We start from the raw sequence: 115,343 nt of genomic DNA on the forward strand, positions 1-115,343 counted from the left end.
CGTTTATCATATTTTAGTTTGTAATCAAAAAATTGCAGGTTACCCCTGCTGTAGTGGAGAATATCAATGGCGCATGCCCCAGTGGTTGACGTGTTAACTGGCAAGTACCCTATCGGGGAACAGGTAGTTTTGAAAGGTTGGGTAAGAACCCGAAGAGATTCTAAAGCAGGGTTGTCTTTTATCAACTTACATGATGGAAGTTGTTTCGACGCGATTCAGGTGATTGCCCTGAATACTATGGAGAATTACAGCGATATCCAACGTCTTACTACGGGTTGCTCAATTGCGGTAACTGGCGAAGTAAAAGAGTCCCAAGGAAAAGGTCAAGCGCTGGAAATTGAAGCCAAGCAAGTTGACATTCTTGGTTGGGTAGAAAACCCTGATACCTACCCAATGTCGGCAAAACGTCACAGTATTGAATATCTTCGTGAACACGCACATTTGCGTGCCAGAACCAATGTCATTGGCGCCGTTACCCGTGTTCGTAACTGTTTATCTCAAGCGATACATCGTTTTTTCCACGAACAAGGCTATTTTTGGATCAGCACACCAATATTAACCGCCAGCGATACTGAAGGCGCCGGTGAAATGTTTAGAGTGTCCACTTTGGATATGATGAACATCCCTAAGACCGAACAGGGTGAAGTTGATTACTCCCAAGATTTTTTCGGAAAAGAAACCTATTTAACGGTTTCTGGCCAATTGAACGTTGAAACGTACTGTACTGCAATGTCTAAGGTATACACTTTTGGCCCTACCTTTAGAGCCGAAAACTCGAATACAAGTCGCCATTTAGCAGAATTCTGGATGATCGAACCCGAAGTCGCCTTTGCGGAACTTTCTGATGTTGCCCAACTTGCCGAAGACATGTTGAAGTATGTGTTCAAAGCAGTGCTCGATGAGCGTGCTGACGACATGGCGTTCTTTGCACAACATATTAATAAAGATGTTAAAGACAGAATGGAAAAAGTGATTTCCCAAGATTTCGTCAGAATGGATTACACCGATGCCATTGAAATACTGAAAAACTGTGGCAAAAAGTTCGAATTCCCCGTGGATTGGGGCGTCGATTTGTCGTCAGAGCATGAGCGCTATTTGGCCGAAGAACATGTAGGTGCGCCAATTATCATGCAAAATTACCCCAAAGATATTAAAGCGTTTTATATGCGCATTAACGACGATGGAAAAACCGTTGCAGCAATGGATGTATTAGCGCCGGGTATCGGTGAAATCATCGGTGGTTCACAACGTGAAGAACGTTTAGATGTGTTTGATCAAAGACTAGAAGAAATGGGTCTGGATAAAGAAGATTACGCCTGGTATCGCGACCTGCGCCGTTACGGTACGGTTCCACATTCAGGCTTTGGTTTAGGATTTGAGCGCTTAGTGGCCTATGTGACAGGTATGCAAAATATCCGTGATGTCATTCCCTTCCCACGTTCTCCAGGCAATGCAAATTACTAACACTGCGAATTTAAAATATACCAACCAGTCAAAAGCCATCTGAAAAGATGGCTTTTTTTAGTTATTTTTCTCAAAAAGTACAATTAGTGATAACGTAAAGACACATTTAAAACGAGAAATTCACTCATGTCTAAATTACAAAATATAATGTTCGAACAAGTACAGACTTCAACGTTATTAAAGCAGGCTTGTGATAGTGCTATTTCTTATCAAAAAAACAGTCATCAAAGAGCCGTTTATCCCAGTCAACAAAGTTTAGAACTATTAAAGGAATTTGACACACAATTACCAGAGCATATGGGTGATGGAGAGGCTATTTTAGACTTACTGGCAAAACAGGGCGAACTCAATACGGTGCGCTACTCAAATGGTCGTTATTATGGGTTTGTTAACGGCTCCGCCCTGCCAATAGGGTTAGCCGCAAAATGGTTAGCCGATGTCTGGGATCAAAATGCTGCGTTATTTGTCACCTCTCCTATCGCAGCTAAGTTGGAAAGTATCTGTCAGCAGTGGTTACAACAACTGTTTGGCTTGCCCACCAATACGGTAGCAGGCTTTGTTGGCGGCACATCCATCGCTAGCTTATGCGGAATAGCAGCGGCCCGTTATCGCCAGTTGAGTCATTTAGGTTGGGATATCACACAACAAGGTCTGTTTGCTGCACCAGCCCTACGCATCATTTTAGGCAGGCAAACCCATAGCAGTGTGGTGAAAGGATTAAATATACTTGGATTTGGCCAACAGCAAATTGAGTGGGTTGACTGTGACCAACAAGGTCGAATAAAGGTTGAATCTGTTCCTCCTTTGGATAAAAGCTGTATTATCGTTTTACAGGCTGGAAATGTTTGTAGTGGTGCGTTCGATGACTTTCACACTATTATCCCCAAAGCCAAAGCAGCGAAAGCTTGGGTGCATGTTGACGGTGCCTTCGGACTATGGGCCGGCGCTTCGCAAAGATTTGCCACATTAACCAAAAGCATGCACTTAGCTGACTCTTGGTCGGTTGACGGTCATAAAACCTTAAATACGCCCTATGATTGTGGTGTTATATTATGCGCAGACGCAAGCGCCCTAACCCAAGCAATGCAACAACAAGGCTCTTATATTCAAACCAGTGAAAGTCGCGATAATATGATGTTCACACCTGATATGTCGAGACGGGCTCGGGGCATTGAATTATGGGCGTGTTTAGCTTACTTAGGTAAAAGTGGTATTGCCGAGCTTGTAGACTTACTGCATCAACATGCCGTTTATTTCGCCAAACAAGCTGAAATTGCAGGATTTAAGGTGTTGAACGAGGTAGTTTTTAATCAAGTTATCCTAAGTGCAGGTTCAGATGAATCTACCCAAAACATTCTAAAGTCCATTCAAAACTCAGGGGTTACCTGGTGTGGAGGCGCGACATGGATGGGCCAACAAGTTATTAGAATTAGTATTTGTTCCTGGGCGACGACCCAAAGTGAGATAGATAAAAGCATCTCGATATTTTCTAACTGTTTAGCTGAATACAATCAACCTATGTGAAGGTTTGTCGATATGAGTAATGGTTTATAATAATGGGTAAAGGATTATCTGACCCAATTCATAGTGGAAAAACGATCTGTCAGCAGTGTGATACAAATGTGCTTGTCCCTCGTTTAGGCCATAGACAAAAAGCCAAATGCCCCTGTTGCGGCCATGTGTTAACGCAACACCTCCATTATGCAAACCAACGTATAATTATGTTTGCCGTTAGTGCGTTGATTTTTTTATTTCTGTCGATGCCGTTTAATTTCCTAGGGTTTAGCACCAACGGGCAATATCATGCTATCGGGATCATCTCCGGTTTAGACGTGCTAATTTTGAACGACTATATGTTCTTAGCGGTCGTCCAATTACTCTCTATTATCATAGTTCCAGCCATCGTCTTAATTGGTTTGCTACTTGTGCTTGTGCCTTTTCCCCCGAACAAAAATGTGCACACGTCAAAAACCATACTAAACATCGTTTATGCACTTATACCATGGAGTATGGCAGAGATATTTTTAATTGGCGTGTTAGTTAGTTTAATCAAAATCCGTTCTTTTGCCGATATTAGTATTGGCCCTTCATTTTATGCCTACATAGGTTTCACTGTGTGTATGGTCGCCACGATGTTATCCATGGATAAACATCAACTCTACATCACTGCGACCCGAACTCAGCACAGCAAAAAGAGGCTACCAAAATCGGAGAGTATACAACGCACCTGGGCCTTACTACTCACTTCAGTTTTACTGTATATTCCAGCCAATACCTTGCCTATCATGCATACGGTATTTTTGGGAACAGATGAGCCCAGTACCATTCTAGGTGGTGTTATTTCTATGTGGCAAAGTAAGTCTTACCCCATTGCTTTAGTTATTTTTATTGCCAGTATAGTAGTGCCTATTGGTAAATTAGTTATCTTAATTTGGCTTAATTATTGTGTACAAACAGGTACATTTAAAAAGCAAAATAATCGAATATTCTGGTATCGATTAACCGAGTTTATTGGCCGGTGGTCAATGGTTGATATATTTGCCGTTGCAATTTTAGTTAGTTTAATTCAACTTGGAAATACCATGAGTGTATTTCCAGGCCCAGCTGCATTAGCATTTTGTGGAGTGGTAATACTTACGATGTTAGCGGCAATGACATTCGATCCTAGATTAATTTGGAGCAATACGGACGCACAAAATGACAGACAATAATAATCAACAAGCAGACTCACAAGCAGCAGAAATAGAGTCCAGTCGGATAATCTCCAAGTTCTGGCTAATTCCGTTAGTTGCTCTGTCCATTGGCATGTGGATGGTTTATCACCAATGGGCAAATCAAGGCCCGTTAATTACCATCGAATTTGTGTCTGCTTCTGGTATTGAAGCTGATCAAACTAAAATAAAAACCAAAGATGTAGAAATTGGAGTGGTCAAAAAAGTCGAGTTAAAACCCGATTTAAGTGGCGTTATTGTTACCGCAAGAATGAATCCAAGCGCAGAAGTATTATTGGGTGAAAATAGCAAGTTCTGGTTGGTGCGTCCTCGCGTTTCCCTTAACGGCGTTTCGGGGTTAACGACCTTACTTTCCGGCCCCTATATAACCTTAGAACCCAACACAGAGGGCGAACAATCCAACGAATTTGTTGCCTTAGAAACCCCGCCTACAACTGCAGCTGGAACCCCAGGCCTACAGATTTCCTTAACTAGCGACCAGGAGTTATCTTTCAAAGCTGGCGACCCCATCATTTATAAAGGATTAAAAGTGGGGGAATTTGAAGACATGCATTTCGATGTAGATAAACGTGTGGTGTCCTATAACGCCTTCATTCAAGCGCCCTATCATAAACTGGTAACCGAAAATACCAAATTCTGGAATGCCAGTGGTATCAGTCTCGACTTAGCCGCAAATGGCATTGAAGTCAAAACCGGTAGCATCGAAACCATTCTCACCAATGGCGTCACTTTTGGTATTCCAGACGGCATGCCTACGGGGGATTTGGTGACAACTCAAGCATCATTTGACATTTATAAAGACTATGAAAGCGCATCTAATAAACGCTACAAACTCGGGGTCAATTTTGTCTTAATGATCAAAGATAGCATTCGCGGACTAACCGTTGGTGCACCGGTAGAATATCGCGGTCTGCAAATCGGTAAAGTGGTTAAAATTAATCTACCCGGTTTGGCGCAAAGTAAATTGCTAGACGAAGAGTTTGCGATCCCTGTTCTGATCACTATCCAACCTAGCAGAATGCAGCAGCCAGATGACCAAACCGGTGTCGACATTGTGCAAAAACAAACTTTGCGTGGCATTGAACAAGGTCTACGCGCTTCTCTTAAAATTGGAAATATAGTGACTGGCGGGCTGTACGTAGATTTACAACATTACACTGATGCCGAACCCGAACCTTTAAGCAGTTTTCTTGGTTATAATGTCATTCCTACCACCTCGGGAGAATTTGCTCAAATCACCCAAAAAGTGAGTGGCGTATTAGACAATATAAACGCTATTCCATTTGCTGAAATATCTCAAGATGCTAGTCAACTTATGCGCACTTTCAGCTCGACTGCACAGGCATTTCAACAAACCATCGATACCCTTGATGGCCTGCTTGTAGATGTGAAAGATCAGCATACCAGTGAAAATATCAACCATGCAGCCGAATCCTTAACGCAATTGCTTAAAGACTATTCTGCAGGCTCCAAAACCAATCAGGAACTGATATCCACGATGCAGCGCTTCCAAACAACTTTGGAGCAACTCACCCCGTTACTGCAGCAACTCAATCAAAAGCCAAATAGTTTAATCTTCAGTGATGGTAGCTCCCCCATAATTGAACCTAAAGCACAATCTTTAAACGAGGAAATTCAGCATGATTAGGCCTGTATTTTATATGTTGGCAATAATGCTACTGTTGGTTGGTTGTGCAACAGAAACGAATACTAATGTACAATATTACCTACTCGACAACGCCACTTCCATGCCTGTCCATGAGGATCTTGCACAGCGCTCCACAACCGTTGTTGTTGAAACCATTGAGTTAGCAGATTATCTGAAGCACGCTGGCTTAAGCATGCAGTTAGATGAACATCAAGTTTACTATTCTAAGCAACATTTCTGGGCGCAACCTTTGCAGGCAAGTATTCAGAATGCACTGATAAAAGACCTCAATAAAAATTCGAACACGACCTCTTTCTATACTCCAAAGCAAGTTAATTCGAGTCAAACCGACCTCACCCTAAGTGTAAAAATAAACCACTTTCTGCCTACCAATAAATCGAAAGTGGTTTTAGTCGGCCAATATTGGTTATATAATGATCATCATCAGAAAGATTTGACTCCATCAATGTATCACTTTAAGTTTGAGTTACCACTGGCAAAAAATGGTTATGGACATGCCGTAGGAAAATTGCGAAACCTAGTGGAAGACTTGAGTAAAGACATAATAAATAACATGGAAAACGTTAAAAATTAATGATGAAAAAAATAACAGATAGGATGTTATCCTATCTATATTTGGGTACCGTAGGTGATAGAAATAGCGAAGTAAACCAACAACTTTTTGTTTCCAATCTATTTTCTATTATTGGTTATTCACTCACCTTTGTTTTGGGAGTTTCTGCGGCCATTGGCGGAGAAGTGATTCTTTCGATATCACTTTTTGTTGCGTGTTTTTTGTTTTTCATTAGTCATCAAATTCATCGACTCAACAAAATCAAAACGACCTACAAAATATCAACCCGCATTATTTTTGTTTGCCTACTGTTTCTCATGCTGTACTTAGTTTTTAGCGGTGGTCACGGAAATACCGGTCCCTTATGGATTTACATATTACCCCCAGTTGCCTTCTTTTTTGGCGGTTTACGCAAAGGATTGGTGAACATTGGCTTGTTCGTTATTCTAGTTAGTGTAATGCTATTTTACCCTGGCGAAATATTCTTAAATACCTCCTATACCCATGAATTTAAATCTCGGCTAATTTATTCGTTTTTAACGGTTACCTTATTGTTTGGTTTTTATGAATTTTCAAGACAAAAATTCATTTCATTTATGCAAAAATTAAGTAACCAGTTCGAACAACAAGCCATGCAAGATCCGCTAACCTTGTTGCCAAATAGAAGAGCCATGCAAGACTATTTAGAACACGAGTATAATCGTGCACAGCGCAGTAAAATTAGCATGTCGTTACTACTGTGTGATATTGATCACTTTAAAGGTGTAAATGATGTTTATGGTCACAATGGAGGTGATTATGTGCTTAAAAACTTATCCCAGTTATTCACTTCTACCTTGCGGAAACAAGATAAAATTTCTCGCTGGGGTGGAGAAGAGTTTTTATTCCTTTTACCGGAAACCAGCGCTTCTGACGCGCACTTTTTAGCTGAAAAAATACGCCTTAACGTGGCAGATCATATCTTTAAATTTGCTGGAGAAGAGTTCAATATAACATTGAGTATCGGTGTTAAAGAAGTCACAAAGGATATCAGCGTAGATAAAGCCATTAGTGCTGCAGATAAATTCTTGTATAAAGCCAAAGAAAATGGCCGAAATTGTACAATGCCGCAACGCAATACCCTAGATCACAAGCAAAGTAGCAACGACGAAGTTCAGCCTGAGCAGAACTAGCGATTTCAACCTAACGTTAACTAATCCAATAGCAACAAACCCAGTAACAAGACTCACTCTACCTAGCAAAAATTCAGCTACTCCTAAAACTTTCACTCAACTTATGACGTTAGATCACATTCAATATTAACTTTTAGGTAAGTGCAGCCTACATACTTCAGATCAATGGCACTCATATTGCAAATCACTTAATCAAATTAACATGAATGATGGGAAACAACCGGGTTTTATGAAAAATATAGCCAACAATTTAGTCCATTTATGTACCCACAAACCGAAATTAGTGTATGGGATTTTATTGCTATTTGTGGTGCTATTAGCATCTCAAATCCCTCGTATTCAAATTGATACCGATCCAGAGAATATGCTGGATGCAGAGCACCCAGCCCGAGTGTTTCACAATCAAGTAAAACAAACCTTTAGTATGTATGACGCAATCGTCGTTGGGGTGGTCAATACGTCCGATGAATATGGTGTATTCAAACCTCAGGTGCTTACTGACATATTTGACATAACGAAGACAATTATGTCAATAGAAGGGGTTGTTTCTGCCGATGTCATGTCGATTTCAACAGTAGATAATATTAGTCAGGAAGGAACAGGAGCAATTCGGTTTGAATGGATGATGCCCTCGCCTCCAAAAACGATTTCAGTAAGCCAGCAGATACAACACAACTTGTCCCGTCTCCCCTTGCTGCAAGACACCTTGGCATCAAACAATGGTAAAGCGGCCGCTATTTACGTGCCGATTTTAGATAAAAACCAGAGTTTTAATATTGCACAACAAATACGCGCCGCCATCGAATCTCAGGATAGCAGCGCCCAGTGGTACATCACCGGGCTACCCGTTGCCGAAGACCAATTTGGTTTTGAGATGTTTGTACAAATGGGAATTTCGGCACCTCTTGCAGGCTTAACCATTTTTATTCTATTGTTTATTTTCTTCCGTAACTTGCCCTTAATTATCGCGCCTATGATTGTCGCTATGGCAACGGTTATTATAACCATGGGGGCATTAATTGGGATGGGATTCACTGTTCATATCATGTCATCCATGATTGCAATTTTTCTGATGCCGATTGCGGTGGTTGATTCTGTTCATATTTTGTCGGAGTTTAGTGATCGGCATAAACCAGGAGAAGATCTTCAAGAGACCATAGAAGAAGTGGTTGGCCATTTATTTACGCCCATGCTGTATACATCAATTACCTCCTCAGTGGGATTTTATTCATTGATGTTAACCCCTATTCCCCCTGTGCAAATATTTGGTGCCTTTGTGGGCACAGGCATTTTACTGGCATTTTTAATCACGATTACCTTTATGCCAGCTTATCTATCACGAATGGGTGAAAAGTCCCTACTAAGTTTACAGGATGTGATGCATAGCCAGCACAGCGACGGTACCAGAATCGCCAAGATTGCAGGCGCATTGGGTAAGATTGCCATGAATTTTAAAGGTGCTTTAATCTTGAGTTTTACAGTGATTTTTGCAGTCTCCGTATGGGGAATTACCCAAATTCAAATTAACGACAACCCTGTGCGATGGTTCAAACCCGATCATGAGATCCGCGTCGCCGACAAAGTACTGAATGAAAACTTTGCTGGAACCTACGATGCATACATAGTACTTAGTCAACAATCAAACTTAGTGCCTTTGAAGAATATCATGTCACAGAACCTGCCTTCGTCCTTAAGTGACTGGCAAAAGAGTACAATGGAAAAACTCGAAAATGAGCCGTTAAATGAACAATATCAGCAACTTATTATTGAGATAGAAGATAAGATGTTTTCTTCAATAAATTCTCAAGAAGAGCAGTATTTAAATGTATTGTTAGCTCAAACGGAAACAGCATTGAGTCAGTCGAAAGCCTTCCAGTCGCCAACACTACTGGCCTATATAGAATCTCTACAGACGGAGTTGCAAGCATCAGGGCTAGTGGGCAAATCGAATTCTCTTGCTGATGTCACTAAAGTCGTGAATCGAGAACTCAGATCAGGTGAAGCACAAGATTATCAAATTCCAAGGTCACCACAAGCTGTGGCGCAAACGTTAATGCAATATCAGTCATCCCATCGACCCAATGATTTATGGCATTTTGTCACACCGGATTACCAGCAAAGTCTAATTTGGTTGCAGTTGAGTAGTGGCGATAATCAAGATATGACAAAGGTCATTCAATTGGTAGATGATTATGTTGCCAGTCACCCACTCCCTGCGGGTGTTGAATTAGGCTGGGCAGGCAAAGCTTATATTAACGTCATTTGGCAGGAAAATATGGTGGCAGGCATGCTTGATAGCTTAATCAGTGCCTTTGTGATTGTGTTTATCATGATGGTTATTTTATTCCGATCCTTGGTATTTGGGTTATTAGCGATGCTACCGCTGACCATTACCATTACCTTCATTTATGGATTAATTGGCATTGTTGGTAAAGACTACGATATGCCCATTGCTGTTTTGTCAGCCTTAACCCTAGGCCTTTCAGTAGACTTCGCCATCCACTTTTTGGAAAGAGCCCGTGCCCTGTTTAAACAAACACAGGATGTGAAACAAACATTTTCGCTGATGTTTCAAGAACCGGCCACCGCTATTACACGAAATGCTTTAGTCATCGCCTTAGGGTTTACGCCATTGCTTTTTGCGCCACTTGTTCCTTACATCACTGTGGGCGTATTTTTAGCCAGTATTATGGCTATTTCGGCCTTGGTGACCTTACTTATTTTGCCCGCGGTGATGTCGTTGGCAAAACCCTTAGTTTTTAAGAACTAGTTAATTTGGAGGTTTAGAATGTCTCGATTTACATTATTTATTTTTGCATTAGTCCTATCACTACCCAGTTTTGCAGAGGTTGATGTTGAAGCATTAATTATCAGTTCTGAAAAAGTCGCATATTACAGCGGACAAGACGGTCGCTCAGATGCACGCATGATGATAGTCGATGCCCAGGGGCGTAAACAAATGCGTCAATTCACGATTTTAAGACGTGATATTAAAGACAATGGTGATCAACAAATGATGGTATTTTTCAGCCGACCAACAGATGTGAAAGACACTGTATTTAGAGTAGAAAAACATGCCGATATTACAGTAGACGATGACCGTTGGTTGTACCTCCCTGCTTTAGATCTAGTAAAACGTATCTCAGCTGGCGACAAACGTACCTCTTTTGTAGGATCACACTTTTTCTACGAGGATGTTTCTGGCCGAGCAATCTCAGAGGATGACTTCGAACTGGTTGATGAGACGTCGGAAAATTACATTCTTAAAGCCACGCCTAAATCCGCAGATAGCGTGGAATTTAGCTACTACCATGTCAGTATTAGTAAGCAGTCAAAACTCCCCGTCAAAATTGACTTTTTTAATCAAGAAGGGGTGAATTATCGCCGTGTTGAAGCGGTGAAAATTGATAATATTCAAGGTTTCCCTACCGTGCTGCGCTCTAAAGTAAGCGATTTGGTCAATGGTGGCTATACCTTAATGGAATTCAGAAATATCAGTTATGACCTGGGTCTGCCAGACGATGTATTTTCGGAACGCAGTTTACGTACCCCTCCTCGTCAATGGTTAAACTAATGAAAAAAAGCTTATCGCCCATTTCTGTTTTAGCAATGATTTTACTTTTAGTCTCCCTCAATACTAGGGCGCAAACCACAGAGGATGAGTGGGATATGGGGGATTGGTCGGAAGAAGAAGAGGCTTCCCCTCTATTTGCAGGCTTTGTTGATATCAGTGTAGGTAACAGATTCACCTCAGATCCTGCAATTGATGGGGCAAAAACCCTCAGAGATATTCGCTTGCAAGTCCAATGGGAAAAGCTACTCAGCGAATCCAGTTTAACCGTGACTAGTGACCTGTATTATGATGGCGTTCTAGATCAAGTTAAATTAAATGTTCGAGAGTTTGCATGGCAAGGAAGATTAGATTCAATTGCTCAATGGGGAAAGAACTTTGATTTAAAGTTAGGCCAACAAGTGCTGACTTGGGGGACGGGTGACTATTTATTTCTAAACGATCTATTCCCAAAAGACTACCAATCATTTTTTGCTGGGCGTAATGATGATTACCTTAAGGCCCCTTCCTTATCTGCGAAATTATCTGGCTTTTTTGATTGGGGTAATATGGATTTCGTTATTACTCCAGAATTTGCTGCAGACAATTATATTAACGGTGATTATTTTTCATTTTTCTCTGCTTCATTTGGCACTAACATTGCGCCAGGTTTCGACGTAAAATCACCTTATTTACCGGAGTCACCAGAATACGCATTACGATATTATAAAAGCATAGGTTCGTCAGAGATCGCCATTTATGGTTATGATGGATTTCATAAATCTCCCAGCAGTCTAACCAGTGAAGGCCAAGCATACTTTTCTAAACTCAATGTATATGGTGCCAGCGTCGTAAGCCCTGCTTTTGCGGGCCTTATCAAAGCAGAGTTCGCTTATTATGCCTCCAAAGATGATAGCCAAGGCTCAGAGCCGTTAATTCCTAATGATCAAAGTCGATATCTCGTTGGTTATGAGCAAGAAGTGATAAAAGACTTAACGGCAAGTATACAATGGTATTTAGAGCATACTCATGACTATTCAGAACTAAAACTAAACTCCCTAACACCAGAGTATGATCCTAATCGCAGTCGTATCGTCGTTACCCAGCAATTTATTTATCGGTTAATGCAACAAACCTTAACGATTAATGCTTTTAACTTTTACTCCACCAGCGATCATGATGGCTTTTTAAAATTACGCGCCGATTACAGCCCAGTTGATCAATGGCAGGTGGCAGGTGGAATAAACCTATTTTACGGTGATGATAATCACACATTTTACAATCAGTTTGAAGATGCCAGTAACCTTTATGCAAGCTTCAAATATTTTTACTAACCTCCACAACCGATGATAAAAGAGGCTGAATATGTCTGCTGAAAGAGTGTTAACTGCATTTGCGGGTTTTATGGTGCTAGTCTCCGTTGCCTTAACTGTTTGGGTTCACCCAAACTTTGTATGGTTTACGGTGTTTATTGGAGCCAATTTGTTCCAACAAAGTTTTACAGGCCTTTGCCCTGCGACCTTTATTATACGCAAAGTATTTGGATTCAAAACCGAAAAAGAAATGGCTAACGAGTAGTAAATCACGGTAGCTATTTGTATTAAATAGCAAGTAAATTATAAGACAGGATGAATTATAGATGACTCAGTTTTATCATCCTCCGTCGTATTTTAAGCCGTATTTTTGTAGTTTCCGATAAAGCGTTCGCGGGCTCACACCCAATTGTTGGGCAAGTTCATCCACAGGTAAAGTGCTGGTAAAACACAATTGCGATAAATATTTTTTCTCCATCTCATCTAAGGAAATAATCTGTTTAAACTCTTGCACTTCAAACCCTTCGGTATTGCTGACGAGGTCTGGCAAATCTTCAACCTCAATAATATCTTCATTTGCTAGTAACGCAGAGTGTTCAACAATACTTCTGAGTTCACGAATATTACCTGGAAAGTCATACTGACTAAGCTTAAGCATTGCTTGTTCACTGAACTTTTTGCGATGCATTTCAGATTGTTTTAAAAAATGTTCGACTAAAATGGGTATGTCGGAGCGGCGCTGCGCCAATGACGGCAACATTATAGGAAAACCGGCAATGCGATAATACAAGTCTTTCCTAAATTCACCTGATGCCACTAAATCAAGTAAGTTTTTGTGACTTGCACAAATCAACCTGAAATCAGCCTTTTTCTGCTTAATTCCACCTACCGTCCGATAACAATGGGTTTCAAGGAGTCTTAATAATTTGACTTGCATCGCTAATGGTACGTCAGCAATCTCATCAAAAAAGACAGTGCCACCATTAGCCATTTCTATCAAACCTTTTTTAGCATGGGTCGCGCCAGTAAATGCACCTTTCTCGTGGCCAAATAACTCCGATTCAAATAGATTTTCATTTAAGCCGGTACACTCAATAATAACAAACGGCTTTTCCGCCCTAGTACTTGACTCGTGTACAGCTTTAGCCACCAACTCTTTACCTGTCCCCGTTTCACCATGCAACAACACCGCAATATCGGCCTTAGCTGAACGATTAATTTTGTTGAGCATCGCTCTAAAAGGCTCTGAATCTCCTATCATTAACTGTGTACTTGACTCATTAGATGCAAATTTTATCCGCTCTAACACTTCTAAAAATCCGGTGGTGATGCCATTTTCATCTTTAATGGGTTTCATCAAAATATCGCAATAGGTTTTACCGTAGGGCGTATCGTGAATGTGAATCACGCTGCTGGTTTTTCCCGTTTTTTTACATAGCTCCATAGGACAATCTTCACCGTGCTTGTCACAGGGAGATGAATTGCGGTGAGAAATTTCAAAACAACGACTTTTCGCTACAATAACTTCATTTTCGTAAGTATCTCGATAAGCTGAATTCACAGCTAGAATACGATAGTCAAGATCTATAAAAATTGCCGGCTTTTCCATTGCATCTATCATAGATTGGATAACACCAATGTTCACGTTCAGATACCCTATTATCAAGTCAGTATTGACTCATTCTGTGTCAAAAATGACAATTGGATCAAGTCATATTAAAAATAAGTCAACAATTTAAAATAAACCTAATAATATTCAATGGGTTATGGTTTTTTGCAGTTATAGCACGCGTCTTGCTTAGATAGTATCTATATGTCGTACCAATTAACGATATTACGAAAGGTGAGGAACTAATATGGCTAAAATAGTGATTTTAGGTGCAGGAACCGGAGGCATGCCAGCGGCTTATGAAACAAAGGAGATGCTGGGCAAGGAACATCAAGTTATTGTTATCAACGAGCGACCAGATTTCCGCTTTGTACCATCTAACCCATGGGTAGCCGTTGGATGGAGAGAACCTGATGCGATTACAATGCCGATTGAAAAATATCTGAACAAAAAAGACATTGAATTCGTGTGTGCAAGAGTGGATAAAATAGATGCTCAAAACAATACTATTTTAACCCATGAGAACGACACCATAAGCTACGATTATCTGATTATCGCAACAGGGCCAAAGCTCGCTTTCAGTAATATTAAAGGAGCAGGTCCAGAGTATTATACCCAATCAATATGTACCTTAGAGCATGCCCAAAGGTGTTATCAAGATTTTGAAAAGCTATTGAAAAAACCCGGCCCAGTGGTGGTTGGTGCGTTTCAAGGTGCAAGTTGTTTTGGGCCTGCTTACGAATATGCGTTTATCTTGGACAAAGCACTGCGAGATGCCAAGATCCGCCACAAAGTACCCATTCATTTTGTGACTTGTGAACCTTACATAGGACATATGGGTTTAGGCGGTGTTGGGGATTCCAAAAGCATGCTGGAATCAGAACTTAGATCCCGTGATATTAAATGGACATGCAATACCAGTGTAGATGAAGTCTGTGAGGATATAATGCATGTATCCGAATTCAACCGTAAAGGTGAGGTAGAATTCGAGCACCAACTTCCCTTCACTCATGCCATGCTTATACCGCCTTTTAGTGGTGTTGATGCGGTGGCCAGTGTAGACGGGTTATGCAATCCAAAAGGGTTTGTGATTACCGATGAATACCATCGTAATCCAACCTATCCCAATATATTCTCTGGCGGTGTCTGTGTTGCCATTCCGCCGGTTGAGACAACTCCTGTGCCTACGGGTACACCCAAAACGGGTTACATGATTGAAACCATGATGACCGCAATCGCGCATAATTTAAAAGCACTCATTATTGATGATCAACCGCCACAGACTAAAGGCACGATGCATGCAATTTGTTTAGCCGACATGGGAAATACCGGCGCAGCCTTCGTTGCTATGCCGCAAATTCCGCCTCGAAATGTGGCCTGGTTTAAAAAAGGAAAATGGGTACATTTAGCCAAAATCGCATTTGAAAAGTATTTCATGCGGAAAATGCGCACGGGTACCAGTGAACCTGTTTACGAAAAATATGTGTTGAAAGCACTAGGAATAGAACGTCTAGAATAGGAATGATTATGAAAAAGAGTTTAGCAAAATTTGTATCTACCGTTAAATTGTCGATGATGGTTAGCGTCAGCTTGTTTGTGACGCTAGCAAGTGCAAATCCAATTGAAACCGAAAATAAGCTGCCGCCCACTAATTCCTTTGAAAGTCAGCAAGATAAGTTACAATTACAACAGATTGCTAAACAAAAAATGGCGCAGTTTGGTAATCAACTTAAAACGGCTTTGCTGGATGCAATCGCTTCTGGAGGTTTCGAAAATGCAGTGGATGTCTGTCAGCAACAGGCACCACAGATAGCATCAGAGTTATCCACAAAGGGTTGGAAATTAAGCCGCACCAGTTTAAAAACTCGCAATCCACTTAATTTACCAAATGAATGGCAAAAACCGGTATTGCTTAACTTTGAACAACAAGCAAAGAACGGCCAACCCATCGATAAGTTAGTCTACAGTGAAATTGTGAATGGGCAATTTAGGATGATGAAAGCGATTCCCACAGGTCAGTTGTGTATAGCTTGCCATGGCTCAAATGTTTCACCTAAATTACAAGACAAAATTGATCAACATTACCCACAAGACGCAGCAATAAACTTTTCTCTAAACGATATTCGCGGTGCGTTTAGTGTCACTGCCAGTGCGTCCAATTAATTTGCTTACCAGCAAAACCACCATTTGTCACTTATGACACACTTATTGTCATAAGTGACATTTACGCTTCTCAAAATAGTCCACCAAGAAATAAAAAAACATAATTTTCAGACACTTAAAGTTTTTTCAAAATTTGGCACGTTGAATGCAATTCCCTTGATTAAGATCAACTCCGAGCCTGAAATCTTCGGAATATAATAAAATTCGACAACACTTTTTAAATCACTAGGAGAAACAGTATGAACGAGACTCTAATCGAGTTATCTCGTTGGCAATTTGCCTCTACCGTCATGTTTCATTTCATATTTGTTCCATTAACCTTAGGGCTGAGTTTTATGCTTGCCATAATGGAATCTGTGTATGTTATGACAGGCAAAGATATCTACAAACAAATGACCAAGTTTTGGGGTAAGTTGTTTGGGATCAACTTTGCCATTGGCGTTGCCACAGGTCTAACCATGGAATTTCAGTTCGGCATGAACTGGTCTTATTATTCCCATTATGTTGGTGATATCTTCGGAGCACCTTTGGCCATAGAAGGGCTTATGGCCTTCTTCTTAGAGTCTACCTTTGTTGGTTTGTTTTTCTTTGGTTGGGACAAAATGAGCAAAGTAAAACACCTAATGACAACTTGGTTAGTTGCCCTAGGTTCTAACTTCTCAGCTCTGTGGATCTTAATAGCCAATGGCTGGATGCAATTTCCTGTAGGTGCCGAGTTTAACTTTGAATCCATGCGTATGGAAATGACCAGTTTTGCAGAGGTAATTTTCAACCCTGTTGCTCAGGTTAAGTTCGTGCATACCGTTTCTGCCGGATACGTCACAGGCGCTATCTTTGTGTTAGCCATCTCATCATATTACCTACTCAAAAACAAAGATGTGGCTTTTGCTCGACGCTCGTTCGCCATCGCTGCAAGTTTTGGATTAGCCTCGGTCATTTCGGTAATTATATTAGGGGATGAAAGTGGTTATGAGTTAGGTGATGTGCAAAAAGTGAAACTAGCTGCAGTTGAGGCTGAATATGAGACGCAACCCGCCCCTGCCGCATTTACCCTGTTTGGACTGCCTAATGATGAAACCCAAAGCGTTGACTATGCCATTCAAATTCCTTATGCAATGGGGATCATTGCTACCCGCTCTCTTGACGAAGAAGTGGTAGGGTTAAAAGAGCATAAAGAACGCCATAGGGAGCGTATTCTGTCTGGTATTATTGCCTACGACTTACTAGACAAAGTAAGAAGCGGAGAAGCCACGTCAAACCAACGCGCAGAATTTGAACAGCACAAAGACAATTTAGGCTTCGCCATGTTGTTACAACCATTCACTGATAATGTGACTAACCCATCAGAAGAGGCCATTCAGCAAGCGGTAGACTACAGTATTCCAAAAGTTGCTCCGTTATTTTGGAGTTTCAGACTGATGGTAGCATCAGGATTTGCGATGTTAATATTGTTTGCTCTTGCCTTTTACTACTCCACTAAGCATCAAATCACTAAGCCTCGCTGGTTGCTGAAATTTGCACTTTGGAGCCTACCACTTCCTTGGATTGCCTCTGAAGCGGGTTGGTTTGTAGCAGAATATGGTCGCCAACCTTGGTCAATTGCGGAAATTCTGCCTGTCCACGCATCGGTATCAAATTTGAGTGTGACTGACGTAGTAATTACGATAATTGCCTACACTTTTTTCTATGCAATTATGTTTATTGCAGCTTTCTACTTAATGCAAAAGTACGCGAAAAAAGGCCCCAGTGAGACCTTTGCAGACGCTGAGCGTGAATTAGAAGAAGCGGCACAGTTATTAAATAATGAACAACCTCAAGGAGCAAACTCATGATTGATTATGAAACGCTGCGCGTTATCTGGTGGGTGTTAATTGGTGTATTACTCATAGGCTTCGCGGTAACTGACGGTTTCGATTTAGGCGTAGGCGCATTGTTAACGCTGATAGGTAAAACGGATCAAGAACGACGAGTCATGATCAATACCATTGGTCCCCATTGGGATGGTAACCAGGTGTGGTTTATTACTGCCGGTGGTGCCATTTTTGCAGCATGGCCAATGATATATGCCACCGCTTTTTCTGGTCTTTACTTAGCATTAGCGCTGACCTTAATTGCACTTTGGATGCGTCCGCTGGGCTTTGATTATCGCAGTAAGCTGACCAATAAAAAGTGGCGAATGATGTGGGATTGGGCGCTATTTGCAGGCGGTTTCATTCCAGCCTTAATCTTTGGTGTGGCTTTCGGTAACTTGCTGCTAGGCATTCCGTTTGAGTTAGATGAAACATTGAAATCGACTTATACCGGATCGTTCTTTGGATTACTCACGCCATTTGCATTGCTCACTGGCCTAGTTTCGGTTGCTATGTTGCTAAACCATGGGGCCACTTGGCTGCAGCTTAAATCTGACGGTGACTTATATCAACGGGCACGTTCTGTGTCAGTGATATTAGCGTCAGCAACAGCCGCGCTATTTTCCCTAGCCGGCGTGTATTTAGCCATCGGTGTTGACGGTTACCAAATTACTTCAACTATTGATGTAGCAGCAACAAGCAACCCATTACTTAAAAGCGTATCTGTGGTCAGTGGTGGATGGTTGCATAACTACAGCGCCTACCCTTGGATGGTCGCGGCACCTGTTTTGGGTATTGTTGCGGCACTAGCTTCTGCTTTGTTTTCTAGCAAAGGTAAAAGTGGCAAAGCCTTCACGGCGAGTGGTTTAAGTATTGCCGGTATCATTTTAACCGCTGGTTTTTCCATGTTTCCCTTTCTATTGCCAAGCAGTGTCATGCCTGACGCGAGTTTAACAGTTTGGGATGCAACCTCATCATATTTAACGCTGCAAACCATGTTTATCGTGGCCTGTGTATTTGTACCTATTGTGCTGTGTTACACAGCTTACGGTTTCTGGGTCATGCGGGGACGAGTAAAACAAGCTGACTTGAACAAGTCTCACGCAATTTATTAACAGTTACAGGAGAAAAATTATGTGGTATTTCACATGGATCTTAGGCGTTTTATTAGCATGTTCATTTGGCATTATTAACGCCATGTGGCTTGAGTCAACAGAAGATATGGATCGCTCGGACGAATCATAATGGCGACTGAAATAACACCTCAGGCAACACTATGGCTAAGGGGGCAAAGCAAGGAATTTCGCGTGCCCCAAAGCAAGGTGTTTTTGCTGCGCCTAATACAGTTCGGTGCGCAAATTGTCACCTTTTGGTTTTTTGCTGCAATGATGATGTCGATTGTTGTCGAGCAACAAACGATCGAAGGGCGAGAGGTGTTATACCTTGGTATTGCGTCAAGTATTTGGTTGGCCAGTGTGTATTTTGCAGATAGCTTGTCGGCTATCTGCAAAACTCAAGTTGAAAGCCAGCTTGAGGACAATATTCAACACATTTGGCAGCAACAACAAACGGCTTTAATTCGCCGCTATTCACCGGCTTATTGGCAGCAATTGATGTTCGATCACATAACTGATGTGGGTAATTACGTCAGTCAATACTGTGTTCAAAAATGGCTAGCGGCAACTACGCCGCTGGTGATATTGCTGCTCATTGCTCCCATTAACTACGTAGTGGCAGTATCGCTACTGCTTTGTATGCCTGTGGTTCCTTTGTTTATGATTATTGTAGGCAAGGGAGCGGCGGCACTTCATCGTAAACACTTTATCGCTTTAGAACGATTAGGGGCGATGTTTTCAGATAGATTAAAAGCCTTGCCTTTGATAACCACCACTAACCGACATCAAGAGCAACAAATGCGATTGAGTCAGGCCAGTAATATTGTCAACGCTAAAACCATGAAAGTCGTTTCTGTGGCGTTTCTTTCGTCTACTGTCCTGGATTTCTTTTCCACCTTATCAATTGCATTAGTGGCAGTCTTCATTGGTTTTAGCTTAATAGGCGAATTCGAATTTGGTCCGGCAATGGATTTGCAAACAGGTCTTTTCATGTTACTGGTGGCACCTTTATTATTTGCAGAACTAAAAACCTTAGGAAAATACTATCATCAAAAATCTAAAGCAGAAGCGAGTGCTGAACGTTTTGCAGAAATATTTCAAGAGGTTAGTTCACCAATAAGACAACAAAAATTTAATGGCATAGATTGGCTTAACTTTCAGGTCAAAAATCCCAATATTTGTGCCAAAAAAATCTCAATTAGTCCCGGAGATTGGGTATTTCTAGAAGGCAAATCCGGCGCCGGTAAAACGGTATTGCTAGAGGCTTTAATGGGCTTTAGAGAAGCTTCACATCAGTTCCCTGCCACTTGCTACTTGCTCACCCAAGATACCGTCGTATTGGATAATACCCTAAGGTATAACCTCACATTAGGGAAAACTATCCCCGATCATTTGCTTTGGGAGGTGTTGGTCGACGTTGAGCTAAATGACTGGGCATTTAAACTGAGACAACAACTCGATACACCATTAGGTGACTATCCACCTTTATCGGGAGGTGAAGCTCAGCGTTTAGCCTTAGCTCGTATATTATTAATTAACGCTGATGTGGTATTTCTTGATGAGCCCACAGCCCACCTGACTCAAGAACAGCATAAAGCACTGAGCATTTTGTTGCATCAGCGATTGCAACAAAAGACTGTCATTTGGGCATCACATAAGTCCATACCTTCACACTGGTTTACACAACAATGGCAACTTGATGATGGCAATTTAAGGTTCCCTAATGAAACATAAAAAACTGTTAGGGATTAGCCTAATACTCGCCATTGTGCATGTTCTGGTGGGGTTCACCATTTTGTTGGTGTCCTCCTGGTTTATTGCCGCATCAGCCATTGCTGGAATGGGTTTTAACTACATGTTGCCCGCAGTGGTCATTCGAGGCCTCGCTATTTTGCGTATAGCTTCTGGTTATTTCAATATGCTGTTTGGCCACCATCACTTACTCAACTCCTTGGCCGACATTCGTCTATCTATATTCCAATCTTTAGCTGACAAGCATGTCATTAAAAGAGACGTTTCATTGAACGCCCTCGCCTATCAAAGTGAAGAAGTCGCTTCAATCTGGATTGCTTGGGTGGGCCAAAATGCAGGCGTGTTTTTGTCCATCAGTATCCTCATGTGTTGTGCTGTCGTGTTTACCCCTTTATTGACCTGGCCATTAATCGTGTTTCTATTGGTCTTTAGTGCTATTTACGTTGCATTGGTGTTGAGCACCTTATCCTACGCAGCAAAACTGGCTAAATACCAAAAAGCGGCTCAGTTGAGCTTAATTCAACATATCGAAAGTGCACCTATTTGGCACATGCAGAATCAATTGCAGCCTCCTAAATTAACCCAAATTCGTAGCTTACAGAATCGTATGCAATCGAATACTCGATTAGCGGCCCTATTCACCTCTATCACCAGTATTTCAACCTTGTGTTTTATTTTAGTCAATCATGCCGGAGCACACCTTGGGAACAGTTTGTTTGTGATTATTCCCATGGCACTGCTGAGCGTAAATGATTGGCTGGGCCGCTCCATTGAGTCACAAAATAAGTTAGCCACTTACCATATCGCCAATAAAAGTTTGACGACTTTGCAACAGGACGCTGTATCTATTTATCGCCATGACACTGAAGTACAGATCCTGACAGTCTCTCATTTTGAAGCCCAAAATACCCATATGCCTGAGGTATCGGCTACTTTCAGCCCTGCTAGTTTGAGTTTAATTGTAGGTAGTTCCGGGGCAGGAAAAAGTCGATTTCTACAAGCAATTGCAGGCTTAATCCCTAGTCAAGGAAGTCGTCAGGTCAATCAAATAGAGGTGCCAAGTGGTTTACTCAACGACAGCCTGTATATAGAACAATTTCCCTACTGTCTTTCAGACACCCTAAAGAGTAACTTGCTTATTGCCAATCCCAATGCGTCGGATACACACTTAATGGACGTACTTAAACAAGTTGGTTTGGGCTACATGACAGACATTAACCAATGGATTGGAGAGAACGGTCGACGTTTTTCAGGTGGTGAAAGAAAACGTTTAGGTTTGGCTCGCGCACTGTTAAGTCAAGCTAATTTAATTTTAATCGATGAACCATTTGAAGCACTGGATGAAACAAATATTGAAATTGCTTGTAAACATATAAACCAACTCTCCCAGCATAAAATTGTTTTGGTAGCCTCCCACATTATTCCTCGCCAACTCAAAATAGATCAACAAATATCACTTGATCCAAAGGTGCAGCCTGAATTAAGCAAAGAAGGAATCATTCATCATGAATAAACTCATTATTCAACCATTTCTGGATGAAAAGACCAATACGATGACCTATGTTATAACCGACAAAACCTGCAACCTGTCGGCAGTAATTGATCCTGTTTTAGATTTTGATGCTAATTCAGGCACCCTTTCATCTGCCAGTGCAGATAAGGTGATCAAATATTTGGATGATAATAATTTCTCTTTAGAGTGGATACTTGAAACCCATGCCCACGCAGATCATATAACTGCCTCCCAATATATTAAAGAAAAACGCGGGGGCGAAATTGGCATTGGCGAACATATTCGCATCGTCCAATCCACCTTCAAAAAAATCTTTAACTTAGCGGCATCTTTTCCATGTGACGGCAGTCAATTTGATCATTTATTTAGCGACGGGGAAATAATTAAATTAGGCCATCTAGACATTCAAGTCATGAATACCCCTGGTCATACGCCTGCCTGTGTGAGTTATTTGATTGAAGACGCCGTATTTGTTGGTGACACTCTATTTATGCCCGATTATGGTACTGCTAGAGCTGACTTTCCAAACGGCAGCGCAAAAGCGTTATACCAATCTATTCAGAAAATACTTGCCTTGCCTGGGGACACCCGAATCTTTGTCGCCCATGATTATAAAGCTGAAGGTCGTAATGAATATGCCTGGGAAACCACCGTTTTTCAGCAATTACGCAATAACATTCACGTAAAACACGGGGTTAGCGAAAACGATTTCGTAAAGCTGCGTAATGAACGTGATAAAACGCTCCCTGCGCCAAAACTACTTTTACCCTCTATTCAACTGAATATTCGCGCAGGACTGATGCCCGACAGCGAAGATAATGGTATTTGTTATTTAAAAATACCGCTAACCGTAAAGCTAGGTTAACCCATGACTGATCCGATAATTTGGTTGGGTGCTATAACCATGGGGTTAAGTCTTGGTTTACTGGGATCTGGCGGCAGCATTTTAACCCTACCTTTGTTAATTTTCATTGCCAAAGAGCCTGAAAAAATCGCCATAGCGGAATCCTTACTAATAGTTGGATTAGTGGCGTTAGTGGGCACCCTAACCCACCATTTCAAAGGCAATATAATTTATAAATTGGTCATCTATTTTGGCATACCGAGCATGTTTGCAGCGTACGGGGGAGCCTACCTAGCTCAATTTGTCAGCGCCCAACTACAATTGCTTATATTTGCAGGGATTATGCTATTGGCGAGTGTTTTCATGCTGAAGCCAGTTTCCCCTCTAACGAATAATCCAACACCTCCTCATTCAGGATTCTGGTTGATCCCCGCAAGTTTATTGGTGGGATGTTTAGCGGGTTTAATCGGCGTTGGTGGCGGTTTTCTGATTGTGCCTGCACTGATGTTTATTGCAAAAATTCCGATTAAACAGGCTGTGGGTACCAGTTTAGTCATTATAGTCATGCAGAGTATTAGTGGATTCTCCCAATATTTACAGATATTTCAAGATGCAGACATCCGCTTAAATTGGCCACTAGTGACACTAATAAGCGGCTGTGCGATAGGGGGTATTTTAGTGGGATTACAGGTAGCAGATAAACTTCCACAAACAGTGATTAAGCGACTATTTGCGGCGGGTTTAATAGGTTTGTCGGCCTACACCTTTATCGCAAACTTTTAATCGAGGATGTGCTATGTCGATTGTTAATTTAAACGACCACTTTTCAGTATCTGGTGAACTAAACAAACAACAGCTATCTGAGTTAATTGAAAATGGTTTAACCATGCTAATTAACGTTCGGCCTGACAATGAAACCGACCAACAAAAGACGAGCAGAGAGTGGAAGTTGCTTTGTGATTCACTAGCTGTTAGCTATCAACATATCCCAGTTAATTCAGGTTGTTATGCAAAACAGCAAATTGCATTATTCAAACAGGTACTTGAGCAACAAAATGGCTTAGTCCATTGTTTTTGCCGAAGTGGTACCCGGGCTGCCCATCTTTGGGCTTTAAGTCAAAAAGAGCAGTCTTCTTTCCAACAACTACAAAGAATATGCAGTTCCAAGGGATACGATTTGTCGGCAATTAAAGACTATTTTGCGTGATTAAAGTTTGAATCCACAAAAATAGACTAGACTAAAAGAAAAAGAATAACGCGACACAATAGCGTCGCACAATACGTTTGCGGCAATAGTAGAGGAATTAGCAATGATTTTTTTACGTAGGTTTTCATTGATCTACCGATTAAGTTTGATCGTCATTCTAATGGTACTCGTTCTCGTACTGCTTAGTTTCAGTGTGTTGAATCATCATTATGAATCATTGGAACAACAAGCGTATAAAGAAAACAAAAGCGTTGTAGATGTAGCATACAGCGTTATCGAACATTTCCATCAATTAGCAAGCACCCAACAACTCAGTGAAGACGATGCAAAAGCAATGGCGATTGCGACTGTGAGTGAGCTTAGATACGACAACAATAATTATTTTTGGCTGCAGGATGCTGCACCGAATATGATAATGCATCCCTTTAAACCAGCCCTAAATGGCCAATCTTTATACGATAGTACCGATGCTAATGGAAAAACGTTTTTCCGAGAGATGGCATTGTTAGTCAAAAATCAAGGCAGCGGCTTTGTCACTTATGTTTGGCCACTTCCAGGTGAAGAAGAGCCCACCGGTAAGATATCCTATGTTAAAGAATTTAGTCCTTGGGGATGGACTATAGGCTCGGGAATTTACTTAGATAAACTGGATGCCTTCTATGCCAAACTGCGCAATTCTTATATTCTCGAAGCCTTTATTGGATTGGTTTTTATTTTAGGCGCGACTTGGTTAATTAGTAAGAGCATTACCGGTCCTATTCAAGAAGCCAGTGAACGCATGCGCGACATAGCACAGGGCGAAGGAGATTTAACCCGGCAATTACCAGTACAAGGAAATGACGAAATAACACAACTAAACCAATTTTTTAATCAATTTACCTCCAAAATACGAGAATCTCTTGTTCAGGTACGCACCATCATCGAAGAATTAATTGCGCAATCTAACTCTGTTGCTAGTGTTAGCCAAAGCAGTAATACCTTTGCCCAACAGCAAAGTGAGGCTACTTTGCAAGTAGCCGATGCTATCGACAAAATGACTAAACAAATAGGTGAAGTTAGTAATAGTGCTTTGAATGCTGAAAACACGACTAGTGACGCAAAAAACAATACGCAAGCGGGTGCTGTAGCGGTTAATCGCACTGTAGAAGATATTCAATCTTTAACCAGTAATATTGATCAAGTTAATTCCGTTGTTTCTCAATTAGCCAAACAGAGCGAAAATATTGGTAGCGTCCTCGATGTGATACGAGCGATTGCAGAACAAACCAACTTACTAGCATTAAACGCTGCCATTGAAGCAGCTCGCGCTGGCGAACAAGGTCGAGGCTTTGCAGTCGTTGCAGATGAAGTCCGCACATTAGCTAGCCGCACTGGACATAGTACTGATGAAATTCAAAGCATGATTGAAAAATTACAAAGTGATGCTAAAGCTGCAGTAGAAGCCGTGAAAACGAGCCAAGATACATCCCAAAAAACGGTCGGTAACATAAACGAAGCTAATCAGACACTGCAAGAAGTAGCCCGACTAATGGGCCAAATGTCACAAATGAATACCCAGATAGCCCAAGCCACAGAACAGCAAACTCAAGCGGCTCAAGCCATCAATTTACGACTGGATGATTTAAACGCTGCCTCAGAGCAATCAGTTACCACGGCGACCACGTTAAACCAAGCTAGCCAGGCTCTCAAAGCCCTCAGTGATAAAGTTCATACTGTGGTAAATCGCTTTAAACTATAAATTGGTATACAGTTGTTTGGTAATTAACCAAGCCTAAATGCTTAAATATGTATTGCTGCGCAATCACGTTGAATCAGTATGGTTAAACCCCAACGATATGTTCTTGGTAACAGAAAAATAGTAGTATTATTCTCCCTTGAGCGAAAATTCGAACCTTATCTAATGTTACTATCTCTTCAAGACATACTACGGAAATAAATCATGCGCGTGATTTTCTCGCACGGAAAAGAAAGTGGTCCTTGGGGCTCAAAAATACGTAAATTAGCTGAAGTCGCTAAACATCACGGATATACAGTTGATAGCATTGATTACTCTGGCATCATGAATGCCGATGTGCGAGTCGACAAGCTAATAAAGGTGCTATCTGATATCAAAGAACCCGTGCTTTTAGTGGGCTCTTCTATGGGCGGCTATGTGTCTATGGTAGCGGCACAAAATCAACTTTGTAGCGGCCTGTTCTTGCTCGCTCCTGCCCTCTTTATGCCCGGTTACATAAATCAAACCTATGCGCCCAATACTGAGCATATTTGCATTGTCCATGGCCTAAATGATGAGGTTATTCCTTATCAACATTCACAAAAGTATGCTGAAATATCAGGCTGTGAATTACATCTCATTGAAGGGGATCACAGACTTAACACATCAATGCCTGAGGTTACCGATATATTTCAGACATTCCTCAAGCAATATCAATAAATTAAATCGACAATTGATAGACGCAAATATTCACTGCACTGGCTAAATTAAGTGAATCAATTTTACCACTTCCAACAATGGTATAGGCATCAGCATCACAGGCCGACAAGGCATCATTAGGTACGCCTCTGGCTTCGTTGCCAAATAAGTAGCACTGGTAATTGGCAAAATCTGAACTTTGTATTTGTTTACCTTGCATGTCTAAGTAGGCAAAACCTTTAAAGCGCGTACGTAAATGCTCTAATTCAACATCTAACTCAATAGGCACATGAAATATCGCGCCCATACTGGCTCGAACCACTTTGGAATTAAACGGATCAACACTGTTGGGACTAAGCAATAATCGAAAACCACCAAACCAAGCGAGAGTGCGCAAAATAGTACCTAGGTTACCGGGATCTTGTACTTCATGGAGATAGATACAACGCTCGTTCTGTGAACTGGGTTGGATTAACTCCGCGGTTTTTGTTTGTACCTCAACCGCTTTAGCTTGTGCCTCAACCGCTTTAGCTTTCAACTCGACCGCTTTAGCTTTCAACTCGACCGCTCTAGCTTGTGCCTCAACCGCTTTAGGCAATGGCACACAGGCAATGATGCCCTGGGGAGTTTTAGTATCACTCAATTGTGCCATTTGTTTTTTGTTGAGGTTTGCAATAGTGCAATCCATACTCAACTGACTGGCCCAACCTTGATATTCTTCCGTAACATACAAAGTAATATCGCCTGCGTCAGTGTTCGTTTTTAGCGCTTTTTGAAGCTCTAAAACTAAATGTTCACCTTCGACTAAATAATAACCAAATTGAGAACGATACTTTTTTTGATGGAGTTTTTTTACATCATCAAATTTCATATCAACTTGCCTTTACATTTTAGTTTTGCATGGCACAAGTTAAATACTGCAAGATTGGTCATGTAATTTCCTAGTCGGTAGATTTGATAAATGAAACAATAAATACTCATGGTTGAGAATTGTAACCCTTTGATGAAATCAAGTCAGGCGAAACTGGTTAAACCCAATAAATTACGGTAAAAAGCAGCAATTTCCCTTTGGTAATTTGCAAATTTGCTGTGCCAGCTTACAATAAGCGCCGTTTAAACCTTCTAAAATAGCAGACTCACTTTATGGCACGCTCTAAAACCAGTAAAAAATGGCTGGACGAACACGTTAACGATCCCTACGTTAAAAAAGCACAGATTGACGGATATCGTTCCCGTGCAAGTTATAAGCTGATTGAAATTAATGAAAAAGATAAATTAATTCGCCCTGGCAATATTGTTATGGATCTAGGTTCAGCTCCTGGTGGGTGGTCACAAATTGTCGCGCCTTTAGTCGGTAAGAAAGGCCGTGTAATTGCCTCTGATATTTTACCAATGGATTCAATCCTGGATGTCACTTTTATCCAAGGAGACTTCACCGAAGAAGCGGTTTACGAGCAAATTGTTGCTGAGCTAGACAATCAACAAGTCGACGTTGTAGTTTCTGACATGGCGCCCAATATCAGTGGCGTGAATGCTACCGACCAATACAGCTCTATGTACCTAGTAGAATTGGCATTAGACATGGCGCGCAATGTTCTTAAACCTGGTGGTAGCTTTTGTGCAAAGGTGTTTCAAGGTGTGGGCTATGAAGAATACCTAAAAGACGTGCGCAGCTCTTTTAACAAAGTCGTTATCCGTAAACCCGATGCCTCTCGCCCTCGCTCACGTGAAGTGTACATAGTGGCAAAAGGGTTTAAAGCATAGCGGTGGTTTTGGCTAACCATTAACGCTCTAGCAAAGGCAACTTGTCGACAACACCGTTCCACTTGTCCGCATCTTCTGGGGGAGCTTTTAATTCAGTGATATTTGGCCATTCTTGGCTCAACTGCTCATTCAATTCTAAATATTGAAGTTGATCGGTTGGTAGTTCGGTATCTTGAAAAATCGCATCTGCCGGGCATTCAGGTACACAGAGCGCACAATCAATGCAAATTACCGGATCAATCGCTAAAAAGTTAGGCCCTTCAAAAAACGCATCAACAGGGCATACAGCAACACAGTCGGTGTATTTACATTTGATGCAATTGTCGGTCACTACAAAGGTCATTGAAAGTTATTTTGGTTAGGCTGAAAATATGCCGACAAGTTTAAAGAAGCACCATAAAAACACAAGTTTCTTTGAAAAATTGTTCTGGCAATCTTTGTCTACCTGTTTTCAACGCAAATAGAATTTAACAGGGCTATCTATCATAGACTAGCTGATTTAAAATATCGCGCCCTGACAGAAAGGCTGTCCGGCGTTTAAAGAGTGTGTATTATGTTACGTTTAACGGATATTAAATTACCCCTAAATCATCAAGAAGAGGCGATTGAGCAAGCAATTCTCAGCAAACTCAAGATCACCCCAAGCCAGTTAATATCCTTTAATATGTTTAAACGAGGCTATGATGCGCGCAATAACAGAGACATTCAGCTCATCTATACCCTTGATGTGGAAGTCAAAAACCAATCTGAACTGCTTGAACAGTTTGAGCAAGATCCACAAGTGCGTATCACTCCCGACATGCAATATAAGTTTGTCACTCAGGCACCTGATAATTTAGCTGAGCGCCCAGTCGTTGTTGGACTAGGACCTTGTGGTTTATTTGCAGCATTAATTTTAGCCCAGATGGGGTTTAAGCCGATAATTCTGGAACGGGGGAAAGAAGTGCGAGAGCGGACCAAAGATACCTTTGGTTTCTGGCGTAAAAAACCACTTAATCCAGAATCAAATGTGCAATTTGGAGAAGGTGGAGCGGGTACTTTTTCCGATGGCAAACTCTACAGTCAAGTAAAAGACCGCAAACATTACGGTCGAAAAGTGCTACATGAATTTGTCGCCGCGGGCGCACCTGAAGAAATCATGTATGTCAGTAAACCCCATATTGGCACCTTTAAATTGGTCAATATGGTTGAAAAAATGCGTGAAAAAATAATTTCTTTAGGCGGTGAATTTCGCTTTAGTACAAGAGTAGAAAAACTCGATTTAGCCCCACAAAGTGAAGGTTATAAATTGAAAGGTTTACACTTAGCTGGAGGGGATTATCTTAGCTGTAAACACGTAGTATTAGCCGTTGGCCATAGTGCAAGAGACACCTTCACCGCACTGTATGAACAGGGTGTGCATATTGAAGCCAAGCCATTTTCAGTAGGTTTTCGAATCGAACACGAACAAAGCATGATCGACAAATGTCGATTCGGTGATAATGCCGGCAACCCTATTTTAGGTGCGGCAGACTACAAATTAGTACATCACTGTAAAAATGGTCGTACTGTGTATAGTTTTTGTATGTGTCCAGGTGGCACTGTTGTGGCTGCTGCGTCTGAGCCAGGAAGAGTCGTCACTAATGGAATGAGTCAATACTCCCGACATGAACGCAACGCCAACAGCGCCATAGTAGTTGGCATTACCCCTGAACAGGATTATCCCGACCACCCATTGGCAGGTATTGAATTACAACGTAGTTTAGAGGATATGGCTTTTGCAGTAGGCGGTGAAAATTATCATGCGCCGGCACAATTAATTGGTGACTTTTTGGCAGGAAATGCCAGTGCAGAATTAGGCGATGTTAAACCTTCATATACGCCAGGCATTACGTTGACGGATTTATCCAAAGTGGTACCAGACTTTGTTACCGAATCCATTCGCGAAGCAATTCCAGCGTTTAATCGTCAAATCAAAGGATTTGCTAAAGCGGATGGTTTACTCACTGGCGTCGAAACTCGCACCTCATCACCTATTTGTATTAAACGCGACAAAGATTATCAAAGCGTTAACGTAGCAGGTTTATACCCTGCAGGCGAAGGTGCAGGTTACGCTGGAGGCATTTGGTCTGCTGGCATAGATGGTATCCGTGTAGCCGAAGCTCTGGCATTAGCCATGGTTACCGGTGATGCGAAACCAGAATAAGCACAATTAACAGGCCATTACCCTTTTATGCAGCAAAGTATTAAAAAAGATCGGTTCATCCCGTTAAGAAAAGCGGATCTTATCAACGCCTGTTTGCAACAAGGCCAACTCAATGAACAAGATAAAAATGCATTCATAGATTTGTGCCACATACTGGTGAGCACTTTGCATTTTGAATATCATCAAACCCTTGAAATATTAAAAGATAGCTACGCGCCCTTTGATCCTAACTCTGACACCCTGCCCGTCCATTCAACCACTAAACAATCCTTAGATAACAAACAACAGGTTTTTGCGCAAACGTTTGCACAGGTATTAAATGCGGCGAACTTTGAAAAAGTGACCGAACAAGATTTGCAAGAGGCTTTACATGAAGCGTCTTTATTTAAAGTTAGACTGGAAGTGGAATTTGAAGACTTCGCAGAAGTGGTGTTCTATCGTCGAGGGGAATACCAAAAAACGGAAACCTTGAGCAAATTTTGGGGCTTGAAGAAACAACAAGTCAGCTTCACCAATTATGACAAAGTGGCCGTTTATATAAAGTTTAAAAATGCTGACTACTTTGTCTCAAAGAAAATGAAATCCCTGAATTTTGAACCGAATTCTACCATCATAAAGTTATTCCAAAATGTCCCAAAAGCCGATTTAGAAATGCTCTTCCCAAACAGCGAAGTGCGAATGCGCACCTTAGATAAAGCCATTATTGGCGGCTCTGCATTAGTCGGTGGAACCGTGGTATTGGTAACAAAATTAGGGGCGTCATTGTTACTAATGGCAGGATTGATCAGTTATTGGATTGGTTTATCAGATAAAGCCGTCACCATTGGCACACAAGAACTTGTCGCCCTTTGCGCGGGTGCAGGCGTGATTGGAGGCTTTATCTTTAAAGAATGGAGTAAATTCAAGAATCGCAAATTAAAATTTATGAAAGCACTGGCAGATAACCTGTATTTTAAAAACCTCGACAACAACGCCGGAGTATTTCATCACTTAATTGATGCAGCTGAAGAGGAAGAATGTAAAGAAGCCATACTCGCCTACTACTTTTTACTGATAAATACACAAGCGATCAGCAGCGAGCAATTAGATCAGCAAATTGAACATTGGTTTGCTCAGCAATTCGACTTTGAAATTGATTTCGAGATAGAGGATGCGCTAAATAAGTTGCATCGCTTTGGTCTTATTGAAAAATATAACAACCTATATAGGGCCGTTTCTCTCAATCAAGCCCACAGCCAACTCGATAAACAGTGGGATAGTATCTTCAACTAGCCAGTAAAGTAAGGCTATTCTGAATTAGCCTTACCGTCCCCTATTTGAACCAGTTTAACCTGTTCAAAATACAATAATAATTCTATTTATCAATAAATTAAACCTCAAAAAATATAGAGTCATGGCTCGTTATACAGCTTATCAAGACTTGCTTTTATTGCCACTAAAACCTCACAAAGTTAATATCAAGTAAATAAATTTAAACTTATTTAACATAGTTACTTGCTTTAATAGACTCATCAAATTAACATTACTTGCATTAAAGAACTTAGTGGTTATTGTGGCCATCTGTTGTTCCGATATGTTTTTCGAATAGAAAGTAAGCCAGCTTCAACTTGTTTAAGGTTAAGCCTGATATAAATTAAAAATTCTGGAGTAATCTCAATGCCATCTTATAAAGCTCCTCTTCGTGATATCCAGTTCGTTACAAACGACCTACTTAAGTTCACTGAGCATTATCAAAATTTGAATAAAGATGTGGGGTTAGATCAGTCTATGCAGTGGGCTATCATTGAAGAAGCTGCAAAGTTTTCTGAACAGGTCATATCGCCATTGAATGCCGTTGCGGATCAGCACGGTTGTCAGTGGAGTGCCGATGGGGTCACTACCCCACCAGGTTTCAAAGCAGCTTATCAACAATATTGTGAAGGGGGATGGCCATCGTTAGCAATGCCTGAAGAATATGGTGGTCAAGGTTTACCAGAATCTATGAATGTCATTGTCAGTGAACTTGTGTGTAGCGCTAGTGTTGCTTGGTCGGGTTACCCTGGTTTACGTGAAGGAGCAATAAAAACGCTAGTCAGTTATGGCACCGAAGAACTTAAAAACACTTTTCTCCCCAACTTAGTTAGCGGCAAGTGGACTGGCACCATGTGTTTAACGGAATCCCATTGCGGTACTGATTTAGGTCAATTAAAAACCAAAGCCACACCCGTAGCTAATGATGAATATATCCTCAGCGGAACAAAAATCTTCATTTCCTGTGGGGAGCACGACATGGCAGAAAACATTGTGCATATTGTGCTGGCCCGATTACCCGGTGCCCCTGAAGGTACGTCGGGGATCTCACTGTTTGTGGTACCAAAGTTTTTAGTCACTGAAGAAGGTAAAATAGGCGCGAGAAACAAGGTTGGCTGTGGTTCCATCGAACATAAAATGGGAGTACATGGGTTTGTTACCTGTGTAATGAACTTTGATGGCGCTAAAGGTTATTTAATTGGCCAGCCCAACAAAGGCCTTGAAGCCATGTTTACCTTTATGAATTCAGCTCGGTTAACAACAGCCTTACAAGGATTAGTCCATTCTGAAGTGGCCTATCAAGGTGCTGTTCCCTACGCTAAAGAACGATTAGCTATGCGCTCTTTAAGTGGTGTAAAGAATCCTGAGGGGCCTGCGGATCCTATTATTGTGCATCCAGATGTTCGTCGCATGTTACTCACCATCAAGTCTTTGGCTGAAGGCTTTAGAGCCTTTGCATATTATGTTGCTCAGCAACTCGATATCGCTGAGCTAGGGCAATCAGAACAACAACGACATCATGCCAAACAACTATTAGCGCTGCTCACGCCAATCTGCAAAGGATTTATGACAGAGTTAGGCTGTGAGGCAGCCCATCACGGCGTGCAAGTATTTGGTGGCCATGGCTACATTAGAGAATGGGGCATGGAGCAAAATCAGCGTGATAGTCGCATATCTACCTTATATGAGGGTACCACTGGTATTCAGGCCCTTGATTTGATTGGCAGAAAAGTGATGGGCTCTAAAGGCAGCTTATTAACCAACTTTACCGATATCGTATTAGAGTTTTGTGAATCCCACCAATCAACTGAAAATATGCTGGAGTTTATCGGGCCACTTAAGCAATCAACCCATGATTGGTTAGAATTAGCCAATACAATAGGCAAATCTGCTGGTGCAGATGCTGATGAATTGGGTGCCGCATCAGTGGATTTTCTAATGTTTTCTGGGTACACCGTTTTAGCCTATTTCTGGGCAAGAATGGCCTTAGTGGCATTCGACAAACAAAAACAGGCAGCTCAGACACATGATCGCGATTTTTATAACAGTAAAATCAACACTGCACGTTTTTATTTTCAACGAATACTTCCCCGCACTGCCACTTTAAAATTAACCATACAATCTGGTGCGCAAAATCTAATGGCAATGGATACTGAGCAGTTTTAATCACCCGCTAACATATACAAGTATCCATTGATGCTAGCAGGCTGATGGATCACTTCCAGTGTTATTGAAAACCAATTTTAAGATAAGCTTTTTGAGATAAACATGAATTTAAACAATCAAGTAACAACTGAATTAGAAAACGTCACGTTACAATCTGTGTTTAATCAAGGTTGCAAGCAATTTAGTCAACATACTGCCTTTCGTTGTGGCACACAAAGCCTGAGTTATTTAGCCCTTGACCAAGATTCAAGAAATTTTGCAGCTTACATACAAAACTATACGGATTTGCAACCTGGCGATAGAATTGCTTTGCAATTACCGAATTGTCTAGCCTACCCCATAGTTGCTTGGGGAGCACTGCGGGCGGGCTTAATTCTGGTTAATATTAATCCTTTATACACTGCAAACGAACTTCGCCACATCTATCAGGACTCGGGAGCAAAAGCGCTATTCGTTTTAAGCTCTTCAATAGAATTGGTCACTAACTTGGTGAATGAATCTGACATATCAGCACTTTTTTTCTTGCAAAATCAGCCTACAACCTTAGAAAATTTACATGTCGATTGTTGTGAATACGCGGAACTATTATCCCTTGGTAGTCAATCTCAATTCCATCCGGTACCAGCTAAAACTGATGACACCGCACTATTGCAATACACCGGAGGAACTACAGGGCTATCTAAAGCGGCTGTTTTAACCCATGAAAACTTAGTCAGCGCCGCCCACAGCTTTTGGCATACTACAGCGGTGTTTGAAGCGGGTAATGAGGTATTTGCCGCACCTTTACCTCTTTACCATGTGTACGCATTTGTAGGCCACATTATGGTTGGAGTTATTTATGGTGTTACCAGTATCTTAATTACTAACCCACGAGATCTGCCCGCCCTATACAACGCCTTAAAAGACACAAAGTTCAGTCTTTTTGTAGGTATCAATACCCTATTTAATATGTTGTGCCACGATCCACAATTTAGGACCCTTGACTTCTCAGGCTTAAAATTCACTTTATCAGGGGGAATGGCTCTGGATCAAAGTGTTGCCTTGTGCTGGGAAGCGCTCACCCAATGCCAAATTAACGAAGGTTACGGATTAACAGAATCCTCTGCAGGGGTGATTATTAATCGCGGACAACAGGACTATCGTTTAGGCTCAGTGGGTAAGCCAATGCAAGGGGTTAAGATAAAAATTGTTGGTGATAACAATCAAGTTGTCGGCCCTGGAGGCAAAGGCGAACTCTTTGTTAAAGGGAAGCAAATTATGAAGGAGTATTGGCACAACCCAGAAGCAACCAAGGCCAGTTTACAAGATGGTTGGCTAGCCACTGGTGATATAGCGACTATGGATGAAGACGGCTTTGTATATATTGTGGATCGAATCAAGGACATGATCCTTGTTTCGGGTTTTAACGTTTACCCTGCGGAGATCGAACAAGTTGTAAACCGCTTAGACGACGTTCAAGAATCTGCGGCTATTGCCATCACATCCAAAGACACGGGTGAGGCAGTGCAATTATTTGTAGTTCGTAAACAAAATAGCCTGACTGAAAGAGACATAATAGAACATTGTCGCAGTAATTTAGCCGCCTATAAAATTCCCAAAATAATTAAATTTATTGATGAGCTACCTAAATCCCCTGTAGGCAAAATTTTAAAACGGGAATTAACCTCGCAAAATAAAATATGAACTGTCGTTCAACCTTATTCCTGAGTACTAAAGCCTACCTGTTCAGGCAAGGGCGGAGTTAAACAAGTGGCGCAAATAACGTCAACATCTAGATCATAACCACAGGCATTGTGTATGAGTTTAAATGGGCGTTCCATCGCTGGAAAATAATCTAACATCCACTGACGTAGCGCTAAAATTAAACCATATAGCGAAGTCCCCTTTTCGGTTAGTGTATATTCATATCGAGGGGGGGTTTGTTGGTATAGATTTCGCGACAATACTTCTAAGTCCACCATGAGTTTCAATCGATCCGCTAAAATATTGGTGGCAATACCTAAATTTTGCTGGATATCATCATAACGACTCAGTCCTAAGAAGACACAAGCAACCACTAGGCTACTCCAACGATCGCCAATGATTTCAATAATATGGCCTAACCGGTGATCGGCATCAGAGACAGTGCTTCCTCTGGAACGCCGCTGTGTATTCATGTTATCAGCAACATTTCCTGTATAAACAATATCGATGGATTTGTCTTGTACTCGCTTCACATCTTGAAAATGCACTTCTACACGACAATGTCGGCACACACATATTGGTTTGAGTTCATGTTGAGCCTGGATATTATGCTGTAAAACAGAAGGTAATTTCGTTCCCGAGTGGTTCACCCAGTGCGTCTCCCATTCCCAAACCATTAATGCCCAAGGGTAAAGACCAAGTCCTCGGGGCGTGAGTTTGTATTCAAAACGAGGAGGAGTTTGAGTATAAGGTACTTTATATAAAATCTCATTCTCAATCAAAAACTCCAAACGATTGGTTAAAGTCCCACGGGCTATTTTACTAAATTCTCTAAACTCACTGAATCTATGGCGGCCTAAAAAAGCATCCCGCAAGATCAAGATAGTCCAGCGATCACCGACAATTTTAAGTGCCCGAGCAACTGGGTTTGTTATTATTTGACTTTCAATATTCATCTACAAACCTTATCTCATCCTATGCCTAAAACCTAGTAAATTAACCTAAATAATGTTCAATTCCACCTCAATACAAGCACTGATTAGTACGTAACTTTCATTATAAGTCTTATATATTAAACAATCAGTTAAAATAAAATACCAACAATAATTACATTATAGAAACCTATTTAAACATTTTTTTAACAAAAAGACTTGCATTAATGAACCTACGAGTATATTGTCATATCACTTGCGTTATTAGACTAACGTTTTATTGAGTTTAAACGCATATTTTGGTTCGAAGCATTTAGGAGCAGACGATGCAGATTAATTATAAAAAGACGCGTGTAGCCATTTATATTTCAGCTTTAATGATGGGATACAGTGTTAACGCAATAGCGCAAGAAACCAATGGGAAAGATGCAGAGTTATCCCTTGAAGTTATCGAGGTCACCGCTCAAAAACGTTCGCAAGGATTACAAGATGTACCTATTTCAATTAGTGCCATTTCTGGGGATTTGTTGAAAAGCAATAACATTAACAGTCTAACGGATATGTCGAGCTCTGTTCCTAATCTCAATATCACAAAATCCGGTATTACTAACCAAATCGGTATTCGTGGTATTTCATCAGGCGGAAATAAAGGGTTTGAACAATCTGTAGCTATGTACGTTGATGAAGTCTATTACGGCCGAGATCAGTTGATTCAATTACCTCTAGTGGATTTGGAGCGCGTTGAAATACTCCGTGGACCTCAACCCATTCTCTTTGGTAAAAACGCTATTGCTGGCGCAATTAGTCTTTCTTCGGCTCGACCAACTGATGATTTTGAAGCGTCTATTTCAACCTTATATGAATTCGAACAAGAAGAATTTAAAACCGTAGGTATTATTTCTGGCCCCCTAACAGACAATCTGAAAGGGCGTTTTGTTGCGTCATACCGAGAGATGGATGGCTGGATTGAAAATGTAACCTTAGATCGCACCGAACCCAATACAGAACAATTGTATTTAAGAGGCATGCTTGAGTGGGATTACGATGACTTAACGATTTTACTTAAGGCAGAAACATCTAACTTCGACACGGCCGGCAGAGCAATTGAAAACCATTCGGCCATTGGTTCATATTCTACCATTTTCAGTGGCGCGCTTTATGTAGAAACCGATGAAGATTACAAATCCCAAAACAACGGGCAAGAAAGTAATAATACGGTTGATACTCTGATGTTAAACGTCGCCTACGATATCAATGATTTTACAATTACCTCAACCACTGCATATCTAAAGTATGACACTGATGAACTCATTGATGTGGACTATACCGGACTAGATTTATTTAATGGTTCCACTCAAGGAGAGCGCTTTAAACAATGGAGCCAGGAGTTAAGAGTTGCCTCCCCCACCGATGGAAACCTCGATTATATAGCCGGTATTTATATTCAAGATAATGAGCTAATTACCTATGACAATGTGCTATTTGGTAGCACCTTTGCTGCAAATCCAGCTTATGTGCCTATTGTTGGTGGTAGTTGGGATAGAGACTTCTCCCAAGACTCTCAAGTCTTTTCCGCTTTTGCACAGCTTAACTGGCGGATCACAGAGCAACTCTCAGTCACTGCAGGAGCACGTTACAGCAAAGAAGAAAAAGACGCTCATCGCGTGCTGAATTTACCAGGCGAAAATACTAGTGGGATTCCTGCAGACGCATTATTTCCGGGCTCTCCCGCTTTTGGTCCCCAAGCGGGTTTCGAAGTCATGATGGGAGCCATAAAAATATATGCTCACGATCTTGAAGGTACACGCAATGAATCACAACTTGATCCATTACTTAATATTCAATACGAAGTTGATGATGATACGCTATTTTATGCCTCATATACCCAAGGTAGTAAAGGCGGTGGTTTTGATATTCGTTCCAATAGCTATCCTGACAATCCGGTCAATCCAGGTTCGTTTGAGTTTGAAGACGAACAGGCAACAAGTTATGAACTAGGTGGAAAATTTGGATTTGGTTATATAGAAATCAATGGCGCCGCTTTCTTCACCCATTATGAAGATCTGCAAGTGACCCAGTTTGATGGCACCGTCGGATTTAACGTGCAAAATGCCGCTGAAGCAGAAATTAAAGGCATCGAAATAGATGGTCGTTGGTTGCTATCAGAATCTTTGGTATTAACAGGTTCCTTGGCTTACCTAGATTTTGAATATCTGGATTTCGACGTTGCCCAATGTGCCCCGGATTTGGTGTTGCCAGATCAAGTGTTGAGCTCCTCCGTTGATGGCTTGTGTAACCTTACTGGTGAACGGGCTATCTACACCCCAGAGTTTTCAGGTAATTTAAGACTGCAATACCAACAAGACATCAGCGATTGGGCTTACATGACCTACAGCTTAAATATGGAGTACAGCGACGAATACAATGCCGGTGTCACTATCGATCCAAATACGATGCAAGACAGCTATACCCGTTGGGGACTTCGCATAGCATTGGCCGACTATGACGACAAATGGCAACTCGCGTTAATTGGCAGCAATATTACTGATGAACGCGTCATGACCCTGTCTAATTCATTGCCCTTTTCAACCACACTCACGGGTGGAACAGGGGTTGCCTATTATGGCATTTACGAGCGGCCTAGAAGTGTAGCGGTAGAGTTTACTTATAACTTCTAAGCACAGATTAATTACTCGAATACCGTCTTGTTAAGGCGGTATTCTAGTTGTTTTACTACAGTAAAAAAGACGTGCAAAAGATAGCGAATTCTGAAGGTAAATTAGAATGATTACTTCAACATTAGACAGAATAAAGCAGTACCACGACTCAGGAGAATGGGGAGAGGTGAAGCTCCATGAATTGTTTGACAAAACAGCCTCTGAGTATCCGCAACGCACAGCGTTAGTTGATCCCATTGATAAACCAAGCTTGACTGGCAATCAACCCCAACGCCTAAGTTACCAGGAGTTGTCACATAAAGTAGAACAGCTCACTGGCGCTTTTTTGCAATTGGGGTTAATCAAAGATGACATTGTGTTGGTACAAATGCCAAACGTGGTTGAGCTCATATATTGCTACTTAGCTGCTTCCAAGTTAGGGGTTATCCTCAGCCCAGTCCCCGTGCAGTATCAAGAAAGTGAACTGCGCACTATTTTGCAAATGTTACAACCCAAAGCCGTTATCACTACAGCAAGTTTTAAACAAACAGAATTGTTGGAAAAAATACATCGCAGCGTGGCGTTATCTGAGTTGAACAGCCCTCCCAAAATATTGAGTTGGGGAGAAGGCAAATCCGACGCTAACTTATATACGATAATGGACAAAGGGATAACCCCTGAGGAATACCAAGCTTATACCCGCCAATACCCAATCAGGGCCGATGATTTGATTACAATTTGTTGGACGTCTGGCACTGAAGGCGACCCCAAAGGCGTTCCCCGTAGTCATAACCAATGGTTAGCCATAGGTAAAGCCACCTATTTAGGCAATCAAATTGAAGATAACGAAACCTTGCTCAATCCCTTCCCGCTTATCAATATGGCCTCCATTGGCGGCATGTTTTTAAGCTGGTTATACAGTGGTGGCAAACTCGTTCTTCATCACCCGTTAAATTTACCCGTGTTCTTACAACAGATTGTCGATGAAAAGGTGAATTACACCTTGGCCCCTCCCACATTGCTCAACACTTTGTTGAAAGATGAAAAACTAAGAAGTGCCATCGACTTTTCGACAATTCGTGCTATTGGTTCCGGCTCTGCGCCTCTTGATGCGTGGATGGTAGACGGATACAAACAATTGTTTAACATAGAAATTGTCAACCATTTTGGTTCAAACGAAGGCATGAGCCTACTATGTGGTCCGAATGAAACTACGTCCCCTGAAAAGCGCGCCCGCCTGTTCCCGCGTAAAAGTGATTTACTTGAAACACGATTAGTGGATGTAAAAACAAACACTGAAATCACTCAAAATGACACCTCTGGAGAGCTACAAATAAGAGGCGCTGGCGTATTTGATGGTTATTTTAAAGCCCCACAAAAAACCGCGCAAAGTTTTACCTCAGACGGATTTTTTAAAACCGGTGATCTTTTTCAAATTTCAGCACAAGACCCTGACTTCTTTAAGTTTATAGGTCGTTGCAAAGATCTGATTATACGTGGCGGAATGAACATAGCACCGGCTGAACTGGATAACCTATTAAGTAGTCATGAGCACATATTAGATGTCGCTGTGGCTCCCTACCCTTGCGAAATGATGGGTGAACGAATCGCCGTATTTGTGGCGTTAAAACCACAGAAAAGTCTGACATTAGATGACTTAATTGGCTATTTAAAAGGGCAAAACATAGCCTCGTTTAAGCTTCCAGAAAAAATGCATTTGGTAGCTGAAATTCCTCGCAATGCCTTAGGCAAGGTGATGCGCCATAAGCTAACGGCATCACTGTGATAACAGAATGTATTCAATTCGCACCAGAAAACACATAAAAAGGATCTCCCATGAACTCAAAAATGATTAAAGAGTATGAGCAACAAGATACTCCTGAGTGGACCAAAGAAGAACAACATCTTCATAATGTGAACCCATATTTGCACGGTGCACTAGGTCCAACCTTATTTGAACATACAGTCGATAGTTTAGAGGTTTTAGAAGGTAAAGTGCCAGAGGATTTAACCGGCGTTTACGTCCGTAACGGAGCGAACCCTCGGTTTGCCAGCAAAGGCCCCCACCACTGGTTTGATGGTGATGGCATGTTGCATACCCTTTCCTTTAAAAATGGCAAAGCCAGTTATAAAAACCGTTGGATTAGAACCAAACACTTTAATATGGAAAGCGAAGCACAAAATGCATTATGGCCTGGCTACGCAATGCCAAGACCGGATCCAAACTCGCCACCAGGAAGTGGCAGTGACTTCTCAATCAAAGATGCGTCCAATACAGATGTGGTTTGGCACAATGGTGCCTTGTTAACCACGTTCTATCAAACAGGGATCCCATACAGAGTAAACCCTGTCACCTTGGAAACTGAAGGCCAAGAAACCTTTAACAGTAAATTGCCCAGGCAGATGTCTGCCCACTGCAAAGTAGATGACTCTACCGGTGAATTAATGTTCTTCGATTACAACATGGAAGAACCCTACATGACATACGGCGTAGTAGACAAGACAGGACAGCTAACCAATTACATAGAGATCCCTCTACCTGGCGCCCGGCTGCCCCACGACATGGCAATTACTGAAAACTACTCAATATTGATGGACTTACCTCTGCATTGGAACAAAGGTAGCCACGGATTACACTTTTTCAAAGACCGTCCAAGCCGGTTTGCGGTAGTACCCAGACATGGTACTACCGACGATATACAATGGTTTGATGCCAGTGCATGTTATATGTATCACACCGTTAATGCCTATGAAGAGAGCGGTAAAATCATTATGGATGGTTGTCGTCAACCGGATCCTATTACACCACGCAAACCTGGAGATGGCGTCATTGAAAGAATGGAATCCGCCGGCACCTGGAAAGACGTAAAACTGTACCGTTGGACGTTTGATTTAGCCACAGGTGAAACCACCGAAGAACAACTTGACGATACCAATGTTGAGTTTCCAATGATCAATGCAGATTGGAAGACTGGTAAAAAATATCGATATAGTTATTCCACCCTCATGCCTAGCGATTCGCTAATTAATTTTAGTGGTGTGTTTAAATTTGATCACCAAACTCGTGAAAAGCAAGTGTATGCCTTCCCCAACGGTACTTGTGGCTCTGAGACTCCATTTGCACCTGCCGATAATGCCATCAACGAAGATGATGGTTACCTCATCAGCTTTTTGACCTATGGGGATTCAGGTGAAAGTGAAGCTATTATTCTCGATGCTAGAAAAGTAGACGCTGGTCCGGTATGTCGCCTCAAAATACCCAGTCGCGTCCCTGTCGGATTCCACGCTTGTTGGGTTAACAGTGAAAAAGCTGTTGGTTTATAAAAATTATTAATCCCTGAAGAGAACAATATGAATGGACAAAACATTTACATTTTAGGCGGTAATCAGACTGATTTCAGTCGTAATTGGGCTAGGGAAAATAAGAGCATATACGATTTATTCGAGAGTTGTTTACAGCAAGGCTTGAAGGATTCTAAAGTACCTGCCGAGGATGTAGAGGTTGCCCACGTTGGCAACTTTGTATCTGACCTGTTTACCGGACAAGCCCAACTTAATGGTTTCTTCGCCCACGCAGTTCCTGAATTTGCGGACATTCCCACATCAAGACATGAAGCGGCCTGTGCCTCAGGCTCTATTGCCTTATTAAGTGCCATGCGTGATTTAGAAGCCGGGCACTATCAGCTTGCCTGTGTTTTAGGTATTGAACTGATGCGCAATGTTAACTCAGCAAAAGGCGCTGAGTATTTGGGCTCTGCTGCCTGGGTAGGTAAAGAAACTGAAGGTTGCAACTATGTTTGGCCGAAAATGTTTGCAGACTTACTCGAACACTATCAACATAGGTACGGCATTGATACGCGACATCTATCTAAAATTGCAGATATAAACTTTACCAATGCTAAACGCAACCCAAATTCACAAACCCGAAATTGGCAATTCTATGAACAAAGTTTTATGGACAACAATGAGTTTAATCCTGTTGTAGAAGGCCGCTTACGGAAACAGGATTGTGGCCAAATAACTGATGGTGCTGCAGTGGTATTTTTAGCCACTGAAAGTTACGCTGCTGAATATGCGAGAAAAAACCATATTCCCCTATCTTCAATACCCAAAATAAAAGGTTGGGGACATCGCAGTGCCCCTCTATTAATGAACCGCAAATTGGAATTGAGCGAACATGATGGATTAATATTCCCCCACGTTAAGCGCACCTTTGCAGATGCATTGTTGCGGGCTAACTTAGAAAGTGTGCATAACTTAGATTTACTGGAAGTTCACGACTGCTTCTCTATGACGGAATACATGCTAATTGATCATCTAGGTTTAACCGCCCCAGGTGAATCATGGAAGGCCGTTGAAAATGACATAATTACCTTTGATGGTGACTTACCAATTAATCCAAGTGGCGGACTCATTGGGCTTGGACACCCCGTGGGCGCAACAGGAGTCAGAATGATGCTGGATGCCTATAAGCAAACCACAGGGCAATGCGCAGATTACCAAATAGAAAACGCCAATAACGTGGGTATTTTTAACCTTGGCGGAAGTGCCACTACCTGTGCCGCGTTCATTGTCGGAACCGATGAGCACTAATGGGTTAAGCTAAACGGCAAGTTGATTAGCTCTCCCTCAGTTTGTAAAAATAATTTTATTTTTGATTTAGCGCAAACTATTCTTTTTTAACTTTTGTTATAAAACCATATGGAACTAACCTAATTTTAATCTATAGCAATGATAAATTTGAGCCATAATTGCACTGGCAAATGCTGTGTTTAAATTGCAATTTAAGCGCCAAATTAGGAGCTATTATTTATTCCTAGTAACTTTCATAATCACACCTATATAATTGGAGATATGATTTAGATTAGGGATCCGTCAGAAGTGACAATAGATAAGGAACCGACTCATTTGAATAGCCCATCTACCGACGTAAAACTCATTCAAACTTGCTCAATTTGGCGAGCACTTGAAATTATAGGTGATAGCCCGGTTTTGTTGATCATGGAAAGTTATTGGCTTGGCGCTAGACGATTCGACGAGTTCTGCCAACAAACTAAGCTGTTAAAACCCGTGGTGAGTAATCGACTCAAACGTCTAATCGACAAAGGTTGCATGGTCAAAGTCGCATACAGTGAAAGACCAAAACGTTACGAATATAAAGCCACTGAAAAATTCATCGACTTGTATCCCGTTGCCTTGGCAATGTTGCATTGGGAGCGTCAATGGGGGCAAAAATCCGGAAAACTGGAAATCGTCCTCACCCATAAATCCTGTGGCAATATAACCGAACCCTTCCCAGCCTGTGAGTCTTGCGGTACTGAAATTAGTCCTTTAGATGTGAGCTGGGAAACCGGCCCCGGTGCCGGAGAAATGGAAGCGAAATACAGTGCGAGGCGACGTAAAACCTCGAAGTCTGCAAGCAGCACAACCTTACTCGATGATAGTATTCAAATCATAGGTGATCGTTGGGGCATGTTGATATTTCGTTCACTATTTAGTGGCGTCAACCAGTTTCAAGGTATTCTGAAAGCCACCTATATTGCCACCAATATTCTGTCTAACCGTCTTTCAGAACTCTGTGAAGACGGGTTCCTAACCACCACTGAAGTTGCTGGTGATTCACGACGAATTCAATATAAATTGACTAAAAAAGGTATCAGTATCTATCCAATAATACTGACATTGATGCAGTGGGGAGACAAATGGTTACCCTCCCCTGAAGGGCCGCCACTGTTGCTTACCCACACAATATGCGGAGATCCTTTGAAACTCGAAATGATCTGTTCCTGCTGTAAAAAAGAGGTCTTTCCAACCGACACATCCTACGCACTGCAAATCAGTAACAGTCGGGGCAAACTCAGTAAATAGCTGAGAATTCCCCTCAAATGATCCCCTTTGTTTTCAATTCGTTAATCTGTTGAGAAGTGTAGCCAACCTGACTAAGCACTTCAGTGGTATGCTCTCCTAATGTAGGAGCCCGTGTAAATTTAGCAACTTTGGTTTTTGAATAACGAATAGGATGATCTGCAATAGGCGCTGGGATTTCTACTCCTGGATATTCGCAATACTGAAACATATTGGCTGCGACAATATGTTCGTTTTCTAGCACCTCACGGGGCGTTAGCATCTCGCCACAAGGTATACCAGCTTGGGCTAATTCAGTTAGCACTTCTTGGTTAGTACGCTGCTCACACCAATGTGACATTCGCTGACCGATAATTTCACCGTGATCACCTCGGGATTGGTCTGAATCAAATCTAGGATCATCTAACCATGCTTCCTCTCCCATTAACCTCGCCCAACGCTTGTAAATTCCTGCACCAACGACTTGTACGGTAATATGGCCATCTTTAGTACGATAGGTATCAGTTGGCGCATTATATTGGCCTCTGGTTCCACTGCCTTGTCGGCCTATGCCACCAATGGCTTCTTCCATTAATGGAGCATTGTTAAAGGTTAAAGCGGTTCCTAACAAAGTGCCTTCAACCATTTGACCTTCTCCCGTTTGCTGACGATGCATCAGCGCAGCTAATGTACCAAAAGCACTCAAAGATGCAGTGCCAAAATCATTGTAAGGAGCAAACGACTTGGCTGGTTCATCTTTACTGCCACTTAAATACATAGCCCCCGACATGGCTTGAGCTACGGTATCGAACCCCCCTCTGGAGGCATAAGGTCCAGTCGCCCCAAATGCAGAGCCCGTGGTCAAAATAATATCCTGTTTAATCTCTTTGAGTGTCTCGTAATCAAGACCCAGTTTCTTCAGTGCGGGATACGGCAAATTTGCTACCACGACATCAGCTGTTGCCACTAAACGACGCACTACTTCACGGCCTTCTACTGATGTGAGGTTTAAGGTAATTGCCCTTTTGTTGCGCCCAATCTGAGTATGATATGCGCCTTCACCTTGGTCACTAATTGGCACTGTATACCTGTCTTCACCACCGCTGGGTTTTTCTATACGGATCACATCGGCCCCTAAGTCGGCAAGCAAGGTGGCGCAAAAGGGGCCAGCAATATATCGACCAAAATCCAATACTCGGATCCCATTTAAAATCTTGCTCATAGGGCTATCCCCTTGTTTTATATAATTAAGAAATACTCACGGAAGAACTATCTGTACTTGATATAAGGAGCGTTAAAGGGTCTTGCATTTAAACCGCTCGATAGCTGCACTATATTCAGCGTCTAAATCAGCGACGATATCGGCTACAGATTCAATGGCACGACTGCGTCCTACACCTTGTCCTGCCGCCCAAATATCTTTCCAGCGTTTATTATCTCCTCCCCCTGAATAATCTCTTTTTACGCTATCTGCGAGGGTATCAGGGTCGAGTCCGGCTTTCTGCAAACTTGGTTTCAACCAGGATGCTTTTGTTCCCGTGATAGCTGCCGACACCATAAGATCATCTGCATTTGCTGCTACTACCATCTCTTTATACTCTGCCTGAGCCATACTTTCTTTAGCAGGTAGAAATCGCGTCCCCATATAAACAAAATCGGCACCTGCAGCGATAGCGCCAGCCACGCCGCTGCCGTCAGAAATACCGCCGCCCACAGCAATATAGCCATCAAAAAACTCACGCACCGCTGAAATAAAAGCAAAGGGCGAGAGTTGACCTGTATGACCACCCGCTCCGGCGCTAATACAGGCTAGTCCATCAACCCCGGCCTGGGCCGCTTTTTTGGCCAGCTTTAAATCCACCACATCGGCAAACACCATCCCACCATAAGACTTTACAGTCTCCATTACAGGTTTAGGTGAGCCCAGAGCTGTGATCACAATGGCCGGTTTATACTTAGCCACAAGTTTTAGCTCTTCTTCCAAACGGGTATAAGTTGAATGGGTAATTAAGTTCATTATCCAAGGTGCATCCTCATCGGTTAAAGCGCTGGATATTTTGCTCATCCACTTATCTAATTCTTCAATGGTGCGGGTGTTGGTAGACGGAAACCCGCCACTGATCCCAGCTTTACATGCTGCAATAACCAATTCTGGACCTGAAACGAGAAACATAGGTGCGCAAAATACCGGTAATTTTAAATTTAACGTTTGAACTTCTTTCATTTATAGCATTCTCTTATTTGTATTTTTAGCCAGTTCACTTATTGCTTCGTTCCGCCTTTGAAATAAGCTTTTTCCTTAAATCTTGGAGGTAGAATGCAGATGGATATCAAAAGTGTATTTACACTTTCTCCAACACAGTTACGGTCGTGACTCCTTCTTCAACACCGAGGAACCCTCCGCCATTTTCTGCCACCCCAATACGCGCTCCTTCCACTTGTCTTGGGCCAGCCTCTGCTCGCAATTGGCTGGTTAACTCGTACAGTTGGGCGATACCCGTTGCACCAACAGGATGCCCTTTAGCAAGCAGTCCTCCAGATGGGTTTACGGGTACTCTGCCACCAATCTTGAAGTCTCCTTTTCGTAAAGCCGCCCCCACCTCACCTTGCTCACACAAGCCTAAATTTTCAATTTGTACCAACGTCGAAAACGCCGTGGCATCATGAACCTCAATAACATCAATATCTTTAGGGTCAATTCCGGCTTGCTGGTAAGCAAGTTGTGCCCCCCTGCGACTAATGTGATGGGCATAATCAAATTTGTCTCGTGTAATCGTGCTCAAAAGCGCCAATGAACGAATTCTAACCGCCCGTGACAAACCAATTTGTTTTAGAACCCTTTCGCTACATAGAACCATTGCAGAAGAACCATCACTAACAGGTGCGCACATAGCACGGGTAAAGGGTTGAACGATACTTTTATCCGCTAGCACCTGGGCAACGCTAAAGGGAGTGCGGTACTGTGCATTGGGGTTATGTTGTCCATGGCAGTGGGTATTGGCTGCAATACGAGCAAAATCTTCCTGAGTTGAGCCAAAACTATCCATGTGCACCCGCGCTTGAGCGGCATACAAGTCCATAAACAAACTGCGGTCGGGTCCGGGCTTTTCCCCGCCGATGGATACAATATAATCGAGTACACTTTGTTGGTCATGGATATCAGTACCACCAGCAAATGCAGCGGCCACTTTCTCGGGTCGATCTTTGTAAACCATTTTTTCAGTACCAACCACCAAGGCGATATCGAGCATGCCAGCTTTTATTGCTGTCATCGCCTGGTGCACCGCAGTGGAACCAGATGCACACGCATTTTCTACATTGATAGTGGGGATCCCTTCAATCCCTGCAGCACGCAACGCAATTTGCCCTCGAATGGTATTCTGCCCTTCCAACATTTGCTGCCGGGTATTCGAAAACCATGCGCCTTGCACTGCTTGTTTGTCGATACCTGCATCCTTCAGGGCGGCCTCCACTGATTGAGTGGTTAATGACTTAACACTCTGTTCAATGTGTTTACCAAAAGGCGTCATTGAGGCCCCAACAATGTACACACTTGGGCTCATGCTGCCCCCTCAGAAATCGGTCGACGTCGTTGGGCAATGCGAAATCGAGAAGCCACAAAAGACAGATCTGCTAAACACGCATTTCCTGCAGGATTCAATCCTGTTACGTGATAATCACTGTACGCTGCGGCAAAATTGATCCACATAGCACCGGTGAGATTGATTGTTAAGTTTGCGCCAACTTGTGCATACTCATCGACCCAGCGATGAATAAAATCTTCATCGGTTGAATACAAATAACATGAAATGGTGCCCCGGGTGCGTGCCAGTTCAGTGGCTTCGTGGGCGGCATCATCGCCGCTTTGTGCCGCAACAATAAATAATACGGGACCAAAGCGTTCTTCTGAGTACATTTGTTTGTGAGCAGATGTAGCGGAGATCACAAGTGGCGTGAGCGTTCGTGCATTAGGAAAATCAGGATGAGGATATGCTTCCCCGTGCCGTAAGATTGGTAAACCATGTTTGTTTGCCATTGCTTCAGCTTCTTCGACAACATCAAGACTAACTTGCCCTTGAATGGCTCCCATTATACCCGCGGCGAGTTTAGGGTCGTGGCCAATGGCATCAATTTCATTCACAAGGGTTTGTGCCACCTGCTCAAAACTGGCATGGCCATCTGCTGTTTTAATGCCATCTTTAGGCACATATACGACTTGCGGACTGGTGCACATTTGCGCCGAAAATAAACTCGTCGCTCGGGCTATGGCACGCATGGATTCAGCTAAGTTGTCTACCGACTCCACAACCACGCTGTTTACTCCCGCCGTTTCGGTATAGAGCAGCTTGCGAGTCACAGTGCTTTCCAAATAATGACCGAAACGAGGACTGCCAGTAAAATCGATGATCTGCACATCAGGGTGTTTAATATAGTGTTGTGCAACAGGCTCAGCCAACGTATCGGCCGCCAGAGTGACTAAATTTGGGTCAAACCCAAATTCCGCTAAAGTAGCGCGGCAGGTTTCAACCACAATTGCCATGGGTAAAATAGCGATAGGATGCGGTTTAACCACGACCGGATTGCCGGTGGCTAAGCTGGCGAACATAGCTGGATATGCGTTCCAGGTGGGAAATGATGCACAACAAATCACTAATCCAATCCCCCTGGGCACGAGTGTATAAGTTTTGTCTAGATTCACTTCTTCGCGACCGAAGGTTCTATGGTATTGGGCGCTCGGCGTAACATTATCCATTGCAATAGCGGCGTAAGCTAAGGCTTCAATACCGCGATCCAAGGCATTAGGACCTGAACCACTAAAAGCTTGGGTATAACTTTGCCCAGCCACATGCATGACCGAGTGTGCCATTTCGAAATTTCTGTCGTACATGCGCTGCGCAATTTCCAGGCATAATGCCACCCGTAAATCAGGGCTTGCTTTTGCCCAACTCGTCATGGCCGTTTTTGCTGATCCAATGATGATTTCTGGTTCACAAAGTGGGTATGTGATCCCCAGCTTCTGTTGAGTAAAAGGTGAAACTTCCTCACCTGCCCAACCTTTAATTCCGGGCAGATCCAGTGTAAAAGGTTGATTCAGATGCGCCGTAAATGCGGCTTTTCCTAAATTCGGCTTTTCCGGACCATGTATTTTGGTCGAAGGTGAGTCTTTGAATGGACTCCAGCTTTTCCGAGTTTTGACAGCCTCTATGGCCTGCTCTAGGGTAGTTTGATGCTTTGCGATAATATCAATTGATGTTTGCTGTTCATTCATTACTTATTCCCCTAATCGTTCTACAATCATCGCACTGCCAATACCCGAAGCACCCGCTGCAACCACAAGACCATATCGTCCCTTTGCAACATCTAAGGTATCTAATAGGGTAGAAAGTAATATTGCTCCTGATGCCCCCAGAGGATGGCCTTTTGCTAAATGCCCACCTGAAACATTTACCTTGTCTGCTGACACATCAAAATCACGGATAAACTTGACGATGCTTACAGCGAACGCTTCCATGTATTCAATTCGATCCATGTCATTCAATGACAAACCTGAACGGGATAAAGCTTTTTCCATAGCAGCAATGCCAGCCGTTAACGACTCTGCGGGATCACCACCAACTTCTGCACAAGCAACGATTCGTGCCCGAGGTGGCGCATCTATGGCATCTTTAGTTCCCACCAAAGCTAAGCCCGCGCCGTCTGAAATCGGCGGTGCATGGGCAATAGTGTGGCGATGGTCGATATCCCTACCAAGTATGTCTTTATAGTATTTAGCGGCACCTGCAAAAGCAGGCGCTAGTGATGCTAATGACGCTTGAGTTCCAAGATGCAGACACTCTTCATGGTTTAAACCATTTACTGCAACTCGTGATGCCACTAGCGCGCTATCTTCTGCAGCTTTTGTGCGTTGTTGAGATCTCAGTGCGGCTTGATCAAGTTCTTCTCTGCTTATCCCTTGATCCTCTGCTAATCGATCTGCAGCAAGTGCAACCAATAAATAGCGACTGCGTAGAGGTAAACTTCGGTCAGTGTAAAAATCTGCTTTATCCGCCATAAATGGAACACTAGACATCATCTCTACGCCACCGGCCAAGACGGTTTGTGCTTGCCCAGAGTCAATCATTGCTGCGGCTTGAGAAACTGCAGTAAGTCCAGAGACACAAAAATTGTTGACTGAAAACGCTGTGGTGGAATCTGCTAAATTAGCTCGAAACTTCGATACCAATGCAATGTTTCCCCCTTGGGCACCCACCTGCCCCACGGCTCCTAAAATCAACGCCTCTGGATTGATTTCAGTGGCGGTTCGTTGCTGAATCGCCGTCACTAGCTGAGACACAAGTTCGTCAGGCTTCATTGCTGCCAGCGCCCCGCCCTCTTTCCCTTTCGCTCTTGGGGTTCTTACTGCATCAAAAATATAAGCCATATAGTGTTACCTCCTGCTTTCTAACCCATTGAAACATCACCACAATCAATGTTTGTTTTAAATATCCAAGTAGTTGAATCATCATCACACAACTAAGTATATTTACGCAAGCTAAAATGTTAATAATTTGTATATTTTAAATTTTCAGTTAATAAAAAACACATGAATATGGAATAGTAAGGAAGTTAAAAACCAAATTAGAAAAACGATTCAATATATAACTAAGGATAGTGCTAGAAGAGTCCAAAAGTAGAATTTTTTATAATTAAAACAGTTAACTATTATTTTAGTGATGTTTTATTTTGCTATCATGTAAGCTGTTTATGTGCCAATCTAATAACCACTATTGAGCAAGTTAACCGAGTTATTTTTGTCAGAACAAGCGAGTTGGTGAATTGGAAAGATGGCATCCTTTGATAAGGTAAATGACTTATCATAATTTTCAAAAGAAAAATGAAATTGGTTTTAACTTGCAAGTTAAATACAATAAAACGCTACTTTTTGTGCAATAAATAATTTCACTCCCCCTTGAAACGCCCCCAACAGATTGTAGTTTGCATCATCTGCAAGTAGGGTATAACCTCAATTCTCGGCAGTGTTTGAGTAACACATACTAACTTTGGGACACGATAAACTTATGATACTGCGTATCGAGCACTTAACTCGTCATACATACTCAGGCCCAGTTAGTTTTTCAGGGCACAGTTTGTATCTTCACCCCGTTGAAGGCCATCAGAGGCGGGTTCATAGCTTTTCAATAGCAACAATACCGCCTGCACAACAAAGTTTTATCAGCGATGTTGAAGGCAATTCAGTGGTAAAATGCAACTTTGGTCTTACGGAGTCGGACATCTTAGAATTTAAGACGGTTATTCATGTAGAGATTAATGATGATAACCCTTACGATTTCTTACTTGAGCCATATGCCATTGAATACCCTTTTGATTATCGAGGCGACGATCTGAGATCCTTAACTCCATATCGCTTAGGTGAAGACCAAGTTGATGAAAATGAATCTCAGGTGCTTAGCTGGTTTCAACAAGCAGTTCCCTCCCCGGCAAAACACCCAGATATTGTGCAGTTTTTAACGGATATTAACCAAGCCATTGGTCGCGACATAAGTTACGTGCGCAGAGATGAAGAAGGTATCCAAAGTCCAAATCTCACACTAGCGTCACGTTCAGGCTCGTGTCGAGATATGGCGATGCTATTTATTTCAGCCGTTCGTCAATTGGGGTTAGCCGCCAGGTTTGTGAGCGGGTATTTGTTTGATCCCCCATCTTCCGAGGAAGGCAACCATAGTTTCAATCGCGCAGTGGGTTCAATGCATGCTTGGGCCGAAGTTTATTTACCCGGTGCGGGCTGGAAAGGTTTTGATCCGACTAATGGCATTTTGGCAAACAGCTTTTTTATACCTACTGCCGTTAGCCATAACCCAGATGTTATCGCACCTATCCAAGGTCATTATTTTTCTAAGCACAGCACTGAAGCCGTTTTAGATATTCAATTGCATATTGAAGAAGTAAATATTGCCGACATAAAGCCAGTTTAATCCTCAAAAAAATCAGCTAATAACCTTAGCCGGCTATTAGCTGATAAACAACAACAGATTTATTCGATGGAAAACTCATCAAATAACTGAACATCAGAATTCAGATTAGTTGGGTCAAACACATAACTTTGCACAGTTCCCGTGCCGGTATCCAAAATAGAGAAGACCGATAAGGTATTGCTCGTTACAAATGGTAAATTTGGATAGTCTTCATTTTCCAAACTCATAGGACTAAACACGGTGGGGAAACTCATAACGCGATCTTGTGGGTCGCCATTCGGTGGATAATCTTCAATAGCCCAGCGAGGATTTGCTGAATTCACATCAGCCCAAAAATCCGCATAACTGGAACGTACATCTCTGGTATACACACCGCTACTATCCACATAATAAGCACCGTAGGAATTACCCACGTTCGAGCTTTCTAAATAGTGTAAATCTTCAACCTGAGCACGATTCCATAAGTGTGAGTGCCCGATGTGAACTAAATCAACACCATTTTCCAACAATAAAGGTTCAATATCATTTAACCAGACATCTTGATCAAGTGGGTATTGATAACGCACCTCACTGACATTTGCTAGCATGGGTTCAACGTCATTGGTCCAGGTATCCGCACTCAAAGGAAAGGTGAATTCAGTAATAGATTCATTCCCTTGGGTATCGGTTTCCACTAGTTGCATAACCGGTTGAGATAATACTGGAACGGTATTGTCACCTAAACCAAATACCCCTTGGTGGGCCATAACCACTTTGTATTTTGCATTTTTAAACGCATCCTTTTCCATAACTGATTCTAACCATGCATATTGGTCAGAATCTTTATCAAAGCGTTCAAATAAAAACTCACCAAAGCCCCATTGAGAAGGGTCTTCTAAGGTACTCAAACCCTCTACAAATTTCGATTTACTGGCACCAGACACACTCCAAGAGCGCCATATTCTTGATACATTCATGGAAATAATAAATACGTCACCAAATGCTGTAGCGTAGTATTCTTCACCGCCCTGGCCATCGTCAGGAAAAGAGAAAATATCTAAGAAGCTCGTTTGGTTGTGTGATTGATCAGCAATCCATTGGGCTTTAATGTCTGCATCATCCGTTGGGTTAACGTCGGCTTTAACTTGCTCGTAGGCCGCTTCTGCATACCATGCAGGTTGCGGATCATTGAAGCTACCATTGAGAGAATAATCATCTTCAGTAGGATTATATCGGCCCATAACTTCATGGTTACCTATGGTGCCAAACAACGGTGAATGTTGCAGAATTTCACCTCCATTGTATGGGAAGCCAGGTAGGTATTTTTGATAGTGGCCTTGCAGCGCAGGGAAGAAACCAGGCGCGTTATCTTTTGCTTGGTCAAACCATTCTGAAGCGCGGTCTGGTACATTTACAAAATCCCCGGCGAACAAAACCGCATCAGGTGTACCTACAGTTTCAACCACCTTTTGGTAGTTAGCTACAACGTTCTTTTTTGACTGCAAATCAGACGTTAATAGGATTTTTAACGGTGCATCTTTTGCTGGCGCTGGCGCTAATGTAAAAGTATCACTAGCAAATACAAAACCATCCTCATCTGTACTCGATACTGAATAGTCTAGTCGTACACCTTGGGTCAACCCTTCTGCAGTCGCTTCGTGGCGATAAACCGAACGATAGCTCACGGCATCATAGGTTTTACCAAACTGTTGAGAGGAAGCATCTTCCATCATGCGGCTTAACTGGGTAGTGGTCACATCAGAGGTAGTAGCGTCACCATAAGTCAAAGTGTGTGCAGAACCTTCAAAATTAGTGAACCACACTACATTGACTGAACTATCAGTTGGAACTTGTAGGAATGGGTCAGTTAACATGGTGTGCTCTGCATTCACCATTACAGGGACTTCTACAGGCACTTCAACTGGTACTTCAACCTCAATAATTTTGTCGTCATCACAGGCACTAAGACCCGCTACAAGACAAAGTAACCCTAGCGAACGTGAGTTCGAAAACGTTGTTTTCATTGTAATTATCCCTTCAGATATGAGTTATTTTTTATTTTACGCAAGGTAACCTCAGCCTAAACTGGATTTGGTATACTTGTTGAACATCATGACAAAACACGAAAAATCAGCACAAAACCCACAACGAAGAGTGCGTTTTTAATTCACTATTTTTAATAGAAAGTTTGATTTAGCGTGTGACGTTTAGAATGTGCTTAAACAGCGCGGGGGAAAAACTAGCAGCGAAAAACGACAAATATATTACAAATACAAAGTGTGATAAAAACTTCATAAAACCGAAACATTGTATCCTGTTATTCACCTCATTCCTTATCAAAAAAGACTATACATCTAATTTAATTGAGTATTTTTAGCCTGTAGTGAGAAAATTGAAGATTGCTGAATACGTTACGAAAGACGGGTTAACTGGCCTAAAAAGTAGGAAAAAAGTTCCGAACTGGAACGCAATTTTAGTTTGGCGTATAGCTTGGCCCGATGCACACGCTCGGTACCAGGTGAAATATGTAAATTATCAGCGGCAGATTGTGACGAATGACCAGTTATCACTAATTTAGCAATTTGCCGTTCTCGAGCTGTCAACAGTTCAGGCTCAAAGTTGTTTAGTAAGTAGTTCACGCGAGTAGACACAACAGAAGACAAAGTCTGTCCACCATGGGCGTGTTTAAGCTGAACTATCTCCCAATGTTTGCGAATAAATGCAATGATAACCCTATTGATCTGATTCAAACAATTAAACTCGTCCACCGAAAACTTGGGATTGGGTGAGTGGCGTCCAATACTGAACTGAATAAAACCACTATCGCCGCAGTTTACAAAAAAATACAATAAATCTTCGATACTACTGGGTTGGTAATATGACATGTACATTTGCGAGCTTTTGAACCCCTTTGGCATCAATTCAGACCACAAATACGCACCATCAGAGGCATTATTCATAAATCCCTGATATGCCGGACTGGCCACATAAGCGCCGTCCAAAAAGCGGGCATAAAAGATCTCTTGTTCATGTTCCAGTAAATCTGAAAATAGCAACTCTGGTGGTTTGTCTTTGTTGTAACAAATAGCCGAGCTACTATCGAACTCTGTGGTCGTTTTAAGGAGGTTTACCAAAGAGGCAAAAAACGCCTTTGACCCCAAAGCGTCAATAAGGTTGATTTGGTCTGAAGAACTAAACACATTGTTAGGAGTGCTGTGCATATGGGGGTCCGAAGATTTACATGTCATCTTTGTGGGTTAATAACCATTTTCTAAATTGACGAATGGCGTAATCTTCCTGCCTTTCTTCATCATAAAGTATATGAAACCGTTGTTTGGGGGTGTAAGTTTCCTCACATGCAATGATCAGGTCACCATTTAAAATATCATCTTTGACTAGATATTCAGGCAATATAGAAACCCCAATATTATTTTTTACTGCTTGTAATAAATAGATGAAATAATCAAAATGCTGTCCGCCTATCATTGATATTTCTTTTTCTGTCATACCCGCTTCAAGGAACCATTCATCGGTGGTTGAAATTGCACTACTTTGATGAATAAAATCAAAGTTAGCCACTTCTCCCATGGTCTTGACCGGTTTGCGTCCGCGCAGATATTTAGGGGTACACACGGCCAAATAAGTGTCGTGACGCAGCGGTTCTGCATAATAATGAGGCCAATCACCACTTCCCCAAAGTATGGCAAAATCACAGCGGCGAGTATTGCGGGTCACCGATTCATAATCAGTGCCTAAATCAATTTCGATCTCAGGATAATTAATGTAAAACTCGTTTAACTTGGGCATTAACCAAGCAATAGCAAACGTGGGCTCTGTAACCACTTTCAATTTAACTGTCTTGGTGTAGTCCGTATTGGAACATATTTTCTGAGTAATAGAGTCTAGGCTGTTTAATATCTTATGGACCTCTTCAGCATATTGTTCACCCACAGGGGTTAGTGCTAGCTGGTTATCTTGTCGATAAAATAATTGCCTGCCAATTAAGCTCTCGAGATTCTTAACTTGCCGGCTAACTGCACTTTGGGTCAAGTGCAATGCTTCCCCTGCGTAGGTCATATTTAGATGGTAAGCAACTGCATCAAAACACTGCAAGGAAATAATGCTGGGAAGTTTTCCTCTCACTTAAAATACCTTTACTTTAACGATTGATTACCGCGTGAATGAAAGTATCACGCCCGAAGCGTTGCATTTCACCATACAAGCCGTTGCTTGTGAAATACCTTTTGACCTAAATAAATCGCCAAAGACGCTATATTTTCAGTTAACTTATTGTTTTATAAACCATTCCAAAATGGAATACCGCCAGTCGTTTTCATTGTTTGCGGGCAAAAATGCCACGCTATAGTATTTCTAGCAGCTAAGCGAACTGTATAAAGTGTACTTAATAATTATAAGACTTAATTCTAGGGAGAATTGTGATGTTTAATCCAAATAAGTTGAGAGTTGCGATTTGTTGCGCCTGCCTTGGCTCATCAACATTTAGTTATGCGCAAACAGAGGCTACTACCCAAGATAAAAAGCCGAAAGCAAATGCTATTGAAAAAATATCAGTAACAGCAACACGCCGTGAAACCACAATTCAAGAAGTGCCATACAGCATTTCAGCTTACGGTGGTGAAGCGCTAGAAAATGCCGGAGTGACTGACTTTTCTGCCATAGCTCGCTCTATACCGGGTCTAACTCTTACCGACGTAGGTCGAGGCAAAAATGGTATTTCCTCTGGAATCGTCATGCGCGGGTTAAACCTAACCGGTGGTGCTCAAGAAGATTTCGCGATGACCACAGACCCTGTGGTTTCAGTTTATTTAGGAGAAACGCCGCTTTTCGCTAACCTAGAATTGCGGGATATGAATCGTGTAGAAGTGCTTAAAGGTCCACAGTCAACCTTGTATGGTTCAGGATCATTGGGCGGCACAATGCGCTATATTCCCAACAAACCTGAATTCGATAAAGTTTCAGGTAAAGTTCAGGCAAAAGTATCTAGTACCGATGGCGCTGGTGATTTGAACCACGACCTAGAATTTACGTTAAACGTGCCACTTAGCGACACTTTTGCAGTTCGTGGTGTAGTAACCACCCTTAAAAATGGTGGTTACATCGACAGTGATTACATTGCTGGGTTAGATGAAAATAAACAACCAACCGGTGAATATCAAACAGCTGAAGATATTAATGACGAAGATGTCTCCATGGCCCGTATTTCTGCTCGTTGGTTACCCACCGATGAAACCGAAATATTGCTAACCCATAATTACCAAAAAGATGAAGTACAAGGTTCTTCTGCAACATCTGAAGGTTTAGGCGGTTATAAAACGGCGGCTAAGATATTAGAGCAATTTGAGCGTGAAACCAGCATCACATCACTTGTGATAGAGCATGAGCTAGGCTTCGCCGACTTAACCTCTGCCACCTCATTCACCAGTAATGAAGCAGAAAACATGTATGACCAAAGTTACAACTATGGTCATTCAACTTGGTGGGGCCCCTACTACGTTTCTTACTACGGCTACACTGGCGGAACAGCGCCAGCGTCAGAAATTATCGTTGGTGAAAAAACCTACAAAACCGATACCATCACCCAAGAGTTTCGTTTAACTGGCTCAACCGATGCAAACACTGATTGGCTTTTAGGAGTTTACTACAACTCTGTGGATTTTGAAGCTGAAGCCTACGACTATGTTTATGGTTTAGATGAAGCCTTCAATATCACCAATCCCGTTGGAACAGATGTAGGTTATGGCAATCTTCAAGAAACCGAATTTGAAGACTACGCTATATTTGGTGAAGTAACATATTACCCTACAGATCAAATCAGTGTCACAGCAGGTTTGCGTTATTTTGAACAAAGCTTTTATGCCAAACAAGAAGTATTGCTGCCAGCCTGCGAAGAGTTCTGGAATACGACTTTAGGTTTCTTTACCTGTGGTGATGTTGAAAACTCAGGCATTGATCCGCGCGGCTACGCTGCCGGTGAAGATGAAAAAGATTTCAGCGATTTGCTCTATCGATTTAATGTCGCTTATGACGTCAACTTTGATACTAAGGTTTATTTAAACATCTCCCAAGGCTTCCGCCATGGTGGTGCTAATGGTTTACCCACTACCGGTATTTTTGCCGAAGGTGAAGAATATTTATTCTTTGAGCCAGATAAATCAACTAACTATGAAGTTGGTGTAAAAGGCAGCTTATTAGACGGCGACCTTTACTATAGCGCAACCGCTTACTACATTGATTGGGAAGATCCGATCATGCTTGTGCAATCACCAAATGGTGGTTTCCCAGCAATGATTAACGCCCAAAGTGCAGAGTCCAAAGGCGTTGAGATTGAGCTAAATGCAAACTTATCCGATAACCTAAAACTGAACTTCGGGTATACCTATACCAAAGCTGAGTTAACCGAAGAGTTCACTACACCAGATGGTAATTTTGGCGCAGCTGACGGCGAGACATTGCCCGGTATTCCTGAGTCAACTATTGTCAGTTCACTACTTTACACACAAGAAGTTGGTGAAGGTGTTATGACAGCCCAAATTGGTGTTTCATACAAAGACGAATTTGTTACTGGTTACGCTCAGCCTTCGATTTTTTACGAAACATCTTATGACGAAATTCCTGCATCCACACTATGGAATGCCAGTGTCAGATACGATGTAGAGCAATGGTCGTTCTCTGTGTTTGCTGACAACTTATTCAATGCCGATGATCCAACTGCGTCTGACGGCGACGGTAAATACATCATTGATGCCGCTGCAGGTGAAGTTAAAGCCGGTGAACAATATGATATTAGTCAACTAGGCGACCAATTATATCGTGTTCGTCCACGCACTGTCGGCGCAACTGTTAGTTATAAGTTCTGATAAAATATGCTTTTGTTTCATAAGCTTCGTCTTATAAGAGAGTAAATATTTTGAATCAGTTTAACGCCAACTACCATTCGCTGATTCAGGCAAGCTTGGCCGCTAACGATCTCGATAAAGCGGCCAAACTTTGCACTGAAGGATTGAGCAAAGCACCCAATAATGCACAGTTATGGGTGGACTTGTCAGAGATAAGTATGCGTCTCGGGCAAGCCAAAATGACCATCAATAGCGCCTTAAAAGCGATTAATTGTGAGCCCAACAATATATGGAACATTTTCCATCTTGCGGGCTGTTATTTGCACTTTCAGGCTTTTCCTCCCGCCGTCAAAGCGCTGGATAAAGCCGCGTTGTTGTTAAACGATGATTGCACTGCACAACAGTGGGATAAATTGGGTGAATTGCGTTATATGGCTAATCAACTTGATTTAGCCATCATTGCCCATTCTAGGGCGTTAAAAATTGAACCCGACAGCAAACGCAGTCGCAACCAATTGGCCGCGTTGCTGCGTTTCAAGGGGGATCTGAATGAGTCCGAAGCGCTCTATCGGGAAGTGATTGCACTGCAGCCGGATAATTACCAAGCCTGTTACAACCTATCGCAACTGCGTCGCTTTAAGTCATCAGATAACATATCGGCCCTGCTAGAGGACTGTAAGCAACGTTTAGCCCCTGAGCATAAAGGTCATATTATGCTTGAGTATGCAGCCGGAAAAGTGTTTGAAGACGTTGGAGATTACCAACAAGCTTTCATTCACTACAATCAAGGTGCTGAGATAAAACGCAAGCAAAGACCTTACGATATTGCCCAAGATCAAGCTCTCATGAAAACCGTGGTTGCACTGTCGAAAACGTTACTAGCCCGTGATGCCAATCCAACGCAAAATGCAGCACAAACGCCTATTTTTGTGGTTGGCCTGCCAAGAACCGGCACCACGTTGGTTGAACGTATTATTGCCAGTCACTCCAAAGTGGTCAGTGGTGGCGAACTAAACGCCTTCCCAATGGCCTTGCTTGAAGCAGGCGGTAAACCCATAGCAGCAGGACTGGAAGGACTAGATCAAGATCTTATCCAGAAATTAACTCCTGATGCATTAACCAATATGGCTTCCCGCTATCTGCATTTAGCTAATAACTACGTCAATAATGCGCCGTATTTCGTTGATAAATTACCTTTCAATTTTTTGTACTGTGGACTGATTCTGCAAGCAATTCCCAACGCAAAAATTGTACATGTTAAACGTAATCCTTTTGATGCTGCATTGAGCAACTTCAAAATGTTATTCGACCGTGGTTATGAATACTCTTACAGCCTAACGGATACAGCCGATTTCATTGCTGCTTATAACCACATGATGACGCAATGGAAGTCACAGTTCCCGACACAAATTCATACCATTGAATATGAGTCTCTCGTAAGCTCACAAGAACAAGAAACTGAGAAGTTACTTGCTTTTTGTGGATTGGATTGGGAGTCTGAATGTCTCAATTTCCATCAAAATAATAGCGCTAGCCAAACGGCCAGTGCCAGTCAAGTACGCGAACCTATTTACAGCCGTTCCGTCAATCTATGGCGTCATTTTCAACCGCAACTTACTCCGCTTCTAGACGCCTTCGCGAAACACGGCATTAAGCCAACATCAACCGAGGAACAATAATGGTAAAACTAGATGTTTTCCAATCAATGTGGGCAATGGAATATAAACGCCCTGATGGTTTTGAACTTTCCCTACAGGAAAAAATCCAAAAAATTTCTGACGCTGGCTTCAAAGGCGTAAGTTTTGATATTGGCTATCATCCACTCGACATGATCGAAACAGCCATGCCATTATTGCAAGCCCATGGACTGGAATTGGTGTATAACGCCTTTGTTAAAAGTGTTGAGCATTATGCGGAAATAATCGAATTTGTATCCAAACAACCCATCAAACCACGATTCATTGCCATTGTTGGACAAATTGAACCTTGGGATGTAAAAGAAGTTGCTGACGTAACTAAACAGTGGATTGCAATTGGTGAAAAGGCAGGAATCACCTCACACGTAGAAATACACCGCAACTGCATGACAAACGATTTACACTTTACCCTGCAATTGATGAAACAAGTTCCTGAACTGCTAATGGTCGCTGATTTATCACATACGTTAGTGAATCAAGAGTACTATTTACCCTTACATGATGAAGCCAATCAACGCATCTCTGAGTTTCTCACTCGCGCTGAAGCGTTCCACGGTCGGGTTGCCACACGGGAACAAATTCAGGTGCCTTTTTTGTTTCCACAACATAAACCTTGGTTTGAGTTGTTTCAACAATGGTGGTTAGAAGGGTTTGAAAATTGGATTGCCCGGCACGGCAAACAAAGTGACGATGCTTGCGTATTTTTATGTGAACTCGGACCGCCAGTTTATGCGATTACCGGCGAAGACGGCACCGAGTTAAGTGATCGCTGGCAAGAAGCTCTGGTCATGAAAGAAACAGTTGAACAGTTGTGGCAACAGGCATGCAACAAAATTTAATACTTTAAAGCGTTATACTCCTACTCGTGTCGACTTTGAAAGACCAATTGGGCGTGATAACGAAACCCAAAGAAACATAGGTAAGCTATTTTTATGCAACAACAAACTTGTGGTGAAGCACTTACTCGATTATTACAGGCATATGCTGTCGATACCATTTTCGGCATCCCAGGTGTACATACCATCGAACTTTATCGCGGCTTAAAAGGCGCCACGCTTCAACATATTACCCCTCGACATGAACAAGGTGCAGGCTTTATGGCCGATGGTTATGCCAGAGTCACTGGAAAACCAGGGGTGTGCTTTATTATTACCGGTCCGGGCATGACGAATATTGTTACAGCCATGGGACAAGCATTACAGGATTCTATCCCAATGCTGGTAATATCTTCTGTGAGTCGCACCCAACAATTATCCATGGGTGAAGGTCGGCTGCATGAGTTACCTAATCAGTTAGCCATCACCTCACAAGTATCCCGATATAGTCATACTCTTTTAAGTGTAGATAACTTGCCTAAAGTGTTAGCTCAAGCCTTTGCTGTATTTAACAGTCAACGTCCAGGTCCAGTGCATATCGAGATCCCCATTGATGTACTAGCCCAAGATGCTAGTCACCTCGACATGCAACCTTGGCCAATGCCGCAACCTCCTGCTCCACAGATAAGTAGTATTCAACAAGCAGCAAAACTATTAAACGAAGCAAAGCGTCCGGTGATGATTTTAGGCGGTGGGGCTAAAAATGTAGACTCAGTGGCACAAACCTTAGCTGAAAAACTCAATATGCCAGTTATTAACACCTGTAACGGCAAAGGAATTATCCCCCCAGAACATCCCTTATCTATCGGCTCAACGCCTTCTCACCCAGCAATCCGTGAAGAGTTCGAAAGACAGGCAGATGTGGTTTTAGCGGTAGGGACTGAGCTGGCTGAAACCGATTATGATTTTTTCTTTTTGGGTGATCTGGATATTAAAGGCAAGCTTATTCGGATTGACATCGATAGTGCGCAATTAATGCGTAATCACAAACCTGACTTACCCATTCTCTCTGATGCCCAACAAGCGTTATCTGCCATAAGTGAACAATTAGTGAATAACAGTTCGCAAAATGTGGAGGCGGTTCACACTCGCTGTGACAAATTGCGTACCGATACTCAAGACATGAAAAAATCGATTTATACCGACTTTTTCAAAACCATCACCGACACCTTGGGTGATTGTATTATTGTTGGTGACTCCACTCAGCCAGCTTATTACGCACAAGCATATTATGAGACCAGTCATACCGCGCGCTATTTTCACTCTACCACAGGTTATGGCACCTTAGGTTACGCCTTTCCAGCGGCTATTGGCGCTGCCATTGGAGCTCCAAAAAATCCAGTCATTGGTTTAACCGGTGACGGTGGTGGTCAATTTAGCTTGAACGAAATTATCAGTGCCGTGGATGCCAATATTGCGGTTATCTATATTGTTTGGAATAACCAAGGCCATGGTGAAATTCGTCGTTTTATGGATGACGCTAAAGTTGAGAAAAATGGTGTGGATATCATTCCCCCAAATTACGTAGCGCTGGCGCAAGCCATGGGTTGTCAAGCCGGACACGCTAATGACTTAGTACAGCTAAAAACACTGTTAGAACAGGCGAAATCGATTAACGCGCCATTTTTAATTGAATTAGATGAAGCTGGACTTGACTGCGGCTACGCATTTTAGAGGATTTAGATATGAATGTTTTCCTTACTCGACCCTTGTTTGACACAGCGTTGCTAAAAGTGCGTTTAGCCCAAAACGGCATAAGCTTACAAACCACAGAATCAGACGAGATATGTTCTGAGTCATTGCTGCTTGAGCAAACCAAGCAAGCCGATGCATTGATCACCCATACCGAAGACAATATTGATGCAAACCTAATCGCAAAATTACCTTCGAGTATTAAGTTAATTTCAAACTATGGTATTGGTTTTTCAAATATTGATGTGGAAGCGGCTACCCAAAAAGGCATTCAAGTCACCAATACTCCTACCGAAGAAGCGTTTCATGCAACAGCTGAAGCAACCGTCGCCTTATTGGTATCCATAGCCCGTCAAATTCCAGCTCTAAATGCTGAAAGACGGGCAATGAAAACCGATCCTGAGCCCTCTTTCCAACGCCCTACGGCAGTGTCTATCCGCAACAAAGTTACAGGTGTTGTTGGGTTAGGACGAATTGGCTCTCGTGTTGCCCAAATGATGCACTATGGCTTCAAAAATACCATTATTTATTACGATCTTTATGAAAATAAAGCAATGGAAAAAGACATCGATGCGCGCAAGGTAGCCTTAGAAGAGCTGATGAAAACCGCCGATTTTATTTGCGTAAACATGCCGCTATCAGAGCAAACTTACGATTTGGTTAGCCCTGATATGCTTGCTTTGATGAAACCTGATGCGGTACTGATTAACACCGCTAGAGCGGGACTAGTCAACGAAGATGCTCTAATTGACAGGGTCAATAAAGGGTTGTTACACGGTGCAGGTTTGGATGTATACACCGACAAAGTCAACACTATTACGGCACAAAATGTTGCCTTAACTTCCCACTTTGCAAATTTCGAAAAAGAAGCCTACACCGCAATGACCAATTTGGTCGCAGACAATATCATTGGCTATTTAACCAATGATAAACCGGTAACCCCGGTGAACTCACCGTTAAGAGAATAATAATGATAAAAAATCAAACGACTCTGCAACGAGAAAATAGTTATTCCCCTCTAGTCTGGATAAAGTTATTAGGCTGTTCGCTGTTCGGCGTAGGTTTTTTCCTAGTCCCCTTTGTATATGACGGTTCTTGGACCATAAGCCTGGGAGTGGTCTCAAATCTTTTTTCAGGTTTGATTGGTGAAAACATGAAGTATTTCACCTGTAGTATTTTTATCCTTGGTGCACTTATTTCAATTGTTTACAATTTGCCCCCGCGCTCCTTTGCTGAAAAACTGCCTTTAAGTGAGAAATTTATAGCGTCACACTGGTTTTGGACGTTATTAGCGGTCATCGGTGGGGTTACGTCGGCAATGACATTATTCCAATTTGGGCCCGAATGGGTGTTTGCCAAAGAAACCGGTGTAACTGCTTATATTGATGTTGCAGGCGCTATTTTTCTGTTGATTGGTTTGGGGTGTTTATTTCTTCCTTTTCTCACCGACTATGGCCTGTTGGATTTCATTGGTACATTATTGCAAAAGGGGTTTCAAAAGTTTTTCAACTTACCAGGTAGAGCCACCATTGACACCCTAGCCTCTTGGGTTGGTTCATCCAGTATTGCCGTGGTTATGACGAACTACCAATATATGCAAGGTTATTACAGTGCCAGAGAGTCGGCGGTAATTGCCACCAATTTCTCGGTCGTCTCCATTCCCTTTGTATTGCTAACCGCGCAAGTTGCGGGTATTGAAAGCCACTTTCTACAACTCTATGCCACTATGATTTTCATTTGTGTTTTGTGTGCCATTGTTACCCCTAAACTGCCCCCTCTATCGTCGTTTAAAGATGAGTATTACGGTGGTAACGGTAAACAACTCAATGAAGACGTCAATCATGGTGAAAGTCGTTTCCTTTGGGCATCTCACCGTGCCTTGGCGACGGCCAAGAAAGCGCCCTCACCTGGCAAATCAATTAAGAAAGGTTTCTGGTCAATGCTGGACATTTATTTGATGATGATGCCAGCGGCCATGACCATAGAGTTTTTAACCTTATCGGTTTATTACAATACAGGCATCTTACAAACCCTTAGTTACCCTTTTTATCTACTATTGGAAGCGTTACAAATACCGGAAGCCGAGATGGCCGCACCAGGTATTTTCATTGGGTTACTCGATCAATTTGTACCAACCATTATTGCGGGTGATATCGAGTCGCCTATCACCAAGTTTATATTGGCCGGCTTATCCATTACCCAACTGATATTCTTTGCAGAAACAGCAATACTAATTATGCGTTCAGCCATCCCTTTAACCATTATGCAGCTCATAGCGATATTTATTGTGCGCACGATCATTGCGTTTCCTATATTGGTTTGTGTTGCGCATATGCTGTTTTAGGTTAATTGGGTTCACGTACATAACATTCTTCGTATGTTATGTACGACCAAGCTGTGATTAGATCAGCAATAGAAAAACGAGTTTTAATAATTTGGAGTGAAACATGAGCGACATAACACGAATAACAAGCGAGCATATCAGTGCCCATGGACTTCCGGCTTCCGTATTTAAGGACAGCACTACCTATGATATGGAATGTGATAAATTATTTGCCCAAGGCTGGGCGAGCATAGGTTGTGCTCAACAGATAAGCAAACCAGGTGATATCTTACCTATTCGCATTGCAGGACAGTCATTGATTGCGATGCGCAATAAAAATGGCGAAATAGGCGTATTCCATAACGTTTGTCGTCATAAAGCGGCCCCCTTGGTAGATGAACCATGTAATAAACGCAGTTTAGTTTGCCCCTATCATAAATGGACATTTAAAATTGACGGCAACTTGCTGAGTGCGCCTCGCTACTTCGGAAGTGAAAACAAAGTAATGTCTGAGGAAGATAAAGCTGACAAAAGCCTGATCAGTGTTCGCTTTGCCGTATGGTGGGACATTATTTTTGTCAATATTGATGGCAACGCAGAACCATTTGAAGACTTTATTCGACCTTTAGATGAACAATTGTCTAACTATCCTAAAGACGATATTCATTTAACCAGCAGTACTGATTATTCTGGTGAAGTTAACTGGAAACTTGCTGTAGACAATTTCCTCGACGGCTACCATGTACCATTCGTCCACTCCCAGGCATGTACCTTAGATTCAGTTCTTGATCAACAAGATCTATTTTTATCTGACAATATCGTGGGCTTACATTTAGCCAATGGTGCCAGTGCTAAACCGGCTAAAACAGCAAAACAGTTACCCCACTTCAACGGGCTAGCAGAGGACAAACGCGGTACTCAACAATGGTTTGGCATTTTCCCTAACACCTTGTTTTTTGTAGACCCATGCTGGGTACAGACCATCGTCATTAAACCCATGGGTGCAACTCAAACAGCTGAAACCTTAAATATATATGTGGTAAATGAAGAAGCCGCGAGTGAAGAGTATGCAGCCGAGCGTGAAACCCTCAATGCGGTTTTAAATGAAGTCAATCAGCAAGATATTGAACTGCTCGATAAACTGCAGGTCACCCGTAGCAATGACATTGCCAATCAAGGCCACCTCAACGCTGCTTGGGATCAGGTGAATATGACCTTCCATCAAATGTGGCTGAAAAAAATGACAGCACAAGCAAATGATGAATAGACAACCCGTGATGAATATGAAATCTATACTTTATCCAATTTTGGCTTCAATTGTGGAGTGTCGCACCTTATGAGTTGTATTATTATCGGCGCTAGTCATGCGGGAGTAAATGCCGCAATTAACCTGCGTAATCTGGGATATCAGGGCAAAATCACCTTAATCAGCGCAGATAAGGTGTTGCCTTATCAGCGCCCACCGTTATCAAAAGCCTTTTTGCAAAATACCTTGCCGGAACAACGCTTATGGCTGCGCCCGGAAGCATTTTATCAACAAAAAGAGATTGATTTAATGTTGGGTAAACGGGTGATCTCTATTGACCGTGAGCAGCAAACCGTTGAATTAGATGACGGGCAATGCCTAACGTACGATAAACTCATTTTAGCCACGGGCGCGTCAATACGACGCTTATCAATACCTGGAAGCGATCTCATAGGCGTGCATTATATGCGCGATTGTGAAGATACTATGGGCTTGCGAGATGCATTGCCAGACGCGAAAAATGTGGTAGTCGTGGGCGGTGGCTATATTGGTTTAGAAGTGGCTGCATCACTTCAAAAGCTAGGAAAAAATGTCACCTTACTTCTTAACCAAGAACGTCCGTTAAAGCACCTAACCAGCGCTGTAGTAAGTGATTATCTCAGCGAGTTGCATAAGGCAAATGGTGTCAATATTCAACCCAATGCGGCAGCTCAGGCAATCATCGGAGATGAAAAGGTGACGGCCGTAGAGGCCAGTAATGGTGAATGTTATCCCGCCGATATCGTTGTCGCGGGAATTGGCGTAAACCCAGAACAAGCGTTGGCACAACAATGCGGTTTAGCAATTGATAACGGTATTCAGGTTAATCAATATATGCAAAGCTCAGATGAGAATATCTATGCTATTGGCGATTGCGTTAGCTTCTTTCATCCAATTTATAACCAGCAAATGCGTATTGAATCGGTGCAAAATGCCACAGATCAAGCTAAAACCGCAGCACTGGCTATATGTGATAAATTAACACCTTATACCGCAACCCCGTGGTTTTGGTCTGATCAATATGATGCCAAGCTACAAATTGCTGGTTTGTCTAACGGTTACGATGAATTTGTAGTGCGTAAAGAATCAGAAAATAGTCTCGCTGTGTTTTATTTTTCTAAACAACGATTAATTGCAATTGATGCGATTAATCAACCTAAATCCTTTATGATTACACGAAAGTATCTGCATCAGCTGCCCGCCGTTGATAAGAACAAATTAGCAGATAATGACCAGGATCTTAATACCCTATTTACTGAATTAGTTGGAGTTTGAGCATGCCAAATATTACTTTTATTTTACCCGATGAAAATCAACTTACGGTTGCTGCAAGCGATGGCGAAAGCTTAATGCAAGCCGCTGTAGATAATGGCATTGAAGAAATAACTGCCGACTGTGGGGGCTGTTGTTCTTGTGCAACCTGTCACTGTTACATTGACGATGCCTGGAAAGATAAACTCGAACCGGCCGATGAAATGGAAACGGCACTGTTAGACAGCGCAATTGAAAACAAACAAGCAAATAGTCGTTTGTCATGTCAGATATTTTTAACCTCAGATCTAGATGGTTTAGTGGTGAAAATTCCTGAAAGCGATTGGTAAGCAATCACTAGAATGCTGATAAACGCCGTATAAAGTTAACATCCTAGTTAACTCGTCCAAAACCAAAAAAAGCGGAATCTTTTCAAAGATTCCGCTCTTTTTATGTTCTCTTCAAGATATGTTCAACAGAGATTTAACTGCATTCCGCTAAACTAAACTGCTGCATAAAACTGTCTATCCGGTTACAGGCATCTTCCAGTTGCTTATCGTCTACAACATAAGAAATACGAATAAAATCAGATGCACATTGACCAAACGCTGCGGCTGGCAATACACCAATTTTTTGCTGCTCAAATAATGCTTCGGCAAATTCCTGAGAACTCAGCCCAGTTTGACTCACATTCACCAGTAAAAACATAGAAGCCTGCGGTGTGATACAACTCAATTTAGGATGTTGCTGAAAGCATTTTAATAAGCGATCTCGACGTCGTAAATAACTTAAACGCATACTTTCTGAGTCAGCCAATGCGTCTGTGTCGGTCAATGCTGTGTATGCTGCTTGTTGAATAAAACCGGGTAATCCATACAACATGCACAATGACAGATTACTTAAATGTCCAATCAATTCAGTGGGACCAATCGCCCAACCTACCCGCCAGCCTGTCATAGCATGAGATTTAGATAAACTATTGAGGGTGATAGTGCGCTCTGCCATGTTATCTAAACCAGCAATACTGACGTGTTCACCTTCAAAAATAGTATGGCTATATACCTCATCAGAGACCACCCATAGATCATGTTTGATCGCCAAATCTGCAATCATCTGCAATTCCTGCTTATTCAGCATAACCCCAGTAGGGTTATTCGGTGTTGCAAAAAATATCGCTTTGGTTTTGTCGGTAATTGCCTGCTCTAATGCCTCAACGTCTAGACAAAAATTATTTTCTTTATCCATCGCCACAGGTATCAGTTTCGCGCCCGTTAACTGAATACAAGCTTCGTATGTTACGTACATCGGCTGTAACACAATCGCTTCATCCCCCGGCTCTAAAATGCACATTGAACTGGCAAACAAGGCATTTTGTGCCCCAGCCAGCAAAATGACATTATCCTTAGTCACCTGTTGAGCGCATTTTATCTGATGTTGCTCGGCAATTTTACTGCGTAGATTGTCACGCCCTTCTATTTCAACGTAATGTGTATCTCCGCTACGCAACCCCTCAATGGCAGTGTCTATAACCGTGGTTGGCGTATCGAATTCAGGATCACCAATACTTAAAATAATCACGCTAGGATCGCGTTCTTTCAATGATGTTGCTTTAAAATGAATATCCCAAGCATCCACGGTTTCGCCTTGAATGGCTTGAGTTAATGGCGCATAACGCATGTTCAATATTCCTAAATTTTAGGTAGATGATAAACTTAATTGATGAATAATCTGTACAGCATTAAGCATCACTTTCACGACGCATCTGCATCGATCAACAATGCTTTGGTTTCGGTATACTCTTTTAAGCCTTCAAGGCCCCACTCACGGCCATTACCTGATTGTTTATAACCACCAAATGGACTGTCGGTATTAAAATAAGCACCTTGTAAATAGCATTGACCAGCACGTAATTTACTGGCAACTTTAATCGCCTCAGCGCGATTTTCGGCATAAACCGCAGATGACAAACCAAAGGGCGTATCATTTGCCAACGCAATGGCATGTGCAATGTCTTGGTAAGGGATAATGCACAAAACAGGTCCGAAGATTTCTTCCTGGGCAATGGTCATGTCATTGCTAACATTGGAAAAAATAGTAGGTGCAACATATGCGCCCTTGCTGAATTCTTCGGGCACTTGTGTGCCGCCACAGAGTAGCTTCGCACCTTCTGCTATGCCTGTGTTGATATAGCTTAAAACTCGCTGCTGTTGCAGTTGAGAACTCAGTGGACCTAAATTGGTTTCAGCCAACATAGGGTCACCAATCTGCCATTCTGCAGCAACGGTTTTGGCAATGCTCTCCACTTCGGCTAATTTCTCTGCAGGCACTAACATGCGAGTTAAGGCACAACATGTTTGCCCAGAATTAAGCATCACATCTTCTACACCGTAGCGTACAGCTGCGTCTAAATCGGCATCAGGGGTGATAATATAGGGGGATTTTCCGCCCAACTCCTGGCAGACTCTTTTTACAGTCGGCGCGGCTGCCTGAGCGACTTTAATGCCAGCTAAGGTAGAGCCGGTAAACGACACCATGTCCACCAGCGCATGACTGCATAAGCTCTCACCAATTTCACTGCCGACGCCGGTTAATAAATTAAATACACCAGCAGGTAAACTAGTGCCATCAATAATCTCGGCAAGGATCAAATCTTGTAATGGGGTTTGCTCGGCAGGCTTAACCACTATGCTACATCCAGCAGCTAGCGCTGGACCCAGTTTGCCAACCAATTGTGACAAGGGGTAATTCCAAGGATTAATTAACACACACACGCCGACGGCTTCTGACACCACAATATGATTGGTATGTTCTTGTTGTTTATCCATTTCTGCAGCCATTGGCGCGAAACTGCGCAAGGCATCAATGGCTCCTTGCACTTGTAGGTCGGCAGCAACTGAAATAGGACATCCCATTGAAGCAACAATTGCCTGGGTTAAGTCATCTTTACGTGACTGCATGCCGTCAGCAATTTCATTGATAATAGCAGCTCGAGTTGATGATGGTTTTTCAGACCAAACTGCAAATGCTTTTTTTGCTGCACCAACGGCAAGCTCGACGTCCTGTAAATTTGCAGATGGCACCCTTGCACAGATTTCACCATTGGCAGGATTGACCACATCTAAGTGCCCATTGCCGGCACTGTTAACCCAGCGTCCATCAATATAGAGTTGTTGGTAATTTTTCATTTGCTACCTTTTGCCATACTCGCTAGCTGGCCAATTTTAATACTGCGCCTAGCAAAACCTGACAGCCTGCTGTGATGTCTTCCGGCGTGGCATTTTCAGCTTCATTGTGACTAATACCATCTTCACAGGGTATAAAAATCATCGACGTCGGAGCCACTTTAGAGATGTAAACAGAATCATGGCCCGCCCCTGAAAACATTTCTTCATAGGCAAATCCGGTTTCTTCAACAGACTCACGAACCGCATTAATACAGTCTTGATTAAAAACCACAGCGGGTGAATCCCACTCATCTAAGATGTTGAAATCAACACCACATTCAGCACTGATTGTTGCTGAAATTTGCCTAAATTGCGCATCCATTTCGAGTAAAACAGCTTGATCTGGATGACGTAGATCCACGGTTAGGGTTAGCGTTTCAGGCACTGTATTACGGGAACCCGGGCTTACATTTATGTCACCAAAAGTGGCTCTTGCAAGTGGGCCATTTTGCTCGGCTAAAACATAAAGCTGACTAACAATAGCCGCCATCGCTTTAACAGGATCTTTACGCTGCTCCATGGGTGTAGGGCCTGCATGTACAGGTTGCCCTTGGATAACTAAGTCATACCAGCGCATGCCCTGCACACCTTTCACTACACCGATAGGTTTACCGATCGACTCTAGAATGGGTCCTTGTTCAATATGTAATTCAAAGGCAGCTTTGATGGGAAAAGGTGCACAAGGTGACTCACCTAAGTAACCAATGCGTTGCAACTCTTGCTCAATGGTTAGGCCGTTTTTGTCAGTGCGCTGCAATCCATAATCTAAATCAAACTCACCGCACCACACGCCAGAACCTATCATTGCAGGTGAAAAGCGTGCGCCTTCTTCGTTAGTCCAAACCGCGACTTCAACTGGGTGTAACGTTTCTATTTGGTTGTCTTCTAAGGTGCGCAGTACTTCTAAACCGCCAAGTACGCCATACACACCATCAAATTTTCCACCAGTAGGTTGCGTATCTAAATGACTTCCCATTAACACCGGTGGCAAACTGTTATCTGTGCCTTTTCTGCGCAAAAAAAGATTGCCCATTTGATCAACTCTTAGCTCACAGCCAATTTCTTTGCACCATTTAACAAATAAATCTCGACCGGTTTTGTCATCATCGGTTAACGCCTGACGATTACAGCCTCCTTTATTGGTCGCACCGATTTCAGCCATCGTCATCAGACTTGACCATAATCTTTCGCCATTAATTTTCAAAGTCACTATTGCTCTCCTATGCGTCTTTACGACTTAGCGGCTGACACATGCAGTGTACACCGCCTCCACCAGAGGTAAACATCGACATATCAGGGGCATATACCTCTAGGCCGTGCGCTTTGGCTTTATCTACAAGCTCGGTACTGGCTTCGGGGATCAAGACGCGATCTTTACCCAATGCAACCACGTTTACCCCAAGCTCCAACACTGAACGATAAGAAATGTCGAGGATCTCAATGCCTCTGGCTTTTAACCAGTGCAACAATTCATCTTCAACCGCTTGGGTACAAACCGCGGCTAATTTATCGGTTAGCATTGCAAATTTCACATCTAGATGTAAGAAGTATGGGTCAAATTGGTAAGATTTAAACTCCCAACCTTCCTTTTCTACCCAGCTACGAACCTGATTAATACCTGCTTCACTAGTACGTTCGCCCGTGTAGCCACACAGCACAACACCAGGCTCTAGTACCATGAAGTCGCCGCCTTCAAAAGAACCAGCTGTAACAGCATCATAAATTGGAATATTGTTCTTTTGATAAAACTGCGAAACGCCTACCCATTCGCCTCTTCTCCAAGGGCTATACATTTGGGTAATAATTGGACCCCATGGCGTGAGTACAGAAGAATCACGGGCATAAATTTGATAGGGCAAATTTTCATCAGCTTCAAGTATATGAGTCTTAACACCACAATGTTGATACACATCCAACATTTCTTTGTATTGCTGCTGTGCTACTTGTTTATTAAATTCCCGTCCTAACCGAATGGAACGACGAGCCATAGCATTACCACTTTTCCAGTCGTAATGATCCATGGGGCCAATCAAAACCTCTTGTAACTCCCCATATTCGGAGTCCATACTCCAATGTTCTAGTCGAGAAGTACCGCCTTGCGAATTGCGACGAAAATAATTAGCTGTCATATGTAAAATCACCCTATCAGAATACTTAGATTTAGTTTATGGTTATATTTTAATTACTCAAGCAATGTTTTTTCACCATAACGGTCTAATAATTAGACCAAAATAATGAATTATAATGGTGAGCCAATATACGCTGACACGATGAGATTCGACGCAAATTTGCCAGACAGTCGAAGGTTACGCCATGAAACATGATAAAAGTCCCTATATAGACTTACGCCAAATTCCCCTTAATGCATTACTTGCCTTTGAGGCCGCTGGACGACACTGCCACCTTCGCCGCGCAGCACAGGAAATGTTTGTATCGCACTCAGCCCTAAGTCGGCACATTAAATTGTTAGAAGCTCGACTGAACACGCAACTGTTCGAACGAAAAAATAACAAGTTGCGATTAACCGCCGCCGGTAGTCGACTGCTGTCTTCCATTCAAATCGCATTTACCGAGCTTAATAAGGGATTACATTTACTTGATCCCACCTTAGTGGCAGGAGAAATAGTGATAGGCACAACCGCTACTATTATGTTGAATTGGCTTTTACCTGTTTTGGCAAATGTTCAGCGTCAGTACCCAGAAATTTCATTTAAAGTGCAAACCTTAGAACCCCATCAACAATCATTGCCGTCAAATCTTGATATTGCCTTATGTTTAGGCCGCCCAGAAGATCCTGTCAAAACCATCACAAAGTTGTATGACGAATATTATGTGCCGGTTTGTAATCAGGCATTGTTGAAAGGAAAAAACCTTCAATCAGTTAAGGCGTTACTCAATTATCCCTTATTGCACGACGGATTAGGTCAATGGTTCACCTGGTTTAGCCACCACCAATTAGATGGTAATGACTCACCACAACATACTTACTTTGAGTACGCTTACCAAGCGATAGAAGCCGCGCGGCTGGGTATGGGATTAGCACTGGCTGACATTGTTGAGGTTTCAGAGGATATTCAGCAAGGTAAATTGATGCAAGTGGGTGATTCGGCTCACACCGAAGGACAATCGGTATTTTTAGTCACCCATGACAGGACGCAAATGAACTATCGTACTCAGTTGGTGCTGCGCAGTATTTTGCAAAACCTTGAGCAAAAAGGAGCAAGACTTGAATCGACGGCTCACCTTAATGATTTTTAACCCAATGATTGACTAAAATTTGTACCTGGCAACTAACATACAATTGTAGCTAGCTCGTAACGATGCTACTGCTGACAAATATTATTGCGGCCAGAGCGTTTTGCTTCATACAACGCCTTGTCTGCACGCGCAAACAGGCTTTCGAAATCATCGTCTTGATTCAGTTTGGTTATACCAATACTAATAGAAAGTTGTTCACCTGCAATTAGCTTCATATCATTGATTTGCTCTAACAACCGGTTTCCTACCATCATCGCCATTTGACTGTTGGTATTTGGCAAAAGCACAATAAATTCGTCGCCACCGAAACGCCCTAACAAGTCGTCTGGTCTTAAAAGTTGTTTGACCTTCTCACTTAGCTCTTTTAACGCTTGATCGCCCACGTTATGGCCATGAGAATCATTTATATTTTTAAAATGGTCGATGTCATAAACTAATAAACACAAATCATTTTTTTCCCATTGGGCCTGACGTATTTCAATCATTGCTCGCTGTGTAAGGTATTCTCTGGAAGCGGTTTGGGTTAAATTATCTACAAATACTTTATTTTTAAGTTGATGGTTGTGCGCGGTTAATGCCGGCACAGCGATGGCAAACATCGCATTGGATGCGACTACGTTGATGGCATATTGATAGACCATAACGAAATCCATTAACCCCAATTTATCCACTAAAAAGACAATCAAAAGACTGGTTAATGCCAAACTAAGTACATTTAAAAATGCATTTTCTGTACACGCAATCCACATATGAGGTAACACCAAAAAGAAAATCATAAAAGAGCTATCTATGGATTGGCTGTACTTTGCGACCGTCATGGTCAACACCACTAAGGATAATGCAATCAGAACCTTACACTTATATTGTGGAGTAGGAACAGGTATCTGTCCTTCGATGTGGTGCAGTATATGGAAAGGTTTTTTGGGGTATAAGACATGCAACACACTGAAAAATAATGGGCTAAGCACAATAATGCCCGCCATATCGCCAACCCAGAAGGGTAACCACGCGCTGGTAAACTCTTGAACCGTCATCATATCGGTCCAAATTAAAGACAATAACACTAGCAAAGTGGCAACCAAGGATGAAATAGTTGCAATGATCAGAAAGCTAATAATTGATAAAGGTAAGGTCAACTTTTTGCTTTGGGTAAACCACCGCAAAAAGCGACTACCCACATAGTAAGGAACAATATGAGCAAATCCAAATAGCACACCACTCAATAAAACTTGCTGAATATTTAGCTGAATTTGATAATGGTTACTGGTAAACAACGTCACCAATATCGCCCCAAGCATAATAACAGGAGTTGCCCGAAGCCCAACAACAAACAATACGGCGAAGCTTAATCCCGCGGCAGGAAACCAAACACTAGCATGGTTAGTATACTCAACTAATGCGCCACTAAACCACACTAGCAACCAGCTTAGCAATAACAGACACGCTCTTGCATTAGGTGAGCTTTGCAAAAAAGCTAAGACTTTTTGTACAATAGCCGCTTCCGCTAAATTTGCTGAAAAAACACTTTTCTGCATTTAAATACTTTTCCTTAAGAGTAGACCTTAACCATCACAAACCCTTCCCACAAATCGATTCCATAGTTTACGGACAGAAGATAGAACGTTCTCAGATAGTATTAAGAGACTAACAAGCTCTGTAAGGTTTCATTAAAACAATCTAAAGTTCAGCATAGGGAATATGCAAAAATGAGGAATATAATAACGTTTTTTTGAATATTTGGTATATAACAATTTAATTTGTTAGCTATTATTTTCTTGCAGTGTGCAAGATTTTAAACATGAAAAAAAGTCAGTCTGAGGGGGTTACCCCCTTGTTAGCTCATTGCCCTTTATAGGCGAACGCAACTAGGAAGCAAGAAAGTGAGGGCCGTTATCCAAGGTTTAGCGTGGCATCAACGGCCACGCACCGCCCATTGAGAGCATCAATAAGCGGCCTACTTAGTTTATATAATCAACGGGTTGTTTCACCAAAGGGTTGTTAGGGCGTTGCAGGTCTTAATACCCGTAAAGGTTGACCGGCTAACATAGAAACATCTGGCACTTGTACACTGCGTTTCGGGGCGCCCATAAAGGTTACTTCCACGCTAATAGGTTGTAATTTTGCTAATCCAAAATAGATGGGCCTGGCACTTTGCGCATTGTACCCGCCTCCTGTAGGGACAACCCTTGAACCAAGAACTTTACCTTGCGCGTCATAAAACCTGACGACCGCCCCCTGCTGGGTATAATTGCCATGGCTATCGAGGACTAGCACAGATAATCCCCTTGCTCTGGCATCTTTGTTTAGCTCGTTTCTAAACACAAAATGCCCACCTTCATCGCCAAAGGTATCGGTAATTGATAGGTCTAGATCACCATCGTTATCGTAATCTATCCACTCTACTCCACGAGTTACAAATAACCATTATCGCCCAGTTACTCAAGAAGGTAGTTCTGAGGGATGATAAAGGTAGAACATGCAATTCTGATAACCAACACTAGTATGATTATCATAGCAAATTCGAATAACAAGCTTACTCAAATAATCAGTTTAGGAACCCGTAGAAGCGCATTGTCACGACCTTAGCTAAGACGAAAAGTCGCAAATTTTAAACGCTTTACATGGGTAGGAATAGATTTCGGGTTTCACATCACTCAGCCCTTTCATTTTTTTGGCTGTGAACGCTTTTTCGAATTTAGCGATGCGTTGGTAGTAATCATCTAAAAGTTTTTGTTTAGTTTCATCATCGACAAACGAAAAAGTAAGTGAGTTAGCACCTGTTTTGACTAATTCCGACCACGACATATTAAAGTTCGTCACCGCGGTATAATACTCATCAGTCATGTTTGAATCCCACATCCCCCTATCATCGGTTGACAATGCCACCGGCACGCCTAAACGCAAATATTCAGGAAACGGGTGTTGTGAATAATCGTCAACATACTCTAATAAAAGATTACTGATTAAGTTAATTTCAATCAGGTATTGGTTGTAGCGCATCAATAATAATGTGTCAGCATCGTCTATTAAGTTAAAGCCATGACCTATGCGGGTAGCGCCGAGCAACAGGGTATCGCGAATATGCTGATTAGGCTCATCGGTTTCACCGGCATGAATGGATAAATTAACCCCGTGATATTGATGTCTAAGCTTTCTCATGGTGTCTAAAAAGCGCAACGGATGGCCTTTGTCGTTATCTTCACGTCCAACCATATCAACAGCAACATAAAGTTCTGGATGTTCAGAGACAAATTTATACATCCATTCTAAGGCAGGTAACGCTTGCGAATGAAAGCGCAGCAACGAATATTGCAGACGAACAGTCACCCCACTGTCAATGGCATCTTTTTGCGCAAAGCGTTTAAGGTACATCTGATAAACCTGCTCATCTTCAAACCCGCTACCATCAGGATGAACAAAACCACGAACGCCAGCATCGGTCTCTAAATAAGATAATCCTTCAGCGCCAAATGCTTGCATGTTTTTGACAATTAGATTGGCTTGCATATAAGGGTTGGCAAGCAAGGAATTAAGGCGCGTCCAATGGGTTACAAAAAATTCTTCGCGTCCTTCACTCGGTTTATCGAGGCGAATACTATCCATCCAGGCGTGTTTTTGTTCTGGGCTGAGATCTTGCAAACGTTTATATTCAGACTGCTCACAGCTATCGAGTTTTTGGTATTCAAACTGCTGAATATTAACAAACAACATTAAATAAGGTGAGCCTTTGAATTGATCTGAACCATAAGCTTTGCAATTGTTAATTTTAACTTTTGTATAGTAGATATAACCATTTTCTTGTTGCTTTATGGCTTCATCAAACCACCACTGTGAACGATTCGAACCTGTGGAATGATTATGTAAATCGCCCCCTTTGGGCATCGCATATAAAAAGGTATACAGGTCTTTAGCTGTCGCCGTTTTTTTGAAAGCTTCAAACTCTTTATCAAAGGTTGCAGCAAAGGTGTTGCACACAACACTCATATAAAAGATTGAGACTAAACACACCAATTTCATGTTAATGACTCCAAAAAGGGGATGGTTTATTTAAAAGTTGATTGCTTGTCAGCAGGCTAAATTAACCTGCTAGTTTAACAAAACAAAATGAATCTGATTAGTTAACATCGTAAGGTAAAGCACTCTCATAGCTACTCCAGTTTTTCACAATTTCCTGAATAACTGTATTGCCTACTATATATGCTGCATTTTTAGCAGGATAACCACCATCGGGATACGGAGCCGTAACACTCCAACTGGTTAACTTGTCGGCAGGTGCCATGGTGTAATTACTCACCGTTCTTAACACCATCACTCTTTGTGGATCAACTTTACCAATCCGAGCCAGACGCATAAGTGACGTCAACGTCCCTGAGTCTTCCATATTACTGGTCATAAAGTTTGCAGAATCACCACCGTATAAGGTTAACCAATCGTTGGCCCATTCATTTAAGTGTTTACCATGCCAATATTTACTCGCACTTAATGTATCTCCCATGGTTACAAAAGGTGGTTTTTGCGCGTTTGGCATCGTTTTATATAATTCTCTAAACTCTTTAATCCCCTCACTATCGGCCAATTCAATGTCTTTGGTTTGAGTGTAAGCCCAATCGGCTAATTGACTGTTTAGATCGAAGGAAACCGTATCTAGCGTCCATCCGGTAGAGATGTCTGCCGGTTCTTCAGCAGGTTCAGTGGCGCCTAATGGGATAATTCCATATGGCCAAGAATCCGGTATTTCTCTGGCATCAATTTGATAAATAAGATCGCCATCAACAACATGCTTGGCCCATGCTGCAGAACCCAGCGACAAATCTTCTGGATCACCACCAGCAATACCTGCAACTACCCAATAGGCTTTACTTAGGTCAAAGCGAGGATCTAGCCCCAGTGCCATAATTGACGCCGTTGCATTGGGTATACCACCACCCACACAAATCACCAACACTCCATCTTTATTGAGGTATAAATCGTACTCGCCTAATGGAAAGTCTAATTTTTGAGAAAAGTCTCCACGTTCCAACCAAAGTTGAAGCTCCCCCGCGTCATCTCCCATTGCATCGCCAGACTCATACATAGTCACCACTACGGCTTTAATTGCATGGGTTTGTACTGCGGCTTCTGCCGCACTGACAGGCTTAACTTTGGTCGTGGTTTCGCTATTACCGCAAGCAACAGTGTTAGCCGCTAGTAACACTAACATTGCAGGCCTAGCGTATTTCATAAATGACATATTGATACTTCTCCGGTTAGATCACACTCAAAAACTCGACCACCTGGTCAGCAAATACTATACCGATTGGCTAAAAATGGCGAATAAATATGTTTCTGATAAATAGTGTTGTTAGGTTTACCCATTGATGGGAAAGGGCTAGGGAAAATAATCGACAGTTAAAAACACAGATTGAGAATACGAGCCAGCTTTCCTTTGCACTTACTTACTTGGACAATAAGCGATGATATTGGTGCATGAGCATCTAATCAGTGCAGGGAATAACAATCAATAGATATCTAAAAACCCCAAAAGAATCGGGGTTTAAAAAAGCAGAAGAAGAATAAAATTAAACCATAGAAAAGTTAGCTAGGCAGATTTACCGCCTAGCGCATTTAAATGCGCCAAATTGGCAATTAGCCAATTTAGCAATTTATCAATAAACAAAACCTAAACAACAGCTTATTTAGCACTCACTTCAGTAAACACATAGGAATGCTGCATATCAATGAGTGTAAGGGTGCGTTTGCCTGCATCATTTTGACCAATTACCAATTCCAAACCAAAAATTGCAGGATTCGTCATCACAATAGAGTGTTTTCCATCTGAGCTGGTTTTGGTTGTGACAGTGCTCGTCCAAACGCCGGGATCAAAAATGGTTTGCCCGCCAACTTGTGTAATCGATAATTCACCTAAAATATCACTTTCGTAATGTTTGGCCAGGTTAGCCAAAATGGTCGCGTCACCCGGTAGATCAATTTCATTCAATCGGGCGGCGATGCCTTTTTGCTGTTCAAGTGCAAACACCTCTACTTCCTCAGCAGCCTTGGAAGGAGCGTCATAAAGTAATTCAATTAGTTTACGTTGGAATGCCGAGGCTAAATAATATCCTTCATCGGAGTTGGTCAAAATTACCGCGGCAACATTGGCACTGGGTATCACAATAAATTGGGATTTATAACCCGCCATACTGCCGCCATGTTCAATAATCTCCACCCCTGCGATTTTCTTGGTACTTAGCCCCATTCCATAATATTTATCTTTACCAGATGACACTCCAGGTTGGCGTCTTTCTAACAACGGTTTTTCAGCAAAGAGCCTTTCACCTTCAGGTGTTACCCCTAACGTCAACTCATTGGCAAGATACTTGAGCATATCCGACGAGGAAGAAAAAGCGCCACCAGAAGGGCGATAAGGTATCACCGTCAAATTAAATCCCTGCTCGGGGGTTTGTAAAACCTCTTTAAGCTCATAGTCCAATCCTAGGGCATGAGGTTTAGCAATATTGCCTGCAATCGCCGTGCTGAATGACAATGTAGTGCTCTTCATTTGCAAGGGATCAAAGATAAATTCTTGCATGGCTTTATCGTAAGCGGCTCCTATTTCCATGTCGGGATATAAAATATGGCCTGCAATATAGCCCGCTACCGCTGGCATTTGATTATTGTATTGATACAACTCCCCAAATTCACTAGTAGGCTCTACATTGGCTAAATCTTCTACGGCCATTAAGGTTGGCGCATCCGGGCCACTATTAAATACCCAAGTCATATCTTTACGGGGTAAGCCTGTGCAAGCACAGACTAAGTGACGGATCAGCACTTTATTTGTGGTTTCTTGGCTTCCTAGTTTAAAGTCAGGGTAGTGATCAGTAACTTTGTCATCCCACTGCAACTTGCCCATCTCTACAAGTTTGGCCAATAGTAATGTGGTCATTCCTTTGGTATTGGAAGCCACTTGAAACAGGGTGTTTTTATCCACTGGCTCTTTGGTAAGGATGCTTTTAACCCCTACCCCACCTTCGTACAGGATTTTACCATCTTGATAAATCGCCACACCAGCACCTGGAACATGCAGTTTTTCGGCAGCACCACTGACAAAGCTCAGCAGCGCATCTAATTTGTTTGAATCCAATGTATGAGCGGGATTGCCTGACACATCTTCAGCTTCATAGCCTTGTACCGCATAGCTATCAACTAATAAGTTTAATTGAGAACCCCGCTTACCCAGTACCGCCAAACTAAAATCAACTAATACTACATGCCAGTCACTCTCTTTACGCAACACTAGGGCAAAAAAAGCCCGCTCTTCAGATATGGCACTTTCATACTCAATAAAGGTTTGTTGTTGCCAGCCGTTTTTAGCCACCTCATCATTATTAAAACGCACTGTTCGGGCAAAGTCTGGATAGATTTTATGCCAGGCTTGCAAGGCTGCGCTGGCAGAATCATCGGCACCTTCTACCACAGTCAAAGCGATTAACGCACCACCTTCGGGCGCAGTATATTTAATGACTTCAGCCCCTTTTTCTTCAATCCAATTTTCAGGTGCTTCGTAGGTTGCCCCAAACCAAGTGTTAGACAGCTGGTCAGGCTTTTCCATGTCCGACATGGCGGACTGCACAGGAGGTTCAACAGTAGAGGTTTCGCTTGTACAAGCATTGAGCACTAAGATAAGTGAAAAAATAATCGGGTAGCACTGGCGTATTTGCATAATTTCAGCCCTTTGATTTGGTTAAAAAATAGTCTAAACCAATCAGGATAATTTGCAATGTTAAACAAAACCATCAGGTACATTTAAAAACAAAAGCGGTTAGCAACGCATCAGCCCTTTCATGGCCTTCATTTACAACTTGGAAATTCACTTAGCTTTGTATTTCTAAGCTGCCTGTGCGGCAGCTAACCCAGGCTAAACCACTTGCGGTTGCTGGCTCTTTTTCTAAGCTGCGTGTGCGGCAGCTAACTAGCACCTTTAAGCCACCATTACCTAATATACTTTCTAAGCTGCGTGTGCGGCAGCTAACTCAGGGCTTTCATCTGCGGTTAGAAACATAACTTTCTAAGCTGCGTGTGCGGCAGCTAACTTTCATCAAGATAAGTACACCGGTTGAGTAATTTTCTAAGCTGCGTGTGCGGCAGCTAACCGAGAGGTAATGATGCAACAAATCAAAATAAATTTCTAAGCTGCGTGTGCGGCAGCTAACTTTCACATTAAATCCTTAGCCCGTATTTCTACTTTCTAAGCTGCGTGTGCGGCAGCTAACGTGGAGAAAGTGACAATGGCTAAACGTTTAGTTTTCTAAGCTGCGTGTGCGGCAGCTAACACACTATCATGTGGCCAACTAATCAGTCTGATTTTCTAAGCTGCGTGTGCGGCAGCTAACATAACATGGCGATTGGCGCACAGCCGCAAGTCTTTCTAAGCTGCGTGTGCGGCAGCTAACTAGAGCTTAAAGAAGAAAACAAACGTCTTAGGTTTCTAAGCTGCGTGTGCGGCAGCTAACTCACAGGGGTTTTATATTGAGGATGTTTTAAATTTCTAAGCTGCGTGTGCGGCAGCTAACTAGTAATCGCCTTCCCATATATGGCGATATTCTTTCTAAGCTGCGTGTGCGGCAGCTAACATGGGTCATGCGATGTAACCTTGAATCCTCTATTTCTAAGCTGCGTGTGCGGCAGCTAACTAAAGAACGCTTGTGACGCGATTGTGGCAAAATTTCTAAGCTGCGTGTGCGGCAGCTAACCTCTACTTCTACTGTCCATCCGTCTTGGGGTATTTCTAAGCTGCGTGTGCGGCAGCTAACTGTACTCGTATCCTTCCTTGGTTGAGCAATCATTTCTAAGCTGCGTGTGCGGCAGCTAACCAGCAATTTAAAGATAACTGGCTCGGTGAGTGTTTCTAAGCTGCGTGTGCGGCAGCTAACGGGGTGCCAATCTTATGGGTGCCAATCTTAGGTTTCTAAGCTGCGTGTGCGGCAGCTAACATGCAGCAACAGCAGATGGTAAGGCTGATACATTTCTAAGCTGCGTGTGCGGCAGCTAACGCCAAGTTTAAATCCTTTTTCTCGCTGCTCTATTTCTAAGCTGCGTGTGCGGCAGCTAACAATATTTATTCCTATTAATTCCCAGTTCCTCTTTTCTAAGCTGCGTGTGCGGCAGCTAACCTCTTTTGACTTATCATCTTCAAACACTTTTCTTTCTAAGCTGCGTGTGCGGCAGCTAACATTCTTTCGGCAATTAATTGGTCAATTCGGTTTTTCTAAGCTGCGTGTGCGGCAGCTAACCACGAGGCTCAAAATACGTGTACTGCGGCAGATTTCTAAGCTGCGTGTGCGGCAGCTAACTTTTTAAGTTATTGAGAATTATTCTCGTTTAGTTTCTAAGCTGCGTGTGCGGCAGCTAACTCTATTTTCTTTATTCCTGTGTATTTTAAGAATTTCTAAGCTGCGTGTGCGGCAGCTAACTTAAAGAGTCTTACATAACTAATGGCGGTAAATTTCTAAGCTGCGTGTGCGGCAGCTAACAACAGTCGCATTAGATACGATGAAATCAACACTTTCTAAGCTGCGTGTGCGGCAGCTAACTTTTTAATTTAACCACAACCCCCTTAATTGGGTTTCTAAGCTGCGTGTGCGGCAGCTAACGTTCAATTGATTTGATTGGTGCCAAGCAAGAATTTCTAAGCTGCGTGTGCGGCAGCTAACAAACGGCAGCTAAAAACTCTGACTTCCCACTTTTTCTAAGCTGCGTGTGCGGCAGCTAACACAAGGTTCGTTGATTTTGATGGTGAGTTTGTTTTCTAAGCTGCGTGTGCGGCAGCTAACTATCAACGGCATCATCAATAACTTTTGGCGTTTTTCTAAGCTGCGTGTGCGGCAGCTAACGGAAAGGCGAAGCCAGCAAGCCACAGCGTTAGTTTCTAAGCTGCGTGTGCGGCAGCTAACTGACAGGCAACGAGTTAGATATGCAAATAATTTTTCTAAGCTGCGTGTGCGGCAGCTAACGGTTTCGGAAGTTGAAGGATTTCGACCTTCGATTTCTAAGCTGCGTGTGCGGCAGCTAACAAGTGAAGATAGTGTTTCCGCAGTTTTTGCAATTTCTAAGCTGCGTGTGCGGCAGCTAACATCCAACGCTATGAAGCGTGCAGCTGTTCAATTTTCTAAGCTGCGTGTGCGGCAGCTAACAATGACTACAGAAAAGGCGGTTTACGCGAGTGTTTCTAAGCTGCGTGTGCGGCAGCTAACGTTTTGTAGTAACCGGGGCGGCCAGTTGGGTCTTTCTAAGCTGCGTGTGCGGCAGCTAACTTCTAATGGAGGCCGTTGTATTTGCTGCCATCTTTCTAAGCTGCGTGTGCGGCAGCTAACGCCTCATCTAGATAAGTTGGGTAAAAATAGTTTTTCTAAGCTGCGTGTGCGGCAGCTAACTGGAAATAGTTTCTGAAGCGCTATCATCTAAATTTCTAAGCTGCGTGTGCGGCAGCTAACAATAGAATAATGGCAAAAAAACAAGTTACAACATACAGTTAGGTGAAAATTCTAATTTTTACCTTCTATCTTTCTACATGTTGTAACTCAATGATTTACTTATAGTTTTTTAAAGAGCGAAAATTAAAGGTTAAAACTTAGGTAAACATCCTTGCTTACTTAACCCATAAGTATTGAACATGACTGGAGCATTATTTAGTGCCACCGTTTTTCTAATAATACTCATATTAAAGTCATTATCACTACCAAGACTTTTCATTTTTATGAATGGCAGAGCTTTATCTTCCTCCGACATTTCATAATCAACAAAGTGCTGACTCGCCTGCTCAAATGTTTCATTATGCCGTTTCATTCTTCGCCGAATATGTTTATCTGGACTCCCAGCTTTTTGTCGACGATTAAAGTTTTCAAATGAATCAACATCAGCCGGAACATCCGCAATATTTTTAATATGCAGGTAATCCGTTAAACGGCTTAACCATTTATGAATGTTTAATCGTTCTAAATCTGCTTTGTTTACAGAGAACAAACGCAATTTATTACCTAAAAAGCCCGGTTTGTCGGTGTTCATTCTGTAGTTAGGAAAACTCACGGCAATAGGCACCTGCTTATTACTGTCTTGTATTTCCACTAAAGCTAAATGGACTTGCATCATTAACTTAGACCACAAAAAATGAACACCAATATCGTCACTCGGTAAAATGGTGATATCGATATAGTGTTTCATATTAGTTTATTCCCCAAATACGCCACCACGAATTAACATCGCCATAATATAGTGTTGTTGTTCAACCGCAGGCTCTTTGCCTTTAATCATCCAAGCATCGAGTAGGTTATAAAAGTCTGTTTTTTCTTTTGGTTGACGGTAAGCCGCTCCGCGGTTTGTTACCGAACCATAAGGTTCAACGGCAATTGGGCCCACTTCGTCGACGGCTGGATGCCAAGTATCTATTGTGCGTAATGCATTACCGATTTTTTGAGAGTGCATGGCTGCTTGTCCATCAAGCTGATATAAAAATTTACTTTTATCACCTTTACCACCCCCCATCACTAATTCTTGTGATGGATACACTGCTTGTCCTTCACCTAATTGACTATAAGCTTCTACTTTTATCAATACATGATTATCGGTTAAGCCCTGTTGAATAAATTTTGCAAGTTGAGTGATTTTTGCGTCACTTGAAAATTCACGTAACGAATAGTCTTGACTATTAAATTCAATGGTTTCATTTGCCACGGTTACAACAACTTTTACATTTTCGGCACCTACACGGTTACGCCATAAAAAACGAGCGCTGGCAATGTTGAAAGCGTAACGTTTTGACAATTCCTCAAAACTTACATCTGCTTGGTATTGTTTTATTTTATTAGCCAGTTCAGATTGATAATCAGGATTATTACAGGTTGATGGAGTTGCCAAATCACTTAATACTCGTAAGGTAAAAACAACTTTTAAAGTATTTGTTTTATGCGCTAAGGCGGCAATATCAACTGTTTGTAAATTGGCTTTAGATACTTCTGCATCTAATTTTGTTGGATCATTTGCCGTTGCAGCTTTTAAACGGTTTGAAATTGTGCCACGTACTGCTTTTTCACCCACTTGTATCGGTTGCCATTCTTGCTGCTCCCAGTTGCCTGCAAACATGAGTGCGTCTGATGGTACTAATTTAGCTTCAAATGCTAATACTGATGGTGTTTTTAATTTAATTTCGGCCATTTTTATTACTCCATTGATAAAATATTTTTGTTAATTTTCTTGTTACACATTAATTAATAAGGCATTGCTTCAAAACTATCAGGTTCAATAATTTCGTCTTCGAAAGGGATTGTTTTAGCGACATACCAAGGATATTGATGCTCATAACGCCAAAGGGTTATTTCAATATTTTTGATGTTATGTAGACTTTTCCATTCACCGACGCTATAAGCACTTTCAGCAAAGACAGTAGGGACTGTTGAATCTCTTACATTGCTTACTTCGCCAGCTTCATAAATTGGAGAGATTGCACAATACCCCGTATTAATCGGCACTAAATAGCCACTTTGAGGTTTTGCTACATAATGCCAATTGGCTTTTTGATTTACGCTTTCAAGAGCTTCGGTTTCTTGTTCATCTTCACTTGTTATTTTTTCAGCTTTAAATTTAAGCTGGGCAAAATCACACCATGCATCAAATAAACAAGCATTATCATTTATCGCTTTTTGCTGTTGAAAATGCTCAGCTAAATAATCACTGCGATCAATCAAGGCAAAACCCGGCATTAATTTTCGTAATGTTTTTTGTTCTTCATTTAACGGGGTTAACTCAATACTTTCTATATGCGTAATTTGACCACCTGCTAAACGCAACTCTGGCACGTTTTGTTTTACATACTCAATTAATTGTTCTTTAGTTTCTGTATCGCCCGCAATCAAGCCATTAATTTCAATCAACAAAGATATTTGCATATGCATGCGCCCTTCTTCATTTGTTGATGCGGCTTTTAGCAGTTTTGTTTTAGTATCAAAGACATCTACATCTTTCAAATAATTAGGATTACGTGATAATGCAAAAACATAGTCGCCCCACCCTTTAGGTTGTCTTGCGTGTACTATATTTTTATGACTAATTACAGCGACACCACCTAAATGAACTGCTAACGCTTCAGGTAATTTACGTGACAGACCATGGGCAAAACCTAAGAAGTTAGTAATTGCAGGGAAACCATAAGTTAAGCCGGCAATGGCATTAGCATTTTGTACCGATACTTTTTTAAGTAATAAATATTGGCTCATGATTACGCCTCCGCTAATTTTGGTGTGTTGTGTTCAAAACGTTTTAACTGATGCAAACAAACTTTAGAAAAATAAGCATGCTCGATATCACCCAAGCGGTATTTTTCATCATTTTTTAATTGTTTTATTAACCAACTAGCAAAATCAGCCGCTATCACAGCTTGCCAATCGAGTTTTTCACGTTCACGTTGGAAACTTTCATTAGGATTATAAACATCAAGCCATAAAGCATGAGCGTGTTTTAGTTTGCAATTTGATTCACTTGCCCAGCCTGCTGGTAGTGTTTGAATATTGGCCGCGTGGATCATTAGTTGATCGAGTATGGGTAAAATAAAGTGATAATCGCGCTTATAACGCACTTTAAAGTTATTTTTTTCAGGCTTTAATTTGCTTAAAAAGGCTTTAAAATCACGCAAGTACCCCGATACTTTGAATGTCAGTTGTCGGTTAAATAAACTGGTATTATTGATAGGCGGCTTAACTTGTGCCTGAAAAGTAGGAGGCTTACAACTAAGTAAAAAGTTATTTCCTTGCCTTTCCTGATTTAATTCCGAAATATTCTTAGGGTGGGCTCCCCCAAAAGTTTGTACGGCTGTATCTGGAAAACTTACATCGATTCGTTCATCGTACTTATTGGCTCTGCGGGCATCACGAATGTCTTTGGAATCACCAAAACGCGTGCCCGTGACTTTTTTATGTAAATTATGCGCCAATGCCGATGAAAATAGCGGACACAATAAATGATACTCAACGTCATTACTTTCTGACTTAATCGGAAAATAAATCTGCTTACTTAAATTATGTGAGCTTAACTTTTCATCGACCAGCGCTAACTTAAAATCATCTACCCAAGTTTGTAATAATTCGGCATTATCAGTAAAAGCACTCAACGCTTGTGCATGATTTTGTTGCAATTGCGTGATCAGGCTTTCACCATTAACTTCTATTTTTAAAAACTTGGCTATACCTAGGAACCCTGCCGAACAAACAGCATCAATATACTTTTCTTTCAAAGATATTGTGGCTAAAAAACTTTGATTCTCCATATCTGTTTTACTAAATAAAATACTACTTGCTTTAGCATCACTATGGGTAAACTTAATAGCATGAGTAGCTAACTTAATATATTTCGCTTTTTTTGCTGCATCGGTTAGCCACACTACAGGTTTATAACTTTCTTCAATAGGTGCCGATTTTTCTGCGTATTCGGCTTTAGCTGTCGCTATCTCTATTTCGTTTTCACTTTTTTCTAACACCTTATTCAGTGCTTTTTGAAAAGGTTCCAACTTAGCTTGTTTGCGCTGCTCTATATAATCAGCTAGCGCTTGAGTTAATGTTGCTTCCATCGTTTTTCCTTTTACTTATTATCAAAGACACCTAGCTGCTCGTGCCAGTGCCAATTTAATTCTCGATCTTTACTTGGCTCTCTTAAACCAATAACACCAAAGGTTTCACTTACCTGTTGTAAGCTCTCATCTAACTTATCTGCAAAAATTTGATATGTTTCTTCAACGCTTAAGTGAAACCACCAATGATTACCCTGGGCCAATTCAGTCGTTTTATTTTCATCCATAAAGCGATTGGTTTGTTCTAAATACACAGGCGGATAGCGGGTATCGTCAATTTGGCTCCACGCTAATGTTTCACCTTCTTCTAACCGTAAAATAAACTCTTCTTGTGCTTGTGATTTTCTAAATTCGGTTTGACGAATAAATTCAGCACTCCAATCGATTGCGGGGCTTTCATTCCACCAAAGTGATGCAGGTTTGATTGAGTTATAAAAGTCCTTGTGTTTTAAATCGGCTCCCATTACATCTAATGTTATTCGTAGCGACCTATGTTCTTGTATTGAAAATAAATTAGCAGCGTTAGCAATATACTTATCTTTTGGTGATTTTTTAAAATCGTCGGCTTTTATCTCTTTCGGCTCGACGATTCTTGGTATTGCAGAAATATTGTCTAACTCTGTTGTTAATAGTTCATTCAGGTCTTTACTGTTAAGGGGGAGCTCAGGGGTTTCAAAACCCGGCTTACAATAAGCCACTTTTTCACCTTTTAATGCTCGTATATTTTGGTTAAGCACCACCAAATTTGCGGTGGTAGGTGGAGCTTGCCTATGCCGTTGTATACGCCCCGCTAACTGTATAATTGAACGTAGTGAACTAGGCTCTGCAATTGCCCAATCGTAATCATGGTCGCGCCCAACTTCCACGACTGATGTGCCTAATACAATAAACACATGATTGTCTACCGGTACTTTATTTAGGTCGTCAGCTTTTAATGCCTTGGCAATTTCTGGTTGTTGCCAAAGCGCTTGTTCATCATAGCGATTTAAGGTTTTATCTAAGCGAGATTCTTTGTAAGAACGTAGCGCTAAGGGAAACTGTGAATGATAAATACAAAAATTAAATTGATAGTTGGCTCTTGGAGACATAGCTAATAGTATTTTAGCAACAGAGATCATCGGATTAATGTTAGCCATTCTAACCACACCAATAGATACTTTTTTGCCGCTGCTATGCGTTACATGGTGTTGGTTATGTAATTCATAAATTTGTTGGTGAATGGTATCTGCCACACATTGATAAACTTGCTGATTTTTCTCATCAATATTTTGACCTGCTAAATCGCTATTTTCAGTGATAGGCAACTCTATATTAACAATTTTACCTTTACGTAGTACTTTACTGTTAGCCGTTAATTTTTTTAAACGTGACTCGACAAACCTGTTGTTTTTTTGTTTGAAGTCCTCTTTATTTTTTATTAATTCGACTTCACTTTTGTTTTCATCAAACCAAGCGCAAACAACACCTTGATTGTTATTGTGTGGAAAATTAGCTTGGTTGTAATGATTCCGACCTGCAACATAAGCGTCGTATAAAGCACTTATAAGCGCCGGTGGTAACGTTGCCGATGATAATAAAACCCGTGAACCTAACATACCTGCCCAATTAACTAATCGGCATAATGCGGGTAGGTCTTCTAAACCAAAATCATCGGGTTCATCTAAAATTAAGTCTGATGTTAATAACCGCAACATAGGCGCAATTTGTTTACCCCCTCGTTTACTTTCTGTAGCTGGCATTAAATGATCAATTGTACTAACCAAAATAGGCGCACTGATTAATTGCTCTAATTTAGGATTGCCTTTAAGCCAATGCTTTAAACGTCCGTCGTAAATTTGCCCTTCGTAACTGACATATAATTGTTCAAAAAAATCTTGCGCAGACTCACTACCATGATCAGGTTTTACTGATATTTCGTCATCTTTATTTAACTGATGTAGTAATTTAACGGCATTAGAACCAATTAAAACGGCAAGTTCATCATCACCTAATTTAAGTAGATCTCGATAGGCATCACCAGTTTGCAAGGTTAAAGTACGTAAACCTAAAGCAACTGAGAATCGACAACCTTCGCGTTCATTCGCTAAGGCATACATAATTCGTGCATTTGCCATGGTTTTACCACAGCCTGTTGATGCCATGTTAATACCAAAAAAACCGTGTTTTTCACTGGTTTTAGCAAACTCTTTTGACGCTTTAAACGCTTTGTCTTGCCATTGGTATTTGCGGTCTTTCGCGCTTTGTGAAAAAAGCCTATGCTGCGCCAATGCTGGCAATGTGTATTTTAAAGCGGGAAGGTTTTTAGCAAATAGAAAAGCGTTATGTGCAACACCAATATTATGTTCATCTAATTTTTGTTTTAACTGATTTGTTTTTCTATCCGTATTGGCGTTCGCTTGATAGCTATTATCACGCCATTTCATCTTTGAATCTTTTAACTCAAGAGATGAATAATAATGATCAGCCAACATGAGTGACAATCTTGATAAGTGGCTAACGAAACGTTGATTTAGCCAATCTGTTTTTTCAGACAATTTATGATAACTCAATGCTCGTTTGGAAATTTCACTCGCTTTGTTTTGCCATGTTTTACTCAACAATGGTGTTCCATGAGCAAAATTCCAATTCGCGTTAATTACTGATGATTCTATATCAGCCAAATTTTCTGCATTTTTAGAATTCCAATGACATCCAAAACATTTTGTTAGCCAATGTTCAGCTTGATCTAATCTAACAGGGTTGACTTGCGGATAAGGTAAACGATGGTGTGAGACAATCAACCAAGCAACTAACTTTCCAAACTGAGTATTGTCACTAAACGAGTTAAACGGGTTTTGATGTTTTCCGTTATCTTTAAATAATATTTTGTGTATTTCATTTTCAGCCTGAGCAGCATTTGATTGTTGATTAATTTCTACCAGTTTTGTTAACCATTCTTGGTCGGTTAAACTTTTAATAAAGGCTTCAAATAATCTTAACGATACCCACTCATGGCGATAAGGCTCAGATTTTGATTTCGTAGTACCGGCTAACTTTTGTTGAAATAAATCATTTGCTTTTCCAAAATCATGAAATAAACCAGCAATACTCGACGCCAACATAATAGCTTCATTTAATTCCCAACCGTTCTCCCAATCTTTATGCTCAAGATCTAACTTGGTATAATTAACCGCCACTATCCCATCGCTATTAAATTTATGTCTGTTCCCTACCACCCACAAAAATTGACTCCTTGCGCGTGAACGGATCCAGTGGCAACTTACTGCTGTGCTTTTACTGGCAGTTTGGCGCAGCATTTTTTTAACTGTGATCAGGCCTTCTTCGGTTATCAGGGTTTGCCAGGTGTTGTCGCCTATGCGATTAGCAAAGGCGTCTAACACTCTGCGGGTTTTCTTGAGGGCGTTTTTTTCGCACTGACTTACAAAGGTAACCATCATGGCTGTTCACTTTCCTTTTGTGGACTAAGTAGCCCATAACATTTATTTTTTGGAAAAAGCATCAATAAAAGCATATACTGATGCCAATATTGATGCCTTAGGAATGCAAATATGCGTACTACCTTAAATATCGATGATGACTTATTTAGCCAAGCTGTTGAGTTAACGGGTGTAAAAGAGAAAACGGCACTCGTTAGAGAAGGATTAAAAGCGTTAATTGAACGAGAAAGCGCACAACGTTTGGCTTTGTTGGGCGGTAGTGACCCGTCGGCACAATCTAGCCCTCGTCGGCAGAGCGAAATAGTTGAATAATGGTTCTGGTCGATAGTTCTGTTTGGATTGATCATCTTCGCAGAAAAGATGATGTGCTGAGCCAACTGTTGATAAACGGGCAAGTTTGTATTCACCCAATGATTATTGGTGAACTGGCTTGTGGCCATTTGCGGAACCGAGTGTCCATCATAAAGTTGTGGCAAAATTTGCCACATGCTAATCATGCTACGCATCAAGAGGCCTTGCACTGTTTAGAAAAGCACAGTCTGTTTGGTAAAGGGGTTGGTTTTATTGATCTACATTTACTGGCGTCAACCTTACTCAGCAACAACACATTTTTGTGGACAAATGATCGCAGATTAAAAAAACTTGCTGATGACATGAAACTCAGCTTTTCTTTGCATTGAAATAAGTACAGTTTCATTTCTCTTCCTGTCTTTTCTCTTGCAACGCCACTACTTTGACTTGCTCAAACATAAAATCTAGGGCTTTGTGATCAGTAAATTTTTGCAGTATTTGTTGGCGGAATTCTTGTTCTGTGGCATTTTCTTTAGCGCATATAAATGCCCACGGTAAAACGATGGCGTCTTTAATTAAATCTGCTATATCGAATACCAATGCCCCTCTGCGGGTTTTACCATGCATAACCGCAAAACCGTGAGGTATGCCTAATACCCATAAGGTACAAGCAGCTAAGCCGTAGGCTAAGTAATTACCGTGATTTAAAAAGTCGTTGGCTTTGTCTGTAGTATTGTTAGATGATCCTTGGTGCTGACGACTAAAGTCTTGAGTACCTGTATTATTGGCAGCAAATTTATACAGGACTTTAGTTAATTGGGCTTCGGTTAGTAATAAGTCGGATGATTGTTTAGCGTCTGTTGTGCGTTGTTCAAACCGCGTGAGAGCGCCTTTAATATTGCTGTCATGAATATTAAATCCCTCTTGCTGCAAATCTTTATCTTTCGTCCATATACGAGACAAGTAATCAATACGTGCCCCCTGAAATTGCTTGGCCACGGCTAAGCGTTTTTCGTCATCAAACCAGAATGACATCCAACCTTGAATGTATTCTGTGGGCCTATATTCACTTTGAGGCGTCATCCACTCAATGTCATTTGCCATATATAAAGGCGTACCTCCGCCTCCTGCAAATCCAACCAGCACACCAGCTTGAGCAAGCATACGCATAGCAGCTTGGGTGACAGACGTACCATTGCCTAATAACAACACTGTTGTATTTGCGATAGGAATATTAAAATACTGATTCTCTTTATTAGCCTCAGTTAAATACAATACTCGTCCATCCTTTTGCATCACTCTGCAATATTCTAAGTAATAAAGGTTTGCCCTCTTTGAATGGAGGATGGTTTTTAAATCTGATGGCGAAAAGTCTTTCATTAATACATCCTTTTTAATCTATGAAAGAAAATAGCAAGGCGCTGCTTTGAGTTTCCATATAAAGAACAAAAACCGTAACAACAAAACCATTCATTAAAATAGAGATTGTTAACAATGGCGATTGCATATACCTAATAAACGTTGAGGGACTAAATAGTAATCCTTGATTTTTTTTACTCATTCCATGCCTTCGTGTTTTACGTGCTTCTGGGCAGTAAAGCGGTTAGCTTTACAGCTAATCCAGTCACCTATTTTCTGCGGTTATTTAAAATGCAAATCATTGCAGAATTCACCTGTTACTCGATAACGTTTTAACTTCCCCTCGAGTTTTTCAAGTTGCTCTAAATTGTCAGCAAACGCACTTGTTAAACCTAATTTGTCACTTAAAGCGATATGGGTTTTCACTAATTTAATTAGTTTTGTGAAATCTGCTGACTTCCCCGCTTTTTCAATAATTGAATTTTCGCGGCTTATTTGTAACGTTAGCTGTATAAGTTTTGGGTCCATAAAGATTTCTCAATTTTTATTATTGTTATCTAGAAAAACTCATTTAAGGCATTTATTGACTTACGATGTTTTAGCAAATTCAGGATAGAGTGATTTGCAGATATTTACGTTTTTTTGACTGGTAAACACCGTTTTGGACCTGTTCTGCGTCCAAGCTGTGAGTGACAAATTTGTATAGTGGAGCAATATTGAAAGGCGAGTTTGCCATCTTTGATATTGTGTTTTCATGCTAAGTCTCTACTACTTATAGGCGACGTTTTTGTATACGCGACTGCTTTTGCCCGCTTCTACCACCGATTTCCATTAAACTGGTGATACCTTGTTCACACCAATGTTTTGCTGGCTCAACAATATGGCTAAGATTGTGATCATCTACTTTGTTGTATAAGTGTAATGAAGATTGAAAATCTCCCACCTGACGATAAATATCTGCACATAGCAAGGTCATTTCATCAGAGGAATAGTCGGTGTAGCGGTGTAAAATGAACTGGCAAACCCTGTGATACTGCTGTTTTAATGCTGCATCCGCTTCTTGTTCGTTTCCGTACATTCGATATGTTTGATTAAACACTTGCAGCGCTTTTAAGGCCCAATTGAATCTCAAATCACTTTGAGTATCGTTTTCAAACAATTCTAGGTAAACGTCAAATGATGGTTTGGGAAGGTAACTATATTCAGGTTCTTTACCTATCAATTTCTCCCAAAATCTGCGCTTTGGGGGCAGTTCGACCAAATCAAGACTCAAAATATCTTTAATCACAGCCTCACAATTTGGGCACCTAGCCACATTGCACAGGGTATCTTGCAAACCATTTACACTTCCTCCGTCAGAGAAAGTTTTTTGCATCATTGTGTTAAAAGACAATAACACAACGCGCAGGTAACGGGCCGCACAATGGGGGCAAGCGATGACTTCGGGCTCGGCAAATCGAGTCATTTTTAATTCCTTTTAATGTTTATGAGCGGTGGTAATTACATGATCGTCTTCACTGATAACCACAAACACGTCTCTTTGTACTTGCATCAATAATCGTTTTAACTTTTTGCACAGTGACTTTTGTGTTTGCTTATCTAACTCTAGCACATAGGTATTGCCTTTTTGATGGGTCTCCATGCCTAAGGCGTTTAAAAGTAACACCAAGTCTGGAGAAATACCCCGCTGCTGGCAGCGTTTTTGAGCATGCTGTGAAATCGTCATCTTAGTTCCTTTTGGTTAAAACGTAACCTAAGCATATGTCGTAAAAAACGACAGATAAACAACTGTGCAGATACACATGTACAGTTTTCAGGCAGATATCCACAATGAACCTCTTAAAAGCAATCCATCTATAGGATTAACTCATTGTTTTAAATGTTTTTTATAAAACAATAGACAGACAATACAGCTTAAACACCTATATAAAACGAACACATATTGCGCAAAATAATTTTGCTAAAGCCCCATTAGTATGCTGATAATGACCCAATTAGCGTAGTTATTGGCGACACATATGAATCAAAAGTCTAATTGGCCGTTTCGATACGATTTACTTCAGCGTTATCGTTTAATTGAAATTGTGGCGTTGTGGGAAGGTAAGCTTAATGCTGGGCATTTGACCGATTATTTTGGGATTGGACGACAGCAGGCATCCAAAGATATTAATGAATATCGCAATAATATCGGCCCTGACAACCTCATTTATAATTCCTCATTGAAAGGCTATGAACCCTCTGACAACTTTGCTCCAAAAGTAACCTTAGGAGAAGCTGATGAGTACCTACAGTTAATTCATCGCAATAGTGATTTGATGAATACCTTTCACGATATGACCTTAGGTTTTGACTATACCCATAACTTGCCACTCCCGAAATATCGGGTTCAGCCTACTGTGCTGCGTCAAGTGGTAAAAGCCTGCCGAAACAAACTCCGCCTTGAAGTGGATTATCGCTCGGTAAATGCCCCAGATAAAGCAGGCCGCATTATTGTGCCCCACTCCATAGTGCATTCTGGTATGCGTTGGCATGTGCGTGGGTTTTGCGAAAAAAACCAAGATTATCGCGACTTTGTGCTAACCCGGTTTTATGGCGCCCCGGAAGTAATGGGGAAAAGTCACCAGTCAATTGAACAAGACACGACCTGGCAGACTAAAGTGAATGTTGTTTTTATACCAGACCAAAGGTTGTCTGATGCCCAACAAGAGGTGGTGGCCAATGATTTTGGTATGACAAACCAAAGTTTGCTGATCCAAGTGCGCGGTGCGTTAGTGCAGTATTTATTACAAATGATGCGCATTGATATGAATGTCATTGCCGCCGATCCCAGAGCGCAACAGGTGGTCATTCAGAATATGGATGCGGTTAAACAGTGGCTGTTTAAATAAGCCTACCCGTAACCGGTATTTTAGCCGCTCCTTAGTTTTTATTCTTTGACTGAGGTTTGCTAAGCTAGGCCAAATTAACAAAGCTGACTTACCTCAATGACTCACCAAATGAACGCGATTTTTTCCTATGTATTAACCCTAACCGCTTGTGCATTATTATTGGGCGCGTGTGCAACTGTCGAAAAACCTCAAGAACAGTTTCACAGCCCATCCAAATTACCCATTGCAGTGTTAACCACTGAATATGGTGATATCCAAATTGCGTTAGATGTAAACAAAGCCCCCATAAGCGCCAATAATTTTATCGCTTACATAAAAAGCGATGCGTTTAAAACACTGACATTTTATCGCACCGTTGATCATAACAATGATAATCACCCCCTTAAAATAGCGGTTTTACAAGGTGGTTTAAATGCCGCACTGGATGATCCTTTTGAAGCCGGGCTACCGGCAATTCCTCACGAGTCCACGGCGCAAACCACCCTCACTCACACCAGAGGGGCAGTATCTTTTGCCCGCGGTGATTTAGGAACCGCACAATCTGAATTTTTTATCTCGACCCAGGATAATCCCCACTTAGATGCCGGCGGATTGCGTCACCCTGACAAACAAGGTTTTGCGGTATTTGGCAATGTGATTGCAGGCATGGAGGTAATCGATAAAATTGCGGCATTGCCAGCTCAACGAGCGCACAACAATCCCTATGTGAAAGGGCAATTGCTAACTCAGCCAGTGCCTATCACTAAAGTCACACTCGAAAACTAACGAATCCCAGCTAAATGGTTATTTAGACATGGCTTTCATAATAAGGGAAATCAGCGGCGGGAAAAATACTTTCCTGTTTTACTTTTTTTAAAAAACTTAGAACATTCATACACTTGCATAGCTTTGCTTAATGCTAATTTACTGATAAACTTTTCAATGGGGTTGTATCTAACCCTTTACCAACTCAAGCATTTTGTCATCGTTAATAAAAGTCTTTAACAGGTAAGCATAATTTTTTGAGCAATTTATACACACAATAAACAACTATTATAAAAGCGCAGGTTAACGCCTGTGCGCACATGTACTTCCCAACTACCTATTAACTAACTTAAATAAAAAGGGATTCCACCACAGTGACACATCAAAAATCATCCACATCTATCTTAAAAGCGCCCCTATTGAAGGGTAAGACCCTGCTGGCAATGGCCATAGCAACGTGTTTGTCTCCTATGAGTCTGTATGCACAATCCAATGAAAGTGGTGCAAGCAATGCTGAAGTTGAGCGTGTTGTTGTTACCTCTCGTAAACGTTCAGAAGATATGAATGATGTGCCTATTAGCATTAACGTAGTGACCGATGAGTTAATCGATAACCTTGGCGCTGCCGACTTTACCGACTTGTTGGGCGTAGTGCCTAGTTTAACCTCTTACCAAAATGGTCCAGGCAGAACGCGTTTATCTATTCGCGGTGTAGCCAATGGTGGCGGTAACGACAACGATACCCAAAACCAAGAAACCGTGGGTATTTACATGGATGAAATCCCCATTTCCATGGGCGGCATGAACCCAGAATTCGCATTATTTGATTTGAAACGTGTGGAAGTTCTACGCGGCCCGCAAGGAACACTATTTGGTGCTGGTTCAATGACAGGAACAGTGCGCCTTGTTTCCAACGAACCTGACCTGAATGAATTTGGTGGTCGCTATGAAGCCAGCGCATCGTCTATTAGCCATGGTTCACAGAACTACTCGGTGAAAGGTTTGATTAATGCGCCTGTTATTGAAAACCAATTGGCCATTCGTGCTAGCGGTTATTACATGGATAACGGTGGTTACATCGATAATGAAGTGACCGGTGAAAAAGATCTCAACGATGGTATCTCTAAAGGTGCAAAGATCTCCACATTGTATTTCCCAACGGATAATTTACGCGCAGAATTAACCCTACTTCATCATAACTATTCAGACAATGGTTATCCCCAAGATATCGACTCCACTGCGTTTTTAACCAGAAACTACACATCGTTTGATGGTTTTGATGATGAAGTTAATATTGCCAACTTAACCTTAAAATATGATTTAGAGTGGGCTGAATTAGTCAGTTCTACCTCTTATTTTGATCGTTCCATTATTAACCGACGTTCACTGGATTTACTGTTCGAGTCAGCCCTGCCACCAGAAGTGACGCCACACGAACTTATTGACTTCACCGACTCTGAAGTTTGGGTACAAGAACTCAGATTAAGCTCAACCACCGACGACAAACTGCAATGGACAGTGGGCGCTTATGCCGACAAAAAAGATGTGTTTTATGAAAACACCTTCCCGGTACCTGGCGCGGATGACATCTTGGGCGTGCCTTCTTCGGCGTTTGGCGCACCTGAGGATCACTTATATTACGGCTTTGACGATCTAACCGTTGAAACCTATGCCCTTTTCGGTGAAGCCTACTACGACATAGGTGACTTCTCGATCACAGCAGGTTTACGTTATTTCAACTGGAAACAAAATATCGAATTTTACCAATCAGGCTTGTTTAATGGTGAATCAAACGGTGATATTCGCCCTGAAAGCACCACAGATGGGGTGAATCCAAAACTGAATGTGTCATATCGAGTGAATGACGAAGTATTAGTCTATGCCCAAGCCGCAAAAGGCTTCCGCTACGGTGGGATCAACGGTGCCATTCCTGAATCAGTTTGTTCTGAAGAGTTGGCTGAGGTTGAACGTGAAGGTGGCGATACCCGCTTCTTTAAACCAGACGAAATTTGGAATTACGAGGCAGGCGTAAAGGGTGTCACTAAAGACGGCATGTTCAGCTACAACACCACCGTATTCCACATTGATTGGAGTGATATGCAAACCAGTCGCTCTTTCGAGTGTGGTTTTGGATTCCGTGAAAACGTTGGCGAAGCCACCAGCCAAGGGATAGAGTTTGAGTTAAGCATGAAACCCGTTGATGCTTTAACGCTATCGGTAGGTGGTGCCTACATCAAGAGTACCTTGGATGCAGATGTACCTAACTTATCAGCATTAGAAGGCGATTCAGCGCCATTTGTACCTGAAACCACGTTCAATGCCAGCGCCGATTATGAGCGCGCGTTGAGTCAAAATTACATGGGCTTTGCCTACTTCAATGTGCAATATACCGGTGATCGTGCCACAGAGTTCAACGAAAATGCTGAAAATTACCGCAAAATGGATGCCTATACCGTGGCGAACTTACGCCTAGGTGTGCGCTTTGACGAGTTTGAAGTGTCGTTGTTTGCAAATAACCTGTTCGATGACGATGGGGTTGTTCGTGCCATTGGCCGACCGCCATTTGATCAACCTGCAACTATCCGCGTTACGCCGCGTACAGTTGGGTTAACTTTCCGCGGTAACTACTAAGTTTAGCGGGAGTAAACGAGTGCAATGAGGTCTGTTTACGTTAGCAGACCTCATTTACTAATAACCAACACCGGCACTAAAATGTGTCATTGTTGGTCAATCAGAAGGACGTTAGTTATGAAGCAATTTGCCGCAGTGGTAATGATAGCGTTTTGGTCTATCAGTTGTGTCAGTTTAGCCAACCCACAGCAATCATCAGAGACAGCAGACACAGAGTCGATTAATAAACTGGTAGACGGCTTACACTACGCCGCAAGCCAAGCTGATCTTGATGGATACCTTGGTTCGTTCACAAAAAACGGTGTGTTCATGGGAACAGACGACTGGGAACGATGGATCCGTCCAACCACTTTAGACGCCTATGTTAAAGAACGTTTTAAAGGCGGCACAGGGTGGACGTACAACTCAGTTGAACGCCACATAAATTTTGCTGACAGTGGCAAAACAGCCTGGTTGGACGAAATAATAGTTTCTCCAAAATGGGGCCGTTTTAGAGGGACAGGCGTGGTGATCAAACAAGGAGACAGCTGGAAAATCGCCCACTACTCAATGTCTGTGTTAATCGCCAATGAAGCATTTTTTGAGGTTGCAGAGATCAACAAAAAAGCCTTTTCCGTTCGAAAAAAACAATAAAATAAATAGAAGGGTATCGCTGAATGATGCCCTTCTGCTTTTTTGATTCTAAAATAATAGCTGAACTAACCTTTACCGCGCGTCATGCATATCATGGGGCTCTGCCGCCAGGCAGTAGTGCTTGCGCAACTAACCATTTAATCTCAAAAGGCGAGTAAATTTGAGCATTGACCCTGAGTTATTAGCCGCTTATAAGAATGCTGAGTATGTGGTTTTTTCTGATGGTTGCTTTTCTGACTTAACGACAAAACAGCAGTTAGCAATTTTAGTGGATAAACCCAGCCGCCGATTACAAGCTCTCATGGAGAAAAAACACTGTAAACAAGCCGCGTTTATTACCGCATACAATCCCCACAGTGTTGCGATGACAGAGTCTGAGAACCTGATTGCTCAGGCTAAACTGACTAAGCTATTACACAATATGGGCTTGGAATTTATCGAAGGTGTTGGCAGGGATCCCCAAGGGTTATGGCCAGAGGAAAAGAGTGTGTTGGTGCTCAATATCAGTAAACAACAAGCCCTAAATTTAGCTAGGCAATTTAGGCAAAATGCCATTGTCTGGATTGAGGCCGATGGCATAGGGAAATTGCTTTTATTGGATGATCAAAGCCAATAACCTTTACCCGCCTTAATCGCTATTTATACGCTAAAGCCACCGACTACAGGTTATGGGTTTTCCTCGCTATTGGGCATTCATCCCAAACCTGTAGCATGGTCTTTAGGCCATGGGTTTCCATGGGGTTTTCATGAGTTATTGATATCCCTATCTCGGGGCTAAAGCCACCGACTACAGGTTATGGGTTTTCCTCGATATTGGGCATTCATCCCAAACCCGTAGCATGGTCTTTAGGCCATGGGGGTTTCATAGGCTTCTCCATGGGTTATTGACATCCCTTTCTCGGGGCTAAAGCCACCGACTACAGGTTAAACGCTTTTGTAACATGGTCTTTAGGCCATGGGTTTTCAATCGTTTTTCCATAGGTTATTGACATCCCTTTCTCGGGGCTAAAGCCGCCGACTACAGACTAAACGCTTTTGTAGCATGGCCTTTAGGCCATGGAGTTTCCATGGGGTTTTCCGTGGGTTATTGATATCCCTATCTCGGGGCTAAAGCCACCGACTACAGGTTAAACGCTTTTGTAGCATGGTCTTTAGGCCATGGGTTTTCAATCGTTTTTCCATGGGTTATTGATATCCCTATCTCGGGGCTAAAGCACCTGACTACAGGCCATGGGTTTTCAATCGTTTTTCCATGGGTTATTGATATCCCTATCTCGGGGCTAAAGCACCTGACTACAGGCCATGGGTTTTCAATCGTTTTTCCATGGGTTATTGACATCCCTTTCTCGGGGCTAAAGCCGCCGACTACAGGCCATAGTTTTCAATCGTTTTTCCATGGATTCCATTGTTAAGTGACGCTTTAATCTAACCAATTTATGGTCAATCTTCTATTTAGGGAATGAAACTAACCAAACTGTAAAACTGCGGGAAATATCGCCCTTTCAAAACTTTAAATAGCAATGATTATCATTTGCAATTCGTTTATCAATAGATATAATACCCGCGTTTTACTAACTCACAAACCTCCAGAGAGCACTATGAACAAACAGCAGATCTTCGCGTTATCTCCTATTATGTTGGCGATAGGAGTACATGCACAAACCGCCGAATTAACCACTGAAAAAGTACAAGATACAGACGAAACAAACATTGAGGTTATCCGCATTGTTGAAAGTCGAGTGCAACGCATAAGCTCTGGAGCAACAGGTTTAGGCCTGGATAGTTTCGATACCCCTCAATCTCTTTCTATTATCGAAAAAGACACCATCGCCAATTACAACTTGAGCGACGTGAATAGCCTGTTTAAAAACGTGACCGGCATCAATATTGACCAAACTGAAACCGATCGGACTTATTTTAATGCCCGTGGTTTCGATATCACCAGCATGCACGTTGATGGCTCAGGCATTCCCTTTGGCGATATCTTTGTAGGTGATTTAGATACGGCGATTTATGAAAAAATAGAATTTATTCGTGGCTCAAACGGGCTTATCACCGGCTTAGGCAATCCGTCTGGAACCGTTAACTACGTGAGAAAACGCCCCAGTAATGACCCCCAAGCGAGCGTGGCTGTCACCTTAGGTCGTTGGTCTAACATGCGCGCCGTAGTAGATGTTTCCACACCATTAACCGAGTCTGGTAGCTGGGCAGCCCGGGCGGTTGTTGTCCATCAAGACAAAGACAGCTGGTTAGATTTATACGAGAACAGCAGAACGGTGGTTTATGGGGTGGTTGATGGCCAACTAAATGACGATCTTACCCTCACCTTCGGTTACACCTATCAAGATAACAACAGCAATGGCGTGACTTGGGGTGGAATTCCGCTGATTTATTCCGATGGCACCCAAACAGACTTCTCAGTTTCAACCACCACGGCAATGGACTGGACCTATTGGGACACGTTAAATGAAACCGCCTTCGCAGAATTGAGTTGGTTCATTACCGACGATATCAACTTCACCACAAAGCTGAACTACACCAATTACGAAGATGATTCGCAACTGTTCTATTCATATTCAAACACCGGCCTGGACAGCGAAACGGGGTTAGGTTTATTGGGCTACCCGGGTAACTTCACTGCCGAAGACGAAATTTTAATTTGGGATAACACCTTGCAAGGCACCTTCCAAGCATGGGGTTTAGAGCATTCCTTTAATCTAGGAGTTAGTTTAGCCGATTCGGAAACACTGGATTTCGACTCTGGCGCATTGAGCGGGTTCGATGTAATGCCCTCATTCCCCGGCTGGACAGGCACTGAAGTAGCAAACCCTGACTGGGCAGACCCATACAAAGCAGGATACACAGACGTCACCTTAAACCGTTTTTATGGTTCCATTCAATTAGCAGTGACTGAAAACTTCGATTTGATTCTAGGCGCAAGTTTTGTGGATTACGAAAATGAAGGTGAGTCTTGGGGGGCGTCTACCTCGACCACAGAAGATGGCTCTAGCCCTTATATTGGTTTTACCTGGGAGGCAATGGACGACCTAAATATCTACGCAAGTTACAGCGACATTTACCAGCCCCAATACTACCTAAATGAAGACTTAGAACCCCTTGGATCTGCAGAAGGACGCGGCTATGAATTGGGCTTGAAAAAGCGCTTCGATAACAACTTGTTGGTCAGTTTAGCCTTGTTCAGAACCGAACAAGAAAACCTGTATGAATTCATCGAATACGGGGACGGCGATGGCGTAGATGATGACGACTATTCGGATGATTTCGACTACTCCCTTTATCGCGGTGTTACCGTTGACTCCAATGGTTTCGAATTAGAAGTGTCTGGCCAGGTAAGTGAAGAATGGTCGATGCAAGGTGGCTTAACGGTATTGACCTTAGACGATGAAAACGGCGATGAAGCTCGGACTTTTATCCCCCGTAAAACCTTTAAATTACTGGCTGATTACGCGCCTAAATGGAATGAAAACCTCAATGCGGGTGTTTCAGTTCGTTGGCAAAGCGAGATGTATTACGAAACCGGCTATGGCCGAATTACCCAAGATAGCTATGGGCTGATCGGCGGTTATGTTCAGTACTGTTTCAATGATCAGCTATCACTGAGTTTGAACTTAGATAACATTACCGACGAGAAGTACCTCAGTTCGGTGAGAACGGATCAGGCATTCTACGGTTCGCCAACTGATTACAGTTTAACCTTGCGCTATAACTTTTAATCGTTAGCAGGTTGAGAAGCATAGTGAACCTAGGCTTCTTTGCCTGTTTATTAGGCTTAAAGATAGCAACAAAAAGACGTTTTAAATGCATTGCAAAATTGGACAAAAAACATGAGTACCTCATCCCTAACTTTTCTGAAAAGCAAACGCTTTTGGCTAACTGGCCCTTGCACTTTAGTGGTGTCTTTACTGTTTATGTTGGCCATGGCGGTGTGGTTTCCACCTGGTGTGGGGAAAGTGAATAACATCATGTTACCACTGGTTTTGTTTCCATTAATTTGGGCTTTTTTGTTTTTTTACACTTACCTAACGACTGATTTGCGTAAAGCTCAGTGGTTACTCGTTGCGCTGTTTATGATCAATAGCCTTACCCTTGCTTACCAATTTTGGGGCTAACATTTATGCTAGATATGCAAGATACACAAGAAACTAAGCCAAGTATTCGTTCCCAAGCCAAAGCGTTGCTAAGTCTGCACTCCTGGTCGGGCATTGTATTAGGCATGTTACTTTATGCCGTTATCTTTACCGGCACAGTCGCCGTGGTGGCTGATGAGATTGGCGAATGGTCAAACACGAACTATCATCAAAACCTGCTGATCAACACAGACGTAGATGGAACCGTTGCCCGCCTATCGAAGCAAACACCCACGGAATATTTAGATGAGATTGCCGTGTATGAAAATGATCGCCAACAAATGGTGTATTTTTTCCATACCCATAGACGAAATCCATCGGGGGAGATGGACGATTTTGGCATTCAATATTTGATAGCCGCAAACGGAGAAATAATCTCTCAACAAGAAGGGTTTGGAACAGAAATATACGCCCAAGACGATACCTATGCATTAAGCCGATTTTTAGTTGCCATTCATACGGAATTACACATACCCGCCCCCTGGGGATTGATCCTTACGGGTATTTTAGGACTGGCCATGCTCATTGCCTCGGTGTCGGGCTTTATGATGCACAAACACTTGTTCACCGATATGTTTTCAATTCGCAAACAACGAGACGGTAAAGCCCTAAAACGCGACTCTCATACGGTTGCAGGCACCTGGAGCATCCCGTTTGCCATATTACTGGCCTTTACCGGTAGCTTTTTCAGCTTTTCCACATCCTTTGGTTTACCGGCAATGGGTATGGTTGCCTTTGGTGGCGATCAAGAAGCACTAATGTATGCGTTAGTGGGCGAGCAACAGCATAAAAGCGAAGCCCCGCAAGCGTCGGCCAATTTAAACAACATGATACGCGATGCAGCAAAGCGCCAGTCTTCAGTGCCATCTTATGTGTCTATTTCCCATTTAGGTACCGAATCGGCCAGCGTGCTCGCTTTTTTCATGCCAAACCAAGGCAAGGTTGGCTTTGAACAACTGGTGTATAACGGCACCAACGGTGAGTTTGTTGAATACAAACCCGACGTAGGCACAGTGCCCTCTGTAGGCAGCACAATTTTGTCCCTCATTTACCCCATTCATTTTGGTACTTTCGCAGGTTTATTCTCGAAAATTGTATGGATAAGTTTAGGGGTAGCCGCCTGTTATGTGACTATTACCGGCTTGCAACTTTACGCCTACAGAAATGAAAAAAATGAAACCAGTTGGCGCTGGTTCAGTCGCCTCTGTGTATGGGGATTCTTCGGCTTGCCCTTATGTTCCCTAGCCAGCGCCCTTGGCTTCTTTTTAAGTGGTAGTATGGAGTTGAACCAGAGCAATTGGACGCCCTTAGCCTTTATTATTGCTGCAGCCGCAACCAGTATCCTAACCCTGTCAATTAAGAATTTACAGCAACTCAAAACTATTCTTTTTGCTGCCAACGGACTACTGTGTTTGCTTCTTCCCATAATCAGATATATCACCTCTGGCACGGGATGGTTGCAAGCAGTCCAACAAAATATGATTGCGGTGATGTTTGTTGATGCTGCCCTATTAAGCTGCGGAGCCTGGTGCTTTTACGGCCTGTACAAATCATTACAACCTCGCCACAACAGCAAGGTTCAAGAAACGCAACCCTACCTTCAACAGGAGAGTGTAAAATGAATCACTTAGTCACTACCCTGCCCTTTATTGTATTCGCCCTAGTGATCATACTCATGCTAGCCAAAACCGATCCTAGACGCCAACAACTGTTCGCCAAACACAACAACCAAGACCACACAAACCAGGCTAAAACAGCGAGCAAGACAAAAGCGAACTTATCCCCCACCACTCGCAAACTCCTCGCCTGGAGCTTAGCGCTACCCATCATCCCCTTAATTGGCATGGAAAACTACGCAGGAATATTAATGTACGCAGGCGCACTCACTGTAATCGGCTGGCTGGTATCTGAGTTGCCGGCATCGGTGGTGTAAATAGAGTGGTAAAAGCACAACCTTCGAACCCATTTCAATCCCAGAAGTGATTTAAACTCTTGATACAATGAAGTTTGTACAATTTTTGTAATTAGGTCACTCCTTCTGCTTGGGTAAATAACAAGATACCGTCAAATATACATTCCTATAATTAGTTATTGATTGCAGAATTTAAGAATTTATCAAACCCGCTATATTGTTGCTTATTCACTTAAAACAATGGACTGTTGATGAGCCGCAAGAACACTTCCTTTTTCACAGTTTTATCCTATTTACCTTGGTGGATTAGCATCACAACAGGCTTGGTGGTGTACCTAGCCCTGCAATTTGTTATCCCCCCATTAGTTAATAAAAACCAAATTCTATTGACCCTAGCAACCGCAGCGCAAAACTTTGCTTGGTTATTCGCAGGCATGTTCCTACTTCCTGCTGTTTCATCTGTATTTATGCAAAGAAAACGGCAACAGCTCATTACACAACAAAAAAGTATTCAATCGTTACGTGAAACCTCATGGCAAGATTTTGAAATATTAGTTGCTGAAGCATTCCGTCGCCAAGGATACTCAGTGCAGGAAAATATGGTTGCAGGGCCTGACGGGGGTATCGACCTGAACCTGAGGAAAGATGGAAAACAACACATAGTACAATGCAAAAGGTGGCGCTCGTCAAAGGTAGGCGTGTCAATTGTACGGGAAATGTATGGTGTACTCACCGCATCTAAGGCAGATAGTGTTTATGTGGTGAGCTCAGGTGAATTTACCAAAGATGCAATCGAGTTTGCCCAAAACCTGCCAATAAAACTAATCAACGGCCAAGCCTTGCTAGAATTGATTGCTGAAATACAAAGTGAAACATTATTGCCAATCAAAGGCGAACATCAAACGATAACCCCAGCTGATAGCAAGCCAATAAACACCTGCCCTAAGTGTAACTCCCAATTAGTTACGCGAACAGCCAAAAAAGGCACTCACACTGGCAAGCAATTTTTAGGTTGCAGCAATTTCCCTCGCTGTCGTTACGTTGGGCAGATTTAACGTTAGTATTATCTAAATTTAATGAATGGAATAAGGAATAATATGTACAAAGGACAACTGACAAAATGGAATGAAGATAGAGGTTTTGGTTTTATCAAAACACCAGATTTAAAAAGTGACACCTTCATACATATATCTGCGTTAAAACATATGAGTAGGAAGCCTCAAGTGGGCGATTTCATCCATTTCGATGTAACGGAATCAAATGGAAAGAAAAAAGCGATTAATGCTCGAATTGAAGGGGTAAGCACAGTTTCAAAACCCGTGTTTAAACGAAGCCACAAAAAACAGTCGAAATTCAGTTTTTTATTTATAGCAATAGTCATAGTGTTTGCCTTTCAAGGGATTCAACGTTTATTTGAAAAGCCAAATGACTCTTCGCAAACACCGTTAATTCAATTACCGTTTTTGATGGAGACAGAGAGCAATCAGAATTTTTCATGTGATGGCAGACAACATTGTAGTCAAATGACATCCAGAGCCGAAGCGGAATACTTCCTAAGAAATTGTCCAAATACCAAAATGGATGGAGATCGAGATGGGATACCTTGTGAAAGGCAAAGGTTTTAGATTAGCAACTTTAAGAGCGAAGCTACTCGTTTAAATTTTTAAATAGTCTAGAAGTTCAGGGGGCAACGGTGTTCTCAATTTCCATGTCACATTCATCGGAGCTTCCCCTTGATGTCCTTGATAATCAACTTTACCAATATAATAAAATGGAGCAGCAGTACCAGCAATCAATTTATTCTTCCTGACAAAAAGGTGAACGTTTTCATGGTTTTGTAATCCTTGGCCTTTAGTGCTTTTAATGCGGGTACTAGTTTGACTTTGCCAGTGAAAAGTTGTTCGGTCAACAAAGTAGTCATGATATTGGTGCTCAATCGCTTTACCTTGTTTGTTGAGAGTTACTAGCAAAAACTGCTCGTCACTGTTTTTTGGCCTAACATGACCAGAATTCCACAAGCCTTCATTAAATTCTAACCCAAACAAAACAGGAATATCTTGCCGCATAAACTCTTTATGAACATATACATCTGCGGGATCAATTATCGCTTTAAGATACGCAACAGTTTTCATACTGTCATCAGCATCTATTGGCTCATAATCGAGATTTTGCGCAATAAGTTTGTATTTTTGATCCCCTATTTTAGTCACATTTCGCAATAGGTATTGATCGTCTCCAGAAGTATCGAGGCGCTCAATGGCTATGGTTTTACCACTTATGCTTCCTGCATACTCAGGTGTGATTCGTTCTAACAATAGTAAATCACCATGCTTAATTGGATGCTTCCCTCCATTCATCGAATTACCAGATGCTTTGGCGACAAAGTGCCTTTTTGAATCTAACTTACCGTAGTTATCTGGTACTTCGATTATTTCAGTTATTTCATGTTCGCTGGATGTGAAGTGCCCACAAGCAATTTTGAGATCAGAGAAATAAGGTATAGGTTGCGTAGGGAATGAGTCTATTGAAATCACATTTGAAGGAGGTGACTCAGTATTTGCAGTCTTAGCCGCTAACCTTTCTTCGTATTGCAAAAATCGATAGTTAACGATTTCTTGCAACATATTTGAAAATGTTTCTTGTAAGTAATCAGGCACGTTAAATAGGGCTATAAATTTATCATTTTCTAGTTTGAAAAATGACTTACCAGAATTCTTATTACCACCTACCCAAGCGTTAACAGGATTCCGTCTCCAATAACTAATCCATTTATTGGTTTCCAAACTTTCAATGTCAGATACCATAGAAAACTCAGAAGGTAAATCTGACAAAAATGGCCGATGACGCTTGAGTATTTCAAACGATCGTAACGCTAAATCATGAAGCGATACAACTTCACTGAAAGCACCTAGCTCAAGTAAAGCTTCAAGTAGAATAAGTTTAAATGACTTGGTTAGATTGGTTGTTTCGACGTCTGATAAAAAGTCTAGAAAAGTAGTAAATACAAGAAGTTCTATCTCATCTAAGTCTTGTTGGTGATTAACAAATTCAAACCAGTTGCCATACTCTTTGCGAATTGTATCTACTCCCCCCCCGGCATGGTAAAACTCAGAGAGAGTTGGACGTCTATCAAGAGATTCTCTAAGTCCCAAATAAACATCAATTTGTTTATCAATACTATTAGTGACTAATTGTTTCAAAATATCGATAGCGGTAAGTTCAATGTTCACAAAGCAATTTTTTGGTAAAATCAAACTATGATTTTGAATATCTGATATGAATTTTTTACGTGCATTATTAGTGATACCAAATCGAAATAAAGAGTCTACTTTTCGAAAAAAGCTAATATGATTTCCAATAAAATCTAATATAACCAGCCGCTCCTTGTTAGTACTTTCACTTCTGCGTAATCCTCGTCCAAGTTGCTGTAAAAATACAATTTTAGAATCGGTTGGTCTTAACATCATTACAGTATCAATAGACGGTAAATCTACTCCTTCATTAAACAAATCTACTGAAAAAATGATTTCAATATTGCCGTCGCTTAACTCTTTTAAGGCGACATTTCTTGGCATATTAGACTTGCTATGGACGGAAACAGCTTTAATGCCGTTATCACAAAAATACTTAGCCATAAAATCTGCATGTTTAGTAGAAACACAAAAGCCTAGAGTTCTACTTAATTTGTGCCTTTTCCAATTTTTTAGATTGTGCTTTGCTCTCGATATTGTGGCTAATTTATTTTCCAGTTGTTCTGGATCAAATTTGCCATTGCGCCAACTAATTTCTGTGTAATCAACAGTGTCGGCAATTCCTTGATATTCAAAGGGGCATAATACTTCTGATTCAATCCCATCAAACAGTCCAAAATCGAACACTAAATTGTCATCACATAAAGATAATATATCGGACTGATCAGTGCGTGATGGCGTAGCTGTTAGTCCCAGCATAAATTTAGGAGTAAAGTAAGAAATGAGTTTTTGATAGCTATTAGCGGATGCATGATGAAACTCATCAACCACGACATAATCAAAACATGCAGGTGAAAACATTGAAAGGTGTTGCTTTTTACCCAATGTTTGAATCGATGCGAATAGTAAATCGACATTCGTTTGTTTCAAAGTTCCCGAATAACGACCTATTCTGCGATTTGGGTACATACGAATAAACGTTTTTTCAGCTTGGTCGAGTATTTCTTCTCGATGAGCGACAAATAAAATACGATTAGCGCTTATATTTATCGAATCAAACGCAGAAAGCCAAGTTTTTCCTGTTCCCGTAGCCATAACTACAAGACCACGTTGATAGCCGTCTAATCTAGACCTATGTAGCGCTGTAAGCGCTTGTTGTTGAATTATGTTTGGTTCTGGTGTTGGCTCAAAATCGTCATCATCGGCGTTGGAGTACAGCTTGATTGGAAGTGTTTTTGGAATCCGTTTTTCATACTCATCAATCCAATCATGAGTAAGATGAGTACAACCACTTCGATTATATAGCCTTTCAAACTGAACCAAAATAGTATTAAACTTTTCGGGTTCAGTATTTAAACCAACACTAACGTTCCATTCAAGACCATCAAGCAAAGCTGATTTAGATATATTACTCGAACCTATAAATGCACAACCATCTAACTGATTATTTATCGAATCTTCTAAAAAAATATAAGCTTTCATATGAAAGCTTTGCTTTACCTTTGATTCAAAAACCTTAATTTCAGCGCCACGGGATTGAAGAAGCAGCAAATGTCGAAGCGCTTTTGGTTCAGTAATCCCCATGTAATCACCAGTAAGAATTTGTACGGTGGCACCTCGCAACAACGCATCTTCTAGTGCTGAAAATATCAAATTAAGCCCTGTTTGCCGAATAAACGCTGCAGCTATACGTACGGTAGATGCATGATTTATTGCCTGCAACAACATAGGTAAAAAATGATCTTCACCCCCAACGGTAAGATGTTGAGTTGGAAAAGAACTCAAACTAAAAGCCTACCTTTCGTGCTATGACGTTCACCCAAGTTTGAGTTGAACTTCTCAACGGTTTAGTTTCTTCCCAACACTCTACAACCTCAAAGCCACCGACACTTTCAAGCAGTGAGGTTAATGACTTGGATGTGTAATTATTAAAAAATCTTCCTAGTTCATCGCTTGATTCGTTTTCACCGTATTTAAAAGACGCGTAAAGAACACCATTATTTTTAAGTGCTTTTTGTATTTTTAGGATAACGGATATTATCTGACTTTTAGCGCAGTGAAGTAAGCTTGCGCATGCCCAAACGCCATCAAAATTCTCTTCAAATAACATATCTTGATATAGAACAACTGATACTGGTTGTTGAATAAGTTCTTCCGCTAAACCCGCTAATTTAGCACTGCCATCCAATGCAGTTATACTGTATCCGTTATCTAAAAAGTAGCGAGAATCTCTCCCAGAACCACAGCCTAAATCTAGTATATGTGCTTTTTTGGGTAGGTAATTGAGGAAAGTAGAGTAAAGCTCACCGATTTCAATATTAATTGTTTCTTGGGCGTATGCGTCGTATTTTTTTTGGTAAAATTCAGTTAAACTAATGGTAGATTTGAAAGCTTCAACTAGCGGTATGTCTGCCTCAGCCCATTTCAAAGAATCAAGCTCGGCCGCTGATAGCCATTTTATTTCATCATGGTCAATAAGTTGAAATTCACCGCCTAAATGTTCCACTCGAAAAGCTATTAAATGAATAGTTTTGTCACTGTATGAGTGAGTATTTTCACCTACAAAATCTGTAACTACAGTATCAATTCCAAACTCTTCTTTAAGTTCTCTTATTAGACAAACTTCAGGAGACTCACCTAGTTCAACCTTACCACCAGGAAACTCCCAAAAGCCCGCAAGGTGCAAACCCTTTTTTCGGCGCGCTGCAAGGACCTTATTTTCCTTTACTATTATTCCAGCAGAAACATCAATAGTAGATGACATATGCGAGCACATTCCTTAAGCCCTATTAAATTTAAACCAGGTTAACTGATTTTAATCGTTGTTACTAATCCAAAGGTTGAAAACAGACCGTTCATTCAAATGTGAACACGATAAAATAGTGGCTGTTTATATTATTTAAATCATGAACTAACAAATATAAGGGTAATTTCGAGCACTTCAAACTTAACAAACAGCTCATTAACTCATGACTCACTTCATAATACTATCCATTTGGCCTTTAGCCTCAAACCTTGGGGTGATTCGAGGCTACAAAGTTTAATAACTCATTGTTAAAGCTGTTCGGTTGGGTGTATACGATACCTATATTTTACGTTCCAAATATGCGCTTAGCGTGGGTGATCAGGCCTGTTGTTACACTTCCGAAATGGTTACCGATCACAATTTCCGTATCGGGGAACATGGTGTTAATCCATTGTTTGATGACGGGGGAGATTGCGGTACCACCGGTTACAAAAATGGTGTCGGGGGTGGCACCTGATTGCTGTAAAGACTCGTTAACAATGGACTGAATTTGGTTTAGTTCGCCACTGATGGCGTCACCTAGCTGGTCGCGGCTCACTGAGATTTGTAAGTTATCTTCTATATAATCGAGGTTAACCTGGGCCAATTGGTCTTTAGATAGGGCTATTTTGGTTAATTCGGCACTTTTGTTTAATTTAAGCCCTAACTTGTTATCTCGTAAGGTTTTTAAGCGCTCAATTCGTTTGTCCAAAGACATAAAACAATAGCGTTGTAGCTCTACTCCGGTTCGATTTGAATTAAATTCGCGCTGGGCAGCAACATCATTGACACACACGGCTTGCCTAAATAATGTGGGCGGAATGGGCAGGTCGTTGGTTAATATAATGTCTTTTCCAAAGTGCGGCATTATGCCCATT

The 115,343-nt window shown here is 41.8% G+C and carries 89 protein-coding genes and 1 CRISPR repeat array (1 of these 90 only partly in view); of the genes, 56 read left to right on the top strand and 33 right to left on the bottom strand.

Annotated features, from left to right (window positions below):
* Positions 1 to 66 precede the first annotated feature (66 nt).
* From asnS to ACYVIL_RS03895, 10 genes are all read left to right on the top strand, one after another.
* Positions 67 to 1,464, top strand: a complete 1,398-nt coding sequence (gene asnS, locus ACYVIL_RS03850; protein ID WP_303474817.1) for an asparagine--tRNA ligase — start codon at positions 67 to 69, stop codon at positions 1,462 to 1,464.
* A gap of 126 nt (positions 1,465 to 1,590) precedes the next feature.
* The gene (locus tag ACYVIL_RS03855; RefSeq protein WP_460311618.1) at positions 1,591 to 2,988 is read left to right on the top strand and encodes a pyridoxal phosphate-dependent decarboxylase family protein; all 1,398 of its coding nucleotides are present in this window, start codon (positions 1,591 to 1,593) and stop codon (positions 2,986 to 2,988) included.
* A 197-nt stretch (positions 2,989 to 3,185) separates the two neighbouring features.
* Positions 3,186 to 4,175, top strand: a complete 990-nt coding sequence (locus tag ACYVIL_RS03860) for a paraquat-inducible protein A (RefSeq protein WP_460311619.1) — start codon at positions 3,186 to 3,188, stop codon at positions 4,173 to 4,175.
* Positions 4,162 to 5,844, top strand: a complete 1,683-nt coding sequence (gene pqiB / locus ACYVIL_RS03865; protein WP_460311620.1) for an intermembrane transport protein PqiB — start codon at positions 4,162 to 4,164, stop codon at positions 5,842 to 5,844. Before ACYVIL_RS03860 ends, pqiB begins: the two co-directional genes overlap by 14 nt.
* A complete protein-coding gene (locus tag ACYVIL_RS03870) occupies positions 5,837 to 6,439 on the top strand; it encodes a PqiC family protein (protein WP_303474821.1) in 603 nt (200 codons plus the stop codon). The genes pqiB and ACYVIL_RS03870 overlap by 8 nt, the downstream gene beginning before the upstream one ends.
* 2 nt (positions 6,440 to 6,441) lie before the next feature.
* On the top strand, positions 6,442 to 7,590 hold the full coding sequence (locus tag ACYVIL_RS03875) for a GGDEF domain-containing protein (protein ID WP_460311621.1): 1,149 nt from the start codon (positions 6,442 to 6,444) through the stop codon (positions 7,588 to 7,590).
* Between the two features lie 229 nt (positions 7,591 to 7,819).
* Positions 7,820 to 10,360, top strand: a complete 2,541-nt coding sequence (locus ACYVIL_RS03880) for an efflux RND transporter permease subunit (RefSeq protein ID WP_460311622.1) — start codon at positions 7,820 to 7,822, stop codon at positions 10,358 to 10,360.
* An 18-nt stretch (positions 10,361 to 10,378) separates the two neighbouring features.
* Complete coding sequence (locus ACYVIL_RS03885; protein ID WP_460311623.1) at positions 10,379 to 11,164, top strand: outer membrane lipoprotein-sorting protein; 786 nt, start codon at positions 10,379 to 10,381, stop codon at positions 11,162 to 11,164.
* Positions 11,164 to 12,474 carry a hypothetical protein gene (locus ACYVIL_RS03890; RefSeq protein ID WP_460311624.1) on the top strand — a complete coding sequence of 437 codons (1,311 nt, stop codon included), beginning with the start codon at positions 11,164 to 11,166 and terminating at the stop codon, positions 12,472 to 12,474. Before ACYVIL_RS03885 ends, ACYVIL_RS03890 begins: the two co-directional genes overlap by 1 nt.
* A 31-nt stretch (positions 12,475 to 12,505) precedes the next feature.
* Complete coding sequence (locus ACYVIL_RS03895) at positions 12,506 to 12,718, top strand: YgaP family membrane protein (RefSeq protein WP_303474826.1); 213 nt, start codon at positions 12,506 to 12,508, stop codon at positions 12,716 to 12,718.
* 75 nt (positions 12,719 to 12,793) lie between these two features.
* Here the strand turns inward: ACYVIL_RS03895 and ACYVIL_RS03900 are convergent, their stop codons facing one another.
* Positions 12,794 to 14,074 carry a sigma-54 interaction domain-containing protein gene (locus tag ACYVIL_RS03900; RefSeq protein WP_460311693.1) on the bottom strand — a complete coding sequence of 427 codons (1,281 nt, stop codon included), beginning with the start codon at positions 14,072 to 14,074 and terminating at the stop codon, positions 12,794 to 12,796.
* A gap of 235 nt (positions 14,075 to 14,309) precedes the next feature.
* Between ACYVIL_RS03900 and ACYVIL_RS03905 the strand changes: the two genes are divergently transcribed.
* From ACYVIL_RS03905 to ACYVIL_RS03960, 12 genes are all read left to right on the top strand, one after another.
* A complete protein-coding gene (locus ACYVIL_RS03905) occupies positions 14,310 to 15,581 on the top strand; it encodes an NAD(P)/FAD-dependent oxidoreductase (RefSeq protein ID WP_460311625.1) in 1,272 nt (423 codons plus the stop codon).
* A gap of 8 nt (positions 15,582 to 15,589) precedes the next feature.
* On the top strand, positions 15,590 to 16,225 hold the full coding sequence (locus ACYVIL_RS03910) for a Tll0287-like domain-containing protein (RefSeq protein ID WP_460311626.1): 636 nt from the start codon (positions 15,590 to 15,592) through the stop codon (positions 16,223 to 16,225).
* A 239-nt stretch (positions 16,226 to 16,464) separates the two neighbouring features.
* The gene (locus ACYVIL_RS03915) at positions 16,465 to 18,057 is read left to right on the top strand and encodes a cytochrome ubiquinol oxidase subunit I (protein WP_303474829.1); all 1,593 of its coding nucleotides are present in this window, start codon (positions 16,465 to 16,467) and stop codon (positions 18,055 to 18,057) included.
* Complete coding sequence (cydB, locus tag ACYVIL_RS03920; RefSeq protein ID WP_303474830.1) at positions 18,054 to 19,190, top strand: cytochrome d ubiquinol oxidase subunit II; 1,137 nt, start codon at positions 18,054 to 18,056, stop codon at positions 19,188 to 19,190. Before ACYVIL_RS03915 ends, cydB begins: the two co-directional genes overlap by 4 nt.
* A gap of 19 nt (positions 19,191 to 19,209) precedes the next feature.
* Positions 19,210 to 19,320 carry a cytochrome bd-I oxidase subunit CydX gene (gene cydX, locus ACYVIL_RS03925; RefSeq protein ID WP_303474831.1) on the top strand — a complete coding sequence of 37 codons (111 nt, stop codon included), beginning with the start codon at positions 19,210 to 19,212 and terminating at the stop codon, positions 19,318 to 19,320.
* On the top strand, positions 19,320 to 20,924 hold the full coding sequence (locus tag ACYVIL_RS03930) for an ABC transporter ATP-binding protein/permease (protein ID WP_460311627.1): 1,605 nt from the start codon (positions 19,320 to 19,322) through the stop codon (positions 20,922 to 20,924). The genes cydX and ACYVIL_RS03930 overlap by 1 nt, the downstream gene beginning before the upstream one ends.
* Positions 20,914 to 22,455 carry an ATP-binding cassette domain-containing protein gene (locus tag ACYVIL_RS03935; protein ID WP_303474833.1) on the top strand — a complete coding sequence of 514 codons (1,542 nt, stop codon included), beginning with the start codon at positions 20,914 to 20,916 and terminating at the stop codon, positions 22,453 to 22,455. Before ACYVIL_RS03930 ends, ACYVIL_RS03935 begins: the two co-directional genes overlap by 11 nt.
* Complete coding sequence (locus ACYVIL_RS03940) at positions 22,448 to 23,320, top strand: MBL fold metallo-hydrolase (protein ID WP_460311628.1); 873 nt, start codon at positions 22,448 to 22,450, stop codon at positions 23,318 to 23,320. The genes ACYVIL_RS03935 and ACYVIL_RS03940 overlap by 8 nt, the downstream gene beginning before the upstream one ends.
* A 3-nt stretch (positions 23,321 to 23,323) precedes the next feature.
* Positions 23,324 to 24,082, top strand: coding sequence for a sulfite exporter TauE/SafE family protein (locus ACYVIL_RS03945; protein ID WP_460311629.1), 759 nt, complete (start codon positions 23,324 to 23,326; stop codon positions 24,080 to 24,082).
* Positions 24,083 to 24,095: 13 nt separating this feature from the next.
* Positions 24,096 to 24,506, top strand: a complete 411-nt coding sequence (locus ACYVIL_RS03950) for a protein tyrosine phosphatase family protein (protein WP_460311630.1) — start codon at positions 24,096 to 24,098, stop codon at positions 24,504 to 24,506.
* Between the two features lie 103 nt (positions 24,507 to 24,609).
* Positions 24,610 to 26,244 (top strand): methyl-accepting chemotaxis protein, encoded by a 1,635-nt coding sequence (locus tag ACYVIL_RS03955; RefSeq protein ID WP_460311631.1) that lies wholly within the window; start codon positions 24,610 to 24,612, stop codon positions 26,242 to 26,244.
* 201 nt (positions 26,245 to 26,445) lie between these two features.
* The gene (locus ACYVIL_RS03960; protein ID WP_460311632.1) at positions 26,446 to 26,940 is read left to right on the top strand and encodes a YqiA/YcfP family alpha/beta fold hydrolase; all 495 of its coding nucleotides are present in this window, start codon (positions 26,446 to 26,448) and stop codon (positions 26,938 to 26,940) included.
* 1 nt (position 26,941) lies between these two features.
* On the opposite strand, the gene ACYVIL_RS03965 is transcribed toward ACYVIL_RS03960, so the two are convergent.
* On the bottom strand, positions 26,942 to 27,790 hold the full coding sequence (locus tag ACYVIL_RS03965) for a TrmH family RNA methyltransferase (RefSeq protein WP_460311633.1): 849 nt from the start codon (positions 27,788 to 27,790) through the stop codon (positions 26,942 to 26,944).
* A 272-nt stretch (positions 27,791 to 28,062) separates the two neighbouring features.
* Between ACYVIL_RS03965 and rlmE the strand changes: the two genes are divergently transcribed.
* Positions 28,063 to 28,683, top strand: coding sequence for a 23S rRNA (uridine(2552)-2'-O)-methyltransferase RlmE (gene rlmE / locus ACYVIL_RS03970; protein WP_303474840.1), 621 nt, complete (start codon positions 28,063 to 28,065; stop codon positions 28,681 to 28,683).
* Between the two features lie 19 nt (positions 28,684 to 28,702).
* On the opposite strand, the gene fdxA is transcribed toward rlmE, so the two are convergent.
* Positions 28,703 to 29,026 (bottom strand): ferredoxin FdxA, encoded by a 324-nt coding sequence (gene fdxA / locus ACYVIL_RS03975; protein ID WP_460311634.1) that lies wholly within the window; start codon positions 29,024 to 29,026, stop codon positions 28,703 to 28,705.
* Between the two features lie 210 nt (positions 29,027 to 29,236).
* Here fdxA and ACYVIL_RS03980 point away from each other — a divergent pair, with 210 nt between their 5' ends.
* The 4 genes from ACYVIL_RS03980 (at position 29,237) to ACYVIL_RS03995 (ending at position 36,007) form a co-directional block, all read left to right on the top strand.
* Positions 29,237 to 30,868, top strand: a complete 1,632-nt coding sequence (locus ACYVIL_RS03980; protein WP_460311635.1) for an NAD(P)/FAD-dependent oxidoreductase — start codon at positions 29,237 to 29,239, stop codon at positions 30,866 to 30,868.
* 39 nt (positions 30,869 to 30,907) lie between these two features.
* Positions 30,908 to 32,140, top strand: a complete 1,233-nt coding sequence (locus tag ACYVIL_RS03985) for a TMEM143 family protein (protein ID WP_460311694.1) — start codon at positions 30,908 to 30,910, stop codon at positions 32,138 to 32,140.
* A 384-nt stretch (positions 32,141 to 32,524) separates the two neighbouring features.
* A complete protein-coding gene (locus ACYVIL_RS03990; protein WP_460311636.1) occupies positions 32,525 to 34,324 on the top strand; it encodes an acyl-CoA dehydrogenase C-terminal domain-containing protein in 1,800 nt (599 codons plus the stop codon).
* A gap of 102 nt (positions 34,325 to 34,426) precedes the next feature.
* Positions 34,427 to 36,007 (top strand): long-chain-fatty-acid--CoA ligase, encoded by a 1,581-nt coding sequence (locus tag ACYVIL_RS03995; protein ID WP_460311638.1) that lies wholly within the window; start codon positions 34,427 to 34,429, stop codon positions 36,005 to 36,007.
* A gap of 14 nt (positions 36,008 to 36,021) precedes the next feature.
* Here the strand turns inward: ACYVIL_RS03995 and ACYVIL_RS04000 are convergent, their stop codons facing one another.
* Positions 36,022 to 36,963, bottom strand: coding sequence for a winged helix-turn-helix transcriptional regulator (locus tag ACYVIL_RS04000; RefSeq protein ID WP_460311639.1), 942 nt, complete (start codon positions 36,961 to 36,963; stop codon positions 36,022 to 36,024).
* A 302-nt stretch (positions 36,964 to 37,265) separates the two neighbouring features.
* On the opposite strand from ACYVIL_RS04000, the gene ACYVIL_RS04005 reads away from it, so the two are divergent.
* The 5 genes from ACYVIL_RS04005 to ACYVIL_RS04025 all read left to right on the top strand — a co-directional run bounded on the left by ACYVIL_RS04005 (position 37,266) and on the right by ACYVIL_RS04025 (position 45,464).
* A complete protein-coding gene (locus tag ACYVIL_RS04005) occupies positions 37,266 to 39,617 on the top strand; it encodes a TonB-dependent receptor (protein WP_460311640.1) in 2,352 nt (783 codons plus the stop codon).
* A 106-nt stretch (positions 39,618 to 39,723) separates the two neighbouring features.
* Positions 39,724 to 41,382, top strand: a complete 1,659-nt coding sequence (locus tag ACYVIL_RS04010; protein ID WP_460311641.1) for a class I adenylate-forming enzyme family protein — start codon at positions 39,724 to 39,726, stop codon at positions 41,380 to 41,382.
* Positions 41,383 to 41,432: 50 nt separating this feature from the next.
* The gene (locus ACYVIL_RS04015; protein ID WP_460311642.1) at positions 41,433 to 42,920 is read left to right on the top strand and encodes a carotenoid oxygenase family protein; all 1,488 of its coding nucleotides are present in this window, start codon (positions 41,433 to 41,435) and stop codon (positions 42,918 to 42,920) included.
* Between the two features lie 27 nt (positions 42,921 to 42,947).
* Positions 42,948 to 44,189, top strand: coding sequence for an acetyl-CoA acetyltransferase (locus ACYVIL_RS04020; RefSeq protein WP_303474849.1), 1,242 nt, complete (start codon positions 42,948 to 42,950; stop codon positions 44,187 to 44,189).
* 288 nt (positions 44,190 to 44,477) lie between these two features.
* Positions 44,478 to 45,464 carry a winged helix-turn-helix transcriptional regulator gene (locus ACYVIL_RS04025; protein ID WP_460311643.1) on the top strand — a complete coding sequence of 329 codons (987 nt, stop codon included), beginning with the start codon at positions 44,478 to 44,480 and terminating at the stop codon, positions 45,462 to 45,464.
* Between the two features lie 13 nt (positions 45,465 to 45,477).
* Here the strand turns inward: ACYVIL_RS04025 and ACYVIL_RS04030 are convergent, their stop codons facing one another.
* The 5 genes from ACYVIL_RS04030 to ACYVIL_RS04050 all read right to left on the bottom strand — a co-directional run bounded on the left by ACYVIL_RS04030 (position 45,478) and on the right by ACYVIL_RS04050 (position 51,861).
* Positions 45,478 to 46,662: a CaiB/BaiF CoA transferase family protein gene (locus ACYVIL_RS04030; protein WP_460311644.1), complete on the bottom strand. Its 1,185-nt coding sequence runs from the start codon at positions 46,660 to 46,662 to the stop codon at positions 45,478 to 45,480.
* Between the two features lie 72 nt (positions 46,663 to 46,734).
* Entirely contained in the window at positions 46,735 to 47,664 is a 930-nt protein-coding gene (locus ACYVIL_RS04035) for an NAD(P)H-dependent flavin oxidoreductase (protein WP_460311645.1), read from the bottom strand.
* Positions 47,665 to 47,782: 118 nt separating this feature from the next.
* A complete protein-coding gene (locus ACYVIL_RS04040; RefSeq protein ID WP_460311646.1) occupies positions 47,783 to 49,003 on the bottom strand; it encodes a thiolase family protein in 1,221 nt (406 codons plus the stop codon).
* Positions 49,000 to 50,709: a phenylacetic acid degradation protein PaaN gene (paaN, locus tag ACYVIL_RS04045; RefSeq protein WP_460311647.1), complete on the bottom strand. Its 1,710-nt coding sequence runs from the start codon at positions 50,707 to 50,709 to the stop codon at positions 49,000 to 49,002. The genes ACYVIL_RS04040 and paaN overlap by 4 nt, the downstream gene beginning before the upstream one ends.
* Before the next feature lie 3 nt (positions 50,710 to 50,712).
* Positions 50,713 to 51,861 carry an acetyl-CoA C-acyltransferase gene (locus ACYVIL_RS04050; protein WP_460311648.1) on the bottom strand — a complete coding sequence of 383 codons (1,149 nt, stop codon included), beginning with the start codon at positions 51,859 to 51,861 and terminating at the stop codon, positions 50,713 to 50,715.
* A gap of 637 nt (positions 51,862 to 52,498) precedes the next feature.
* On the opposite strand from ACYVIL_RS04050, the gene ACYVIL_RS04055 reads away from it, so the two are divergent.
* A complete protein-coding gene (locus ACYVIL_RS04055) occupies positions 52,499 to 53,413 on the top strand; it encodes a transglutaminase family protein (RefSeq protein ID WP_303474856.1) in 915 nt (304 codons plus the stop codon).
* Between the two features lie 59 nt (positions 53,414 to 53,472).
* On the opposite strand, the gene ACYVIL_RS04060 is transcribed toward ACYVIL_RS04055, so the two are convergent.
* The 3 genes from ACYVIL_RS04060 to ACYVIL_RS04070 all read right to left on the bottom strand — a co-directional run bounded on the left by ACYVIL_RS04060 (position 53,473) and on the right by ACYVIL_RS04070 (position 57,535).
* A complete protein-coding gene (locus ACYVIL_RS04060; RefSeq protein ID WP_460311649.1) occupies positions 53,473 to 55,416 on the bottom strand; it encodes a fibronectin type III domain-containing protein in 1,944 nt (647 codons plus the stop codon).
* A 387-nt stretch (positions 55,417 to 55,803) separates the two neighbouring features.
* Positions 55,804 to 56,613 (bottom strand): response regulator transcription factor, encoded by an 810-nt coding sequence (locus ACYVIL_RS04065; RefSeq protein ID WP_460311650.1) that lies wholly within the window; start codon positions 56,611 to 56,613, stop codon positions 55,804 to 55,806.
* A gap of 16 nt (positions 56,614 to 56,629) precedes the next feature.
* A complete protein-coding gene (locus ACYVIL_RS04070) occupies positions 56,630 to 57,535 on the bottom strand; it encodes a LysR substrate-binding domain-containing protein (protein ID WP_460311651.1) in 906 nt (301 codons plus the stop codon).
* 296 nt (positions 57,536 to 57,831) lie between these two features.
* On the opposite strand from ACYVIL_RS04070, the gene ACYVIL_RS04075 reads away from it, so the two are divergent.
* From ACYVIL_RS04075 to ACYVIL_RS04115, 9 genes are all read left to right on the top strand, one after another.
* Positions 57,832 to 60,270, top strand: a complete 2,439-nt coding sequence (locus ACYVIL_RS04075) for a TonB-dependent receptor (protein ID WP_303474860.1) — start codon at positions 57,832 to 57,834, stop codon at positions 60,268 to 60,270.
* A 50-nt stretch (positions 60,271 to 60,320) separates the two neighbouring features.
* Positions 60,321 to 61,928, top strand: a complete 1,608-nt coding sequence (locus ACYVIL_RS04080; protein WP_460311652.1) for a tetratricopeptide repeat-containing sulfotransferase family protein — start codon at positions 60,321 to 60,323, stop codon at positions 61,926 to 61,928.
* Positions 61,928 to 62,785, top strand: coding sequence for a sugar phosphate isomerase/epimerase family protein (locus tag ACYVIL_RS04085; protein WP_460311653.1), 858 nt, complete (start codon positions 61,928 to 61,930; stop codon positions 62,783 to 62,785). The genes ACYVIL_RS04080 and ACYVIL_RS04085 overlap by 1 nt, the downstream gene beginning before the upstream one ends.
* 93 nt (positions 62,786 to 62,878) lie before the next feature.
* Positions 62,879 to 64,495, top strand: coding sequence for a 5-guanidino-2-oxopentanoate decarboxylase (locus ACYVIL_RS04090; RefSeq protein ID WP_460311654.1), 1,617 nt, complete (start codon positions 62,879 to 62,881; stop codon positions 64,493 to 64,495).
* An 11-nt stretch (positions 64,496 to 64,506) separates the two neighbouring features.
* Positions 64,507 to 65,481 (top strand): 2-hydroxyacid dehydrogenase, encoded by a 975-nt coding sequence (locus ACYVIL_RS04095; protein WP_460311655.1) that lies wholly within the window; start codon positions 64,507 to 64,509, stop codon positions 65,479 to 65,481.
* Positions 65,482 to 65,483: 2 nt separating this feature from the next.
* On the top strand, positions 65,484 to 66,857 hold the full coding sequence (locus ACYVIL_RS04100) for a YjiH family protein (protein ID WP_460311656.1): 1,374 nt from the start codon (positions 65,484 to 65,486) through the stop codon (positions 66,855 to 66,857).
* A gap of 103 nt (positions 66,858 to 66,960) precedes the next feature.
* A complete protein-coding gene (locus ACYVIL_RS04105) occupies positions 66,961 to 68,103 on the top strand; it encodes an aromatic ring-hydroxylating oxygenase subunit alpha (protein ID WP_460311657.1) in 1,143 nt (380 codons plus the stop codon).
* Positions 68,104 to 68,172: 69 nt separating this feature from the next.
* A complete protein-coding gene (locus tag ACYVIL_RS04110; protein ID WP_303474867.1) occupies positions 68,173 to 69,396 on the top strand; it encodes an NAD(P)/FAD-dependent oxidoreductase in 1,224 nt (407 codons plus the stop codon).
* 2 nt (positions 69,397 to 69,398) lie between these two features.
* Positions 69,399 to 69,722: a 2Fe-2S iron-sulfur cluster-binding protein gene (locus ACYVIL_RS04115; protein WP_303474868.1), complete on the top strand. Its 324-nt coding sequence runs from the start codon at positions 69,399 to 69,401 to the stop codon at positions 69,720 to 69,722.
* 133 nt (positions 69,723 to 69,855) lie between these two features.
* Here ACYVIL_RS04115 and ACYVIL_RS04120 read toward each other — a convergent pair whose 3' ends face one another.
* From ACYVIL_RS04120 to ACYVIL_RS04135, 4 genes are all read right to left on the bottom strand, one after another.
* Positions 69,856 to 71,049 carry a pyridoxal phosphate-dependent aminotransferase gene (locus tag ACYVIL_RS04120; protein WP_460311658.1) on the bottom strand — a complete coding sequence of 398 codons (1,194 nt, stop codon included), beginning with the start codon at positions 71,047 to 71,049 and terminating at the stop codon, positions 69,856 to 69,858.
* Between the two features lie 74 nt (positions 71,050 to 71,123).
* Entirely contained in the window at positions 71,124 to 72,557 is a 1,434-nt protein-coding gene (locus tag ACYVIL_RS04125) for an aldehyde dehydrogenase family protein (RefSeq protein ID WP_460311659.1), read from the bottom strand.
* 22 nt (positions 72,558 to 72,579) lie between these two features.
* The gene (locus ACYVIL_RS04130) at positions 72,580 to 73,806 is read right to left on the bottom strand and encodes a Zn-dependent hydrolase (protein WP_460311660.1); all 1,227 of its coding nucleotides are present in this window, start codon (positions 73,804 to 73,806) and stop codon (positions 72,580 to 72,582) included.
* Between the two features lie 10 nt (positions 73,807 to 73,816).
* Positions 73,817 to 74,725 (bottom strand): dimethylarginine dimethylaminohydrolase family protein, encoded by a 909-nt coding sequence (locus ACYVIL_RS04135; RefSeq protein ID WP_460311661.1) that lies wholly within the window; start codon positions 74,723 to 74,725, stop codon positions 73,817 to 73,819.
* A gap of 184 nt (positions 74,726 to 74,909) precedes the next feature.
* On the opposite strand from ACYVIL_RS04135, the gene ACYVIL_RS04140 reads away from it, so the two are divergent.
* Positions 74,910 to 75,854 carry a LysR substrate-binding domain-containing protein gene (locus ACYVIL_RS04140; RefSeq protein WP_460311662.1) on the top strand — a complete coding sequence of 315 codons (945 nt, stop codon included), beginning with the start codon at positions 74,910 to 74,912 and terminating at the stop codon, positions 75,852 to 75,854.
* Between the two features lie 65 nt (positions 75,855 to 75,919).
* Here the strand turns inward: ACYVIL_RS04140 and ACYVIL_RS04145 are convergent, their stop codons facing one another.
* The 10 genes from ACYVIL_RS04145 to cas3f form a co-directional block, all read right to left on the bottom strand.
* Positions 75,920 to 77,389 (bottom strand): sensor domain-containing diguanylate cyclase, encoded by a 1,470-nt coding sequence (locus tag ACYVIL_RS04145; protein ID WP_460311663.1) that lies wholly within the window; start codon positions 77,387 to 77,389, stop codon positions 75,920 to 75,922.
* 463 nt (positions 77,390 to 77,852) lie between these two features.
* A complete protein-coding gene (locus ACYVIL_RS04150; RefSeq protein WP_460311664.1) occupies positions 77,853 to 78,176 on the bottom strand; it encodes a hypothetical protein in 324 nt (107 codons plus the stop codon).
* A gap of 264 nt (positions 78,177 to 78,440) precedes the next feature.
* Positions 78,441 to 79,871 carry an adenosine deaminase family protein gene (locus ACYVIL_RS04155; RefSeq protein WP_460311665.1) on the bottom strand — a complete coding sequence of 477 codons (1,431 nt, stop codon included), beginning with the start codon at positions 79,869 to 79,871 and terminating at the stop codon, positions 78,441 to 78,443.
* A gap of 97 nt (positions 79,872 to 79,968) precedes the next feature.
* A complete protein-coding gene (locus ACYVIL_RS04160) occupies positions 79,969 to 81,084 on the bottom strand; it encodes a purine nucleoside permease (RefSeq protein WP_460311666.1) in 1,116 nt (371 codons plus the stop codon).
* A 441-nt stretch (positions 81,085 to 81,525) separates the two neighbouring features.
* Complete coding sequence (locus ACYVIL_RS04165; protein ID WP_460311667.1) at positions 81,526 to 83,556, bottom strand: serine hydrolase domain-containing protein; 2,031 nt, start codon at positions 83,554 to 83,556, stop codon at positions 81,526 to 81,528.
* Between the two features lie 162 nt (positions 83,557 to 83,718).
* Positions 83,719 to 86,326: a CRISPR direct-repeat array (repeat unit 28 nt; unit sequence TTTCTAAGCTGCGTGTGCGGCAGCTAAC).
* Between the two features lie 130 nt (positions 86,327 to 86,456).
* Complete coding sequence (gene cas6f, locus ACYVIL_RS04170; RefSeq protein WP_460311668.1) at positions 86,457 to 87,053, bottom strand: type I-F CRISPR-associated endoribonuclease Cas6/Csy4; 597 nt, start codon at positions 87,051 to 87,053, stop codon at positions 86,457 to 86,459.
* A gap of 6 nt (positions 87,054 to 87,059) precedes the next feature.
* Positions 87,060 to 88,043: a type I-F CRISPR-associated protein Csy3 gene (gene csy3, locus ACYVIL_RS04175; protein ID WP_460311669.1), complete on the bottom strand. Its 984-nt coding sequence runs from the start codon at positions 88,041 to 88,043 to the stop codon at positions 87,060 to 87,062.
* Between the two features lie 53 nt (positions 88,044 to 88,096).
* Entirely contained in the window at positions 88,097 to 89,101 is a 1,005-nt protein-coding gene (gene csy2, locus ACYVIL_RS04180) for a type I-F CRISPR-associated protein Csy2 (RefSeq protein WP_460311670.1), read from the bottom strand.
* A 2-nt stretch (positions 89,102 to 89,103) separates the two neighbouring features.
* Positions 89,104 to 90,447 carry a type I-F CRISPR-associated protein Csy1 gene (gene csy1, locus ACYVIL_RS04185; RefSeq protein ID WP_460311671.1) on the bottom strand — a complete coding sequence of 448 codons (1,344 nt, stop codon included), beginning with the start codon at positions 90,445 to 90,447 and terminating at the stop codon, positions 89,104 to 89,106.
* Between the two features lie 11 nt (positions 90,448 to 90,458).
* Positions 90,459 to 93,884 carry a type I-F CRISPR-associated helicase Cas3f gene (gene cas3f, locus ACYVIL_RS04190; protein WP_460311672.1) on the bottom strand — a complete coding sequence of 1,142 codons (3,426 nt, stop codon included), beginning with the start codon at positions 93,882 to 93,884 and terminating at the stop codon, positions 90,459 to 90,461.
* 111 nt (positions 93,885 to 93,995) lie between these two features.
* On the opposite strand from cas3f, the gene ACYVIL_RS04195 reads away from it, so the two are divergent.
* Together ACYVIL_RS04195 and ACYVIL_RS04200 are read left to right on the top strand one after the other, a co-directional pair.
* Positions 93,996 to 94,196: a type II toxin-antitoxin system VapB family antitoxin gene (locus ACYVIL_RS04195; RefSeq protein ID WP_460311673.1), complete on the top strand. Its 201-nt coding sequence runs from the start codon at positions 93,996 to 93,998 to the stop codon at positions 94,194 to 94,196.
* Positions 94,196 to 94,564, top strand: a complete 369-nt coding sequence (locus ACYVIL_RS04200; protein ID WP_460311674.1) for a type II toxin-antitoxin system VapC family toxin — start codon at positions 94,196 to 94,198, stop codon at positions 94,562 to 94,564. The genes ACYVIL_RS04195 and ACYVIL_RS04200 overlap by 1 nt, the downstream gene beginning before the upstream one ends.
* 13 nt (positions 94,565 to 94,577) lie before the next feature.
* Here the strand turns inward: ACYVIL_RS04200 and cas1f are convergent, their stop codons facing one another.
* From cas1f to ACYVIL_RS04220, 4 genes are all read right to left on the bottom strand, one after another.
* Entirely contained in the window at positions 94,578 to 95,555 is a 978-nt protein-coding gene (gene cas1f / locus ACYVIL_RS04205; RefSeq protein ID WP_460311675.1) for a type I-F CRISPR-associated endonuclease Cas1f, read from the bottom strand.
* A 261-nt stretch (positions 95,556 to 95,816) separates the two neighbouring features.
* Positions 95,817 to 96,062, bottom strand: a complete 246-nt coding sequence (locus ACYVIL_RS04210; RefSeq protein WP_303474879.1) for a hypothetical protein — start codon at positions 96,060 to 96,062, stop codon at positions 95,817 to 95,819.
* 244 nt (positions 96,063 to 96,306) lie between these two features.
* Positions 96,307 to 96,999 carry a hypothetical protein gene (locus ACYVIL_RS04215; protein ID WP_460311676.1) on the bottom strand — a complete coding sequence of 231 codons (693 nt, stop codon included), beginning with the start codon at positions 96,997 to 96,999 and terminating at the stop codon, positions 96,307 to 96,309.
* Between the two features lie 12 nt (positions 97,000 to 97,011).
* Positions 97,012 to 97,260: a hypothetical protein gene (locus ACYVIL_RS04220; RefSeq protein ID WP_303474881.1), complete on the bottom strand. Its 249-nt coding sequence runs from the start codon at positions 97,258 to 97,260 to the stop codon at positions 97,012 to 97,014.
* Between the two features lie 292 nt (positions 97,261 to 97,552).
* Here ACYVIL_RS04220 and ACYVIL_RS04225 point away from each other — a divergent pair, with 292 nt between their 5' ends.
* The 11 genes from ACYVIL_RS04225 (at position 97,553) to ACYVIL_RS04275 (ending at position 110,114) form a co-directional block, all read left to right on the top strand.
* A complete protein-coding gene (locus ACYVIL_RS04225; protein WP_460311677.1) occupies positions 97,553 to 98,422 on the top strand; it encodes a WYL domain-containing protein in 870 nt (289 codons plus the stop codon).
* A gap of 108 nt (positions 98,423 to 98,530) precedes the next feature.
* Positions 98,531 to 99,187: a peptidylprolyl isomerase gene (locus ACYVIL_RS04230; protein WP_460311678.1), complete on the top strand. Its 657-nt coding sequence runs from the start codon at positions 98,531 to 98,533 to the stop codon at positions 99,185 to 99,187.
* Positions 99,188 to 99,540: 353 nt separating this feature from the next.
* Positions 99,541 to 101,796: a TonB-dependent receptor gene (locus ACYVIL_RS04235; RefSeq protein WP_460311679.1), complete on the top strand. Its 2,256-nt coding sequence runs from the start codon at positions 99,541 to 99,543 to the stop codon at positions 101,794 to 101,796.
* Positions 101,797 to 101,913: 117 nt separating this feature from the next.
* Positions 101,914 to 102,429 (top strand): nuclear transport factor 2 family protein, encoded by a 516-nt coding sequence (locus tag ACYVIL_RS04240; protein WP_460311680.1) that lies wholly within the window; start codon positions 101,914 to 101,916, stop codon positions 102,427 to 102,429.
* Between the two features lie 160 nt (positions 102,430 to 102,589).
* The gene (locus tag ACYVIL_RS04245; protein ID WP_460311681.1) at positions 102,590 to 103,045 is read left to right on the top strand and encodes a DUF3293 domain-containing protein; all 456 of its coding nucleotides are present in this window, start codon (positions 102,590 to 102,592) and stop codon (positions 103,043 to 103,045) included.
* A 982-nt stretch (positions 103,046 to 104,027) separates the two neighbouring features.
* The gene (locus ACYVIL_RS04250; protein WP_460311682.1) at positions 104,028 to 106,163 is read left to right on the top strand and encodes a TonB-dependent siderophore receptor; all 2,136 of its coding nucleotides are present in this window, start codon (positions 104,028 to 104,030) and stop codon (positions 106,161 to 106,163) included.
* A gap of 111 nt (positions 106,164 to 106,274) precedes the next feature.
* A complete protein-coding gene (locus ACYVIL_RS04255) occupies positions 106,275 to 106,559 on the top strand; it encodes a hypothetical protein (RefSeq protein ID WP_460311683.1) in 285 nt (94 codons plus the stop codon).
* 5 nt (positions 106,560 to 106,564) lie between these two features.
* On the top strand, positions 106,565 to 108,199 hold the full coding sequence (locus ACYVIL_RS04260) for a PepSY-associated TM helix domain-containing protein (RefSeq protein WP_460311684.1): 1,635 nt from the start codon (positions 106,565 to 106,567) through the stop codon (positions 108,197 to 108,199).
* Entirely contained in the window at positions 108,196 to 108,510 is a 315-nt protein-coding gene (locus ACYVIL_RS04265; protein WP_460311685.1) for a hypothetical protein, read from the top strand. Before ACYVIL_RS04260 ends, ACYVIL_RS04265 begins: the two co-directional genes overlap by 4 nt.
* Before the next feature lie 230 nt (positions 108,511 to 108,740).
* Complete coding sequence (locus ACYVIL_RS04270; RefSeq protein WP_460311686.1) at positions 108,741 to 109,544, top strand: restriction endonuclease; 804 nt, start codon at positions 108,741 to 108,743, stop codon at positions 109,542 to 109,544.
* Positions 109,545 to 109,586: 42 nt separating this feature from the next.
* The gene (locus ACYVIL_RS04275; RefSeq protein WP_460311687.1) at positions 109,587 to 110,114 is read left to right on the top strand and encodes a cold shock domain-containing protein; all 528 of its coding nucleotides are present in this window, start codon (positions 109,587 to 109,589) and stop codon (positions 110,112 to 110,114) included.
* Between the two features lie 30 nt (positions 110,115 to 110,144).
* Here ACYVIL_RS04275 and ACYVIL_RS04280 read toward each other — a convergent pair whose 3' ends face one another.
* From ACYVIL_RS04280 to yegD, 3 genes are all read right to left on the bottom strand, one after another.
* On the bottom strand, positions 110,145 to 113,465 hold the full coding sequence (locus tag ACYVIL_RS04280) for a DUF3427 domain-containing protein (RefSeq protein ID WP_460311688.1): 3,321 nt from the start codon (positions 113,463 to 113,465) through the stop codon (positions 110,145 to 110,147).
* Between the two features lies 1 nt (position 113,466).
* Positions 113,467 to 114,444: an NUDIX domain-containing protein gene (locus ACYVIL_RS04285; RefSeq protein WP_460311689.1), complete on the bottom strand. Its 978-nt coding sequence runs from the start codon at positions 114,442 to 114,444 to the stop codon at positions 113,467 to 113,469.
* A gap of 328 nt (positions 114,445 to 114,772) precedes the next feature.
* Positions 114,773 to 115,343: the final stretch of a molecular chaperone gene (gene yegD, locus ACYVIL_RS04290; RefSeq protein ID WP_460311690.1), read on the bottom strand. 911 nt of this gene lie beyond the right edge of the window; only the last 571 of its 1,482 coding nucleotides appear in the window; the start codon falls outside the window, past its right edge; it ends in the stop codon at positions 114,773 to 114,775.

Source organism: Aliiglaciecola aliphaticivorans (assembly GCF_054782055.1).

Bases quoted from the DNA above. Each gene is read 5' to 3' on its own strand.
- asnS (WP_303474817.1), top strand. From the start codon at position 67: ATGGCGCATGCCCCAGTGGTTGACGTGTTAACTGGCAAGTACCCTATC.
- ACYVIL_RS03855 (WP_460311618.1), top strand. From the start codon at position 1,591: ATGTCTAAATTACAAAATATAATGTTCGAACAAGTACAGACTTCAACG.
- ACYVIL_RS03860 (WP_460311619.1), top strand. From the start codon at position 3,186: ATGTTTGCCGTTAGTGCGTTGATTTTTTTATTTCTGTCGATGCCGTTT.
- pqiB (WP_460311620.1), top strand. From the start codon at position 4,162: ATGACAGACAATAATAATCAACAAGCAGACTCACAAGCAGCAGAAATA.
- ACYVIL_RS03870 (WP_303474821.1), top strand. From the start codon at position 5,837: ATGATTAGGCCTGTATTTTATATGTTGGCAATAATGCTACTGTTGGTT.
- ACYVIL_RS03875 (WP_460311621.1), top strand. From the start codon at position 6,442: ATGAAAAAAATAACAGATAGGATGTTATCCTATCTATATTTGGGTACC.
- ACYVIL_RS03880 (WP_460311622.1), top strand. From the start codon at position 7,820: ATGAAAAATATAGCCAACAATTTAGTCCATTTATGTACCCACAAACCG.
- ACYVIL_RS03885 (WP_460311623.1), top strand. From the start codon at position 10,379: ATGTCTCGATTTACATTATTTATTTTTGCATTAGTCCTATCACTACCC.
- ACYVIL_RS03890 (WP_460311624.1), top strand. From the start codon at position 11,164: ATGAAAAAAAGCTTATCGCCCATTTCTGTTTTAGCAATGATTTTACTT.
- ACYVIL_RS03895 (WP_303474826.1), top strand. From the start codon at position 12,506: ATGTCTGCTGAAAGAGTGTTAACTGCATTTGCGGGTTTTATGGTGCTA.
- ACYVIL_RS03900 (WP_460311693.1), bottom strand. From the start codon at position 14,074: ATGATAGATGCAATGGAAAAGCCGGCAATTTTTATAGATCTTGACTAT.
- ACYVIL_RS03905 (WP_460311625.1), top strand. From the start codon at position 14,310: ATGGCTAAAATAGTGATTTTAGGTGCAGGAACCGGAGGCATGCCAGCG.
- ACYVIL_RS03910 (WP_460311626.1), top strand. From the start codon at position 15,590: ATGAAAAAGAGTTTAGCAAAATTTGTATCTACCGTTAAATTGTCGATG.
- ACYVIL_RS03915 (WP_303474829.1), top strand. From the start codon at position 16,465: ATGAACGAGACTCTAATCGAGTTATCTCGTTGGCAATTTGCCTCTACC.
- cydB (WP_303474830.1), top strand. From the start codon at position 18,054: ATGATTGATTATGAAACGCTGCGCGTTATCTGGTGGGTGTTAATTGGT.
- cydX (WP_303474831.1), top strand. From the start codon at position 19,210: ATGTGGTATTTCACATGGATCTTAGGCGTTTTATTAGCATGTTCATTT.
- ACYVIL_RS03930 (WP_460311627.1), top strand. From the start codon at position 19,320: ATGGCGACTGAAATAACACCTCAGGCAACACTATGGCTAAGGGGGCAA.
- ACYVIL_RS03935 (WP_303474833.1), top strand. From the start codon at position 20,914: ATGAAACATAAAAAACTGTTAGGGATTAGCCTAATACTCGCCATTGTG.
- ACYVIL_RS03940 (WP_460311628.1), top strand. From the start codon at position 22,448: ATGAATAAACTCATTATTCAACCATTTCTGGATGAAAAGACCAATACG.
- ACYVIL_RS03945 (WP_460311629.1), top strand. From the start codon at position 23,324: ATGACTGATCCGATAATTTGGTTGGGTGCTATAACCATGGGGTTAAGT.
- ACYVIL_RS03950 (WP_460311630.1), top strand. From the start codon at position 24,096: ATGTCGATTGTTAATTTAAACGACCACTTTTCAGTATCTGGTGAACTA.
- ACYVIL_RS03955 (WP_460311631.1), top strand. From the start codon at position 24,610: ATGATTTTTTTACGTAGGTTTTCATTGATCTACCGATTAAGTTTGATC.
- ACYVIL_RS03960 (WP_460311632.1), top strand. From the start codon at position 26,446: ATGCGCGTGATTTTCTCGCACGGAAAAGAAAGTGGTCCTTGGGGCTCA.
- ACYVIL_RS03965 (WP_460311633.1), bottom strand. From the start codon at position 27,790: ATGAAATTTGATGATGTAAAAAAACTCCATCAAAAAAAGTATCGTTCT.
- rlmE (WP_303474840.1), top strand. From the start codon at position 28,063: ATGGCACGCTCTAAAACCAGTAAAAAATGGCTGGACGAACACGTTAAC.
- fdxA (WP_460311634.1), bottom strand. From the start codon at position 29,026: ATGACCTTTGTAGTGACCGACAATTGCATCAAATGTAAATACACCGAC.
- ACYVIL_RS03980 (WP_460311635.1), top strand. From the start codon at position 29,237: ATGTTACGTTTAACGGATATTAAATTACCCCTAAATCATCAAGAAGAG.
- ACYVIL_RS03990 (WP_460311636.1), top strand. From the start codon at position 32,525: ATGCCATCTTATAAAGCTCCTCTTCGTGATATCCAGTTCGTTACAAAC.
- ACYVIL_RS03995 (WP_460311638.1), top strand. From the start codon at position 34,427: ATGAATTTAAACAATCAAGTAACAACTGAATTAGAAAACGTCACGTTA.
- ACYVIL_RS04000 (WP_460311639.1), bottom strand. From the start codon at position 36,963: ATGAATATTGAAAGTCAAATAATAACAAACCCAGTTGCTCGGGCACTT.
- ACYVIL_RS04005 (WP_460311640.1), top strand. From the start codon at position 37,266: ATGCAGATTAATTATAAAAAGACGCGTGTAGCCATTTATATTTCAGCT.
- ACYVIL_RS04010 (WP_460311641.1), top strand. From the start codon at position 39,724: ATGATTACTTCAACATTAGACAGAATAAAGCAGTACCACGACTCAGGA.
- ACYVIL_RS04015 (WP_460311642.1), top strand. From the start codon at position 41,433: ATGAACTCAAAAATGATTAAAGAGTATGAGCAACAAGATACTCCTGAG.
- ACYVIL_RS04020 (WP_303474849.1), top strand. From the start codon at position 42,948: ATGAATGGACAAAACATTTACATTTTAGGCGGTAATCAGACTGATTTC.
- ACYVIL_RS04030 (WP_460311644.1), bottom strand. From the start codon at position 46,662: ATGAGCAAGATTTTAAATGGGATCCGAGTATTGGATTTTGGTCGATAT.
- ACYVIL_RS04035 (WP_460311645.1), bottom strand. From the start codon at position 47,664: ATGAAAGAAGTTCAAACGTTAAATTTAAAATTACCGGTATTTTGCGCA.
- ACYVIL_RS04040 (WP_460311646.1), bottom strand. From the start codon at position 49,003: ATGAGCCCAAGTGTGTACATTGTTGGGGCCTCAATGACGCCTTTTGGT.
- paaN (WP_460311647.1), bottom strand. From the start codon at position 50,709: ATGAATGAACAGCAAACATCAATTGATATTATCGCAAAGCATCAAACT.
- ACYVIL_RS04050 (WP_460311648.1), bottom strand. From the start codon at position 51,861: ATGGCTTATATTTTTGATGCAGTAAGAACCCCAAGAGCGAAAGGGAAA.
- ACYVIL_RS04055 (WP_303474856.1), top strand. From the start codon at position 52,499: ATGATACTGCGTATCGAGCACTTAACTCGTCATACATACTCAGGCCCA.
- ACYVIL_RS04060 (WP_460311649.1), bottom strand. From the start codon at position 55,416: ATGAAAACAACGTTTTCGAACTCACGTTCGCTAGGGTTACTTTGTCTT.
- ACYVIL_RS04065 (WP_460311650.1), bottom strand. From the start codon at position 56,613: ATGCACAGCACTCCTAACAATGTGTTTAGTTCTTCAGACCAAATCAAC.
- ACYVIL_RS04075 (WP_303474860.1), top strand. From the start codon at position 57,832: ATGTTTAATCCAAATAAGTTGAGAGTTGCGATTTGTTGCGCCTGCCTT.
- ACYVIL_RS04085 (WP_460311653.1), top strand. From the start codon at position 61,928: ATGGTAAAACTAGATGTTTTCCAATCAATGTGGGCAATGGAATATAAA.
- ACYVIL_RS04090 (WP_460311654.1), top strand. From the start codon at position 62,879: ATGCAACAACAAACTTGTGGTGAAGCACTTACTCGATTATTACAGGCA.
- ACYVIL_RS04095 (WP_460311655.1), top strand. From the start codon at position 64,507: ATGAATGTTTTCCTTACTCGACCCTTGTTTGACACAGCGTTGCTAAAA.
- ACYVIL_RS04100 (WP_460311656.1), top strand. From the start codon at position 65,484: ATGATAAAAAATCAAACGACTCTGCAACGAGAAAATAGTTATTCCCCT.
- ACYVIL_RS04105 (WP_460311657.1), top strand. From the start codon at position 66,961: ATGAGCGACATAACACGAATAACAAGCGAGCATATCAGTGCCCATGGA.
- ACYVIL_RS04110 (WP_303474867.1), top strand. From the start codon at position 68,173: ATGAGTTGTATTATTATCGGCGCTAGTCATGCGGGAGTAAATGCCGCA.
- ACYVIL_RS04115 (WP_303474868.1), top strand. From the start codon at position 69,399: ATGCCAAATATTACTTTTATTTTACCCGATGAAAATCAACTTACGGTT.
- ACYVIL_RS04120 (WP_460311658.1), bottom strand. From the start codon at position 71,049: ATGCGTTATGCGCCATTAACTCAAGCCATTCAAGGCGAAACCGTGGAT.
- ACYVIL_RS04125 (WP_460311659.1), bottom strand. From the start codon at position 72,557: ATGAAAAATTACCAACAACTCTATATTGATGGACGCTGGGTTAACAGT.
- ACYVIL_RS04135 (WP_460311661.1), bottom strand. From the start codon at position 74,725: ATGACAGCTAATTATTTTCGTCGCAATTCGCAAGGCGGTACTTCTCGA.
- ACYVIL_RS04140 (WP_460311662.1), top strand. From the start codon at position 74,910: ATGAAACATGATAAAAGTCCCTATATAGACTTACGCCAAATTCCCCTT.
- ACYVIL_RS04145 (WP_460311663.1), bottom strand. From the start codon at position 77,389: ATGCAGAAAAGTGTTTTTTCAGCAAATTTAGCGGAAGCGGCTATTGTA.
- ACYVIL_RS04155 (WP_460311665.1), bottom strand. From the start codon at position 79,871: ATGAAATTGGTGTGTTTAGTCTCAATCTTTTATATGAGTGTTGTGTGC.
- ACYVIL_RS04160 (WP_460311666.1), bottom strand. From the start codon at position 81,084: ATGTCATTTATGAAATACGCTAGGCCTGCAATGTTAGTGTTACTAGCG.
- ACYVIL_RS04165 (WP_460311667.1), bottom strand. From the start codon at position 83,556: ATGCAAATACGCCAGTGCTACCCGATTATTTTTTCACTTATCTTAGTG.
- cas6f (WP_460311668.1), bottom strand. From the start codon at position 87,053: ATGAAACACTATATCGATATCACCATTTTACCGAGTGACGATATTGGT.
- csy3 (WP_460311669.1), bottom strand. From the start codon at position 88,043: ATGGCCGAAATTAAATTAAAAACACCATCAGTATTAGCATTTGAAGCT.
- csy2 (WP_460311670.1), bottom strand. From the start codon at position 89,101: ATGAGCCAATATTTATTACTTAAAAAAGTATCGGTACAAAATGCTAAT.
- csy1 (WP_460311671.1), bottom strand. From the start codon at position 90,447: ATGGAAGCAACATTAACTCAAGCGCTAGCTGATTATATAGAGCAGCGC.
- cas3f (WP_460311672.1), bottom strand. From the start codon at position 93,884: ATGATGGTTACCTTTGTAAGTCAGTGCGAAAAAAACGCCCTCAAGAAA.
- ACYVIL_RS04195 (WP_460311673.1), top strand. From the start codon at position 93,996: ATGCGTACTACCTTAAATATCGATGATGACTTATTTAGCCAAGCTGTT.
- ACYVIL_RS04200 (WP_460311674.1), top strand. From the start codon at position 94,196: ATGGTTCTGGTCGATAGTTCTGTTTGGATTGATCATCTTCGCAGAAAA.
- cas1f (WP_460311675.1), bottom strand. From the start codon at position 95,555: ATGAAAGACTTTTCGCCATCAGATTTAAAAACCATCCTCCATTCAAAG.
- ACYVIL_RS04210 (WP_303474879.1), bottom strand. From the start codon at position 96,062: ATGGACCCAAAACTTATACAGCTAACGTTACAAATAAGCCGCGAAAAT.
- ACYVIL_RS04215 (WP_460311676.1), bottom strand. From the start codon at position 96,999: ATGACTCGATTTGCCGAGCCCGAAGTCATCGCTTGCCCCCATTGTGCG.
- ACYVIL_RS04220 (WP_303474881.1), bottom strand. From the start codon at position 97,260: ATGACGATTTCACAGCATGCTCAAAAACGCTGCCAGCAGCGGGGTATT.
- ACYVIL_RS04225 (WP_460311677.1), top strand. From the start codon at position 97,553: ATGAATCAAAAGTCTAATTGGCCGTTTCGATACGATTTACTTCAGCGT.
- ACYVIL_RS04230 (WP_460311678.1), top strand. From the start codon at position 98,531: ATGAACGCGATTTTTTCCTATGTATTAACCCTAACCGCTTGTGCATTA.
- ACYVIL_RS04240 (WP_460311680.1), top strand. From the start codon at position 101,914: ATGAAGCAATTTGCCGCAGTGGTAATGATAGCGTTTTGGTCTATCAGT.
- ACYVIL_RS04250 (WP_460311682.1), top strand. From the start codon at position 104,028: ATGAACAAACAGCAGATCTTCGCGTTATCTCCTATTATGTTGGCGATA.
- ACYVIL_RS04255 (WP_460311683.1), top strand. From the start codon at position 106,275: ATGAGTACCTCATCCCTAACTTTTCTGAAAAGCAAACGCTTTTGGCTA.
- ACYVIL_RS04260 (WP_460311684.1), top strand. From the start codon at position 106,565: ATGCTAGATATGCAAGATACACAAGAAACTAAGCCAAGTATTCGTTCC.
- ACYVIL_RS04265 (WP_460311685.1), top strand. From the start codon at position 108,196: ATGAATCACTTAGTCACTACCCTGCCCTTTATTGTATTCGCCCTAGTG.
- ACYVIL_RS04270 (WP_460311686.1), top strand. From the start codon at position 108,741: ATGAGCCGCAAGAACACTTCCTTTTTCACAGTTTTATCCTATTTACCT.
- ACYVIL_RS04275 (WP_460311687.1), top strand. From the start codon at position 109,587: ATGTACAAAGGACAACTGACAAAATGGAATGAAGATAGAGGTTTTGGT.
- ACYVIL_RS04285 (WP_460311689.1), bottom strand. From the start codon at position 114,444: ATGTCATCTACTATTGATGTTTCTGCTGGAATAATAGTAAAGGAAAAT.